This is a genomic window from Paraburkholderia sp. BL6665CI2N2 (genome assembly GCF_004366535.1).
In the GTDB taxonomy this organism is placed as follows: domain Bacteria; phylum Pseudomonadota; class Gammaproteobacteria; order Burkholderiales; family Burkholderiaceae; genus Paraburkholderia.
Map to the genome: position 1 here is coordinate 230,318 of NZ_SORC01000002.1, position 115,343 is coordinate 345,660.

General features: G+C 59.9%; 97 protein-coding genes and 14 pseudogenes (1 of these 111 cut by a window edge). 41 read left to right on the forward strand and 70 right to left on the reverse strand.

Translation table 11 applies throughout. The annotated features are described in order from the left end of the window. Nucleotides 1-383: 383 nt before the first annotated feature. Entirely contained in the window at nucleotides 384-557 is a 174-nt protein-coding gene (locus tag B0G81_RS44005; RefSeq protein WP_166679175.1) for a hypothetical protein, read from the reverse strand. A 476-nt stretch (nucleotides 558-1,033) separates the two neighbouring features. Here B0G81_RS44005 and B0G81_RS38740 point away from each other — a divergent pair, with 476 nt between their 5' ends. From B0G81_RS38740 to B0G81_RS38790, 11 genes are all read left to right on the forward strand, one after another. Continuing rightward, complete coding sequence (locus B0G81_RS38740) at nucleotides 1,034-2,113, forward strand: porin (protein WP_134143452.1); 1,080 nt, start codon at nucleotides 1,034-1,036, stop codon at nucleotides 2,111-2,113. A 200-nt stretch (nucleotides 2,114-2,313) separates the two neighbouring features. Beyond that, nucleotides 2,314-3,432, forward strand: coding sequence for an NADH:flavin oxidoreductase/NADH oxidase (locus B0G81_RS38745; RefSeq protein WP_134143453.1), 1,119 nt, complete (start codon nucleotides 2,314-2,316; stop codon nucleotides 3,430-3,432). A 42-nt stretch (nucleotides 3,433-3,474) separates the two neighbouring features. After that, nucleotides 3,475-5,028: a long-chain-fatty-acid--CoA ligase gene (locus B0G81_RS38750; RefSeq protein WP_134143454.1), complete on the forward strand. Its 1,554-nt coding sequence runs from the start codon at nucleotides 3,475-3,477 to the stop codon at nucleotides 5,026-5,028. Between the two features lie 10 nt (nucleotides 5,029-5,038). Beyond that, nucleotides 5,039-5,830 carry an enoyl-CoA hydratase-related protein gene (locus B0G81_RS38755; RefSeq protein WP_134143455.1) on the forward strand — a complete coding sequence of 264 codons (792 nt, stop codon included), beginning with the start codon at nucleotides 5,039-5,041 and terminating at the stop codon, nucleotides 5,828-5,830. A gap of 36 nt (nucleotides 5,831-5,866) precedes the next feature. After that, entirely contained in the window at nucleotides 5,867-6,895 is a 1,029-nt protein-coding gene (locus B0G81_RS38760; RefSeq protein ID WP_134143456.1) for an extracellular solute-binding protein, read from the forward strand. A 112-nt stretch (nucleotides 6,896-7,007) separates the two neighbouring features. Further along, complete coding sequence (locus B0G81_RS38765) at nucleotides 7,008-8,645, forward strand: iron ABC transporter permease (RefSeq protein WP_166679176.1); 1,638 nt, start codon at nucleotides 7,008-7,010, stop codon at nucleotides 8,643-8,645. Continuing rightward, complete coding sequence (locus B0G81_RS38770) at nucleotides 8,642-9,754, forward strand: ABC transporter ATP-binding protein (RefSeq protein WP_134143458.1); 1,113 nt, start codon at nucleotides 8,642-8,644, stop codon at nucleotides 9,752-9,754. The genes B0G81_RS38765 and B0G81_RS38770 overlap by 4 nt, the downstream gene beginning before the upstream one ends. 85 nt (nucleotides 9,755-9,839) lie before the next feature. Then, nucleotides 9,840-10,691, forward strand: a complete 852-nt coding sequence (locus tag B0G81_RS38775) for an acyl-CoA thioesterase II (protein WP_134143459.1) — start codon at nucleotides 9,840-9,842, stop codon at nucleotides 10,689-10,691. Nucleotides 10,692-10,816: 125 nt separating this feature from the next. Then, nucleotides 10,817-11,611 (forward strand): glucose 1-dehydrogenase, encoded by a 795-nt coding sequence (locus tag B0G81_RS38780; protein WP_134143460.1) that lies wholly within the window; start codon nucleotides 10,817-10,819, stop codon nucleotides 11,609-11,611. A 375-nt stretch (nucleotides 11,612-11,986) separates the two neighbouring features. Beyond that, nucleotides 11,987-13,015, forward strand: a complete 1,029-nt coding sequence (locus tag B0G81_RS38785) for an extracellular solute-binding protein (protein ID WP_166679177.1) — start codon at nucleotides 11,987-11,989, stop codon at nucleotides 13,013-13,015. Between the two features lie 309 nt (nucleotides 13,016-13,324). Further along, nucleotides 13,325-14,056, forward strand: coding sequence for an IS6 family transposase (locus tag B0G81_RS38790; protein WP_134143462.1), 732 nt, complete (start codon nucleotides 13,325-13,327; stop codon nucleotides 14,054-14,056). A gap of 554 nt (nucleotides 14,057-14,610) precedes the next feature. Here the strand turns inward: B0G81_RS38790 and B0G81_RS38795 are convergent. From B0G81_RS38795 to B0G81_RS38810, 4 genes are all read right to left on the reverse strand, one after another. Continuing rightward, the gene (locus B0G81_RS38795) at nucleotides 14,611-16,413 is read right to left on the reverse strand and encodes an ABC transporter ATP-binding protein (protein ID WP_134143463.1); all 1,803 of its coding nucleotides are present in this window, start codon (nucleotides 16,411-16,413) and stop codon (nucleotides 14,611-14,613) included. Nucleotides 16,414-16,482: 69 nt separating this feature from the next. Then, the gene (locus B0G81_RS38800) at nucleotides 16,483-17,907 is read right to left on the reverse strand and encodes an FAD-dependent oxidoreductase (protein ID WP_134143464.1); all 1,425 of its coding nucleotides are present in this window, start codon (nucleotides 17,905-17,907) and stop codon (nucleotides 16,483-16,485) included. 48 nt (nucleotides 17,908-17,955) lie between these two features. Beyond that, nucleotides 17,956-18,300: a RidA family protein gene (locus tag B0G81_RS38805; RefSeq protein WP_134143465.1), complete on the reverse strand. Its 345-nt coding sequence runs from the start codon at nucleotides 18,298-18,300 to the stop codon at nucleotides 17,956-17,958. Between the two features lie 76 nt (nucleotides 18,301-18,376). Beyond that, entirely contained in the window at nucleotides 18,377-18,994 is a 618-nt protein-coding gene (locus B0G81_RS38810; RefSeq protein ID WP_134143466.1) for a cupin domain-containing protein, read from the reverse strand. Nucleotides 18,995-19,250: 256 nt separating this feature from the next. On the opposite strand from B0G81_RS38810, the gene B0G81_RS38815 reads away from it, so the two are divergent. The 5 genes and pseudogenes from B0G81_RS38815 to B0G81_RS38835 all read left to right on the forward strand — a co-directional run bounded on the left by B0G81_RS38815 (nucleotide 19,251) and on the right by B0G81_RS38835 (nucleotide 24,157). Then, the gene (locus B0G81_RS38815; RefSeq protein WP_134143467.1) at nucleotides 19,251-20,954 is read left to right on the forward strand and encodes a peptide ABC transporter substrate-binding protein; all 1,704 of its coding nucleotides are present in this window, start codon (nucleotides 19,251-19,253) and stop codon (nucleotides 20,952-20,954) included. Between the two features lie 26 nt (nucleotides 20,955-20,980). Continuing rightward, nucleotides 20,981-21,937 carry an ABC transporter permease gene (locus B0G81_RS38820; protein WP_134143468.1) on the forward strand — a complete coding sequence of 319 codons (957 nt, stop codon included), beginning with the start codon at nucleotides 20,981-20,983 and terminating at the stop codon, nucleotides 21,935-21,937. After that, nucleotides 21,934-22,830: an ABC transporter permease gene (locus tag B0G81_RS38825; RefSeq protein ID WP_134143469.1), complete on the forward strand. Its 897-nt coding sequence runs from the start codon at nucleotides 21,934-21,936 to the stop codon at nucleotides 22,828-22,830. Before B0G81_RS38820 ends, B0G81_RS38825 begins: the two co-directional genes overlap by 4 nt. Before the next feature lie 286 nt (nucleotides 22,831-23,116). Continuing rightward, nucleotides 23,117-23,782, forward strand: a pseudogene (locus B0G81_RS45045) (hypothetical protein). A 30-nt stretch (nucleotides 23,783-23,812) separates the two neighbouring features. Beyond that, the gene (locus tag B0G81_RS38835; protein WP_134143470.1) at nucleotides 23,813-24,157 is read left to right on the forward strand and encodes a hypothetical protein; all 345 of its coding nucleotides are present in this window, start codon (nucleotides 23,813-23,815) and stop codon (nucleotides 24,155-24,157) included. Between the two features lie 309 nt (nucleotides 24,158-24,466). Here B0G81_RS38835 and B0G81_RS38845 read toward each other — a convergent pair whose 3' ends face one another. From B0G81_RS38845 to B0G81_RS38875, 7 genes are read right to left on the reverse strand one after another with little or no spacing between them, the layout of a single operon-like run. Beyond that, nucleotides 24,467-25,465: an MDR family oxidoreductase gene (locus B0G81_RS38845; RefSeq protein WP_134143471.1), complete on the reverse strand. Its 999-nt coding sequence runs from the start codon at nucleotides 25,463-25,465 to the stop codon at nucleotides 24,467-24,469. 30 nt (nucleotides 25,466-25,495) lie between these two features. Next, a complete protein-coding gene (locus B0G81_RS38850; protein WP_243856839.1) occupies nucleotides 25,496-26,335 on the reverse strand; it encodes an enoyl-CoA hydratase/isomerase family protein in 840 nt (279 codons plus the stop codon). Between the two features lie 29 nt (nucleotides 26,336-26,364). Next, nucleotides 26,365-27,990 carry a class I adenylate-forming enzyme family protein gene (locus tag B0G81_RS38855; protein ID WP_134143472.1) on the reverse strand — a complete coding sequence of 542 codons (1,626 nt, stop codon included), beginning with the start codon at nucleotides 27,988-27,990 and terminating at the stop codon, nucleotides 26,365-26,367. A gap of 24 nt (nucleotides 27,991-28,014) precedes the next feature. Beyond that, nucleotides 28,015-28,821, reverse strand: a complete 807-nt coding sequence (locus B0G81_RS38860) for an ABC transporter permease (protein ID WP_134143473.1) — start codon at nucleotides 28,819-28,821, stop codon at nucleotides 28,015-28,017. After that, nucleotides 28,818-29,717, reverse strand: a complete 900-nt coding sequence (locus B0G81_RS38865) for an ABC transporter permease (RefSeq protein ID WP_166679178.1) — start codon at nucleotides 29,715-29,717, stop codon at nucleotides 28,818-28,820. The genes B0G81_RS38860 and B0G81_RS38865 overlap by 4 nt, the downstream gene beginning before the upstream one ends. Before the next feature lie 17 nt (nucleotides 29,718-29,734). Next, nucleotides 29,735-30,790, reverse strand: coding sequence for an ABC transporter substrate-binding protein (locus B0G81_RS38870; protein WP_134143475.1), 1,056 nt, complete (start codon nucleotides 30,788-30,790; stop codon nucleotides 29,735-29,737). Nucleotides 30,791-30,821: 31 nt separating this feature from the next. Continuing rightward, nucleotides 30,822-31,835: an ABC transporter ATP-binding protein gene (locus B0G81_RS38875; protein WP_208328630.1), complete on the reverse strand. Its 1,014-nt coding sequence runs from the start codon at nucleotides 31,833-31,835 to the stop codon at nucleotides 30,822-30,824. Between the two features lie 239 nt (nucleotides 31,836-32,074). Here B0G81_RS38875 and B0G81_RS38880 point away from each other — a divergent pair, with 239 nt between their 5' ends. Further along, nucleotides 32,075-32,818 carry a TetR/AcrR family transcriptional regulator gene (locus B0G81_RS38880; protein ID WP_134143477.1) on the forward strand — a complete coding sequence of 248 codons (744 nt, stop codon included), beginning with the start codon at nucleotides 32,075-32,077 and terminating at the stop codon, nucleotides 32,816-32,818. 51 nt (nucleotides 32,819-32,869) lie between these two features. Further along, a pseudogene (locus tag B0G81_RS38885) lies at nucleotides 32,870-33,607 on the forward strand (IS6 family transposase). Between the two features lie 123 nt (nucleotides 33,608-33,730). On the opposite strand, the gene B0G81_RS38890 reads toward B0G81_RS38885, so the two are convergent. Both B0G81_RS38890 and B0G81_RS38900 read right to left on the reverse strand, forming a co-directional pair. Beyond that, nucleotides 33,731-34,381: a recombinase family protein gene (locus B0G81_RS38890; protein ID WP_134143478.1), complete on the reverse strand. Its 651-nt coding sequence runs from the start codon at nucleotides 34,379-34,381 to the stop codon at nucleotides 33,731-33,733. Nucleotides 34,382-35,084: 703 nt separating this feature from the next. Next, nucleotides 35,085-35,338 (reverse strand): annotated as a pseudogene (locus B0G81_RS38900) (DDE-type integrase/transposase/recombinase); the annotation flags it as partial. 5 nt (nucleotides 35,339-35,343) lie between these two features. Between B0G81_RS38900 and B0G81_RS38905 the strand changes: the two are divergent. After that, nucleotides 35,344-35,445, forward strand: a pseudogene (locus tag B0G81_RS38905) (IS6 family transposase); the annotation flags it as partial. Between the two features lie 252 nt (nucleotides 35,446-35,697). Here the strand turns inward: B0G81_RS38905 and B0G81_RS38910 are convergent. Continuing rightward, a complete protein-coding gene (locus tag B0G81_RS38910; protein WP_134143479.1) occupies nucleotides 35,698-36,870 on the reverse strand; it encodes a porin in 1,173 nt (390 codons plus the stop codon). Nucleotides 36,871-36,938: 68 nt separating this feature from the next. Next, nucleotides 36,939-38,108 (reverse strand): CaiB/BaiF CoA-transferase family protein, encoded by a 1,170-nt coding sequence (locus tag B0G81_RS38915; RefSeq protein ID WP_134143480.1) that lies wholly within the window; start codon nucleotides 38,106-38,108, stop codon nucleotides 36,939-36,941. Nucleotides 38,109-38,432: 324 nt separating this feature from the next. Here B0G81_RS38915 and B0G81_RS38920 point away from each other — a divergent pair, with 324 nt between their 5' ends. Genes B0G81_RS38920 through B0G81_RS38935 form a run of 4 tightly spaced genes read left to right on the forward strand, consistent with a single transcriptional unit; the run spans nucleotide 38,433 to nucleotide 42,945 of the window. Further along, nucleotides 38,433-40,037, forward strand: a complete 1,605-nt coding sequence (locus B0G81_RS38920; RefSeq protein WP_166679179.1) for a CoA-transferase — start codon at nucleotides 38,433-38,435, stop codon at nucleotides 40,035-40,037. Nucleotides 40,038-40,051: 14 nt separating this feature from the next. Next, the gene (locus tag B0G81_RS38925; RefSeq protein ID WP_134143482.1) at nucleotides 40,052-40,726 is read left to right on the forward strand and encodes a 4-carboxy-4-hydroxy-2-oxoadipate aldolase/oxaloacetate decarboxylase; all 675 of its coding nucleotides are present in this window, start codon (nucleotides 40,052-40,054) and stop codon (nucleotides 40,724-40,726) included. Nucleotides 40,727-40,765: 39 nt separating this feature from the next. Beyond that, complete coding sequence (locus tag B0G81_RS38930) at nucleotides 40,766-41,767, forward strand: glycoside hydrolase family 88 protein (RefSeq protein WP_134143483.1); 1,002 nt, start codon at nucleotides 40,766-40,768, stop codon at nucleotides 41,765-41,767. 26 nt (nucleotides 41,768-41,793) lie between these two features. Further along, nucleotides 41,794-42,945: an acyl-CoA dehydrogenase family protein gene (locus tag B0G81_RS38935; RefSeq protein ID WP_134143484.1), complete on the forward strand. Its 1,152-nt coding sequence runs from the start codon at nucleotides 41,794-41,796 to the stop codon at nucleotides 42,943-42,945. 127 nt (nucleotides 42,946-43,072) lie between these two features. On the opposite strand, the gene B0G81_RS38940 is transcribed toward B0G81_RS38935, so the two are convergent. Further along, nucleotides 43,073-43,987 carry a DeoR/GlpR family DNA-binding transcription regulator gene (locus B0G81_RS38940; protein WP_134143485.1) on the reverse strand — a complete coding sequence of 305 codons (915 nt, stop codon included), beginning with the start codon at nucleotides 43,985-43,987 and terminating at the stop codon, nucleotides 43,073-43,075. A 91-nt stretch (nucleotides 43,988-44,078) separates the two neighbouring features. On the opposite strand from B0G81_RS38940, the gene B0G81_RS38945 reads away from it, so the two are divergent. Then, on the forward strand, nucleotides 44,079-45,620 hold the full coding sequence (locus B0G81_RS38945) for an AMP-binding protein (protein ID WP_134143487.1): 1,542 nt from the start codon (nucleotides 44,079-44,081) through the stop codon (nucleotides 45,618-45,620). 87 nt (nucleotides 45,621-45,707) lie between these two features. Here B0G81_RS38945 and B0G81_RS38950 read toward each other — a convergent pair whose 3' ends face one another. The 5 genes from B0G81_RS38950 to B0G81_RS38970 form a co-directional block, all read right to left on the reverse strand. Then, the gene (locus B0G81_RS38950) at nucleotides 45,708-46,646 is read right to left on the reverse strand and encodes an FAD-binding protein (protein ID WP_134143489.1); all 939 of its coding nucleotides are present in this window, start codon (nucleotides 46,644-46,646) and stop codon (nucleotides 45,708-45,710) included. A gap of 49 nt (nucleotides 46,647-46,695) precedes the next feature. Continuing rightward, complete coding sequence (locus B0G81_RS38955; RefSeq protein WP_134143491.1) at nucleotides 46,696-47,448, reverse strand: electron transfer flavoprotein subunit beta/FixA family protein; 753 nt, start codon at nucleotides 47,446-47,448, stop codon at nucleotides 46,696-46,698. 15 nt (nucleotides 47,449-47,463) lie between these two features. Next, on the reverse strand, nucleotides 47,464-49,296 hold the full coding sequence (locus B0G81_RS38960) for a TRAP transporter large permease subunit (RefSeq protein WP_208328644.1): 1,833 nt from the start codon (nucleotides 49,294-49,296) through the stop codon (nucleotides 47,464-47,466). Between the two features lie 81 nt (nucleotides 49,297-49,377). Next, entirely contained in the window at nucleotides 49,378-50,406 is a 1,029-nt protein-coding gene (locus tag B0G81_RS38965) for a TRAP transporter substrate-binding protein (protein ID WP_134143495.1), read from the reverse strand. Between the two features lie 56 nt (nucleotides 50,407-50,462). Next, nucleotides 50,463-52,064 (reverse strand): GMC family oxidoreductase N-terminal domain-containing protein, encoded by a 1,602-nt coding sequence (locus tag B0G81_RS38970; RefSeq protein WP_134143497.1) that lies wholly within the window; start codon nucleotides 52,062-52,064, stop codon nucleotides 50,463-50,465. Nucleotides 52,065-52,517: 453 nt separating this feature from the next. On the opposite strand from B0G81_RS38970, the gene B0G81_RS38975 reads away from it, so the two are divergent. The 3 genes from B0G81_RS38975 to B0G81_RS38985 all read left to right on the forward strand — a co-directional run bounded on the left by B0G81_RS38975 (nucleotide 52,518) and on the right by B0G81_RS38985 (nucleotide 55,466). Beyond that, nucleotides 52,518-53,945 carry an NAD-dependent succinate-semialdehyde dehydrogenase gene (locus B0G81_RS38975; RefSeq protein WP_134143498.1) on the forward strand — a complete coding sequence of 476 codons (1,428 nt, stop codon included), beginning with the start codon at nucleotides 52,518-52,520 and terminating at the stop codon, nucleotides 53,943-53,945. 15 nt (nucleotides 53,946-53,960) lie between these two features. Beyond that, on the forward strand, nucleotides 53,961-54,917 hold the full coding sequence (locus tag B0G81_RS38980) for a D-2-hydroxyacid dehydrogenase (protein ID WP_134143500.1): 957 nt from the start codon (nucleotides 53,961-53,963) through the stop codon (nucleotides 54,915-54,917). A 96-nt stretch (nucleotides 54,918-55,013) separates the two neighbouring features. Further along, a complete protein-coding gene (locus B0G81_RS38985; RefSeq protein WP_134143501.1) occupies nucleotides 55,014-55,466 on the forward strand; it encodes a MaoC/PaaZ C-terminal domain-containing protein in 453 nt (150 codons plus the stop codon). Between the two features lie 51 nt (nucleotides 55,467-55,517). On the opposite strand, the gene B0G81_RS38990 is transcribed toward B0G81_RS38985, so the two are convergent. The 5 genes from B0G81_RS38990 to B0G81_RS39010 all read right to left on the reverse strand — a co-directional run bounded on the left by B0G81_RS38990 (nucleotide 55,518) and on the right by B0G81_RS39010 (nucleotide 60,278). Beyond that, complete coding sequence (locus tag B0G81_RS38990) at nucleotides 55,518-56,741, reverse strand: ABC transporter substrate-binding protein (RefSeq protein WP_134143503.1); 1,224 nt, start codon at nucleotides 56,739-56,741, stop codon at nucleotides 55,518-55,520. Between the two features lie 94 nt (nucleotides 56,742-56,835). Next, nucleotides 56,836-57,741, reverse strand: a complete 906-nt coding sequence (locus tag B0G81_RS38995) for a branched-chain amino acid ABC transporter permease (RefSeq protein WP_243856898.1) — start codon at nucleotides 57,739-57,741, stop codon at nucleotides 56,836-56,838. 71 nt (nucleotides 57,742-57,812) lie between these two features. Continuing rightward, entirely contained in the window at nucleotides 57,813-58,700 is an 888-nt protein-coding gene (locus tag B0G81_RS39000; protein WP_134143504.1) for a branched-chain amino acid ABC transporter permease, read from the reverse strand. Nucleotides 58,701-58,798: 98 nt separating this feature from the next. Continuing rightward, a complete protein-coding gene (locus tag B0G81_RS39005) occupies nucleotides 58,799-59,491 on the reverse strand; it encodes an ABC transporter ATP-binding protein (protein WP_134143870.1) in 693 nt (230 codons plus the stop codon). A gap of 31 nt (nucleotides 59,492-59,522) precedes the next feature. Beyond that, on the reverse strand, nucleotides 59,523-60,278 hold the full coding sequence (locus B0G81_RS39010; RefSeq protein ID WP_134143506.1) for an ABC transporter ATP-binding protein: 756 nt from the start codon (nucleotides 60,276-60,278) through the stop codon (nucleotides 59,523-59,525). Between the two features lie 436 nt (nucleotides 60,279-60,714). Between B0G81_RS39010 and B0G81_RS39015 the strand changes: the two genes are divergently transcribed. After that, complete coding sequence (locus B0G81_RS39015) at nucleotides 60,715-61,563, forward strand: phytanoyl-CoA dioxygenase family protein (RefSeq protein ID WP_134143508.1); 849 nt, start codon at nucleotides 60,715-60,717, stop codon at nucleotides 61,561-61,563. Nucleotides 61,564-61,679: 116 nt separating this feature from the next. Then, complete coding sequence (locus B0G81_RS39020) at nucleotides 61,680-62,285, forward strand: TetR family transcriptional regulator (protein ID WP_166679180.1); 606 nt, start codon at nucleotides 61,680-61,682, stop codon at nucleotides 62,283-62,285. A 132-nt stretch (nucleotides 62,286-62,417) separates the two neighbouring features. Here B0G81_RS39020 and B0G81_RS39025 read toward each other — a convergent pair whose 3' ends face one another. Genes B0G81_RS39025 through B0G81_RS39035 form a run of 3 tightly spaced genes read right to left on the reverse strand, consistent with a single transcriptional unit; the run spans nucleotide 62,418 to nucleotide 65,068 of the window. Further along, a complete protein-coding gene (locus B0G81_RS39025) occupies nucleotides 62,418-62,801 on the reverse strand; it encodes a RidA family protein (RefSeq protein WP_134143512.1) in 384 nt (127 codons plus the stop codon). A gap of 40 nt (nucleotides 62,802-62,841) precedes the next feature. Beyond that, complete coding sequence (locus B0G81_RS39030) at nucleotides 62,842-63,660, reverse strand: alpha/beta fold hydrolase (RefSeq protein ID WP_134143514.1); 819 nt, start codon at nucleotides 63,658-63,660, stop codon at nucleotides 62,842-62,844. A gap of 1 nt (nucleotide 63,661) precedes the next feature. Further along, a complete protein-coding gene (locus tag B0G81_RS39035; RefSeq protein WP_134143516.1) occupies nucleotides 63,662-65,068 on the reverse strand; it encodes an MFS transporter in 1,407 nt (468 codons plus the stop codon). Between the two features lie 191 nt (nucleotides 65,069-65,259). On the opposite strand from B0G81_RS39035, the gene B0G81_RS39040 reads away from it, so the two are divergent. Further along, complete coding sequence (locus B0G81_RS39040; RefSeq protein ID WP_134143518.1) at nucleotides 65,260-65,937, forward strand: helix-turn-helix transcriptional regulator; 678 nt, start codon at nucleotides 65,260-65,262, stop codon at nucleotides 65,935-65,937. A 298-nt stretch (nucleotides 65,938-66,235) separates the two neighbouring features. On the opposite strand, the pseudogene B0G81_RS39045 reads toward B0G81_RS39040, so the two are convergent. The 23 genes and pseudogenes from B0G81_RS39045 to B0G81_RS39155 form a co-directional block, all read right to left on the reverse strand. Then, nucleotides 66,236-66,525: pseudogene (locus B0G81_RS39045) on the reverse strand (IS3 family transposase); the annotation flags it as partial. A gap of 28 nt (nucleotides 66,526-66,553) precedes the next feature. Continuing rightward, a complete protein-coding gene (locus B0G81_RS39050; protein WP_243856840.1) occupies nucleotides 66,554-67,879 on the reverse strand; it encodes an IS30 family transposase in 1,326 nt (441 codons plus the stop codon). A gap of 117 nt (nucleotides 67,880-67,996) precedes the next feature. After that, nucleotides 67,997-69,088 (reverse strand): IS110 family transposase, encoded by a 1,092-nt coding sequence (locus B0G81_RS39055; protein ID WP_134143443.1) that lies wholly within the window; start codon nucleotides 69,086-69,088, stop codon nucleotides 67,997-67,999. Between the two features lie 210 nt (nucleotides 69,089-69,298). After that, nucleotides 69,299-69,817 (reverse strand): annotated as a pseudogene (locus tag B0G81_RS39060) (DDE-type integrase/transposase/recombinase); the annotation flags it as partial. 107 nt (nucleotides 69,818-69,924) lie between these two features. Beyond that, nucleotides 69,925-70,470: pseudogene (locus tag B0G81_RS39065) on the reverse strand (glutamine--fructose-6-phosphate aminotransferase); the annotation flags it as partial. Between the two features lie 219 nt (nucleotides 70,471-70,689). Continuing rightward, nucleotides 70,690-71,412: a carboxypeptidase regulatory-like domain-containing protein gene (locus B0G81_RS39070; protein ID WP_134143522.1), complete on the reverse strand. Its 723-nt coding sequence runs from the start codon at nucleotides 71,410-71,412 to the stop codon at nucleotides 70,690-70,692. A 19-nt stretch (nucleotides 71,413-71,431) separates the two neighbouring features. Next, nucleotides 71,432-73,822, reverse strand: a complete 2,391-nt coding sequence (locus tag B0G81_RS39075; protein WP_347877480.1) for a YjbH domain-containing protein — start codon at nucleotides 73,820-73,822, stop codon at nucleotides 71,432-71,434. Nucleotides 73,823-74,395: 573 nt separating this feature from the next. Further along, nucleotides 74,396-75,520: a helix-turn-helix domain-containing protein gene (locus B0G81_RS39080; protein WP_134143527.1), complete on the reverse strand. Its 1,125-nt coding sequence runs from the start codon at nucleotides 75,518-75,520 to the stop codon at nucleotides 74,396-74,398. Nucleotides 75,521-76,139: 619 nt separating this feature from the next. Further along, nucleotides 76,140-76,818 (reverse strand): annotated as a pseudogene (locus B0G81_RS39085) (DDE-type integrase/transposase/recombinase). A 226-nt stretch (nucleotides 76,819-77,044) separates the two neighbouring features. Then, nucleotides 77,045-77,473 carry a DapH/DapD/GlmU-related protein gene (locus tag B0G81_RS39090; protein ID WP_134143529.1) on the reverse strand — a complete coding sequence of 143 codons (429 nt, stop codon included), beginning with the start codon at nucleotides 77,471-77,473 and terminating at the stop codon, nucleotides 77,045-77,047. Next, entirely contained in the window at nucleotides 77,470-78,597 is a 1,128-nt protein-coding gene (locus B0G81_RS39095) for a glycosyltransferase family 4 protein (protein WP_134143531.1), read from the reverse strand. Before B0G81_RS39095 ends, B0G81_RS39090 begins: the two co-directional genes overlap by 4 nt. A gap of 24 nt (nucleotides 78,598-78,621) precedes the next feature. Further along, on the reverse strand, nucleotides 78,622-79,425 hold the full coding sequence (locus tag B0G81_RS39100) for a heparin lyase I family protein (protein WP_134143533.1): 804 nt from the start codon (nucleotides 79,423-79,425) through the stop codon (nucleotides 78,622-78,624). Further along, nucleotides 79,410-80,147 carry a WecB/TagA/CpsF family glycosyltransferase gene (locus tag B0G81_RS39105; RefSeq protein WP_243856841.1) on the reverse strand — a complete coding sequence of 246 codons (738 nt, stop codon included), beginning with the start codon at nucleotides 80,145-80,147 and terminating at the stop codon, nucleotides 79,410-79,412. The genes B0G81_RS39100 and B0G81_RS39105 overlap by 16 nt, the downstream gene beginning before the upstream one ends. Before the next feature lie 17 nt (nucleotides 80,148-80,164). Continuing rightward, complete coding sequence (locus B0G81_RS39110; protein ID WP_134143537.1) at nucleotides 80,165-81,379, reverse strand: aspartate-semialdehyde dehydrogenase; 1,215 nt, start codon at nucleotides 81,377-81,379, stop codon at nucleotides 80,165-80,167. Beyond that, complete coding sequence (locus tag B0G81_RS39115; protein ID WP_134143539.1) at nucleotides 81,376-82,566, reverse strand: hypothetical protein; 1,191 nt, start codon at nucleotides 82,564-82,566, stop codon at nucleotides 81,376-81,378. Before B0G81_RS39115 ends, B0G81_RS39110 begins: the two co-directional genes overlap by 4 nt. 110 nt (nucleotides 82,567-82,676) lie before the next feature. After that, nucleotides 82,677-83,789 (reverse strand): hypothetical protein, encoded by a 1,113-nt coding sequence (locus tag B0G81_RS39120; protein WP_134143541.1) that lies wholly within the window; start codon nucleotides 83,787-83,789, stop codon nucleotides 82,677-82,679. A 155-nt stretch (nucleotides 83,790-83,944) separates the two neighbouring features. Then, nucleotides 83,945-85,183 (reverse strand): UDP-N-acetyl-D-mannosamine dehydrogenase, encoded by a 1,239-nt coding sequence (gene wecC / locus B0G81_RS39125; RefSeq protein WP_134143543.1) that lies wholly within the window; start codon nucleotides 85,181-85,183, stop codon nucleotides 83,945-83,947. 29 nt (nucleotides 85,184-85,212) lie between these two features. Then, nucleotides 85,213-86,367, reverse strand: coding sequence for a UDP-N-acetylglucosamine 2-epimerase (non-hydrolyzing) (wecB, locus tag B0G81_RS39130; RefSeq protein ID WP_134143871.1), 1,155 nt, complete (start codon nucleotides 86,365-86,367; stop codon nucleotides 85,213-85,215). Continuing rightward, entirely contained in the window at nucleotides 86,357-88,618 is a 2,262-nt protein-coding gene (locus B0G81_RS39135; RefSeq protein WP_134143545.1) for a polysaccharide biosynthesis tyrosine autokinase, read from the reverse strand. Before B0G81_RS39135 ends, wecB begins: the two co-directional genes overlap by 11 nt. A gap of 78 nt (nucleotides 88,619-88,696) precedes the next feature. Continuing rightward, nucleotides 88,697-89,125 (reverse strand): low molecular weight phosphotyrosine protein phosphatase, encoded by a 429-nt coding sequence (locus B0G81_RS39140; protein ID WP_134143547.1) that lies wholly within the window; start codon nucleotides 89,123-89,125, stop codon nucleotides 88,697-88,699. After that, nucleotides 89,122-90,156 (reverse strand): polysaccharide biosynthesis/export family protein, encoded by a 1,035-nt coding sequence (locus tag B0G81_RS39145; RefSeq protein ID WP_243856842.1) that lies wholly within the window; start codon nucleotides 90,154-90,156, stop codon nucleotides 89,122-89,124. Before B0G81_RS39145 ends, B0G81_RS39140 begins: the two co-directional genes overlap by 4 nt. 189 nt (nucleotides 90,157-90,345) lie before the next feature. Then, on the reverse strand, nucleotides 90,346-91,698 hold the full coding sequence (locus B0G81_RS39150) for an undecaprenyl-phosphate glucose phosphotransferase (RefSeq protein ID WP_243856843.1): 1,353 nt from the start codon (nucleotides 91,696-91,698) through the stop codon (nucleotides 90,346-90,348). A 190-nt stretch (nucleotides 91,699-91,888) separates the two neighbouring features. Continuing rightward, complete coding sequence (locus B0G81_RS39155) at nucleotides 91,889-93,106, reverse strand: EAL domain-containing protein (RefSeq protein WP_134143552.1); 1,218 nt, start codon at nucleotides 93,104-93,106, stop codon at nucleotides 91,889-91,891. 270 nt (nucleotides 93,107-93,376) lie between these two features. On the opposite strand from B0G81_RS39155, the gene B0G81_RS39160 reads away from it, so the two are divergent. From B0G81_RS39160 to B0G81_RS39170, 4 genes and pseudogenes are all read left to right on the forward strand, one after another. Beyond that, nucleotides 93,377-93,937: a recombinase family protein gene (locus B0G81_RS39160; protein WP_134143554.1), complete on the forward strand. Its 561-nt coding sequence runs from the start codon at nucleotides 93,377-93,379 to the stop codon at nucleotides 93,935-93,937. 88 nt (nucleotides 93,938-94,025) lie between these two features. Next, nucleotides 94,026-94,800, forward strand: a pseudogene (locus tag B0G81_RS39165) (IS5 family transposase); the annotation flags it as partial. Beyond that, a pseudogene (locus B0G81_RS44235) lies at nucleotides 94,801-95,073 on the forward strand (IS256 family transposase); the annotation flags it as partial. Nucleotides 95,074-95,118: 45 nt separating this feature from the next. Then, nucleotides 95,119-95,912 (forward strand): annotated as a pseudogene (locus B0G81_RS39170) (IS701 family transposase); the annotation flags it as partial. 71 nt (nucleotides 95,913-95,983) lie between these two features. Here the strand turns inward: B0G81_RS39170 and B0G81_RS39175 are convergent. The 4 genes from B0G81_RS39175 to B0G81_RS39195 form a co-directional block, all read right to left on the reverse strand. Then, nucleotides 95,984-96,574, reverse strand: coding sequence for a recombinase family protein (locus tag B0G81_RS39175; RefSeq protein ID WP_134143555.1), 591 nt, complete (start codon nucleotides 96,572-96,574; stop codon nucleotides 95,984-95,986). 544 nt (nucleotides 96,575-97,118) lie between these two features. Then, a complete protein-coding gene (locus tag B0G81_RS39180) occupies nucleotides 97,119-97,634 on the reverse strand; it encodes a hypothetical protein (protein WP_134143557.1) in 516 nt (171 codons plus the stop codon). Nucleotides 97,635-98,787: 1,153 nt separating this feature from the next. Next, complete coding sequence (locus B0G81_RS39190; RefSeq protein ID WP_090812046.1) at nucleotides 98,788-99,117, reverse strand: type II toxin-antitoxin system RelE/ParE family toxin; 330 nt, start codon at nucleotides 99,115-99,117, stop codon at nucleotides 98,788-98,790. Continuing rightward, complete coding sequence (locus B0G81_RS39195; protein WP_134143561.1) at nucleotides 99,114-99,404, reverse strand: type II toxin-antitoxin system ParD family antitoxin; 291 nt, start codon at nucleotides 99,402-99,404, stop codon at nucleotides 99,114-99,116. The genes B0G81_RS39190 and B0G81_RS39195 overlap by 4 nt, the downstream gene beginning before the upstream one ends. Before the next feature lie 716 nt (nucleotides 99,405-100,120). On the opposite strand from B0G81_RS39195, the gene B0G81_RS39200 reads away from it, so the two are divergent. Further along, on the forward strand, nucleotides 100,121-100,576 hold the full coding sequence (locus B0G81_RS39200; protein ID WP_134143563.1) for a hypothetical protein: 456 nt from the start codon (nucleotides 100,121-100,123) through the stop codon (nucleotides 100,574-100,576). A gap of 168 nt (nucleotides 100,577-100,744) precedes the next feature. Beyond that, the gene (locus B0G81_RS44010) at nucleotides 100,745-100,912 is read left to right on the forward strand and encodes a hypothetical protein (RefSeq protein WP_166679181.1); all 168 of its coding nucleotides are present in this window, start codon (nucleotides 100,745-100,747) and stop codon (nucleotides 100,910-100,912) included. 78 nt (nucleotides 100,913-100,990) lie between these two features. On the opposite strand, the pseudogene B0G81_RS39205 reads toward B0G81_RS44010, so the two are convergent. Then, nucleotides 100,991-101,288 (reverse strand): annotated as a pseudogene (locus B0G81_RS39205) (neutral zinc metallopeptidase); the annotation flags it as partial. Between the two features lie 11 nt (nucleotides 101,289-101,299). Here B0G81_RS39205 and B0G81_RS44015 point away from each other — a divergent pair. Further along, nucleotides 101,300-101,578 carry a hypothetical protein gene (locus B0G81_RS44015; protein ID WP_166679166.1) on the forward strand — a complete coding sequence of 93 codons (279 nt, stop codon included), beginning with the start codon at nucleotides 101,300-101,302 and terminating at the stop codon, nucleotides 101,576-101,578. Nucleotides 101,579-101,685: 107 nt separating this feature from the next. On the opposite strand, the gene B0G81_RS39210 is transcribed toward B0G81_RS44015, so the two are convergent. The 9 genes and pseudogenes from B0G81_RS39210 to B0G81_RS39260 all read right to left on the reverse strand — a co-directional run bounded on the left by B0G81_RS39210 (nucleotide 101,686) and on the right by B0G81_RS39260 (nucleotide 109,711). Next, nucleotides 101,686-102,030 carry a hypothetical protein gene (locus B0G81_RS39210; RefSeq protein ID WP_134143564.1) on the reverse strand — a complete coding sequence of 115 codons (345 nt, stop codon included), beginning with the start codon at nucleotides 102,028-102,030 and terminating at the stop codon, nucleotides 101,686-101,688. Nucleotides 102,031-102,072: 42 nt separating this feature from the next. Next, entirely contained in the window at nucleotides 102,073-102,273 is a 201-nt protein-coding gene (locus tag B0G81_RS39215) for a hypothetical protein (protein ID WP_134143566.1), read from the reverse strand. A gap of 293 nt (nucleotides 102,274-102,566) precedes the next feature. Then, nucleotides 102,567-104,201, reverse strand: coding sequence for an SMC family ATPase (locus B0G81_RS39225; protein ID WP_243856844.1), 1,635 nt, complete (start codon nucleotides 104,199-104,201; stop codon nucleotides 102,567-102,569). A 95-nt stretch (nucleotides 104,202-104,296) separates the two neighbouring features. Further along, nucleotides 104,297-104,560: pseudogene (locus B0G81_RS39230) on the reverse strand (metallophosphatase family protein); the annotation flags it as partial. Between the two features lie 82 nt (nucleotides 104,561-104,642). Continuing rightward, entirely contained in the window at nucleotides 104,643-105,125 is a 483-nt protein-coding gene (locus tag B0G81_RS39235) for an NADAR family protein (RefSeq protein ID WP_134143570.1), read from the reverse strand. Nucleotides 105,126-105,511: 386 nt separating this feature from the next. Beyond that, nucleotides 105,512-106,231: a hypothetical protein gene (locus B0G81_RS39240; protein WP_347877481.1), complete on the reverse strand. Its 720-nt coding sequence runs from the start codon at nucleotides 106,229-106,231 to the stop codon at nucleotides 105,512-105,514. Nucleotides 106,232-106,851: 620 nt separating this feature from the next. Next, a complete protein-coding gene (locus B0G81_RS39250; protein ID WP_134143571.1) occupies nucleotides 106,852-108,111 on the reverse strand; it encodes a TrbI/VirB10 family protein in 1,260 nt (419 codons plus the stop codon). A 2-nt stretch (nucleotides 108,112-108,113) separates the two neighbouring features. After that, nucleotides 108,114-108,995 carry a TrbG/VirB9 family P-type conjugative transfer protein gene (locus B0G81_RS39255; RefSeq protein WP_134143574.1) on the reverse strand — a complete coding sequence of 294 codons (882 nt, stop codon included), beginning with the start codon at nucleotides 108,993-108,995 and terminating at the stop codon, nucleotides 108,114-108,116. A 5-nt stretch (nucleotides 108,996-109,000) separates the two neighbouring features. Further along, nucleotides 109,001-109,711 carry a type IV secretion system protein gene (locus B0G81_RS39260; protein ID WP_134143576.1) on the reverse strand — a complete coding sequence of 237 codons (711 nt, stop codon included), beginning with the start codon at nucleotides 109,709-109,711 and terminating at the stop codon, nucleotides 109,001-109,003. Between the two features lie 516 nt (nucleotides 109,712-110,227). Here B0G81_RS39260 and B0G81_RS39265 point away from each other — a divergent pair. Beyond that, a complete protein-coding gene (locus B0G81_RS39265) occupies nucleotides 110,228-111,064 on the forward strand; it encodes a hypothetical protein (RefSeq protein ID WP_134143577.1) in 837 nt (278 codons plus the stop codon). 31 nt (nucleotides 111,065-111,095) lie between these two features. Here the strand turns inward: B0G81_RS39265 and B0G81_RS45050 are convergent, their stop codons facing one another. Both B0G81_RS45050 and B0G81_RS45055 read right to left on the reverse strand, forming a co-directional pair. Further along, on the reverse strand, nucleotides 111,096-111,251 hold the full coding sequence (locus tag B0G81_RS45050; protein WP_243856845.1) for a hypothetical protein: 156 nt from the start codon (nucleotides 111,249-111,251) through the stop codon (nucleotides 111,096-111,098). A gap of 14 nt (nucleotides 111,252-111,265) precedes the next feature. Beyond that, complete coding sequence (locus tag B0G81_RS45055; protein ID WP_243856846.1) at nucleotides 111,266-111,553, reverse strand: TrbG/VirB9 family P-type conjugative transfer protein; 288 nt, start codon at nucleotides 111,551-111,553, stop codon at nucleotides 111,266-111,268. Here B0G81_RS45055 and B0G81_RS39275 point away from each other — a divergent pair. Beyond that, a pseudogene (locus B0G81_RS39275) lies at nucleotides 111,470-111,649 on the forward strand (FCD domain-containing protein); the annotation flags it as partial. The gene B0G81_RS45055 and the pseudogene B0G81_RS39275 sit on opposite strands and share 84 nt — an antisense overlap. An 81-nt stretch (nucleotides 111,650-111,730) precedes the next feature. Here B0G81_RS39275 and B0G81_RS39280 read toward each other — a convergent pair. After that, nucleotides 111,731-113,131, reverse strand: a complete 1,401-nt coding sequence (locus B0G81_RS39280; RefSeq protein ID WP_134143579.1) for a replication initiation protein — start codon at nucleotides 113,129-113,131, stop codon at nucleotides 111,731-111,733. Nucleotides 113,132-113,808: 677 nt separating this feature from the next. Here B0G81_RS39280 and B0G81_RS39285 point away from each other — a divergent pair. Both B0G81_RS39285 and B0G81_RS39290 read left to right on the forward strand, forming a co-directional pair. Further along, nucleotides 113,809-115,023 (forward strand): ParA family protein, encoded by a 1,215-nt coding sequence (locus B0G81_RS39285; RefSeq protein WP_134143581.1) that lies wholly within the window; start codon nucleotides 113,809-113,811, stop codon nucleotides 115,021-115,023. Further along, nucleotides 115,020-115,343 carry the 5' end (the start) of a ParB/RepB/Spo0J family partition protein gene (locus B0G81_RS39290; protein WP_134143583.1) on the forward strand. The gene runs 645 nt beyond the window's last position, so only the first 324 of its 969 coding nucleotides appear in the window; it begins with the start codon at nucleotides 115,020-115,022; its stop codon lies beyond the right edge, outside the window. Before B0G81_RS39285 ends, B0G81_RS39290 begins: the two co-directional genes overlap by 4 nt.

The following is a 115,343-nucleotide window of genomic DNA, read 5'->3' on the forward strand; positions in this document are numbered from 1 at the left end:
TAATTTTATGGACACCCCGCAGCCTGCTGATTCCAGTATTTTCAAGGCTCCGTGTGATGTCCATTTTTTCTATCTTGCGCGTACTCCCGGTTCCCGTACAAGGAGCGTGCGTGCGTGCCAGGGTCTTCGACCACGCCGAGCCGACGGGGTGCTCGCACTAGCGCACCCCGTCGTATTGCCTTCCGCAGTGTCAACGGCGTCGGCGCTCGGGACAATTAAACTATCGCGGCTCAATGGCTGGCCCGCACGTACCCCTGTCAACGCTTCGCCGCATGTCTCGCGACATACTGCGCATGACTCGGGGACAACGTGGTTTGCTAGACCTTCGTTGTCAGAGACTTCCACTCTTTACTCCTTGCCGGTCTCCCGGCGCACTGACACTTTCATTCTGGCACTTTGATGCCGTCACCGGTGGGAACAGCCATCCGGTGCCCGGCGTGAGCCGTGACATCAACTGCTTGCCGGAAAGGTCGGTAGCGATGGATCCGAATCGCGTCGTCGTCGCCGCGAGAAGCGGTGACCTGAAGCGACGCATCGCGAATGCGTTGCAGATTCATGCGTACCTCGCGGGACTACATCGCCCCGACACCACCCGACGGTCCGTCGCCTTCGTCGCGAAACACAGGCGCCTCCAGCAAGATTCTTAGCGTCTAAACATGGCGACTCACCGCTCTCGGGTGGAGCGACACGTTGCGCTTCGAACACCACGAGCAACGGAACTGACGGGGCGAGATCCGGCGGGAGTTCATTCACAATCTGCATGCATAAGCCGAGGATTATACGTTTGTTAGGCGGAGCGACAGACGCCAGAATGCGCTTCAAGACAGCGACGACTGTCCAAGGAGGTAGCGAGATTTTTACCGATCAGGTGCCCAGGCTGCTCGTCGAACGAAACTGTTTGGGACGCTCTGGGTGGGTAAGAGTCGAATGCGTCGAGGGGATCTAAAAGCGATCCAATTGGACGCAAAAATCGCCGAGGCAAGAGCGCGATGCCGTTCGAGAACTCGGCGCAACAAAAGACAGGAGACAAGACATGCATGAAGTAGCCCGGATACTATGCCGGTACGCGATCGGTTCCACCCTAGCATGCATCGGCATTACTAAAACCGCCACCGCCGCCGACAGTGTGACGCTCTACGGCGTCGTCGACACTTTCCTCACGCACGTTAATGCGGACGGCAAGGGCGCCGCCAATCGGATGGACTCGAGCGGCCTCTATGCTAGTCGTTTCGGCCTTAAAGGGCATGAGGACCTAGGTAGCGGGTACGGGGCGAACTTCGTGCTTGAAAATGGGTTTAATGCGAACGATGGCTCAGCGGCGGACTCCAATCGTTTATTTAACCGGCAAGCATGGGTCGGTGTCGGCGGCCCGTGGGGCGAGTTGCGCTTTGGTCGTCAGAACACACCGCAGTGGGTCATGAACGGAAATTTCGATGCTTTTTCGGCGGCGACTCAGGCATCGGGTTGGAACAATATGTTTAGTCCGCCGCCGCGCGCCGATAACGCGGCCACGTACATCTCGCCGATTGTCGGTGGCTTCAAGGTCCAGGCGATGTACGCACGCGGCGCCACAGGAGGATCGGCGATTGCGGACCAAGTGGCTTCCAACCAGAACATTCATATCGGGGCCGAATACGCCAGCGGTCCACTCTACGTGGGTCTGAACTATGAAGAGGTCCGCAATGCCGCCGCCGGTAACAAGTCGAGACGCACAGCGGGCGCCGTCTCCTACAGTTTCACCGACGCTCTTAAGGCCTATCTGGCGGTAGCGAAGCAGACCGTTTCTGACCATAGCCAGGACAATTACCTTTATTCGACGTCCTTCTTGTACGCCTTCTCTCCCGCAGCTTCACTCGCGCTGGGTTACACGTTCTTTCAGGATCATGCAAGCGGTGCGGGGCATGGCAATGCGTCGGAGGCAGGCATACTCTATCGGTATAGCCTGTCGAAACGTACGGTCCTTTACGGCGCCTACTCGTATCTCAGTCAGCAGGGCAATCAGCATAGTTTCGTGCTAGGTGGTGCGGCGGTCGTCGAACCCAGCGCGCGCATTGCTTCAACGCCTGGCGGAAATATTAACGGGGCGCAGGTTGGCATCGTGCATCTTTTCTGATCCAGGTGTTCGGCCCGTGCGCGGCTATCCGATCGCGGTGCGGGTCAACAACGGCGTCGAGTGCAAATGGCACTACGTTGGCGTCGATACGGCGAGCATCATCGAAGTATGGCTCGTCCAGATCCATGCCTCCTTACACGATGTTCACCGACGATTTTCGATAATTGTACTGACGAAACGCGAACATAGGAGATTGCAATATGAGCTACCTTTTCAGCGAGATCAAGCTCGGCGGCCTCATGCTTCCGAACAGGATCGTCATACCGCCGATGTGCCAATATTCGGCCGGTTCGGACGGCTTGCCGACGCCGTGGCACCACATGCACCTAGGTACCATGGCGATCTCGGGGGCGGGTCTGGTGATCCTCGAAGGAACGGCTGTCGAAGATATTGGTCGTATAAGCCCCAATGACCTCGGACTTTATAACGACGCACAGGAAGAAGCCCTACGGGACCTGGTCGCCCGGATCCGGACCTTTTCATCGACTCCGATCGGCATTCAGATTGCTCACGCGGGCCGTAAAGCGTCAAACACGCCGTTCGACGGGCGCGAACCGGTACCGGTCGGCGCGGGGGGCTGGGTTCCAATCGCGCCCTCTCCAGTGCCGCCAAAAGACATATGGCCCACGCCGACCGAAATGACCGACGCGGATATCGCTCGCGTGGTATCAGCGTTCGCTGCTGCGGCGACGAGGGCGGATCGCGTCGGATTCGATCTGGTAGAAGTACACGCTGCCCACGGTTATCTAATCAGTTCCTTTCTTTCCAGGAGCGCTAACCATCGGACAGACGAATATGGCGGCTCCCTGGAAAACCGGATGCGACTGGGTATTCGGCTTGCCGAAGCCGTCCGAGCCGTCTGGCCGAAGCAAAAGGCTCTAGGCTTCCGCATCAACGGTACAGATTGGACCGAGGCCGGGATCAGTGTCGATGAGGCGACTGCCTTCGCTGCGGCACTCAAGAAGGTCGGCGTTGATTACGTTACAGTTTCTAGCGGCGGCAATTCACGTGATCAGAAGCTTCCAGCAATGGTGCCGGGGTATCAAGCACATCTGGCCGAAGCCGTTCGCAAGGGGGCGGGCATCACAACCATGACAGTTGGAATAATCGTGACGGCCGAACAGGCCGAAGAGACCATTGCTAGTGGCAAGTCAGACTTGGTCGGCGTGGCGCGAGCGTCGCTGGACGATCCACGCTGGGGTCACCATGCCGCCCAATCCTTGGGAAAGGAATCTGTATATCCAAAGCCTTTCTGGCGGGTGGCAGCGAAGTACTGGCCGGGTTACCAGTTCGCGCATCCGCCGGTAAAGCAAACTTGAGAAGCCGACATGCAACATTTGAATATCAGGCGGAGATAGACGATGAAACTGCTTGCTGACATTCACGAGCGCAACGCTTTCCTGGCGTCAAACTCACCTGCTGTCTTTTATGAAGGGCGTACGCAGACATTTGCCGAATACTGGAGCCGGATCAATCGCATCGCGGACGGAATATACATGACAGGTGCCAGACATCAGGACCGCGTGGCTCTGCTGTCAATGAACCGGCTTGAATATATTGAAGTCTATGGAGCCTGCGAACGGGCCGGTTTCATCATGACGACCGTGAACTTTCGGCTGTCCGCCTCAGAGATAGAGTATGTCCTAAGGGATAGCGCGCCGCACACTTTGATCTTCGAGGACCAATATACGGACATTGTCGATAGTCTGCGGCCGGGACTGAACATCCACAACTATGTCTGTCTCGGCAACACTCCCGATTGGGCCCAGCCCTACGAGGCGCTCGCCGACAGCGGGTCCCTTGACGGCCCACCGATCCGCACGCGGGCCGATGATGTCGCTGTCCTTATGTACACGAGTGGTACGACTGGGCGACCAAAGGGCGTCATGCGAACGCAGCGCGGCGAGGCACGTCAGGCAGAGACGATGTCGAACGTCTTTTCGAAGCGTGGAGATTCGCGCCAGCTGATCATGATGCCGCTGTTTCACGTCGGTGCGCGCTGCCTGTACTATTCAACGTTTTGGTTGGCCGGGGCTGTTCATGTCCAGCGCAAGTTTGATCCAAAGCTCGTCCTCGAAACAATTCAGAACTATCGCGTCACGCACCTTCATTTGGTCCCGACGATGGTTGCCGACATTCTGAATGTTCCGGAGATCAATTCCTATGATCTATCGAGTGTCGAGCTTTTGCTCTATGCCGCTGCTCCGATGCCGGTTTCGCTTCTCAAACGCGGAATCGCGACGTTCGGGAATGTGATGGGCAACGGTTACGGGTCAACGGAAAGTAACTTCACGTTTCTGGCACCGCATCAACATCATCCGGATGGAACGCCGGAACAGATCGCGCGGCTTGGATCTGTTGGGCAATCTTTCCCTGATGTCGAGATGCGCATTCTCGACGATGAAGGAACCGACTGCCCGATCGGTACCCCTGGCGAGGTTGTGTGTCGGTCGGACAGCCTGATGGCCGGCTACTGGAACAACGGTCCTGCCACGGTCGAAGCGATGCGCGATGGTTGGTATCACACCGGTGACATGGGGTATTTGGACCATCAGGGATATCTTTTCCTGGTTGATCGCAAGAAAGACATGATCATTACTGGCGGTGAAAATGTTTACTGCCGTGAAGTTGAAACTGCTATCGAGCGGCATCCGGACGTTCACGAAGTTGCGGTGATCGGGGTGCCGGACGAAAAATGGGGTGAAAGCGTCCGCGCCGTCGTCGTATTGCGCCCGGGAGCGAGCTTGACCGAGGCAGAACTTATCGCCTTCAGCCGCCAGCAGATTGCCCACTACAAGGCGCCGAAGAGCGTAATTTTCGTCGATGAACTCCCGCGTGTGCAGACCGGCAAGATCAGCAAGGTGGCTTTGAGAGAGCAGTTTAAGCATCCGGTCGCAGGCCCGAATGCCCATTAAAGGGAACATAATGTACGATGCATACAGCAACTTAAAAGTCACACGCCACGGCCCTCTTCTGAAGATCACCCTCGATAACCCGCCGCACAACGCGATTACGAAAGCGGCCCACCGGGAGCTTGCAGAGATCTTCGTGGATATCAACCGTGATCCGGAAACCAAAGTTGTCATTCTAACCGGGGCGGGAGACCGCATCTTCTGCGCGGGAGGTGAATTCTCGGCAATGCAGGAAAGCATCGACAACCCCGCGGCCGCGGTCGTATCGATGCAGGAAGGCATCAAGCTGATGCATGCCCTGCTGGCACTGGAAAAGCCAATTATTGCGCGCATCAACGGCCATGCTATCGGCTTTGGCGCGACACTCGCACTCTTTTGCGACCTGACCTACGCGGTGGACACGGCCAAGATCGGCGACCCACATGTGCTGGTCGGGTATGCCGCAGGCGACGGGGGCGCCTTGATGTGGCCGCAGCTAATCGGATACGCACGGGCGAGAGAGTTCCTGTTCACCGGCGATTCATTGAACGGGGCCGAAGCGGCCGCAATGGGTCTCATCACCCATGCCGTTAAGGCTGAAGCATTGGATGAAACGGTCAATGGGATTGCAAGGCGGCTCGCGGATGGCGCCACCGTTGCGATCAACGCCACCAAACAAGCGATCAACATGACCTTGCGACGCCAGTTTGACGGGCTGATCGAGGCACACATTGGCCTCGAATTGATGTCGCACTTCTCCGACGACCATGTAGAGGCAGTCGCCGCCATGCTCGAAAAGCGCAGGCCGAAGTTTTCCGGGACGTAATGGCAGACCGACAATAATGGAGGAGGACAACGAACTATGTCTAAATTTGCAGCGTTTAAAAGGACAGTTGCAAGCGCGCTCATGATGCTTGCCGCGGGCGCTCCTGCCTGGGCGAAAGATAGGGTCGTGGTGTACACGGGCATCAATGAAGAGCGGCTCACTAGCGCGATAAAGCAAGAGTTTACTCGCCAGACTGGGATCGATGTCGACATGTTGATCATCCCTGCAAATGGAACTATGGTCGCTAGGGTTGAGACCGAAAAGAATCGGCCTCGAGCAGATGTGATCATGGATACAACTGTTGACTTCATGCAAAAACTGAAGTCGGAGGGATTGATCGAGCCATACAAAGCGAAAGCCGAAACCCTCCAGTTTGTGCAACGCGGCTATGCCGATAACGCCGGCTATATGCATGGTTGGTTTGCTATCGTGCCGACCATATTTTGGAACAAAGAGCAGTTTGCCTCTGATTCATCACTCAAAGGAGTTCAGCCCCCAAGCTCTTGGCAAGGTCTGTTAAACCCAGCTTTTAAGGGCAAAGTGATTGTACCCAACCCTCAGACTACGGCTATGGGAGCCGTGATGTATATCACGCAAATTTTTCGGTTGGGAGAAGCAAATGCATGGGACTACACGCGCAAGCTTAACAATAATATCGCCCAATACACCGCCTCTGCTTCGCTACCGGTAACTTTGGTAGAGCGTGGCGAAGGTACCATCGGTGTCGGTTGGTCTGCCGATGTGCTAGCCGCTACGATAGGCCGTGGTCAGAAGTTAGGCTTTGCGATTCCCCAAGACAATGCGGTTTCCGTCTGGGTTGCCGGTATCGTTAAGGGGGGGCCGAACCCCGATGCTGCGCGCAAATTTATTGATTTTCTGCAGAGCGATTATGTGCAGCAAGCGGCGCCAATGCTTGGATACCGGCTTCCGGTCAGCTCCAGTGTTCCCCCACTCGAAGGGATGCCCTCTCTCTCCTCGATTAAAACGGTGAAATACGATCTCGACTGGGCCGCACAAAATATGGATCGTATTCGCAAACAGTGGGCGAAAGAGACAAACAATTAGGAGTGCACTTCGCGAAATGGTCGTCCCGCGTCGTAAGTTTTCGTTTCAAATGTCACTTACGCCGCTGAGACGACCCCGCTAATATGGGAGTAATCCCGACATGAGGTTTAACATGAGCTTTCCCGTGACCCGCAGAGGTCGACCTGCTGTTGACCCGGCGGTGATGCTTCTTTATTTAGCAACCCTTTGTGCGCTTGCCATTTTTGTCATCTACCCGACGGTCAAGGTGCTGATCACACCGGGTTTCGACCATGTGGTCGAGGTCCTCACGAATTCACGGACGCTACAGGCGGCGCGAAATAGTCTCGTGATTACACTTCTTTCTACAACGACGGCAACGGTTCTCGGCCTTGTATTTGCATTCGCCGCAACCCGCCGGGATATCCCCTTTCGCAACGTGTTTCGCACTGTGGGCATGCTTCCGCTTTTTGCGCCGCCGTTTATGGTTGCATTTGCGTACGTGCTCGTCTTCGGACGGCAGGGATTGATCACTTATCATTTGTTTGGCCTGCACGTCAATATTTTCGGTTGGCACGGTCTTTGGCTGGCTCAGACTATCGGCATGTTTCCACTGTCCACCGCGATTATCCGCGGTGTTCTTGAGGGCATTCATCCCGGACTGGAACAGGCAGCACTCACGCTCGGAGCAAGCGAAACTGCGGCACTACGAACAGTTTTGGTTCCTCTGGCATGGCACGGCATTGTGGGAGCGATGTTGGTCGTCGCCATGACAGTACTTGCGGACTTCGGTAATGCTGTTGTTATCGCCGGGAACTATCCGGTACTGGCGACTGAAGCCTGGATCAAGATGGACGGCTTGGGTGATCTCCAAGGAGCAGCGGTGATCGTATCGATTCTGATGATCCCAGCCGTGGGCCTTTTTCTTGCGAGCCGTGCGCTGCTGGGTAATCGCGTATTCACCACGGTTACCGGCCGAGGCTCTGATGTTGATCAAATCTCAACTCCGATTCTAATTAAATGGATAGTGGTCGCGGTGTGCTCGCTTACATGCGCATTGGTTATAATTTTATATGCTGGAATAATATTGGCCGGCCTGTTTAATCAATGGGGAAGTGACTGGTCCTTGACGCTTCGCCATTGGTTTGGCGTTCTCTCATACCTAGATGAATTCCGCATCACTCTGATAGTCAGTGTTTTGGCTGGTTTAGTAACCGCTATTACTGGGCAGATTATCGCGTTTTTACATACTCGCTCGCTTTGGTTCAGAGGTGCACTTGATTTTCTGGCCGTCCTACCCGGTGCTTTGCCCGGTGTATTTGTTGGCGTTGGATTTTTGGTGGCTTTCAACGGACCTCCAATCGAGCTTGCTGGGACCATCTGGATTATGGTGATCGCACTCGGCTTCTGGCATTTGCCTCAGGCGTATCAAGCGACGAAGGGAGCGCTAGGCCAGATTCACCGAAGCATCGAAGATTCAGCGCGTGATCTAGGCGCCACCGAGTTGCGCCTTATCACGGATGTCTATATTCCGCTTCTTTCACGCAGCCTGGTGGGGTCTTTCGTCCAGTCTTTCATTCGATCAGTATCGAATGTGAGTGTCGTCGTCTTCATGATCGCTCCAGGTCAGGTACTGATCTCGGCTGAAGTACTCCGGATGATTGGTAGTTCGAACTGGAGCGCGGGGGCGGCGCTGACAACGGCGCTGTTGGCCATCACCTTTGTTTGTGTCGGATTAGTCGAAGCCATCACTCGTTGGTTTGGTGCTCCGGCCCGTGGGAGTCAGTTATGAATACATCAACACTTGAAACCACCATACAGTTAATGACTGCAAGCGCATCTAAGCAAACAAGCGCCACGCCGCATGTTCGCTTCATCGAGCTAAGTAAGTCGCTGGGAAACTTGAATGCGGTGGACCGGGTATCGCTTGATATCCCAAGGGGGCAGATTACAACCCTGCTCGGACCCTCCGGCTGCGGCAAGTCCACGACGTTGAGATTGCTGGCCGGTCTGTATCAGCCGAGCTCTGGGGATATCACCCTGGATGGTGAAAGCATCGTTCATTTGCCGCCGAACAAGCGGCGGATGACAATGGTATTCCAAGAGTACGCCTTGTTCCCGCATTTGACCGTCGCCGACAACGTCGGATACGGATTGCGTATGCGTCGCACCCCGGCAAACCAAGCGAAAGCACGCATTGGCGAAATGCTCGAACTCGTCGGGCTTTCTGCCGCAGCTGGTAAGCATCCGCATCAGCTGTCCGGCGGCCAGCAACAGCGAGTAGCGTTAGCCCGCGCACTGGCAGTCGACCCCGAGGTACTGTTGCTCGACGAACCATTGTCGAATCTCGACGCCAAATTGCGTGTCCGGTTACGCGAAGAGATCGTGCGGCTGCAGAAGGTACTCGGTAAAACGATGGTGTTCGTGACCCACGATCAAGAAGAGGCAATGTCAATCTCGCATCAAATCGCGGTAATGGGTAGCGGTCGAATTTCACAAGTTGGAGCACCCGAAGATATCTACGCGCGCCCCGCCTCCCGCTATGTTGCCGAGTTTGTCGGATTAGCGAACTTTCTTGATGCAAAAGTTATTGAGCGGGGTCTCGTCAAAGTCGGTGATGTGTCTATCTCGGTACAGACCGGAGACATCACCGGTAAAGCCACCCTGATGGTTCGACCGGAGGCGATTTCTATTGTTGAGCATACATCGCAGGTCGATGTTCCAATGCTGCGAGGACGCTTGGTAGACCGCACCTTCCTTGGCAGCATGGCCCGATATTCGGTCGAGACATCGCAAGGCCTAGTAATCGTCGATGATCACGCTCTCACCTCACGCGAACTCGTTGGCGAAGTCACGTTAGCCTTAGCGCCAGACAGGCTTCACTTATTGCCAGCGCACTGAGACCGTTTCGCGAACCATCTCAATCAGCCTGCGGCGAATATCCCGCGGGCCGGCATTTGCGAAAAAATCATTGAGGATCCGGACTATGGACGTCTCCGGCTTGATTGAAGTACTGAACTTGGAGCGGACAGGCCCGTGCAAGTTTAAGGGCAAAAGCCTCGACATGGACGCAACTAGGGTCTTCGGTGGACAGGTCGTTGCCCAAGCGATTATTGCCGCTCAACGCTGCGACGAGACTACCCGCCGTATCCATTCTCTCCACGCAAGCTTTCTGCGGCCAGGCAAACCGGCCGCGCCAATCGAGTTCGAAGCTTCAGTTTTAAGCAGTGGTCGAACGTTTTCAACCCGACAGGTCAACGCTCGACAGAACAACCGTCTATTGTTCACCATGAATGCATCGTTTCAAGCGCAGCAACCCGGCCTTGAGCACCAGTCTCGAATGCCTGCGGTCAAACGACCGGCAGAGCTTTTGAGCCGTCAAGATCAACTCGCATCAAATCCTCGAAACCTGCCGCGAAAGGTGGTGGAGTTTTGGAACCGTCCCCACCCCGTCGACGTGCGGCCACTCGGTGTTGACCATTATCTGAACCAAACAGAAAGAGCGCCACAACAAAACATATGGCTCAAAATAGTTGGCAAAGTACCGCAGCGTCCTTTGATTCAATCAGCAGTTCTCGCTTACGTTTCCGATTTGACGCTTTTGGAAGTTACAACACTGCCGCACGGCCGCACGGCCCTTGACGACGAGATTGAGACAGCAAGCCTCGATCATTCCATGTGGTTTCATCGTGACGTCGACGTCTCTCAATGGCTCCTTTGTAGCCAGGATAGCCCTTCTGCCTCCGCCAGCCTAGGCTTGGCGCGTAGCCAAATTTTTATGGAGGATGGCATCCTCGTTGCGTCGACAGCGCAGGAAGGCCTTATCCGATTGATCTGATCTACGGCTATATGAAGCGCAAGTGAACAAAAATTCCAACGGGCATGCTGCCGATTAGGCTGGCCTTACGACTACTGGATCAAGCTCGTCCGATCGGCTGAGCCGGTGAGTTTCGGAGTGTGTATATGAAGCGACTTGATGGCAAAATCACGTTGGTTACCGGTGCGGCAAGCGGTATCGGCGCCGCGACGGTACGGCTCATGGCCCGAGAGGGGGCGAGCGTCGTCATCGCGGACATTCATGACGAGACCGGTGAAGCAATCGCGCAGGAGATACATCTCGATGGCGGCAAAGCTTTCTTCGTTCATCTGGATGTGAGCCGGGAGGACGACTGGACCGCGGCGATCGAGGCGACAGTCGCTCGCTATAGCGGTCTCGACGTGCTCGTCAACAATGCCGGTGTTTATCTCGCCAAAAGCTGCGAGGAAGCAACCTATTCCGACTGGCAGAGGATCTGCTCGGTCAACCTCGCAGGCGTCTTCTTGGGCACTAAGCTTGCGCTTCCTGCCTTGCGGGAAAAAGCAAGGACCAGTTCTCAAGGCAGCGCGATCATTAACATGTCTTCGACCGTCGGCCTCAAGGGGTCATCCGTCGATCCTCTTTATTCCATGACCAAAGGTGGCATCACGACCTTTACCAAGTCCACGGCGATTGAATTTGGTAACAAGGGATACCGCATCCGGGTCAATTCCGTGCATCCCGGTCCAGTGGAAACAGAGATGGCCGCGCAGCATCGCAAGGCCGATCTCAACGATCCGGCAGCACTCGAAGCAGCTCGCCAGGCTATCGCGGCGTCGCTTCCGATTAAGAGGGTTGCGATGCCGGCCGACATTGCCACTGCGGTGGTATTTTTGGCATCGGACGACGCAGGCTTCATGACCGGGTCGAGCTTGGTCATCGACGGCGGTGCGATGGCGTAAAAGGTGTTGCGAGCGGCAAGGTTCGGCCCATACGCGAGACTTAAACACTGATCGGATAATGGCTGCGCGTACAGGCTATTCGGGGCACGCGACGGCCCCTCTTATCATCAGGCTCGATAATCCGCCGCAAATGCGAATAAGAAAGCGGCTACGGAGCTCGCAGAGATTTTCGTGGAGATCAACTGTAATCGGAAAACCAAGGTTGTCACTCCAAATAGGGCATGAGACGGCCTCTTCTGCGCGTAGAGGTGGACTGGAAAGGCGACCTTTTCCGACAGCTAAAGTAGCGTCCTACATCGTCCAATGCAAGGAAAGGCGTTGAACATAGTTGATAGCCCCCGAGCCATCGACAAAAACAGAGGAGGAAAACGAACCATGTGTAAGTTTGCAGTTCTAAAAAGCACGATTGCAGGGATGCTTATGGTGCTTGCCGTCAGCGCACCTGCCTGGGCGAAAGATAAGATCGTGGTGTACACGGGCATCAACGAGGAGCGGTTCACTAGCGCACTAAAGCAAGAATTTACTCGCCAGACCGGGATCGATGTCGACATGTTGGTCATCCCTGCAAATGGAACTATGATCGCCCGGATTGAGACCGAAAAGAATCGGCCTCGAGCAGATGTGATCGTGGATACGACAGTTGACTTCCTTCAAAAACTCAAGTCAGAAGGATTGATTGAGCCATACAAAGCGAAGACCGAAACCCCCCAGTTTGTGCAACGCGGCTATGCCGATAACGACGGCTACATGCACGGCTGGTTTGCTATCGTCCCGACCATATTTTGGAACAAAGAGCAGTTTGCATCTGATTCATCACTCAAAGGAGTTCAGCCCCCAACCTCCTGGCAAGATCTGCTGAACCCGGCGTTCAAGGGCAAAGTAATAGTACCCAACCCTCAGACTACGGCGATGGGAGCCGTAATGTACATCACGCAAATTTTCCGGCTGGGGGAAGCAAACGCATGGGAGTACGCGCGCAAGCTTAACAACAATATCGCGCAATACACAGCATCTGCTTCGCTACCGGTCGCTCTGGTAGAGCGTGGCGAAGGTACGATTGGTGTCGCATGGTCTAACAACGTGCTAGCCGCCACGATGGGCCGTGGCCAGAAGCTAGGCTATGCGATTCCCCAAGACAATGCGGTCTCCGTTTGGGTTGCCGGTATCGTTAAAGGGGGACCTAATCCTGACGCCGCGCGCAGATTTATTGATTTCCTGCAGAGCGATTATGTGCAGCAGGCGGCGCCCAGGCTTGGATATCTGCTTCCGGTCAGTTCCAGTGTCCCTCCACTCGAAGGGATGCCCGCTCTCTCATCTATTAGAACGGTGAAGTACGATCACGACTGGGCGACAAAGAATATGGACCGCGTTTGCAAACAGTGGGCGAAAGAGACAAACAATTAGGAAAGGTCTTATGTGGACGCCTCCCGGATTGCAAACAGTGTTGCGATTTTTGGCTTTCAGGTAAAGGCAGCACGCTTATGTCCGGCCCGTTTTCGCAGGTCAGTATGCTGTATTGAGCTGCTCCCCCTGCGTCACACTAGATGTCGCCTCTGATTTTCTTAATTTGAAGAACTCAGAGGTGCAGGTTGAATGCCAAACAGACGTATTCTGTCGAATTCAGGGAGCAGGCGCTGGCAAAGGTCCTGCAACGAGGCAACCGGTCCGTAGGGCGCTGTCAGGTTGATGGGTAGGCGGCGGTAGAATGAGCCCATGAAAAAAACGAAATCGCTTTATCACGGCCACCGCTTCCCTGCTATCGTGATCAGCTGCGCGGTTCGCTGGTATTTCCGGTTCAGCCTGAGCCTGCGCGACATCGAGGAGTTGCTGCTCGAGCGCGGTGTCGTGGTCACGTACGAAACAATCCGTTGCTGGTGCGACAAGTTCGGCGCTGAATTCGCCCAGTACTCCAAGGCAGTGCGGCGGAAGCCGGGCAGGACCTGGCATCTGGACGAGATGTTCGTGACGCTGCGCGGCGAGCCGTATCTATTGTGGCGTGCGGTCGACGAGCATGGCGCCGAACTCGACGTGCTGGTGCAAAAGCGACGCGACAAGACCGCGGCAAAGCGCTTCTTCCGACGGGTGCTACGTTCAAACCCTGTGCCGCGCAGGATCGTCACCGACCAGCTGCGCAGTTATCCGGCGGCGAAGGCTGAAATTCCGGAGCTCGCCCACGTAAAGCACGTTTCTGTCAAAGCGGCTGCTCGCGTGAACAACCGTGCCGAGAACAGCCACCAGCCGACCCGCAGGCGCGAACGCCAGATGTGCGGCTTTCGGGATGTGGGTCGCACGCAGGCGTTTCTCTCGTGCTTCGGCCCGATCCGGCAGCACTTCGCGTTGTCCAGACATCAGATGAACGCGGCATCTCATCGCGCCATACTCAAAGAGCGCCTTGCCACATGGCATGCCTGGACCGTCTCTTCAGCAGTCGGGAAAGTTATCTGATAAGGATAACTATGTTTGAGCCACTCAGATGGTCTACGGCCTTCAACTTGACAGAGCCGTTACCGCCACTGCCAGCTGCGTGGCTGTGCATTGAGAGATCAAGTCGATATCTGGATGCCCGGTCTCTATTGCCGAACGGCCGCTAGGCGTCTCCGTAAGAATCGAACTGAATGTCCCTTGTTGGCCCGACCGCCGCCTGATGCGAAGCGCATCGGCAACCCGAACGCCGCACGCATGCGATTGGCAGCGGGCAACCCGTTGCCGCCGGTCGCCATGTTGCGACCCGCGAGACGCGTTTCGGACTAGAGTGGCCATCCGCAGGGTGAGTTTGTTCGTGAGTTCACAGCGATCGCCAACATTCGAGCAGCTGCATGCCGGCGCTGCAAGCGCCCGACAGCGCGACGCCGCCCGTTACGGCGGTTTGCCAAATTAGCAGCTATCGGTCGACCCCCATGATAGAACAGCTTGGACGTCTCACGACGGACACGCCGCTGCAGTTCAAGCGCGCCAACCAAGCGTAAGGGGAGACGCTGCGCGCCGGCCTGTGACGGACTTCACAACTCCATCACTATGTGATCTGTCGACACCTTCCGATACCGTCTCACCGCCGGCGAGAAATCGGCGGCACGTACCGGGCTTCTAATTTCGTCGGCCGCCAGTTGGCGTCGTCGGTTGCGCTGCGCTGGATCGGCGACCGGCACCGCGGCGAGCAGACGCTTCGTGTAAGGATGCTGCGGATCGCCGAACACGGCGTCACGCGGCCCGATCTCAACGATCTCGCCGAGATACATCACGGCGACGCGATGACTGATGCGCTCGACGACGGCCATGTCGTGCGAAATGAACAGATACGCGAGGCCGATGCGCGCCTGCAGATCGAGCATCAGATTGACCACCTGCGCTTTCACAGACACGTCCAGCGCCGACACCGCTTCGTCCGCGATTATCAGCTTCGGCTCCAGCGCGAGCACGCGCGCGATGCAGATGCGTTGCCGCTGACCGCCGGAAAACTCGTGCGGATATCGATCGGCCATATCGGGCGACAGTCCGACCTGACGCAGCAGCTGCATGGCGAGCGCGTGCGCGTCCTGCCGGTTCGCGAGTCCGTTCGCCAGCAACGGTTCGGCGATGATCGCGCCGACCGTGGCGCGCGGATTGAGCGACGCGAACGGATCTTGAAAGATCATCTGGATTCCGCGCCGCTTCTCGCGCCGGCGCTCGCCCTTCAGCTTGAGCAGATCGATCCCGTCGAGCTCGACGGAACCTGCGAGCGGCTCGTTCAGGCACATCAGCGAGCGGCCCGTCGTCGATTTGCCGCATCCCGATTCGCCCACCAGCGCGAGCGTCTCACCCGGCTGCACCGCGAACGAAATGTTCTCCACCGCGTGCACGCGTCCCCTGACCTTGCCGAGCAGTCCGGAGCGGATATCGAAGCGCGTCGTCAGCGCGCTCACCTTGAGCACCGGCTGCGTGCCCGCGCGCACCGTATCGGGTGACTCGGCCGGCACGTCCGAGCGGCCGGTCTCGCGATTGACTGCCGGAAAGCGCAGCGGCGCTTTGCGTCCCGCCATCGAGCCGAGCCGCGGCACGGCGGATAGCAGCGCGCGTGTGTACGGCTTGGACGGCTCGCGGAAAATCATCTCGGTCGTGTTCGATTCGACCTCGCGGCCGTCGTACATCACCATCACCCGATCGGCGATCTCCGCAACCACGCCCATGTCGTGCGTGATGAACAGCACCGACATGCCGTCTTCTGCCTGCAGGCTCTTGATCAGATCGAGCACCTGCGCCTGTATCGTCACGTCCAGCGCGGTCGTCGGTTCATCGGCGATCAGCAGTTTCGGCTTGCACGCGAGCGCCAGCGCGATCATCACGCGCTGACGCATGCCGCCCGAGAACGCGTGCGGATAGTCGCGCACGCGCGAGGCGGCGGCCGGAATACGCACCTTGTCGAGCAGACGGACGGACTCGGCGTCTGCTGCGCTTTTCGACAGACCGCGATGCAGCACCAGCGATTCGGCGATCTGGAACCCGACCGGCAGCACCGGATTGAGCGACATCATCGGCTCCTGGAAGATCATGCCGATCTCGTTGCCGCGGATCTCGCGCATCGTTTCGAGCCCGAGCAGCTCGCGTCCGTTGAGCCTGACGCTGCCTTGGATGCGACTGGTCACGCGGCTCGTCAGCTGCATGATCGACAGCGCCGTGACGCTCTTGCCAGAGCCTGATTCGCCGACGATCGCGAGCGTTTCGCCCGGCGCCATGTCGAACGAAATCCCCTCCACGACGGAGCGCCAGACGCCGCCCACTCGAAATGAAGTCGACAGATCCGAGACCGACAATACCGGTGAAGTCATGAGCGTTCGTTCCTGTGCACAGCGATAAGACGCTGATTTCCGTGTTGCATAAAATTCGTCGCTTAAACGTTAGCGCGTGCCGATCCGCAAGCCGAACGTCTTGGGGATCGCCGCGGCGACGCGCGGGAGAAACCCCGCGCTTTTGCCAAACTCCTCGGCCTCCTCACAACCCAGAATGCCCCAGCGAACGAAGCGACCGCCGACATAGCGAAACGGCTCGGGCGGGAGCGACCTCAGCTCGCGCGTGCAGAGCGGCAGGCTGCTCCACTCGTCTTTCGTGCCGAGCACGAGCGACGCGAGACACTGGCCGCCGATGTACGTCGGATTGACGCCGTGTCCCGAATAACCGCAGCCGTAGTGGACCCGCGTACCCGACACCGTGCGGAAGACCGGTAGGCGATCGAACGACACGTCGATGCCGCCGCCCCACACGCGATCGATCGCGACATCGGCGAACGCGGGCAGCAGGCGCCGCAAGCCGCGCTCGGCGCGTCCGGCCGACGCGGCGTCCGTGGTCAGCTGCGGATTCGCCGTGTCGCCGCCGAAGCTGATCGGCCCGGAACCGGAACCCATCAGCACGCGGCCGTCGATCGTCTTGCGGAAGTAATGCACGAACATCCGCAGATCGGCGATGCCTTCGTCGCGGTTCCAGTTCATCGAGGCAAGCTTTTCCGGCGCGGGCTGCGTCATTAGCGCGTACGACGAGAACACCGTCATCAGCGGCGCGATTTCCTTGCGCTTGACCAGCTCGATGTTGGTCGCGAGCACCACTTCCTTTGCGACGATCTCACCGTTTGGACACACGACGCGGTTGGGCGTGCCGGCGTCGATCCGTGTCATCGGCGTCTTCTCGAACACCATCACGCCCGCCGCAATCGCCGCCCGGCGCAGTTCGCGCGCGAGCCGCGCGGGCTGAACGTTCGCGCCTTCGGGAAAGAACAGGCCGCCGCGAAACACCGGCGAGCGGCAATGCTCGGCGACCTGCTCGGGAGTCAGCGGCTGCACGCTTTCCGGCACGCCGAGATGGCGCGCCGTCTCGACATACGTAGTTAGCTTGGCGTCCTGCGCCGCAGCGGCGGACACGCGCACGTTGCCGCTCTCGCGCCACCACACGTCGCGCCCGGGCGCGGTGGCGAACGCTCTGATGCCGTCCTGCGCGCGCGTGCCTGCGCGGGCGACGGCCAGCGCGCCGTCGGGTCCGATGTTGGCGGCCATACCGGCGAGCGACGCCCAGTAGCCGTGAACCTTGCCGCCGTTCTTGCCGCTTGCGCCCGAGCCGCATAGCGACGCCTCGATCAGCGCGACCGATAGATGCGGCGCGCGCTCACGCAACGCGAGCGCGGTCCACAGGCCCGTGAACCCGCCGCCGACGATCGCGACATCGACCGTGAGCGGTCCGGAAAGCGGTGGCGCGTCGGGCTGGCCGCGCTCGTTGCGCAGCGCTTCGTCGAACCACCAGGAAGGATCGTGGGGCTTAGCACTCGATGGATGCATGTTGTCCGCCAAGACACGTTGAGCGAAAGGAACGGAAAGCGACGCAGCTCAGACCACCGCCTGCACCTGGATTTCCACGAGGATCTTGTCGTGGGCGAGCCGCGATTCGACGGTGGCGCGAGCCGGCGGCTGATCGTGATCGACCCAGGCTTCCCACGCCTCGTTCATCTCGGCGAATTGCGCGATGTCTTTCAGCCAGATGTTGGCGACCGCGATGCGCGTCTTGTCGGTGCCGACTTCGCGCAGATACTCGTCGATCTGCGCGAGGATGTCGACGGTCTGCGCCTTCACGTCGCCGTCTCGATTTTTTGCGGTGAGACCCGACAGAAACGCGAAGCCGTTCGCAACCAGTGCCTTGCTGAGACGTCCAGTCACTTCGTGACGCTTGATCATCGGAAAGCCTTTTATGGGTGGGTAAGTCGTGGAGATCCACGGCGAGCGTCGAATGCGTCGAGTCGTGCGCCGCGGGCTAGACGTGTGAATCGCGTATGTTGATGATCCAGAGCACCTTCGCTTCTTCCTGCCACGGATTGCTGATCTGATGCGCGATCGTGCTCTTGAACTGGAAGCTGTCGCCGTCGCGCACTTCGAGCGTTTCGTTGCCGATCGTCAGCCTCACCTTGCCCGACAGCACGTAGCCGCCCTTGTCGCCGGGACCGGTCAGCACGTCGTCGCTTTGCGCGCCGGGCGGCAGCGTCAGGATCATGAATCGCAGCTCGTCGTTGTCGGTCGGCGACAACAGCTCCTTGGTGAACTGATTGGTGCCGGACACGATGCACGGCCGATTCTCGCGCCGGCGAAGGTGCGGCGATTCGCGTGTAGCCGCCACGCCGTCGTCTTCGAGAAACGCCCACAGTGTCACCCCCAGCACCGTGCGCAGCTTCTGCAACGTGTTGATGGACGGATTGGATTGCCCGCGCTCGATCTGGCTGATCCGGCCAGCGGACACGCCGGACCTGCCCGCCAGATCCGTGATCGTGAGACCGCGCACCGACCGCAGATGCTTGAGCCGCCGGCCGATCTCAATCGATTCCGCGCGCTCGTCCTGATCCTCGGTGTCAGACTCGCCGAGTCTTGCTGTTGCCATTTTTGACGCCTGTATTCACTTTATTGAATCCGAAGCCGGACAAAAGCGCCTGCCCGATCTTCGTCACGCATCGTCCGATGACCTAGAAGCCTTTCGCCATGGTAACTCAGCACGGAGAATCACCCATTTAGGGTTTTCGATAGCCCAATCGGTCTTGACATCAATTTTTAATTTATTGAAACTGGTTTTAATCGCCTGAAGCCGACGAGCGCGTCTCCGGGCCGAGCATCGATCGCGGTCAAACCAGAGAGACGTGATGAAAAGAGTGCCGAACACCCCAGCAACGATCAGAACGGATGCCGTCTCGCTCGATCGACGCAAATTTCTCGGGCAAAGCGTAGGCGCGCTGGCCGGGTTGTCCGCGCTCTCGCTGCCAGCGTTCGCCGCCGACGCGAGCGCATCGGCGGCGGCCGCGGGCAAACGCGCGGGCATGGTGGTGGTCGGTATGTCGCAGGAACCGACCGCCTTCAATCCGCTGATGCCGGGCGTCGAATGCGACGAGGTAATCTGGACCAACGTGTTTAGCACGCTCTGGACGGCCGAACCGGACGGCTCCCTGCGCCCCGATCTCGCCGTCGATATTCCGAGCGAAGCCAACGGCGGCATCACCGACGGCGGCAAGACGTGGACCGTCAAGCTGCGCAACGACGTGCTGTGGCACGACGGCACGAAGTTCACCGCCGAGGACGTCAAATATTCGATTGAACTGATCAACGCGCCGGCCTTTCGGTCGCGCGCGCGCATCGGCCACAACCTCGTCAAGGACATCGTCGTCAAAGGACCGAACGAGATCTCGTGGCACATGGAACGCGCCTATTCGCCGTACTTCGCGCTGCTCGCCAACACTCAGATCGTGCCGAAGCATATCCTCGGCAAAGCCTCCGATCCGAACACTGCGCCGTTTAACAACGCGCCGGTCGGCACCGGCCCGTTCAGGTGGGGCACGCGCACGCCCGGCGATAACATCACGCTGGTCGCCAATGAGCGCTATCACGGCAAGGGACCGTTCCTCGAGAAGGTCGTGCTGAAGTACATTCCTGATCTCACCGCGCTCTACACGCAGTTCCGCACCGGCCAGGTGGACTTCGTCCCGGTGCCCGGCATTCCGGCGAACTACTATCAGGAAGCGTCCCACCTGCCGGGACGCAAGATCGCGCTCTCGACCAACGGCAATCTCGAAGTCGTGATGCCGAACCTCGGCAACAAGGCGTTCGCCGACAAGTCCGTGCGTCAGGCGCTGTACACGGCGCTCGACAAGCAGGGTATCATCGACGCGATCTACTACGGCGTCATGAAGCCGACCGAATCGTTCATTCCCATGGAGTCGTGGGCGTATTTTCCGGGTCTACCGAAGCAGAGCAAGAACGCCGCCGCCGCGAACAAAATGCTCGACGCGGCCGGCTGGATGAGGGGCTCGAACGGCATGCGCAGCAAGAACGGCGTGCCACTCCAGTTCGACATGTCGACCACCACTGGCAACGTGTTGCGCGAGCAGTGCCAGCAGCTGATCATGCAGGACTGGCAGGACATCGGCGTGTCGATGAAGATCAGGAACATGCCGGCCGCGATCATTTGGGGAGAGTTCTATTCGCGCTCACAGTTCCAGTCGCTGCTGGTCGGCACATCGTTCCGGACCGGCGCCGATCCCGATCCTGCCAACCGCTTCAGTTCCAGCGCGATCCCGCTCAAGGGCGGCAGCGGCGGCAACTACATGCAATGGTCGAACGCCGCCGCCGACAGGCTGATGGCCGACGGTGAAGCGACCTTCGATCAGGCCAAACGCGAGGACATCTACCGCCAGTTGCAGATCATCGTGCGCGAGGAACTGCCGATCCTGCCGCTCTTCCAATACTCGTTCATCGAGGGCATGAAAGACAATCTGCTCGGCTATCGCCCAAACGTGAACCAGCGTCAGAACTGCTGGAACATGAACGAGTGGTCGTGGAAGATGAAGAGCTAGACATCGACCCATAGAGGACCGCACCCATGCTGCCTTTTCTCGCCCGCCGCGCGATCCACTCCGTGGTGCTGCTTCTGATCGTATCGGTGATAGGCTTCGTAATCCTGCATCTCGCCCCGGGCGGCCCGCTATCGCAGTTCGCGGCCTCCGGCGATATGAGCCAGGCTGATCTGGACCGCCTGTCGGCGCAGCTCGGTCTCGATCGCCCGTTGCCGATCCAGTACGTCGAGTGGCTGTGGCGCATGCTCAAGGGCGACTGGGGCCTGTCCTATCGCGATCAGCACGCGGTCACGTCGATCATTGCCTCGCACATCGGCGCGACGCTCGAACTGATGTTCTGCTCGACCTTGCTCGCGATGTTCATCGGCGCGTGCATCGGCATTCTCGGCGCGGTGCGGCGCTATTCGCTGTTCGATTCGATCGCCACCGTGGGCGCTATGATCGCGTTGTCGATTCCGACGTTCTGGTTCGGGATCGTCGTCATCTACGTGTTCGCCGTGCATCTGAACTGGCTGCCCGCCGGCAACCGGATGACCGAAGGCGACGGCTCATTTTTCGACTACGTGCATCACCTGATCGGACCGTGCGTGGTGCTCGCGCTGGTAACGACCGCAGCGTGGAGCCGCTATATGCGCTCTTCGATGCTCGAAGTGATCAATCAGGATTACATCCGCACCGCGCGCGCCAAGGGCGTGCCCGAATATCAGATCGTCATGCGCCACGCGCTGCGCAACGCGCTCCTGCCGATGATCACCATCACCGGCCTGCACGTGCCGACGCTGCTGTCCGGCGCGCTCGTGACCGAGACGGTGTTCACCTGGCCCGGCATTGGGCGGCTCTTCTTCGATTCCATCAGCTACCGTGACTATCCGACCGTGATGGGCATCCTGATGTTTAGCGCCGTGCTCGTGCTGCTTGGCAACCTGATCGCCGATCTGCTGTATGGTTTCGCGGATCCCCGCATCGCCGGCGACCATCGATGAGCGAGACATCCACCGTGGCCACCGAACCGTCCGTCACAAACCCAAGCAAAGCCGTCGGCATGAGCCCGGCGCTGGGCCGCTTCTGCCGTCACAAACTGGCGATCTTCGGCGCCCTCTGCATCGTGCTAATGGCGCTCGCGTGCGTCGCCGGTCCGTCGCTACTCGCCTATACCGATACCTACATCGACATCCGGCATCGGCTGTTACCGCCGTTCTCGGGCGCGCACATTCTCGGCACCGATCCGCTGGGCCGCGACGTGCTCGCGCGGCTCTTGATGGCCGGCCGCATTTCGCTGTCGATCGGCTTCTTTGCGATGTCGATCAGTATGGTGATCGGCGTATGCGTGGGGCTGATCGCCGGATATTTCGGCGGCTTCGTCGGCACTGCGCTGATGCGTCTGGTCGACGGTGTGCTGTGCTTTCCGTCGATCTTCTTGCTGCTGGCGATCTCCGCGATCATCTCCCCGTCCGTTCCGTCGATCGTCTTTCTCATCGCGATCACGACATGGATGGAAGTCGCACGCGTCGTCGAAGCGCAGATTCGCTCACTGAAAACGCGCGACTTCGCGCTGGCCGCGCTGTCGATGGGCTCGTCGCACTCGCGCATCATGTTCCGCGAGCTGTTGCCGAACGCGGCCGCGCCGATCGTCGTCGCAGCGACGCTGAATGTCGCCTACGCAATCCTCGCGGAAAGCTATATCTCGTTTCTCGGCTTCGGCATCCAGCCGCCCACGCCGAGCTGGGGAAACATGCTGGACAACGCGCAGACGTATCTGACGAGCGCGCCGTGGCTCGCCATCGTTCCCGGCCTGGCGATCACGCTGGCCGTAACGAGCTTCAACTTCGTCGGGGACGGCCTGCGAGATGCGCTTGATCCTCGAAATGAGACGTAGGACCGCCCCGTTTGATCTGTGCGGAGCTGCGAGCCAAGCGCTTGCAACGCTGTAGCATTCGCCACTTCCTCGGCAGACGACAGGTACGTAAGTAAATGTGGCGGCTTCACTCTCCAGCGCTGCTAAAATCGAAGCCTTAACTCACCGCTAAGCTTCATTCGTCTTCATCAACGACGATGATTTCGACGCCCGAAGCAATGCTGATGCGGTGCATCGCAGACATGCTTGTTCGTTGGGAGAGCAACCGAACGACCGTCCGCGAACGCCCCACTTAAGAGACATACGCGTGGGCACGAAGGCAGCGTGGAATGAAAGAGTCGTCGCTCCGAGCTGCGGTTTGATTGCCGCTGCGGATCGCTTTATCCCCAGTACGGACGAACTTGTGGCTGACGTCGAGATCGACGAGGAAGTGCGGCCGGCGTCGGTGAAAGGAGATGGTGCGGTAGCGCTCAAGCTGCTGGTGTCGTGGCGTCCTGACGAGCCAGCTGAGCGTCGTCAAGCGATGGTTGCCGACTTCGTTGCACGGTGCCAAGCCGCCGGTCTGATCAGCATCATCGAACCTGTGTCGAAGAAGGCCCGTGACGTCTGGACCTAGGACACAAATAAAGGAATCGTCGCGGCTGCGCGCGAACTCGGCGCTATGGGTGCCGACCTTTATAAGGCAGAGGTACCGCGCCACGGTAAGGGCGGCGAGCGCATCGTGCGCGACGAGTGCGCCGAGATCACCAAGTTTGTGAAAGGTCCTTGGGTGGTTCTTTCCTCAGGGGTTGCTCCGGACGACTTCCCGGTCGCGGTGGAATGGGCGTGTCGAGAGGGTGCGTCTGGCTTCTTGGCAGGCCGCGCTGTCTGGCGCAACGTAATCGGTACGGCAGACATGCAACGGGAACTGGCGGGCGACGCAACGGACCGTCTGAAGCGCTTGTGCGATGTCGTCGACCGGGTCATCGGATAAGTCCGAAGCGGACCTTCTGCTGAAATTGCCTTGTCCGGTATCGCCATGACCCCTGAAGGTGACCAAATTCCGCTAAGCATCTCCGGAAAACAGGCAGTAGTCCTACTGGTCAAAAGTCAACTGGTCGACCCAAAGCTCAGTCGGTCGCATTCAGAGGCTCGCTTGCTGTTTGATTTTTCTTGCGCGACCGGTCTGTGGGCGAGCAACTTTGTCGGCGCGATGCTTTGCGATTTCCGTGCCGACGATGCGGTGCCCTCTGGCTCACCCGCGTTGACAAACGCCGTGGCACGGCAACAGTACCTTGTCCAGATTCTGGCGGTTTTTCGTCGGTTGCTGCCCTGCTCTATTTTTCCGTTTTCTGAAGCGCCTCGGTGAAGGACAAGCTGCAAGCTGGCGGAAGGCGGAACGGTTCACGGCGCAGGGCATCTGCAGCACGTAACGGCGGACTGCTCCGAGAGTCACGCTTTGCGCTCCAACGCAATGCGTCTCCGGCGCGGACGCCTTGACGTGTTTCGGCAAGGTACGTACCGGAGCCGGACGGTAATCAGCGCCAATTGGGGATTGCCGCGCTGGAAGATAAAATCGTCCAGCGCGCTGTATCGCAGTGTTGAACGCGATATGCGGGGAAACTTTCTCGGATTCTAGTTCGGGTTCCACCGACTTGCCGCCCGCGGGCGGTCAATGTCAGATATTTACCACGACACGGCCGGTGAGTTTCCCAGCGCCAAATCGTCCTGCTGTCTCAATCACGTCATCAAGCTCAATTGTCTTCGTGATCTGCGCCAGCTTTTTTCGGTCCAGTTCCTCGGCCAGTCTGCTCCACGCTTCTGCGCGCCGCTCCATTGGGCACATGACCGAATCGACGCCCACCAGACTGACGCCTCGCAGAATGAACGGAGCCATCGTTGCGGGGAAATCCATCCCCTGGGCCAAACCGCAGGCTGCAACGGAACCACCGTATCGGGTCTGCGCACACGCGTTTGCGAGCGAATGCGACCCGACGCTATCGACGACGCCCGCCCAACGCTCCTTTTGAAGCGGCTTGCCGGAACCTGAAAGCGTCTCGCGCGCGATCAGAGATGACGCACCAAGCGCCCGGAGAAATTCGCCCTCCTCCGGCTTGCCGGTCGAACCAACAACCGTATATCCCCACGAACTCAGCAACGAAATGGCGAACGTGCCTACGCCGCCGGTCGCACCAGTCACCAGAATTTCGCCGTCCTCGGGCCGCACGCCGTTTCTTTGCAGCGCCATGCAGCAGAGCATCGCCGTGTAGCCGGCGGTGCCAATTGACATGCAATCGGCGGTCGACATCGTCGAGGGTACGGATTGCAGCCAACTGCCGGGCAAGCGCGCCTTTTCGGCGAGACAGCCCCAATGCGCTTCGCCCAGCCCCCAACCATTGATGAACGCCAGATCACCTGCTATCCAGCGGGGATCGCTGGATTCGAGCACTTCTCCTGCGCCATCGATCCCCGCCACCATCGGCCATTTACGAACGACTGGGGAAAGGTTGCCGATTGCAAGGCCATCCTTATAGTTGAGCGTCGAATGCATCACGCGGAGGAGCACGTCGCCTTCGGCTAGTGAGTTGCCATCGAGCGCGCTGTCGTCGAGTGTGTCGAGCGCGGCCGAAAAGCTTCCGCTTTCGTCCTTCTGAAGATACACAGCTTTGAATGACATCAATGATTCTCCGTGATTGGCTCAGGCAGTTCAGGCGACGTTGGTGAAGACCGGCTTACGCTTTTCCAAAAACGCCTTCACACCCTCGGCCGCATCCGATTCCTTCTGGAGCATACGCGCCGTCGACCGCTCGAATTGTTCAGCTTGGGCGACGCCCGACGTTTCCGCGAGCAGGACGCCTTGCTTGATAGCGCTGACGACAGCGGGCGCATTGCCGCCGATCGCTTCTGCCAACGTCAACGCGGTCGATAGCGCCCCGCCCACGGGCACCAGACGGCTCACAAAGCCACTCCTGAAGGCGTCTTTTGCAGACAAAGGCGCGCCGGTCAACATCATTTCGAGTGCGGCGGAGCGGCCCATCAGCAATGGCAGCCTTCCGATCTGACCTCCTTCGGGCAGCATGCCCAAGCGTGCGCCGGGCGATCCGAAGGTAGCGTTCTCGCTCGCCACGCGCAAGTCACACGACATCGCCAGCATCAGCGCTGCCGCATAACAGTGCCCGTTGATCGCGGCGATCACGGGCTTCTTCATGCTCATCGGCTTGAGCACAGGACCTTCGTCCATGCCATCGGCATCCGAACTGGCTCCCGTCGATAGATCGTTGAGGTCGTGTCCGCTCGAGAACGCGAGATCGCCTGCACCGGTGACGACGACCGCGCGAATTGCCGGATCCGCGTCGGCGAGTTCAAACTGGGACAAAAGCTCTTGCGACATCAAACCTTCGAACGCGTTGCGCTTACGTTCATTGGATATGGTTACGATGCGGATTGCATTATGCGTCGTCGTGCGAATTTCGGCCATGGCTGCTCCGTTTTCGGTCATGCGGCTGGGGCCGCTATATTCGTCGGTGTGAGTCAGTGTGCTTTGCATTTGTTTGGTTCGGTGTTTTTGCGTGTCGGTCAGCGCCAGCAGCGCTCTTTCAAGTCATATGCGCCAACCCGCAAATCGGCCTTCTCTGTGCGCAATACTTTTTTCTGCACTCGCTGCGAGTCGGTCAGGGGAAGCGATTCGCGATATTCGACATACCGCGGCAACTTGAACGTTGCGAGCAGCGGCTTGCAATAGTCGATAATGCGCTGTGGCGTCACCGTTTCAGCACTCGCGCCCGGCGCCAGCTGAATGTATGCCTTCACCTCTTCTTCGTGATACGGATCAGGCACAGCGATCACCGCCGCGTCCTGAATCTCGGGCATGCTGCGAAGTACGCTTTCCACCTCGCGAGCCGAAATATTTTCGCCATTGCGCCGGACCATGTCCTTCATTCTCCCGATGATGTAGACGTAGCCGTCTTCGTCCTGCCGCGCGATGTCCCCCGTGCGGAACCACTCGCCGCAATAGGCATCCTCGGTGGCTTCCGGTTGCTTGTAATACCCTTTGAACAAGCCGCGTCCGCGCACCATCAACTCTCCAGGGACGCCGGGCGCGACCGCATGCCCGGCTTCGTTGGCAACCTTGAGTTCACGAAAAGGCGCCGCGATCCCGCAACTGCCCGAACCACTCATCCGTTCAAGTGCGTTGGCCGGCACGTAAGCCGCGCCACCGATCTCCGTCATGCCGTAGTATTCCTGGCCGCGCACGTCGAAGCGTTGTTCGAAGTCACGATGATGCGCGGGCGAAAAGGCGAAGATCGTCGCGATCTTCAGCGAATTGCGAGCGTCTACGGGTGATGGCGGTTGCTTGTAGACCATATCGAATAGCGCGCAATAGTCACACTCATAAGCGGCGACATCGCGCATGAAGCGCTTCGCGCCTGATTTGCGCGGCAGGAACGCGCAGCCGCCGCTCACCATCGCGTTCAGAAAAATGCGTTGCCCGACCATGTAGAAGAGACTGGACCCGACATAGAAGCGCGACAGCGGCGTCCCAAAGAACTGTGTTGACGTATGCGCAAGAATCAGCCAGTAATCATGCGTCAGCATGCATGCCTTCGAAAAGCCCGTCGTCCCGGACGTGTACTGCAGATTGATCAGGTTGTCCCGATGGCGGCGCACATTGGGAGCCTGCAACCCCTCGGTGGCATCGAGTAGCGACGCCCATTCGTGCGAGCCTTCCGGGCCTTTTCCGCCCACGACGACGACGTTGCGCCAGTCGACTCGCAGCGCTGGCAGTTCGGCCAGACGCGGCAGAAACTCGGCATCGATCACAAGGAAGGTTGCGTCCGAGGTCTGCAGCACATAATCGATCTCGCGCGCGGTATAGGTCGCATTGACCGGCACGATGACCGCCTGCTGACGTGCAAGCGCGAGCCATGTCAGGGCGAACTCCTCACAGTTCCAGGTCATGACCGCGACGTGCGCACCGGGCACAATGCCAAGTCGGGTGAGCGCCGCGGCGGTGTGATCCACGCCCGCGAGCACTTCGCGCCACGTCCGTTGCTGGGCGCTGTCGATGAAATGCCATGCAGGCTTATCGCCGTGCGCGGCCACCGTCTCCTGCAACTGGTCATAGATCGACTCGGGGAAGACCATCGACTCCACGCGCCGGCGCAGCGACGCGGGATTTTCGGTATCGAAATTGGCAAACATAAGAGCCTTGTGACGATTGAAAAACTAGCTGGTTCGTTCGGAGCGCGCGGGCTTGTGCATCACCCACTCCGAAAAAAGAACACCGGCGACAGTGACGACGATCAGAACCGTCGCGACCGCGGCCACCACGGGCGTGAGGTCGTCACGAACATTCGCCCAGATACGCATCGGCAACGTCTCGTTGCGGCCCATGATAAAGAGTGCGACCACGAGCTCATCGAACGACACAAAGAAGGCGAAGATCGCCGATGTGACGATCGACGCGCGCAGCGAGGGCAACGTGACAAACCAGAACGCCTGCGCCGGGTTTGCACCCATCACCCGCGCGGCGAGCGCCAGCGTCTCGCCGCGCTGACGTAAAGCGCCCGACACGTTGATCACGACGAACGGCAACGCGAGCATGCCGTGCGCCATCACGATACCGATCATCGAACCGTATAAATGAAAGCGGTTGTAGATCAGCATGATGCCAAGCGCGACAATGATCACCGGCACGACCTGCGGGCTCAGAAATGCACCGCCGATCAGGCGATCCCAGCCTGTGGACCGCCGCAACGCAAGCGCCGACAAGGTGCCGAGCACGGTCGCGACCAGCGACGCCCAGAAGCCGATCGCGACGCTGCGCAGCGTCGCCGCGATCCAGCCGGGACTATTCAGGTAGCTCGCGAACCATTTCAGGGTGAAGCCCGTCGGTGGAAACCTGAGGTAGCTCGTCTCGCTGACCGACATGGGAATCACGAGGCACACGGGCAGCACGAGAAAGGCCAGGACCAGTGCTACATAAACAGGCAATAGCCACGCCCGGTACAAGCGTTCGTCGAGCGGAGTCATCGCGATCCTCCTTCGGTTGTGAGCGCGGTAAAGCGTCGCAGCAGGATACTTGCCGCCGCGACCACGATGAGGCCTGCCACGAGCAGCGTCATGCCCAGTGCGGAGCCTAGCCCCCAGTCGAGCGTTTCGCTGATCTGCTGGGCGATCAGGTTGGCGATCATCGAGTCCTTCGGTCCGCCTACCAGCGCCGGAGTGATGAAAAAGCCCAGTGCGAGCACGAAGGTCAGCATGCCCGCCGACACCGCGCCACTTGCGCTCAGCGGCATGAATACCTTGACGAACGCGCGTGCGGGCGTCGCGCCGAGAATGCGCGCGGCACTCAGCAGCGAGCGGTTGATGGTAGACATCGACGAGAACATCGTCAGGATGGCAATGGGCAATAGCACCTGAATCATCGCCGCATACACGGCGCCGCGCGTGTAAAGCAGATGCAAAGGCGTATCGGAAAGGCCGAGTGCCGCGACGAGACTGTTGACGAGCCCTTCCCGCCCCAGCAGCACGATCCAGCTGTAGGTGCGAATCAGAACACTGACCCACAGCGGAATCGTGATGAACAACAGCAGCAGGCGCTGCTGGCGTGGCGATCGAGTGACAAGAAAATAGGCGACCGGATAGCCTAAAATCACACAGGCGATACCGACTGTCATCGACAGGCGCAGCGTACTTAGCAGGATGGTGCGATACGCTCCGTCCGACAAAACCGGCGCGAAGTTCGCCAATGTCCACCCGTCCTCCCCGCGCACGCTCCAGATCGCGACCTCGCCGACAGGCACGACGAAGATAAAGACGAATAGCAGCGCGGCGGGTATCAACGGCCAGTACCGCCATTGCATGGACCGACGAAAAACCGCTTGACGCGCCGCAGGCTCGTCAACCGGCACCGGGGTTGATGTCATGCTCGCCTCTCTCACAGTCATTTAAGCCGCCATGCTTGCCAGCGCGCAAACAGTTCTTTCTGGTGAGCCGCCCAGAAATTCGCGTCGAAGGTGAATTGCAGCGGCGCGTTAACCGACGCGGTCGGCAAGGCCTTCGCTTCATCAGCACTGAGGTACTTGTACATGTCGGCGTTGAAGCCCGAGTACGGCAGGCCACGTGCAATCTGTGCCAGACGCTGCGGATCGTTCCAGCAGAACTTCATGAACTGCATTGCGGCTTTTGGGTTCTGCGCCCCCTTCTGGATCGAGTAATAGCTGACCGTCTGCGAACCACCGTTCCAGACAATTGACACTGGCACATTTTCCCTCTGCAACTGGCTGATACGGCCGTTGAAAGCAGTTACATAATAGGCATCGCCGGTCGCAAGCAGTTGTACTGGCTGCTGCCCGGTAGTCCACCACACGGTAATGGCCGGCTTGATTTTGTCGAGCTTGCGGAACGCCCGGTCGATCCCGCCTGGTGCCTTCAGTGCCTCATAAACCCGGTTTACGGGTACGCCATCGGCGATGAGTGCGAATTCGAGGTTCTCCATCGGCGAGTCACGCAAAGACCTGGGACCCGGGAAATTCTTCGTGTCCCAGAAGTCGTTCCAGCCGTTGAACTTCTTGCCGGGAGGGACCTTATCCGTCCGATAAGCCAGCGCCGTTGTATAGGCAATTGCGCCGATCGCATAGGGCTGCCGGGCGATGGGCGCGAGTTTATTGTCCGGATCGACGATCTTCCAGGCGATAGGAAGCAGCCACTTGTTGTCCTGCGCAACTGGCAGTGAAGCGCCCTCGGTCGGCGAGATGTCCCACAGGACGTTTCCCGTCGTTTGCTGAACGCGTATCTGCGCGAGCGAATCCCCGGTCGATGCCTGTGTGACGTTAATACCGGTTTCCTTCATGAAGGGATCCGTGCAGACTGTTTTCAGCAAAGTGGCCCAAGCACCGCCATAGTTGGCGAGCACGAGCGATTCGGCACGTGCATGCGCGGCCACGAGGGTAAGCGTCACCAGCGCGCCGCGCATCAGCTTTGAACAGAGTGATGTCATCGACAACTCCCAATGTAAGTGAAAGAACGGATCACAGATCCGGTACGAGGGCGGCGTCGCCAGGCGAGAACGCGAGCGAAACGGTGTCACCGCGTTGCAATCGCGGCGCGCTTGCAATGCGCGGTTCACGAAAATGAATGGCAGTCCCGCTGCTGTGCCTGGCGCTGAAGTCGATGACATCACCAAGAAAGATCGCTTCGTCGAGTGTGGCATCGATGCGGACGTCGCCGTCGCGCCCCGGACGCCGCGTGAGATGCTCTGGACGCACGCTGATGAAATAGGGCACCGATCGCGTCGCTGGCCGCGCATCAGTCCATGAGATACCGAGACCTGGAATGGAGATTTGTCCGGCCGATCCCAGGTCCGCCGGAAAGAGATTCGTCTGGCCAATGAACTGCGCCACGAACCGGCTGCGAGGCTGATCGTACATGTCGAGAGGAGTTCCCACTTGAGCAATGTGCCCGTCGCGCAGCACGACGATACGATCGGACATGGCCAGCGCTTCGCGCTGATCGTGCGTGACATAGACGACCGTGCAGCCGAGTTGGTGCTGAATCGATTTGATCTCGAACTGCAACGCCTCGCGCAGCTTAAGATCAAGAGCGCCGAGCGGCTCATCCATCAGCAGCACGGGCGGTTCGAAGACAATCGCCCGCGCAATGGCGACTCGTTGCTGCTGGCCGCCCGACAATTCGCGCGGCATTCTCGCTCTGTAAGCTTCGAGTTGCACGGCATGCAGCGCACGCTTGACCCGGCCATCGATATCCTTGCGCGCGGTACCACGCATCTTAAGTGGAAACGCGACGTTTTCCGCTACGCTCATATGCGGAAACAGCGAGTAGTTCTGGAACACCATACCCAGCTCGCGGCGCTCGGGCGGCAGGTTGGTCACGGAACGGCCGCCGATGCGAATGTCGCCGGAAGATACCGGCATAAAACCCGCAAGTGCATTGAGCGCGGTGGTCTTTCCAGAGCCGCTGCTTCCCAGAATAGTGATGAATTCGCCTGATTCGACAGCCAGCGAGAAATCATGCAGCGCCGTCACCGCGCCGTACTGCTTGCTCACATGACTGAATTCGATGGTAGACCCGCTCTTCATATGTCCTTGCCCCTATAGCGATCGTCGTTGCAAGGCGGGTTCGGCGCCGAGATGGTAGTCGCCAGAACCTGCTCCGTGTAAAATGACGTGAAGTTCATTTTTAGACATAGTGTCATTAATGAACCTTACGTAGAAATTATTTTTGCGTCAAGGGCTGGTTTTCCCTATTCGCATCGAGGACAGTTATGCCGACACAAGAGCTCGCGCTGCAAGCAAACATGTCGCCTCTGGACGACATGGTCATTAAGCAAGGTGAACGGTTCGACGAATTGCTTATGGTCAGGAGCCGCGACCGGACCTCGCCCAAGCGTGAGCGAACGCGCTGCGCGGTGATGGCATGCCTGGCGAAGCAATTACTTGAAGAACCCGGTCGCCGCCCCCTGATTGAGACCATCCTGAACGACACCGGTCTTTCCCGCGGCACTTTCTACAACTATTTCACCGATATCGACGAGGCCGTCGAAGCATTACTCGTGAGTTTTTTTCGCGCGTTATGGCGTCCGCCGACGCCACGCAGCGGCAAAGGACGCGCAGCGAAAAACGAAGATGCGGTCCATGCAGCCAATCTCTGGTACTGCCGAGCATACGAGACGAACGCCGGATTGTTCGCGGCTTTCTCACACGTCTCGGCTTATACGCCTTCTCTGGTGCGAATGCGTGAAGATATGAACGCCGTCTGGGTCGATCGCGTGATAGAAGCGGTCGCGCGCGATCACGGCGTGAAATTCGACGCGTCGGTGCGGCGCGAGTTCAGAGGAGCACTGCGATTGCTGATTTCGATGTCGATGGAATCACTCCGCGAACGGCACGTGCAGCGTGACAAACTCCTTCTATCATCGTTTGGCGACGTAGAGGAATTGGCGACTGGCCTCACGGGAATCTGGAACGATGTGATCAAACGTTTCGTCGCCAAGCAGCAAGCCGATTGACTGAATTGGCGCTGTCACATTGCCGAGGTGCTCACGTAAGATGGCCCGATGATGAAATCGAAATCCCTCTATCACGGTCACCGCTTTCCGGCTGCAGTCATCAGTTGCGCGGTGCGTTGGCATTTCCGCTTTCAACTGAGCCTGCGCGACATTCAGGAGTTGTTGTTCGAACGCGGCGTGGTAGTAAGCCATGAAACCGTGCGACGCTGGTGGCGATAAGTTTGGCGCTCGCTTTGCGCATCGCGTCAAGGCCGCGCGTCGTAAGCCCGGCAGCACCTAGCATCTCGATGAGATGTTCGTGACGCTGCGCGGTGAGCCTCATCTGCTGTGGCGAGCGGTTGACGAGCATGGTGCCGAACTCGACATTCTGTTGCAGAAGCGGGGGGACGAAGCCGCTGCGAAACGCTTTTTCAAGCACGTGCTTCGGTCATGCCCCGCGCCGCGCAAGATCGTCACAGATCAATTACGAAGCTATCCGGCCGCGAAGGCCGAGATCCCCGAGTTGGTCGGCGTCAAACACCTGTTCGTCAAGGCTGCTGCACGGGTGAATAACCGGGCTGAGAATAGTCATCAACCTACCCGTGAACGCGAACGACGCATGCGGGGGTTCCGCAACCCGAAGTGAAGCGAACGCAAGCTTTTCTGTCGAGCTTCGGTCTGATTCGGCAGCACTTTGCTCTCAAACGACATCTGCTGCGCGCCTCTCTTTATCGCAAACAACTCGCCGCCCGATTCGCTGCGTGGCACGCATTCACCGAGCTCAGCCAAATTCCGTCGACCGCTTTCTGAGCAATCTACCTCTTTGGCACTGCGCCGGCTCACCACCGCCAAGTTGACAGCGCCCTTTTGCCTCGTAATATGCCTCGCCCATGAAATGACGAATAGGTCTTCGATTAGCGCAAGCTCGACGCGTTAAACTTGATCGACCTGACTGGCGATCGACTTCAGCAGCAAAAACGGAGTATCCACACATTCTGCGACGGAAGCAGTCAAGGATATTGTCTCCGGCATCAGCTTTGCCCGTTTGATGCTTCTCACGAGCGTGCGCGGATGAATGTGGAAGCGCTCCGCGACGAGCGCGGGCGACTCGCGACGCAGCATCCCCTGTGCTTCGCGGCACTGGTCATCGGTCATCGCGCGCCGACGGCCGACGTGCTTTCCGCGGGCTCTTGCCGCGGCCATGCCAGCTCGCGTGCGTTCCCCGATCAGTCTTCGCTCGAATTCAGCCAGCGCGGCCAGCATATGAAACGTGAACGAGCCTGTGGACGACGTCGTGTCGATTGATTCGCTCAGACATGTGAAGTGCATGCCCTTCTTTCCCAATCGATTCACGAGGTCAACAAGCTTTGACAACGAGCGGCCAAGTCGATCGAGGCGCCAGACGACTAATGTGTCTCCATTCTTCATTGCGCGCAGCGCGCGCTCAAGTCCGGGCCGTTTGAACTCGGCACCGGAGATCCCGTGGTCGGAATAAATCCTGTCACATGCGGCTTTTTCGAGTGCCGCAATCTGCAGGTCGAGGTTCTGGTCATCGGTAGAGACCCGTGCATATCCAATTCTCATTCTTGAGGCCGAGGCGAGGGCTACAACCTTCCTAACGAAGGCAAGATGGTCATTACTTTTGCGACGCAACGACCTTGTCGGGTGCGTGGTCGTTCCAAGGGAGTCGATTGACGGTCGGTCAAATCACCGCGTCAGCCGAGACACTGTTGTGTCGATGTGGCTTCTGACCACATGGATCGGCTATTGGTGAATCGTCGCAAGCTTGCAGACGTGAATGGTTCAGCGGCGAAGTACTGCTTCGCTCGGCGATCCGTCGTCTGGTAGTGCCGTTTGCCTCCTATGGGTGCGGTCGGCGTTGTCTTAAAGGATCTATATGGCCAGGTACGGCAGTGCCCTTCGGATACCTTTCGGCTCGATCTTTCTTTGTCTGACGCAGTTTCGTCAGGGGAAATAGTAACAAGATTCTAAGGGCTTTGGGCAAATAGGTGTCTTAACAAGATTCTTGCAATAGAAACGATACCTAATCAAGAAGACGGGACGGTTCCGGACTACCGGCACAGCGTTATCTGTGAGGCCGAGCTTCGCGAGGTTGAATTGGCCTTTGCGAATACGATGTACCAACTCAATATCTGAGAGAGTGACCGCTGCGTTCCTGAGACGTTTGAAACTGAGCATGACATTCGTCCGGGACCTTGATGTTGCGGTGGGGCTGTGTCGAGATAAGAAAATCGGGATGAGCGAGTTACGATATGAATAGGATTGCTTACGTGCTTAGCGAATTCAACTGCTCGGCTGCGGTTTTGGTGATGCCGTCATCCTGCACCTGCCCTTTGCGGATCATGTGCATCACTTCGATGCCGGTCAGGATGATGCACGCGCAGCGAAAATCCTTGAAGCCCATCATCGGTTTGATGATGCGTTTGATGGCACGATGGTCCTGCTCGATCATGTTGTTCAGATATTGCTCTGCTGGACCTTGATAGGTCTCGGTCTGTCAGCGTTGATCGCCGCGAGCGCCCCAGATTGGCGATCACTCGGGCGTGCACCGCTGGGTGATCAAGCTGGTGCCGTTGTTCGAAAAGGCGTTTCGGCGAAACAAGCGCCCGGTTGGCAAGAGTTGGAGGACGTCGCGCGCGATGTCTTCCTCGTCTGACCCATCTCGTTCCGAATTCTTGATCGAGCGCGAATTTTAGCTCAGCACCTTAGCGCGACAAAACCAGCGCTGGCGCCCGCGATCAAAACGTCCCCGGATATAACAGCTTTGCATTTGAACAAGCAGTGGCTAAAGCTCTTTTGAACCATGTCCAAAGCAAGCTGTTTGGGCCGTTATAGATAGGCGCTCATGACGAATGGCGCCCCCACGTCACTGCTCGCGTCTAGAATTTGTGGCGGATACCGGCGGTAACGAGTGTTTGCGCATTCGAACTCGACGGCGACGCGCCACTGATCGCGGCGACCGCCTGATTCCCGGTCGAATCCGTTCCAAAAGCGTTCTGATGCACCGCAATCGCGTACAGATCCGTGCGCTTCGACAGGAAGTAGTCCGCACCCACGTTGATCTGCTGGTAATGCGCACCGCTTTGCGCGCCGACGCCACTGCCCTTCGTATAGGAGTATGCAGCCGCCAGCAGAAGCGTGGGCGTCACCTGAAACTTCAGGTTCAACTCCCCGCTGTTAAACGTCGCGGTGCCGCGGTACGCCGCCTGAGCCGCGGCAAGACCCGCCACGGTAGTGGACCCGAGGTCCTTGAACTTCGTGTTGCTATACACCGCGCCGATAATGACCGCACCGAGCGCATAGGATCCGCCTGCTGCGATAACCTGCTGCGACGCAGCCGTTGCATAGCCGCTGATCACAGGACTGGCCATGTTGGGGCCAGTCCCGCTGTCGTTTGCCTTGTTGCCCCATAGCGAAAAATTCGGAGACTTCGCCTGCAAATAGCCGACGCCGAAATTGAAAGGACCATTCGCATAACCTGCCCCGAGCGACCAGATCTGATTTTGCGTAAAGCCCCCGGCTTTCCCGCCCAGGCTGTACAACCCGCCGAACGAAAAGCCCGCGTATTTGAAGCTCTGGAACTTGATGGCGTTATTGATCCGGTTACTGTTGTCGAGGTTATCGAGGTCTGCCGGATGTGCGCCATACGTGGCGCCCGACGCGGCCCAATCGTTACCCGATTCGAATGGGCCGACGAAGTTGGTCGAGCTCGCGTATTGACGGCCCAGCGTCAGAGTGCCGTATCCACCGCTCATGCCGACGAACGCCTGCCTGCCGAACTCGGTGCCGTTCTGCCCGATGGTTCCGTTGGCGATGTTGTAGCCGGCTTCCAACGTGAAGACCGTCTTCAGGCCGCCTCCGAGATCCTCGACACCCGAGAGTCCCCATCGTCCAGCGCCTTCGTTGCCGCTCGTCAGCGCATATTGGTGCGCACCCTTGGCGTTCGTGCTGTAGGTGAGGCCAGCATCGGCGATACCGTACAACGTCACACCCGACTGCGCGCACGCAGAACTGGCGACGACGAACGCGCCTAAGCCAATCAATCTTTTCACTTCTTGTCTCCTCTGTTTGTTGGAATAACGACTGGTGTTGACCTGCTTTTTCTGATGTAGCGGGTAGTTCAGCGCGCGGCCGAAGTACCCCCGGCGAATCCGGGACCGAATACGCCGTCAGCGCCCAGGCGGGCGATCTCCGATTCGTCGAAGCCCCATTGCGCAAGCGCTGCCGCTGTGCTGGCGCCGGGAGTTTCCGGCGCGGTGGGCCGTGCTGTCGGCGTGCCGCTGAACCGCGGCGCGGGCGCCGGCTGCACGATGCCGTCCACTTCGATGAACGTGCCGCGCGCGCGGTTGTGCGGATGCAGCGGGGCTTCGCCGAGCGACAGCACCGGCGCAAAGCAGGCGTCGGCGCCGGCCATTTGTGCGCACCACTCGTCGCGTGTTTTTGTCCGGAAGACGGCGCGCAGGTAGTCGCGCGCCTCGTCGTCGGTCATCTCATCCAGCGGCGGATCGAGGTCGGCGAGGCCGAGCTTCTCGATCAGCACGGCGCGGAATTTAGGTTCGATCGGCGCAATCGACACGTGGCGGTCGTCCGCGCATTGATAGACGTCCCAGTAGTACGCGCCGCCGTCGGTTACGTTGGTGCCGCGTTCGTCGTGATGCAGCCCGCACGCGTACTGACCGTAGTAGCTCGTCATCAGCGATGCGCTGCCGTCGACCATCGCGGCGTCGACCACCTGCCCCTTGCCGGATTCACGCGCCGCTATGACACCGCTCAGTACGCCGAGCGCGAGGTAAAGCGCGCCGCCGCCGTAATCGCCCGTCAACACGAGCGGCGGCGTGGGCGCTTCACCCTTGCGTCCGATGGAATGCAGCACGCCCGACAGCGAGATGTAATTGATGTCATGACCGGCAACCATCGCAAGCGGGCCGTCCTGCCCCCAGCCGGTCATGCGGCCATAGACGAGCCGGGCATTGCGCTCCAGACACGCCTGCGACCCCATGCCCAGGCGTTCCATCGTGCCCGGACGAAAGCCTTCGATCAGCGCGTCGGCGCGGTCGACCAGACGCAATGCCGCGTCGATGCCTTCCGGGCGTTTCAGATCGAGGATCACGGAACGCCGGCTTCGGTTGAGCAGGTTATATCGGTCGGGCCGCGGCGTACCGAGTCCGCTTGGCACCGGCCTGTCGATCCTGATGATGTCGGCCCCGAGGTCGGCGAGCAGCATCGCGCACATCGGTCCCGGCCCGATGCCCCCAAATTCGACGATTCGAACACCTTCTAATGGACCCACGCTGCCTCCTTTGCCTAATGGGAAAGAGCGTTCGTTAAGTAACGACGCTCACTTTTGCGATAATTTGGCGCTAACGTACCATTATCACTCACCACTGACAACCGGACTGGCCGCAATTTGAGCGATATCGATCGTTTTTCACAGCGAAAGCGCTCCAGACGCAGCTCTCGGTTCCTGTAAATCAGCTATGAAACGCGGACTGCGTGAGCAATGCGCGCTTTCTTGCTAACGCGGCGGCATAATGACGTTTTGTGGAATAAATTGACACGACCTACCAAATCGTGTCACAGTCTTTCCGGCGACAGACCGACAAGGGGAGACACTGTGAGACCGGGCAAGCAGATCAACGCCGCAGAGGCGGTGCAATTCGTCCAATCCGGCGCAACCGTCGCGCTCGCCGGCCTGATTTCTCTGGCAGTTCCCGAGGCCGTGCTGGCGGCACTCGGAGAGCGCTTTCGCACGACCGGTGCACCGAGTGGCCTGACGCTGCTGGCGCCGAATCGCCCTGGTTGGAAAGCCGAGCCGGCAACCGGGCTCGAGCATTTCGCGCAGCCGGGCATGATCAAACGCGTGATCACGTCAACCTTCAGCAAACGGGACTCTCCCCGCTTCGTCGAGATGGCGGTTAATGGCGGATTCGAGGCTTATTCGTATCCGATGGGCTGCCTCTACCGGATGATTCGCGAAACCGCGGCCGGCTCGCCGGGCTTTCTCACCCAGGTCGGTTTGAACACCTATGTGGACCCCGCCGCCCGCAGAGCCGGCACGACACGGGTGAACGATGCGACACCGGAAGCGGATTTCGTCAGCCGCATCGAAGTTGGCGGCGAGCCGTATCTGTTCTATCGCTCGATGCCGGTCGACGTGGCGATCATCCGCGGCACCGTCGCGGATCCGGACGGCAACATCAGCATGGCGGGCGAACCGGTCAGCGTCGGAATGAAATATCTGGCCATGGCTGCGCGCAACTCGGGCGGCAAGGTCATCGCCCAGGTGAAATACCTCACGGAGCGCGGTGCGCTGCATCCGCGCATGGTCGAAGTGCCGGGCATCCTGGTGGACGCGGTGGTGGTCGAACCGGGCAGCATCCAATCGCAGCTCGGTGAATACGACCCGGCGCTCTCAGGCGAATTTCGCAATCCGCATCTGCCGCTGCCGCCGCTCCCGTTCGATATCCGCAAGGTGATCACGCGCCGCGCGTTGCAGGAAATCCGGCCGGGCGACGTGGTCAACCTGGGCGTGGGCATCGGCACCGGCATTCCGTCCGTGGCGCGCGAAGAAGGCGTAGCCGGACGCATGACATTCAGCCTCGAGCATGGCGCGATCGGCGGCGTGCCCGCGATGGGAACACCCGCGAATAGCGGCGCATTCGGCGCGCACTACAACCCCGACGCGATCGTCGACTCCACCGAAATCTTCGACTTCTATCACGGCGGCGGGCTCGACGTCACCGTACTCGGATTCGCCGAAATCGATTGCCACGGCAACGTGAACGTGGGCTGGTTCGGCGGCAACCTGCGCGGACCGGGGGGCTTTCTCGACATCGCGCATCGCACCCGCACCGTGTTGTTCTGCGGGACGCTGACCGCCGGCGGCCTCGACGTCGCCATTGAGGCTCACAACGACGTGCGCGTGTCGATTGCCCGCGAGGGCCGCAACCGCAAGTTCGTCGACCATGTCGAGCAAGTGAATTTCCACGGCCCGAGCGCTGTGACAAAGGGTCAGCGCGTGCTGATCGTCACCGAGCGGGCGGTGTTCAAAGTGGGGGCGGCCGGCCTGGAACTCATCGAGATCGCTCCCGGACTCGACGCCGCACGCGACATCCGCCCTGCGGTGAGCTTCGACTTCGCGGTCAGCCCTGCATTGCGTGACATGGATCACCGCCTCTTCCGCGAGTCGCCGATTGGCCTCGCCGCATTACCCAATTAGACAAGGAGACCTGAATGCCCCACGTGACCCGAACCATCACCCGGCCCTCGCCCTCGCTGATCGAGGCCTTGTCGGCGTTGCCGCCCGCCACGCTGCATGAGGCGCAGGGCCGGCGCTACGCGCTCGACTGGCGCATCAAGCCGATCTATCCGGGCATGCGCTTTTGCGGCCCGGCGCTCACGGCGCGCTGCACACCCGGCGACAACCTGATGCTGCAAGTCGCCATCTCGCTCGCGGAACCGGGCGACGTGCTCGTGATCGACACCGGCGGCAATCCCGAGCAAGGGCCGTTCGGCGAAGTGCTGGCCACCGCGTGTGTAGCGCGCGGCATTGCCGGCCTCGTGATCAATTCCGGCGTGCGCGACGCGGCGGCGATCCAAAAGCTCGCGTTTCCGGTGTTCTCGACCGGACTCTCGGTCAAGGGGACCGTGAAGGAAACGCTCGGTGACGTCAACTTGCCGGTCGTAGTTGGCGGTGTGAGCATTGCGCCTGGCGACGTGATCGCGGGCGATGACGACGGCGCGGTGGTCGTACCCGCCGCCGACGCCGCACGGATCGCGACGCTTTCGCGCGAACGCGAAGACAAGGAAGCGGCCTTCATGGCGCGCCTGCGCAGCGGCGAAAACGTCTTGCAGGTACTCGGCATGGACCGGGTCCTGAAAGCAAAAGGCTGCACCTGGGAATCCTGAACGTCCCCACAGCTATTTATTTATTTGAGGAGAAGAAAAGTGGGTAGCACCCTTGTCAAACGTATCCTTGAGCGCGGCTGGGACCGTGTCGACACCGGCGGCAAACATTCCGGCCTGCTCAACGCGATGTACACCGCCGGCTTGACCGCGTGGTTCCACGAGAAGATCGGCGAAGTGCTCGCTAGTCCTGTCATTACGCATCCGAACATCGCCGACAGTTCGTCGCGTATCCGTCCGCTGATTCTCGCGGGCAAGGTGGCTGAGGCGAAACACGCGAACGAAATCTTCCACCGTGAGCGCGTCGCGGCCGGTGGCGTCACCCAGCACACGACGGCCAAAAGCACGCACGGCTGGGTGTTCGCCGACACCGCCTACATGGTCGCGCCGTCACAAGCGATCATCGGCAATCACGACTTTGCGATCGGCGAACTGAAGGGCTTTCATACGATGCTCGCGCAGGAAGATGGCCTGCTGCGTCACGTGTTCAACGCGTCGGTGCCGGTCGAGGAGACCTATATCGGCATCGACCTGTGGATCGACGGCACCGCGTGGGGACGCGCGAGCGGCTGGTGGCTCGCCGGCGTGGTGGATAGTCTGGAGGCGATTCCGGAGGCGGAATGGGACCGCGAGCTGGTCGCCATGTACGAGAAAACCGTGGCGCGCGCGACCGAATGCCAGGATGGCGGGCTGTGGCACGCGACCATCGACGACCCCTATTCGCTGATCGACACCAGCGCGACCGTGATGATCGCGTATGCGCTGAACAAGGGTTATCAGCTCGGACTCGGCGGCGAAGCGGCGGAACGCGCCAGCTTCACCGCACTCGAAGCAGTGCTGTGTCAGCATTTCGATTGGCGCACGTCGATTCTGCGCCACCAGCAGTTCGGTCCGATGGTCGTCAACATTCCGAGCCCGAATCCGCGTTACCTGGACGCGGGCAACGCCTACGGCCAGGGCTTTCTCGCCGCTCTGTTCGCCCTTGCGTCCGACGGCGTGCGCGTGCGCGACCTCGGAGCCCGCTCGTTGCAGCGCGTCGGCTGAAAACCAACGGACATCATAAGAGAGACATGACGATGGACTTTTCGATCACCGACGATCAGGTCGCGATTCTCGACACGACAAAGCGCTTCGCGACCCAGCGGATTCGCCCGAAGGTACGCGAATACGATCGTGACGAGCGCTTCCCGCTCGACCTGTATGCGGAAATGGCAAGCCTCGGCCTGACCGGCGGCGTGATTCCCGAGGAATACGGTGGCGCCGGCATGGACCACCAGACGTATGCGCTCGTCATCATGCAGCTCGCCGAAGTCTGCCAGGCAATGGCCGGCGCCGCGAGCTGGGCGAGCGGCGTGGGGGGCGTCAGCGTGCTGCGCTTCGGCACCGAGGAACAGAAGCAGAAGTATCTGGTGCCGCTGGCGCGCGGCGAAGGACCCGTCGCCTTCGCCCTCACCGAAACACATACCGGTTCGGACGTGGCGTCGATGCGCACGCGCGCCGTGCGTGACGGCGACCACTACGTCCTGAACGGCAACAAGGTATGGATCTCGATGATCGGCTCGTGCCGCTGGATCCTGACCTTCGCGACGCTCGATCCGGCCCTCGGGCGCAAAGGCATCACCGCCTTTCTGCTCGAACCCGACTGGCCCGGCATCGAGCGCAACATGTTCAAGAACAAGGTTGGTTTCCGGCCGATGGAAACCGGCGAGCTCGTGTTGCAGGACGTACGCGTGCCCGTCGCGAATCGTCTCGGCGCCGAAGGCGAAGGCTTCCGCATCGCGATGTCTTCGGTGGAGAACGGCCGGCTCGGCGTCGCCGCGCGCGCGGTCGGCATGATCAAGGCCTGCCTTGACATGTCGATCGACTACGCACAGACCCGCACGACCTTCGGCGAACCGCTAGGACGCCGTCAGCTCGTCCAGTCCAAGATCACCGACATGAAGGTGGCGTACGAAACCGCCCGGCTGCTGGTCATGCAAACGGCGTACAAGAAGGATCAGGGCGATCGCGCGCGGCTGGATGCGTCGATGGCGAAGATGTACGCAAGCGACGCGCTGATGCGTGTCGCGGAAGACGCGATGCAGATCCACGGCGCTTATGGCTGTTCCGACGAGTACGAAATCGGCCGGTACTGGCGCGACGCGAAATTCATGCAGACGATCGAAGGCGCCAACGAAATACACCGCACATTGATCGCCGAATATCTGCTCGGCTATCGGTGAGATCGAGCGGCACGGACGCAAAGAAAAAACGGCTTGCCCGCGCAAGCCGTTTGTTTGTCCCCGGTGCATGGGGACCTGCGCGGCGCGCAGACCGCCGCAATTGGGCGAATCTCTGCGCGTAACCGCGCTACATCTGAGCGCCCGTACCGGTCGCCGCAGCGGCGGCCGCGGCGGATCCGTGGGCGCCCCCCCGCTCCTCGCGGCTCGACTGCGGGGCTGTCGCGCCCCTGGTATCGGCTATCTGCACGAAGATGCCGCGCCGTTCGAGGTCGCGTCGCTCCTCTTCGGCGAGGCCCGAGTCGGTGATCACCTCTTCGAATTCGGTAAGCGGAGCCACTTCGCAGAAACCCGGGCCACCGAACTTCCACGAGTCGATCAGCAGAATTCGCGTGCGCACCGCACCCATCAGCAAGCGCTTCGCGCTCGCGCTCTCGATGCGGCTGTCGGTCAGCACGCCACTGCTGGCGCTTTGCGCACCGATCAGCGCGACGTCCGCGTGCAGACGGCTCAGAAAGCTGTCGCCGGGTTCACCGCTCAATACATACGTGCCGGAGCGGCGCGTACCACCGGGCACGATCAGGCGCACGCCTTCCGACTGCGAAAGCAGATCCGCGATCTTGAGGTTGTTGGTGACCGCCGTGATGCGCAGCTTCGTCGCGACAATGACGCGCGCCGCTTCGAGCACCGTGGTGCTGCTGTCGAAAATCACGCTGTCGCCTTCCCGGATACGCGCCGCCGCCATCCTGCCGATCGCTTCCTTCACCGCACGCATTTCGCCGGTGGGCGACGGCGGACCGTCCTCCTCGATCGGTCCGAGCGGACGAGCCCGCAGCATGGCGCCGCCGTGCGTGCGCGATACGAGGCCGTTGCGCACCAGTTCGTCGAGATCGCGCCGCACTGTCGAGAACGACGCACCAAGGCGCTCGGCCAGTTGATGAAGCGCTGCTACGCCCTGCTCGGCAAGCACGTCGAGAATGAACGATTGGCGCTGTTCTGGCAGCAGCTTTTCGCTCCGCGTTTTAGGGGGAGTTGCCAGTGACATGTCCTCTCCAGATTGAGAATTTAATAGCGATTGGTCGCAATATCATTCAAAATGTACCATGATGTCTCACCCATGTCTCTAGGCCGATGCCGTGAATCCCCAATCTTTCTCCGACGATCCCGCCACGCGCGGCCTCTACGTAACATTTAAGGCCGGCTGGAACCCCCTTGCGACGTTTCTCGCCACGCCGGAGGGGCAGCACTGGACCTACACGGACCTTGACCAGATCACGGCAGTCTGCGGCCGGCGTCTCGCTGCGCTCGGAATTGGGCACGGCGCGCGCGTCGTGGCGCTGCTCGAACGCTCGCCGTGGAACCTGTTTCTGTATCTCAGCTGTCTGCGCGCCGGTATCGTCTTCGTGCCGCTCAGCCCCCAACTGACGCCCGCGGAAATGGCGCCCGTGCTGGCCGATGTGGAGCCGGCGCTGGTCGTGTGCAGTCCGGCACTGCTGGCTCGCGTCCGTGAGCCGGCCGAAGCAGCGGGCACACCGGTGTTGACGCTCGATGCCGATGGTAGCGGCGGTCTCTGCGCCGGCGCGCAAGCCGACACGCAGCCCGACGCCGACGTCAAAGCGGACGATATCGCCGCGATCATGTTCACGTCCGGCACGACTGGCCGTCCGAAAGGCGCGGTGATGCCGCACGGCCACCTCGCGATGAAAGCCCGATCGCTTGTCGAAGGTCTCGGGTGGCGCAGCGGCGACACGCTGCTGCACGCGATGCCGCTGCACCATGCGCACGGCCTGTTCATGACCACGCACTGCGTGCTGACAGTAGGCGCATCGATTCTCCTCGCGCCGCGTTTCGATGCCGCCGAGACAGTCGCGTTGTTGCCGTCCGCCACGGTCTTTTCCGGGGTGCCGACGATGTATAGCCGCATGGCGTCGGTAGCTGGCTTGCGCCAGCGCAGCCGCAACATCCGCGTATTCGTGTGCGCGTCCGCGCCGCTGCCGCCCGAGGTATTCCAACGCTTCGAACAAGCCTCCGGGCATCAGCTGCTGGAATGCTGGGGCATGTCCGAAACGATGACCAACACCGCCAACCCGCTCGATGGTCCGCGGCGGCCCGGTTCGGCGGGCAAGTTGTTGCCGGCCGTCGAGATCCGCGTTACGGACGCTGACGGCCGCGGCTTGCCGCCAGGCCACGCCGGCTTGCTGGAAATCCGCAGCGCGACGCGCTTTGGCGGCTATTGGCGTCGCTCCGAGTCCGAGCAGCCGCGCTTTCGCGATGGTTTTTTCGTCACGGGAGACATCGGCAGCTTCGATGCGGACGGCTATCTGACCATCGTCGGGCGCACCAGCGACGTGATCATTAGCGGCGGCAACAACGTCTATCCGCGCGAAGTGGAACTCGCGCTGGAACAGTTGGCAGGCGTTTCGAAGGCGGCTGTCTTCGGCTTGCCGCATCCGGACTTCGGCGAAGCGGTCGCGGCGGCGATAGAACCGGCGGCAAGCACGGAACTCGACCAGTCAGCCCTGGATGTCATGCTGCTCGCGCTGCGAGAACGGCTTTCGGGCTACAAGGTGCCGAAAGCGCTGTTCGTGGTGGACGGCCTGCCGCTAACCGCGCTCGGCAAGATCCAGCGAAGCGTATTGAAGACCCGTTTCGCCGATCATTTCAGCCTGGCAGACTGAGCAGCCAGGAAGCGCAGGGGCCATACCGCGGCAACGGCACAGCCCCTTGCCGACACGCGCGAGCGACGCACGCTCGCGCCTGCCGACTCAACCCAGCGCGGCAGTCAGCTGCGGCACGATCTCAAACAGATCGCCAACGATCCCGAAATCGGCCACGCCGAAAATCGGCGCCTCGGCGTCCTTGTTGATCGCCACGATGACCTTCGAATCCTTCATCCCGGCCAGGTGCTGGATCGCACCCGAAATGCCGACAGCGACATAGAGTTGCGGCGCGACGATCTTTCCCGTCTGGCCCACCTGCCAGTCGTTCGGTGCGAAGCCGGCGTCCACTGCGGCACGGGAGGCACCCATTGCTGCGCCAAGCCGGTCGGCAAGCGGTTCGAGAATCGCAAAATTGTCGGCGGAGCCCAGCCCGCGCCCGCCCGACACGATCGCGCTTGCGGCCGTCAGTTCCGGGCGTGCCGACTTCACCAACTGCCGCGACACGACCTTCGCGCGCGCATGCGCGGCAACCGGTTCGACCCGTTCTATCGTCGCCTCGCCGCTCGTCACGCCCGCGGCCTCGAAAGCCGTGGTCCGCACCGTGAGCACCTTGACCGCATCGGTCGAGCGCACGGTGGCGATCACATTGCCGGCGTACATCGGCCGTTCGAATGTGTCGGGCGCAATCACCTTGATGATGTCCGAGACCTGCGCGACGTCGAGTCGCGCCGCCACCCGCGGCAAAATGTTTTTCCCGTACGCGGTGGCCGGCGCGAGGACGTGGCTATGCCCGACAGCCGCCGCGAGCGCCAGCGCCTGAGCGGCGACGTTTTCGGCGAGGCCGTCGGCAAACTGCGGTGCATCGGCCACCCTGACGCGGGCCACGCCGACGATTCGCGCCGCCGCGCGCGCTACCGCATCGCACTGATGTCCGGCGACCAGCACTTCCACTTCGCCGCCGCACTGCAAGGCAGCGGTGACGGCGTGGAGGGTGGCCGGTTTCAACGCCGCGTTGTCGTGTTCCGCAATGACTAAAACCGTCACGTTCTGATTCCTGATCGAAAAGGGATAAATAGCGAGTGCACGAGCGCTTTTACTGAATGGCCTTCGCTTCGTCACGCAACTTGCGGACCAGCGTGGCCACGTCGGGAACGACGATGCCGGGCGCTCGCCGCGGCGGCTCGGAGACCTTCAGGGTCTGCACGCGCGGGGCCAGGTCGAGCCCCAGGGTCTGCGCATCCATCACCTCGAGCGGCTTTTTCTTCGCCTTCATGATGTTCGGCAGCGTGATGTAACGCGGCTCGTTCAGACGCAGGTCGCTCGTCACGATCGCCGGCAATTCGAGTTCGATTGTTTCGAGACCGCCGTCCACTTCGCGCGTCACCTGCATGCAGACGCCGTCGACGCTCATGTTCGACGCGAAGGTCGCTTGCGGCCAGTCGAGCAATGCCGCGAGCATTTGTCCGGTCTGGTTGCAGTCGTCGTCGATCGCCTGCTTGCCCAGAATCACCAGTTGCGGGGCTTCATGCCGCACCAGCGCGCCGAGAATCTTCGCCACCGCCAGCGGTTGCAGATGCGCGTCAGACTCGACCAGCACCGCACGGTCAGCGCCGATCGCCAGCGCGCTGCGCAGTGTCTCCTGGCATGCCTTCGGCCCGCACGACACCGCGATCACTTCATCAGCCTGACCGGACTCCTTCAGACGCACCGCGGCCTCGACGGCGATCTCGTCGAATGGGTTCATCGCCATCTTGATGTTGGCGACGTCCACGTCCGAACCGTCGGTCTTAACGCGTACCTTGATGTTGTGATCGACCACGCGCTTGACGGCCACCAGTATCTTCATTTGTCTGCATCCTGTTCAAGTGAGAAATCCCGTTGAAATCCATGGCACGGCGGCGATCACGATCAGCGCCGCCAGCAATGCGCCCAAATACGGCCAGATGCGCCGCAACGCGAGCCCCGGATTGACCTTGCCGATCGCGCACGCGGCGTAGAAGCCGACGCCGAACGGCGGCGAGAACAGGCCGAGCCCCATCGCGAAGATCACGACCATCGCGTAGTGCACTTCGTTGATGCCGACGATGCGGGCAATCGGAAACAGCAGCGGGCCGAATAGCACGATCGCCGGAATACCTTCCAGAAAACTGCCGAGCACGATGAACGCGATCACCGACACCGCCATGAAGCCCACACTGCCGCCGGGCAGCGTCGTCATCAGATGCGCTAGCTGGTGCGAAAAGCCGGATTGCGTCAGAGCCCAGGCCATCGCCGTCGCGCTGCCGATGATGATCAGGATCGCGCCCGACAGCGACGCGGTCTCGACGAGGATCGGATAAAAGCGTTTCCAGTCGAAACGGCGATAGATCAGCAGACCGACGATGAACGTATAGGCCACGCCGATCGTGGAGACCTCCGTCGCGGTCGCGGCGCCCTCCACTACCGCGGCGCGGATCACGAACGGCAACGCGAGCGCCGGCACGGCGCAAACGAACGCCTTGGCGATCTCGGCCTTCGACGCCCTGACGACGTTGGCCAGATTTTCGCGCCGGCTCTTGAACGCGACGACCACCGCCATTGCAATGGCGCCCACCATCGCCGGCATGAAGCCGCCGGTAAAGAGCGACGCAATGGACACGCCGGTCACCGACCCGATCGCGATCAGCACGAGGCTCGGCGGAATCGTCTCCGACATCGCCGCGGATGCGCTCAGCATCGCGACCAGGTCGCCTTCGTCGGCGCCGCGCTTTTTCATTTCGGGGAAAAGCGCCGGCGCGACCGCCGCCATGTCGGCGACTTTCGAACCGGAAATGCCCGACACGAGATAGATTGCGCCAAGCAGCACATACGAGAGGCCGCCGCGCAGGTGGCCGACCAGCGTCGCGAGAAACCGGATCATCGCGGCCGACATGCCCATTGCCTCGATCAGCGCGCCCAGCAGGACGAACAGCGGCACCGCGAGCAACATCAGATTAGACATTCCTTCGTCCATCCGGCTGATCACGATGACCAGGGGGGCCGCCGTCATGCTGACGAGGTAGCTGACGGTGGAGACGCCGAACGCCGTCATGATCGGTACACCGATGGCGACGAGCGCGGCCACCCCAACGACGAAGAACAGCACCAGGCTGAGGTTGCCGAGTTGCATCAAGACCGGCTTGCCGACATGCAACAGCACGGCGGCAACGCCCACGATCGCGACCGACATCAGGATGTCCTTCAGGCGGCCCGTCTCGAGCAGCCGCGACACCACCAGCGCCAGCATCAGGATCGTCGCGACCAGAACCGCTGCAAGCCGGAACGAGGTGGGGATGTTGAGCGCGGGATTGATGACGATCCATTGCTCCTGCACGTATTCCCATGCGGGCGCGATCAGCGACACGAGAAAGGCCGCCACCACCACATTGCCGAACGTCTCGAGGAAACGGCGCACTCCGGGCGGCATCGCGTGCAACAGTGTCGTCAGCCTCATGTGCTCGCCGCGGCGCAGGGCGATCACGGCTCCGAACATCGCGAGCCACAGGAACAACAGCGAAGCGAGTTCGTCACCCCAGATCAGCGAGTCGTCCAGCACATAGCGAAAGAAGACGTTGGCCAGCAGCAGAAAGACCTCGATCACCACCAGCGCCGCCGCCGGAAGCTCCGTGATCCACTTGATACAGGTTTCCAGGCGCCGGCCGATCTTGGTCGCCATGCGCGGCGTCGGCCCTGGATCGAGCGCGTCGCCGCGCGTGGAATGCAGCAGGGAGTTCATCGCGATTCCTCTTGTCGGTACTCAGGCCAGCTTGCCGGTGTATTTTTCAAGCACGGCCCACGCTTCGTCTCCAAATCGCTTGTGCCAGTCGGCGTAGAAGCCCGACTTCTGCGCCACTGCGCGGAAAGGTTCGCGATCCGGCCGGTTGAACTTGAGGCCTTCGGTTGTTAGCTGTTTTTGAAGTTCCACGTTCAGCCTGGCGAGGTCGGCGCGCTGTGCCACTCCTGCCGCGTTGAGGTGGCGCGACACGATCGCCTGCACGTCCTTGGGTAGCCGCGCCCACATCTGCGCGTTGCCGATGAACCAGTAGCCGTCCCACATGTGCGCGGTCAGCGAACAGAACTTCTGCACTTCGTACATGCGCAGGTTCTGGATCAACGACAGCGGATTCTCGTGACCGTCGACCACCCGCGTTTGCAGCGCCGAATACGCTTCGCTCAGGTTGATGCTGGTCGGCGATGCGCCCAGACTCTTGAATAGCGTGACGTACATCGGGCTTACCGGCACGCGGATTTTGAAACCCTTCAGATCGGCGGGCGTCACGATCGGCTTGGTCGACGACGTGATATGCCGGAAGCCGTTATCCCAGCACGTGTCCATCACTACGAGCCCGGCTTTGGAAATTGCTGCGCGGATCATCTGGCCGAGATCGCCGTCGAGCGCCGACCACAGTTGATCGTAGTCCTTGAACGCGAACCCGAGGCCGCTGATGCCGGCCAGCGGCACGAGCGGCGACAGCAGGCCGCCGCCTTGCGACGTGAAGTCCAGTGCGCCGGCCCGCACCTGCGAGATCATGTCGGAATCACTGCCCATCTGCGAATTCGGGAAGATCTGCAAATCGACGCGGCCGTTGGTGTCGCTGCGAATCGCGTCTGCCGCCTGCTTCGCGCGAATATTCGTCGGATGCGAATCCGTCATGTTGTTGCCGTACTTCAGCGTGAATTCCGCCGGCTGCGCGTTCGCGACGCGCGGCAACAAGGTTGTGGTCGCGGCTGTCGCCGACAGCGCTCCGACCGTCTGCATGAATCTGCGGCGTGAAACCTTCTGCATGTCTCCTCCTTGAATTTTTGAATGCGGCTGTCCGTCGCCGCGCCGACGACGAGCTTTTACCGCCCAGCGAGGATCATCGCGGCGGCTTTCTCCGCGATCATCAATACGGTTGCGTTGGTGTTCGTCGACGTGACGTTCGGCATGATCGACGCGTCGACCACGCGCAAGCGATCGATGCCTCGCACGCGCAATTGCGCATCGACCACCGCGGCGTCGCCTGCGCCCATCGCGCAGGTGCCGGCCGGGTGGAACACCGTCGAGCCGTTGCTCCTCGCATAGCGGATCAGTGCTTCGTCGTCCGCGTATCTGGAGCCCGGGATCGATTCGGTGACGACGTAGCGGGCGAGCGGTTCGTGCGAGAACAACTCGCGGCCGAATTTCAGACCTTCGGCAATCACGGCGGCATCGAACGGATCAGCCAGATAAGCCGGGTCGATTTCCGGCGCGACGGCAATGTCCGCGCTGCGGATACGCACATGACCGCGGCTCTTCGGACGCATTTGCCAGCAGCCGATCGTCACGCCCGGCGTCTCTTCCAGTTCGCCGATGCGCCCGTGCTTGAAGCTGCCGCCGGCCATCACGTACTGCACGTCGGTGCGCTGCGAATACTTGCTGCGATAAAACGCGCCGACTGACGACGCGCTATAGGTCAACAAGCCTTTGCCGCGCAGCAGGTAATTCATCACTTCGCCGGCGAGCCGCAAGCCGCGGCCGCGCTGGTTGGCGGTTACGGTGTCCTTGACGGCGTAACCGAGGCGGACAATATAGTGGTCCTGCAAGTTGTTGCCGACCCCTTTCAGCAGGTGCGCCGGCCTGATGCCGTGCTCTTCCAGCACCTCGGCCGGACCCACTCCCGAAACCTGGAGGATCTGCGGCGAACCGATCGCACCGGCCGACAGGATGACTTCGCGCCGCGCATAGCACTCCTCGATCGCGCCGTTGTCACGCCGCACCGCGACGCCCTGGCAGACCTTGTCGGTAATCAACAGGCGGCTCACCTGCGCGCGCGTCAGCACCGTGAGGTTGGTTCGACCGCGGGCCGGCCGCAGGTAGCCGCGCGCCGCGCTCGAACGCCGCCGGCCATCGCGGGTTTGCTGGTAGTACCAGATCGACGCGTGCGTGTGCGACTCGTTTGGATCCTCCCTATATTCCAGGCCGGCTATCTGCCCCGCCTTCACCGCCGCGTCGCAGATCGGCGGAGGCTCGGGGGTCCGCGTTACCCGCACCGGACCCTCGGTGCCACGCAACGGCGACGGCTTGCCCGTCCAGGTTTCGGACTTCCGGTAATACGGCAGCACCTGGTCGTAGCGCCACGAGTCATCGCTTCGCGCCGCCCATTCGTCGAGGTCTTCCCTGAACGGGCGCACGTAGAGGAGCCCATTGATCGAGCTCGACCCGCCCAATACCCGGCCGCGCGGAAACATGATCTCGCGCGACCCGGTATGCGGGCTGCCCGCGGTGCGGTAACGCCAAGTGATGTCTTTATGGTCCATCAGGCGGATGAAGCCGGCCGGCACGTGAATCATTGGATGCGAATCCTGGCCACCCGCTTCGATCAGCAATACCGAAACAGCGGAGTCAGCCGACAGGCGGTTTGCCAGCACGCAGCCTGCCGTGCCCGCGCCGATCACGATGTAGTCGAAGGTTTGCGGGCTCATCGCGCCGCCTTGCTGTAGGTGGGTGCGCAAACGGTGGAGCGGAAGATTGCGCACTGGCGAAGGGGCAGGATTCGCGAAGCGAATGGTCGGCGAATCGTGCCATCAACGGCGTGCAGCCGTGCGCCGGGGACTTGCATTGGCGGTCTCCTATATGTGACCCGGGTGATACCGGTTATGGTAGATTATGACTCATATCGATCAATCTATCACCAGTTTCGCTCATAAACAATAAAAACATTCCACGATTTTCCGCGCTTTCATGTTGCCGGATCGCCCCTTCAGCCATCACCGCGACAGAGAAAGGCAATAGGCAGTGAGACAACCCCGGATACACAAGGCATTTCCCGCCTGTCGCTCCTCGATGGAAGTTTATGGAATATGTTGACAATTATGTTGATGCGATGTCACATTTTGTCGTGATGAACCCTTTTGTTTCCTTACCGGAGGACGTACGTGTATCCGAACCTAGCCTTGTTTCTCGACGGCGAATGGGTGAGCGGCGGTGGCCGTGACACCCAGCCGGTGATCAATCCGGCCAACGGCGAGAGCCTTGGCGAGTTGCCGCATGCAAGCGACGCCGACCTCGAGCGCGCGCTCGAAGCCGTCGCCCGCACCGCGAACGCGTGGCGCAACGTGTCGGCGTACGAGCGCGCCAGGATCCTGCGCCGCGCGGCCGGCCTGATACGCGAGCGGCGTGACGCGATTGCCTTCGCGGTGACGCTCGAAGAGGGCAAGACGCTCGGCGAATCGCGTGCGGAAGTGGATGCGGCCGCCGATATCGTCGAGTGGTCCGCGGAGGAAGCGCGCCGCACTTATGGCCGCGTGATCCCCGGCCGCGTGCCCGAAGTCCGGCAACTGGTCATTCAGGAACCGGTCGGCCCCGTCGCCGCGTTCAGCCCGTGGAACTTTCCGGTGACGACGCCGAGCCGCAAGATCAGTAGCGCGCTCGCTGCTGGTTGTCCGGTGATCTTCAAAGCCGCGGAGGAGACTCCGGGCTCCGCCGTGGAACTGGTGCGTGCCTTTCACGATGCCGGCGTCCCCGCAGGCACGCTGAATCTGGTCTTCGGCGTGCCGAGCCATATCTCCGAACGAATCATCGGCAGTCCGATTATTCGCAAGATCTCGTTTACCGGTTCCGTTGCGGTCGGCAAGCTGCTGACCCGTCTTGCCGCCGACGACATGAAGCGCGTGACCATGGAACTCGGCGGCCACTCGCCCGTGCTCGTTTTCGCCGACGCCGACCCGGTTCACGCCGCGCGCACGCTGGCCGTCGGCAAGTACCGCAACGCCGGGCAGGTGTGCATTGCGCCGACCCGCTTCTATGTGCACGAGAGTATCGAAAAGCCATTCACCGACGCCTTTGTGCAGGCCACGCGCGAGCTGCGTATCGGCAATGGTCTGGACCCGGAGACCACGATGGGCCCGGTCGCGAATTCGCGCCGCGTGGCCGCGATGGAGCGCTTTGTCAGTGACGCGCGCGAGCGCGGCGCGCAGATCCTCACAGGCGGCCGGCGCGACGGCGGAGCGGGCTGCTTTTTCCCGCCCACCGTGCTGCGGTCGACGCCCGATGACAGCATGGTGATGACTCAGGAGCCGTTTGGACCGCTTGCGCCGATCACGCCGTTCAGCGACTTCGACGACGTGATCCGACGCGCCAATTCGCTGCCGTTCGGGTTGGCCTCGTACGTCTTCACGCGCTCGACGGAGACTGCGCTCGCGGCATCGGCCGCGCTGCGCTGTGGGATGGTGGCGCTCAACAGCCTCGCGCTGGGTCTCACCGAAACGCCGTTTGGTGGCGTCAGGGACAGCGGTTACGGCCAGGAAGGCGGCACCGAAGGCCTCGAAGCCTATACGACGAAAAAATTTGTCAGCCTGATGTGAACGATAAGGATAGCGATGTCAGTAAAACACAAGGTGGTCTTTCTCGATCGTGCGAGCGTGGACGCGCAGGTCCGGCGGCCGGCGTTCGCTCATGACTGGACCGAGCATGCGCGCACCGATTCCGCCGAAGTCGTCACCCGCCTGCGCGGTGCGACCATTGCAATCACCAACAAAGTGCCGCTGCGGGCAGCGACCCTCGAACAGTTGCCCGACCTGAAGATGCTCGCCGTGGCCGCAACCGGCACCGACATCCTCGACCTCGATGCCTGCCGCGCACGCGGAATCACCGTCTCGAACATCCGCAACTACGCGGTCGCCACGCTGCCCGAGCATACGTTCGCGATGCTGCTCGCGCTGCGCCGCAATCTCTTCGCCTATCGCGACGACGTGGCCGCGGGTCGCTGGCAGGCGTCCGGCACTTTCTGCCTGCTCGATCATCCGATTCGCGACCTCGCGGGCAGCCGGCTCGGTATCGTCGGCTTCGGCGCGCTGGGCAAGGCGGTCGCGCGGCTCGGCCGCGCGTTCGGCATGGAAGTGTGCGCGTTCGATCCGCTGCCGTTCGAAAGCGACGGCGTGCAATCCCTATCGCTCGACCACCTGCTTGCGAACGCCGACGTGATCTCGCTGCACTTGCCGCTCACGAGCCACACCCGTCATCTGATCGGTGCGCCCGAGCTGGCGCGGATGAAGCCGACCGCACTGCTGCTGAACACGGCGCGCGGCGGCCTCGTCGATGAACACGCGCTCGCCGCCGCGTTGACACGCGGACAGATCGGCGGCGCGGGCTTCGACGTGCTGTCCGGCGAACCGCCTGCGGCGGACAACCCGCTGCTGCAACTGCGCTTGCCCAACTTCATCCTCACGCCGCATATTGCGTGGGCCAGTCAACAAGCCATGCAAACCCTCTCCGATCAACTGATCGACAACGTCGAGGCTTTCGTTCGCGGAATGCCGAACAACGTGGTCGTGTAGCGCGTCCCTCGGCTGGCGCCGTTGCAAACCGCAGCTCATCGAACGGAAGCGGCGCTCGTTCGACGGCGCCCCGATTCAAATTGAACAAGGAAATCCATGGCAGCGGCATCGCGCTATTTCGAAGAACTGGTCGAGGGAGAAGACTTTCGCTCGCCTACCCGCACCATCGCCGAATGCGATCTGTACACCTTTGCCGGCCTCACCGGCGATCTCACCGATTTCCACATCAGCACCGAGGCCGCGAAGGCGTCGGTGTTCGGCCAACGTCCCGCGCACGGCATGTTGCTCGTGAGCCTCGCCAATGGCCTTTACAACCGCATCGGCGTCACCGACGAAACCGGCATGGCGCTCGCCGGCATCGAGTGGCGTTTTCTGAGCCCGGGCTTCATCGGCGATACCGTGCATCTGATCGTTTCTGTCGAGAAGAAACGCGAGCGCGACACGCCCGATCGCGGGTTGGTGTTCTGGAATGCGCGCCTATGCAATCAACGTGGCGAGACAGTGTGCTCGGGCCGCATGATCCGAATGGTCCGTCGGCGGCCCTCGTAGACATCGCAAACCGGCGGCGGCAGTCGTCGTTGAGACGTCGCCGCGCAAGCCTCACGTTTTCCTGATCAGCGGACAGGCGCTCTCCGACAAAGGCCGGGCGGCGTCCGCGGCGGATATCACGCTCAACTGCCGGTAGTAATCCCACGGCCCCTTCGATTCACCCGGCTTCTTGACTTCGAAAAGGTACATGTCGCGCAGTACGCGACCGTCGTCCCGGATGCGCCCGTTGCGAGTCATGAAGTCGTTGATCGGTGTGGCTTTCATCATTTTGATGACATTCGGCGCATCCGCATTGCCGGCGTTTTTCACGGCGCTCAGATAGTGCATGACCGCGCCGTGGTTGCCGGCATGGACCATGGTCGGCATCCGGTTCATGCGCTGGTAAAACCGCTTCGAAAACGCGCGCGTGCCATCGTTCTGATCCCAATAGAACGCCGAGGTCAACAGCAGCCCCTGGGTGGTAGCGAGTCCCAGGCTGTGGATATCGGTAATGAAAATCAGCAGCCCCGCCAGCTTCTGCTTGCCGCCCTGAGTAATGCCGAACTCGCTCGCCTGCTTGAGCGTGGTGATCAGATCCGCGCCCGAGTTGGCGAGACCGATGATCTGCGCGTTGCTGGACTGCGCCTGCAGCAGGAACGCCGACATATCGGACGTGTTCAGCGGATGCCGCGCTTCGCCCAGCACCTTGCCGCCGGCCGCTTTGACTACGTTCGCCGTGTCGCGTTCGAGCGATTTACCGAATGCGTAGTCGGAGGTCAGGAAGTACCACGTGTCGCCACCTCGCTTAACGACGGCGCGGCCGGTTCCCGCCGCGAGCGAATAGGTGTCGTAAATCCAATGCACGCCGTTCGGCGAACAGTTCTTGCCGGTGAAGTCCGACGAAGCGCCGGCGGTCGCGATCACCACCTTGTTCTTGCGCCTGGCGATTTCCTGTACGGCGAGCAGCACCGAAGAATTCGGCAAATCGATGATGAGTTCGACGCCCTTATTGTCGTACCAGTCGTTGGCAATCTGCGCGCCGATCTCGGCCTTGTTCTGATGGTCGGCCGACAACACCTCCACCGGCCGCCCGAGCACCGAGCCCCCGAAATCGGCAACGGCCATCTTGACCGCTTCGACGCTGCCGCGGCCACTCAGGTCCGACAGCGGTCCCGAGAGATCGGTCAGCACGCCGAGACGCAGCGGCTTGCCTGTCTGCGCGAATGCCTTGCCTGCGCCCAGCATGGCGACCGTAGCCGATGCCGCTATCGTCATAAACTCGCGACGCTTCGTCATGATTGTCTCCTCATTGATTCTTCGGTTCTTCGGGTCTGTTCATATCCGGCGGCGGCCATACGTGCGCCGCTCCCTCAGCCGCAGCCGCCTGTCATCACCTGCGACGTGGCAGGCGCGCCAGCAGTTCTCCGACGATGCCGCGCCGGAACATCAATACGCACACGACAAAAAACGCACCGATCACCACCGTCACCGGGAAATCGGTCCCGGCAAGCTGTGTCTCGAGCGTCACGACCAACGCCGCGCCAACAACCGGGCCCAGCAACGTGCCCATGCCGCCGAGCAAGGTCATCAGGATCACGTCGCCCGACATGTTCCACGTCACGTCCGACAGCGACGCAAGCTGGAACACCAGCGCTTCGGCGCTTCCCGCCAGTCCCGCGAGCAGCGCCGACAACACGAAGGCCAGCAATTTGTAGCGTTCCGTGCGATAGCCGAGCGACACGGCGCGCGCCTCGTTTTCACGAATCGCCGTCAATACCTGCCCGAACGGCGAATGCACGATGCGCCAGATCAGCGCAAATCCGCACACGAAAATCGCCAGCACGAAAAAGTACATATTCAGTTGCTGGCTCAGATCAATGAAACCGAATAAATAGCCGCGCGGCACCGCCTGAATCCCGTCTTCGCCGCCGGTGAACTTCATCTGCGATGCGAGGAAATAGATCATTTGCGCGAACGCCAGGGTGATCATGGCGAAATAGATCCCTTGGCGGCGAATCGCAAGCCAGCCAAACAGCAGCCCAAGCGTGGCCGCGAAAGCGGTACCGGCGAGGATCGCCAGTTCCGGGGGCCAGCCCCACACTTTCGCCACGTGCGCTGTGATATAAGCCGCACCGCCGAAAAATGCCGAGTGCCCGAAGCTGAGCAGCCCCGTAAAGCCGATCAGCAAATTGAACGCGCAGGCGAACAGCGCGAAGCACAACACCTTCATCAGAAACATCGGATAGACGACGAACGGCGCGGCGCAGCCGAGCGCGACGGCAAGAATAACGAACAGCCACGCCCGAGCGGCCGCAGGCGCGGAAACATGCGTGTGCACCAGGTTTGCATCAAGGTCGACAGCCACGATTAAGCCTCCCTTCCGAAAAGACCCGCGGGCTTGACCAGCAGGACGAGCGCCATGATGACGAAGACGACGATGTTTGACGCTTCCGGGTAGAACACCTTAGTCATGCCTTCTAGCAACCCGAGTGCGATCCCGGTGGCGATAGCGCCGAGAATCGACCCCATCCCGCCGATTACGACCACGGCGAACACCACCACAATCAGATTGGCGCCCATCGTCGGGCTCACCTGGTAGATCGGCGCCGCAAGGACTCCCGCGAGGCCGGCGAGTGCGACGCCCGCACCATAGGTCAGCGTGACGATCACCGGCACGTTGATGCCGAACGCCTTGACCAGCACCGGGTTCTCGGTCGACGCGCGCAGATACATGCCCAGCCGGGTCCGTTCGATCGCAAACCAGGTGCCGAAGCAGATCGTCAACGAACCGAGCACGACCCAGCAGCGGTACCTGGGCAGATAGACAGAACCGATCCGGGTGCCGCCTTGCAGCAGGTCGGGAATCGGATAGGACATGCCGGACACGCCGAACCGATAGCGAAAGCCGCCCTCGATGATTAACACGAGACCGAACGTGAGCAGCAGTCCGTACAAATGGTCTTCCTTATAGAGGCGCCGCATCATCGTGCACTCGAGCACGACGCCGATCAGCGCAACCACCGCCGGCGCGATCAGCAACGCCCACCAGTAGCCGATGCCCAGCTGGTTCAGCAGCGCCCAGGCAACAAACGCGCCGACCATGTACAGCGCACCGTGCGTCATGTTGATGACGTTCAGGAGACCGAATATCACTGCGAGTCCGAGACTCAGCATGGCGTAGAACGAACCGTTGATCAGCCCCAGCAGGAGCTGTCCGAGGAATGCCTGCAAGGGCACTCCGAATAGTGTCGACATGATGCGCTGTCTCCTTCATGTTCCGTAGCGGCGGCCGATCAGGTCGCCGCCGTGCCGATGATTTTCGTTGCGTTGGTATCGCGCGCGCGTCCCGCCGGCTATACGCCGAGCCACGCGTGCAGCCGCTCGGTATTCGCTTCGAGCTGATCGCTGGAAATCGTATCGACAACCTTGCCGTGATCCATCACATAGTGGCGATCCGCAATCGTCGCGGCGAAACGGAAGTTCTGCTCCACCAGCACGATAGTGAAACCGCGCTGTTTCAGCGCGCGCACTGCCACACCGATCTGCTCGATGATCGCCGGAGCGAGACCTTCTGTCGGCTCGTCCAGAAGGATGAGCTTTGCGCCGGTGCGCAGAATCCGCGCGATCGCGAGCATTTGCTGTTCGCCGCCGGACAGTCGCGTGCCTTGCGTCGAGCCACGGCCACGCAGATTGGGAAACAGCTCGTAGATCTGCGCGATGGACATGCCGCCGTCATTCAGTACGGGCGGCAGCAGCAGATTCTCATCGACGCTCAGCGAAGCGAAAATGCCGCGCTCTTCGGGCACGTAACCGATGCCGAGTCGTGGCACGCGGTGCGCCGGCATGGTGATCAGTTCACGGCCTTCGAAACGGATCGAACCCTTGCGTTTGCCGACGATGCCCATGATCGCGCGCAACGTGGTGGTTTTGCCCGCGCCGTTGCGGCCGAGCAGGGTCACAACTTCGCCACGCCTCACTTCCAGCGACGCCGCGTGCAACACGTGACTGTCACCGTAGAACGCATGCAGCCCGTCGATTTCGAGCATGACCGCGCCGGGCGCGGGGCGTTGCTGGATGTCATGCATGAGCGGCTCCCAGATAAGCCTCGATGACCCGCGGATCGCGCGACACGGTGTCGTAGGAACCTTCGATCAGTATCTCGCCTTGCCGAAGCACTGTAATGGTGTCCGACAGATTCGCAACCACCGAAAGGTTGTGCTCGACCATCAGTACGGTGCGGTCGCGAGCAATCCGTTCGATCAGCGCCGCGGTACGTTCGATGTCCTCATGGCCCATGCCTGCCATCGGCTCGTCGAGCAGCATCACTTCAGGAGAGGTCGCGAGCGTGGTGGCAATTTCCAGCGCGCGTTTGCGTCCGTACGATAGTTCGCCTGCCGATCGATTCGCGTATTCGATGAGGTTGACCGCATGCAGCAATTCGAACGCACGCTCGCTCAGCCGGAGCAGCGAAGCTTCGCTGCGCCAAAAATGAAAAGTGGTACCCAGGGGCCTCTGCAACGCCACGCGAACGTTCTCGAATACGGTGAGGCGAGGAAACACCGCCGATATCTGGAACGAACGCGCAAGGCCTAGTCGTGCGACGTCGGCGGGATGCGTCCGTGTAATCTCGCGGCCGCAGTAGTGAATGCTGCCCGCGCTCGGCGTGAGACAACGCGTCAGCAGATTGAACACCGTGCTTTTGCCCGCACCGTTCGGCCCGATCAACGCATGGATCGTCCCGCGCCGGATCCGCAGATCGATGTTTTTCACTGCGACGAAGCCCTTGAATTCTTTGGTCAAGCCACGGGCTTCGAGAACGACGTCCTCTTGCATGTGATTCCTCCGACCGGTGCCACAACGCGTTACGGGAGATCGACACGGCGACGGGGCGAGTCGCCCTCGCCTGTCATGCCTGCCGAACCTAGACATGAAGCATGTTGAACGAAAATGTCAACCTATCATCGATGTTTGGCGACAAACAACCTTTAATCTTCCAACTTGCACCATGCGTCCCGCCTGCCATGGTGCGAATACGCCTGAGCGAGCCCCCACATAGCCGCATCCTTCGGGACTCCCACACACCACCCCATTTGATCGAATTTGGTCGATTCAGATGAGTTTGGTGGATTTCGCTGGTTAACCCTGTTGACATGACTGCATCGTATGCCTAAATTTACTTACATGTAAGTCAGGGAATCACCTGAGAACGCTCCTGACCGCATGCGAACGGCACAACCCCAAGCCGGCTTTTTCCAACAGGAGGAATGCAATGCTTAGCGAAGAGGTAAAGACCAGCGCGCTCTCACAAGAGCAGGTGGAACAGTTTCGGCAGGACGGCTATATCGTTCCCGACTACGGGCTTCCTCCGGAGAAGGTAGAAAAATTGCAGAAAATGATGCAACAGATCGTGCGCGACAACCCAACGCTGCTAAACCAGCCGATCATTTGCCCTAACGTTCGCAATAGCGGTGTTCAAGGTCTGAAGGTCGACGACCCTGACGGATGGATGGATGTCGCGACCGATCCGCAGATTCTCGACATCATGGAGGCTTTGATCGGCCCGGATCTGATCCTGTGGGGCTCAGCGCTTTTCTACAAGGCTCCGCATAAGGGGCTGCCCACGCCGTGGCATCGCGACGGACGTTTTTTCCCGATCAGACCGCTGGAAACCACCAGCGTATGGATCGCGATTTACGACAGCGTGATCGAGAACGGCTGTCTGCGGGTCATCCCAGGCTCGCACCTCGCGCGCGATCTCGGTGTGCACGTCACGACGCCGACCACTGCGGCGATCCTCCAGGAAGTATTGTCGGAGACGGAATACGACGAAAGCCAGGCTGTTGACATCGAACTGAAAGCAGGCCAGATGGTGATCTTCGACGTCTACACGACCCACGGAGCAAACGGCAACAGCGGCACGCTGCAACGCGGCGGCTTTTCGCTGCGTTTCATGCCGTCAACGAGCCACTACGATCATGCCGCCGCCGAACGGACCGACCAGCCGGGCGGGTCATGGGAAACCCGGCCGCTGTTTTTGTTGCGTGGAGTCGACCGCTGCGGCAAGAACGACTTTATCCGTGGGCATCCGCAACCCTTAGCGGCCACCGAGCCGTCATAAGGTCGAACCGTCGTAGAATAATGACGAGCAGGCGCGCAGTGCATGGAACGCGCTGCGCGAGAAAACAGTCTGTCATCTTCATTGGCTGCAGGAACGATACGCGAGGAAACCGAGTTTTGCGTGACAACATCAAGGAAGTGGCCACCCAACTTCTAATACAGAACGGCTACCAGGGATTCCGGTTTCGCGACATCGCCGCCCAGTTGAATGTGACTCGCGCGAACGTTCATTACCATTTCGGCAATAAGCAGCAACTCGCTGAAGAAGTGATCGTCGAGTACGTGGCTGGCGCGCTGAATGCCTATCAGGCCATCTGGCTCGACCCAGATTCGACGCTGGACGAAAAGATCAACCGGCTGAAGGACGAAACCAAGAAACGCTACCTCAAATACAATCCGACTGGACGCACCGGCGCACCGTGGAGCCTGCTGGCGCGCATGCGGTTCGAGCGCGATCTGTTGAGCGACAAGGCACGCGAAGCAGTCGAAATGTACGGTGAGCGCCTTGAAAGCGTGATTTTCGAAGGCATGGCAATGGCCGTGCAGAAAAAGGAACTGAGTCCGGATACGCCTATCAAGGACATATCGTTTCAGCTGGTGACCGTAACTAATAGCGCGGGGCCCATTACGCAAGACAGCGGTTCGTTCGACCGACTGGAAGAACTTTACTGCGCGTTGGCGCGCATCATTCGGCATGCATTTGGGAATGCGCCAACTGTATGAGCGACTGAAACCGGTCTAGATTAGCGCGCCGCCGCCCCACCCGACCCGGCTGCACGAAGACGCGCAGCGGGGGTACAGGCTCCGGTGCTCGACGCTCTTGCCGTACGCTCAATCTGGCCACGGTACGGCGAATCAGTCAGCAGGCAACACCGCTGTTACCTGGACTTCCACCAGCGCGCCGTAATGCAACTGCGGCGACACCGCGACGGTCCGCGCGGGACGGTGTTCTTTGAGCGCCTGGACGTACACGCGATTGACCTCCGGCCAGTGGGCCATGTCGGTGACGAAGACCGTCGCGTTGACAATGTGCTGCATCGATGCGCCAGCCGCTTCGAGCACATGGCGCACGTTTTCGAGAGCCTGCATTGCCTGCGCGCCGACGTCGTCGGCGAGATGGCCGGGCCGCGCCGCATCGAACGGCAATTGGCCGGCAACAAAAATGAATCCGCCCGACACCACCGCCTGACTGTAGTGGCCGCCCGGCAGCGGTGCTTTATCCGTCTGTCTGAATTTCATTGATGCTTCTGTATCTGAGGAGTCTCGAACAACCGGTGGGTCATGCGTCCCGGCATTCGCCGAGCGCCCCGAGCAGGAGTCGGTTAAACGCGTCGGCGCTGTCAAGCGAAGAGAGATGGGCGGCCTCGGCAATCAACTCGAAGCGCGCATCCGGTATCGCGTCGCTGATCGCGCGCACCGCCGCAGGTGCGAACAGCTTGTCTTCGCCGCCCGCGATTACGAGCGTCGGTTGAGCGATCTGCCCGAGTCGGTCGCGCACGTCGAAACTGCGCATTCCCCGCACGACCTGGCTCAGGGACGTGCCGCTCGTGCGCTGCGCGAGGCGGCACCAACTGTTGTAAGCGGCGCGTCCGGCGGCGCTATCGTGGAACGGAGCGTTGAGCATCGCCGGCCACGTCGCCTGAAAGCGCTTTAACGGTCCGTCAGGCTGCGCGAACAGACCGAGCCAGCCGTCGACGATCGGCCCGAGTTCGGGCATAGCGAAGCTCGCCTGCGAATTCGCGACAATTAGCCGGTCTACTCGCTGCGGATGGTCGAGGGCCAGTTGGAGTGCCACCATCCCGCCAAGCGAGAGGCCGCAGACCGTCGCACGTTCGATTCCGAGGTGATCGAGCAGCGCGATCAGATCGCCTGCGAGTTCATCGACCGTCGTGACGGCAGTCGCCGCGTCCGACAGGCCGTGACCGTAAAGATCCGGCACGATCGCGCGATAGCCGGCGAAGGTAAGCGCCGCAATCTGCTGCATCCATGCCATCCCCGCATTGGTGAAGCCGTGGATCAGCAGGACCGGATGGCCCGCGCCACTTTCGGTGTAATGGAGTGCGCGTGGTTTGTCAGTGGTGCGAGTGAAAAATGGCATGTCACCTCCGCTTGCCGCACAATGCGGCGGTAATTTCTTCGAGCGATTTGCCGCGCGTTTCGAACCCGAGCAGGTAGCCGCCAATCGCGCCAGTCAGCAGTACCGCGCCCATCACGATAAAGAAAACATAACCCGGTGTGCCGGCGGTGAGCAGCGCGCCCAGCGCAGGAGCTGCGACGATGCCGCCAATGCGCTTCCACGACGCTGCCCAGCCGGTACCCGCCGCGCGAAAGCGGGTTGGATAGATCTCGCTGGTGTACGCGAAAAGCGGGCCACCGGCGCCGCCGGAAGAAAACAGCGCGGTCAACGCGCCGAGCGCAAGGATGGCCGCCGGGCTCGTCGCCCTTCCCCATGCAAGCATCAATAGCCCACCAATGCCCAGCAGAAGCGAGACCGTCGTGCGCCGCCCGATACGGTCGAGCAACGCGCCACCGACAAGGTTGCCGAGTGCGCCCGCACCGGTGATCACGCCAGTGAATACAAAGCTCTTCACCAGAGGGAAGCCCATGCGCGCGAAGATCGACGGCAGCCAGATTGCGAGCCCGAAGAACACTGCCCCGCCAGTGAACTGCATCAACCAGATACCGAGAGTGGGGCGAAGATAAGCACCACTCACAATCTCGCCGACGCGTGCAGGTTGTACTACCGGAAGTCGCGACGAAGGCGGTAGCGTTGCAGGATCGACCGTACTCAGACGGGTGACGATCGCGTTGGCCTCCCGCAACCGACCGAGCCCGACGAGAAAGCGCACCGACTCGGGCAAGCCGACCCACAGCAGCAGCAGCAGGACCGCCGGCACCGCGCCGACGACGAACATGCCCCGCCACGTATAGGCGGGCACGACCCAGATTGCGACCAAGGCCGCGAAGAAACTCGACGCTTGCCAGAAAAACACGCTCGACGCGAGGAGCAGCCCGCGCCGGCGCGCCGGCATGAATTCGGACAGATAGGTGAAGACGAGCGGCACCTCAGCGCCGAGACCGACGCCCTGCAGGATCCGCAATGTGACGAGCGACGTCTGGTTCGAGGCCGCCGCAGTCGCCAGACTCAGCACGCAATACATCAGGATCGATCCGATCATCGCGCGACGTCGGCCATAGCGGTCGGCGATCAAGCCGATCAGCGTCGAACCGACGAACATGCCGAGAAATACGCTCGACGCGAGAAAGCCGGCCTGCCCGCGGGTCAGTCCGAAAGTCGCTACGATTCCCGGTAAGACCAGCCCCATCATATTGATGTCGAAGCCATCGAAAAAATGGCCGAGCGCGACGGCCAGATACATGCGCACGTGCGTGGGCGTAAATGCCGACCGGTCGAGACTATCGAGCAATCGATCAGCTTCGCCGGTCAAGCCCGGCGGTGCGCCCGCGGTCTGCGGACCGGAGCATGTAACTTCAGAACTGGCCACGTCGATCTCCCCTTTCCGCTATCGAATCCGTCGAAGCATTTCAACGTTTACTTTACTCATTGTCAAGACACAAGACAAAATGTCTTATTCGTGGGTGTGGCTTGCAGCCCTATAATCGAGCGCCGCCGTCTGCGGGCCGCCTCAGCAAGAGGGACCGCGGCCGCATCAACACAGCCTGGAGTCAGCGAACAATGAGCAATCAGACCAAACCGCGGCACGCGCCGTCGAAAGTGGTCGCGTCGAGCGACGCGGACCTCCGCCTGGGGACGCTCGCGGCCGTACTGGCACCGATGGCGCAGGCGATCGGCGAGCACTGCGAAATCGTATTGCACGACTATCGTCGCCCCGAGCATTCGGTCGTCGCGGTAGCGGGCAATGTCACGCATCGCAAGGTGGGCAGCGCGATGTCCGAAATCGGCCTTTCCGTGATGGCTGAAGGCGACCGAGCGACGAATCGACTCAACTATCTTGCGGCGACGCCATCGGGGCGCATCGTCAAATCGTCGACGATCGTCTTGCGCGACTCGGGCGGAAAGATGTTCGGCGCGCTCTGCATCAACATGGACATCACCGAACTGCGTCAGGCGGCCAATGTACTCGCCGGCATGCTCGGCGGCCCTCTGGCGACGCCGGCGCCGACCACGTTTGTCGACGACATCCGCATCGTCATCGACACCGTTCTTGCCGAGCAATTGGGCGGCCGCGCGGCCGGATCCTTGACTCGGGACGACCGGATCGGCATCTTCCGCGCGCTCGATGAGCGCGGCGTGTTCGGCATCAAGCGTGGGTTGTCCGAAGTGGCCGAGCGCTTAGGCATCTCGCGCGCCACTGGCTATACCTATTTGCAGCAGATCCGCAGCGCGCGCTGACGCGTATCGCCGCGGTAGCAATGGAACGCGGACGCGCCACATACCGGCGCATAGGTTCTCAGTCATGCGGTCTTAGAACGACCGCCTCCGGATAGCAGACTTAACCGCTGAAACTCCGCAGTAATATCCCGGACGAGATTTTCCAGGCACATAGATGCTCGGGAGCACGCATTGCGGGCCGGCACTGCCGATCGCCGATGTCGGTAGGTTCTGCTCTCCGAAGCTTCGGATGCCAGATCAAATATCGAGCCGGTCAGGGTATGTATGAGGTCGGTCGTCAATAGTGGAGAGCAATGGGTTAAGCTGCGAGTTGCGTTTTATAGAATCGTTGGGTGAAGGCAGCAGGAGACAGATAGCCTAGACGGGCCTGCTTACGCTGCCGGTTGTAAAAGATCTCGATATATTCGGTGATGGCTCGTCGGGCGTCAGCGCGTGTCGTGAACCGGTGGTGGTGCACGAGTTCGTTTTTGAGCGAGCCCCAGAAGCTTTCCATTGGCGCATTGTCGTAGCAATCGCCTTTGCGGCTCATGGACATCGTCATGCCGAACTGCTTTGCGGATCCCCATAATCGTGGGAACAGTATTGGGCGGATTCAACCGGTCGTCGCAACACTAGATTATTGACCAGATTTTAGGTATTCGTCCAAAGCCTCCGCAGGCGTCTTCCAGCCGAGTGTTTTCCGGGGCCTGGTATTCAATGTGTTAGCAACGGCCTGGATCTCGCGAGCACTCCACCGGGACAGGTCTGTGCCCTTTGGAAAGTATTGTCGTAGAAGGCCATTGGTGTTTTCGTTCGTACCACGCTGCCATGGGCTGTGCGGGTCAGCGAAGAACACCTTCACGCCGGACTCGATCGTGAAGCGGGCGTGATCGGACAGCTCCTTGCCACGATCCCAGGTCAATGATCGCCACAACTGAGCAGGCAAGTCCGCCACGGTCTTCTTGAGTGCGTTGGCCATCGTGACAGCTCCATAGCCGGCCAGCGCAGGCCCGTTTTTCGTGCGTGGAATTAGCCCATAGCCTTTCTCGCGAGGTAAGTGCACGAGCATCGTAAAGCGGCTTGATCTTTCCACCAACGTCCCGATGGCTGATCGGTTTAAGCCGATAATCAGGTCACCCTCCCAATGGCCTGGCACAGCACGATCTTGCACCTCGGCAGGCCGGCTGGAAATCATCACCTCCTCGCTGACGTGCGCCCACGCCCTGGCACGCGCTCTCGCTCGGGGAACGCGCAACGCGCGCCCGGTGCGAAGGCAACCCACCAGCTCGCGCTTGAGCGCACCGCGCCCTTGAATATAGAGTGCTTGATAAATGGCTTCATGAGAGATGCGCATAGATTCATCATCCGGGAAATCAGCCTGCAATCGATTGGCAATCTGTTCAGCTGACCAGCCGTTGACCCACTTCCGGTCACCGCGATGTGGTTTATTGCGCCCCTTGAACGGTGCCTGCCTGGGCCCCGCAATTTGACGACCATCAGCGTCATGTACCTTGCCCTCCAGGCGCTCCTGTACGTATTGGCGCAGCGGTGCGTTCGTCGCCAGCTTCGCTGGCTTTGGTCGTTTGGCGAACCGTTCCGCCTTCCACTGCGCGACCGAAGCACGATACTCGAGGCACCCACCACGGGTTGCCGCATTGCGTGTGAGTTCCCGCGAAACGGTAGACGGACTGCGTCCAAGACGCCGGGCAATCTCGCGTACCCCAAGACCTTGTACCGAGAGCAACGCTAGCTCTTCCCGCTCAGCGAACGACAAGTATCGACCAGCGATAGGTTTCGACATGAATAGTGGCATGCCGCCACGATAGCGGAACCAGCGCGAGCCTACCGCTTGAGATACGCCTACCGCCTCCGCTGCTTTCTCGCTTGTAATGCCCGTTGCGATCTGCTGCCAGAACCGACGCTCCATCACATGTCCAAGTGATGGAGCACCCGGCGAGTACATCGCTTCTCGCCCTGTCAACCGATACACCTGCTTTGCACTTCGTCCTATGCAACACCTCCTCGATCAAAGGTGTTGCGACGACCGGTTGAATCCGCCTTGACAGCCTTGGACGCCCTTCTAAAGGTCAAGGGGTAATTTGAGTTTTGTGATCTGGCGGTTGCGTTGCTGGATTACGTAGTAGACCTCCCGCGCGATATAGCGCTTGAGGCAGCGGATCGCTTCAAGTTTCGAATGCCCCTCGCTGACGCGTTTGGCGACGTAGGCCTTTGTGCGAGCGTCGGTTCTCAAGCGACCGATGGCAATGATGTGCAAGGCGCTGTTGGCTGCGCGATCTCCACCTCGATTCAGGCGATGTCGCGTCACCTTACCGGAAGACGCCGGCACGGGGCTCACGCCACAAAGGGCGGCGAAGCTGGCCTCCGACTTAAGCCGGTCGCTGTTATCGCCAGCGGTCAGTAACAGTTGCGAAGCCGACTCGTAACCAATCGAATTTCGCGAGACAAGATCGGGGGCAAGTTCGTCCACGAGCCTCGCGATCATGACGTCGAGGTCGGCAATCTCGTCGTGCAACTCCAGATACCGACGTCCCAGTGACTTCAGTGCAATTCGGCAGGCAGAGGTCAGGTTCCGATAGTCCGACAGATCCGGACGCCACGCAGCCAATGTTCGGATGAGCTGCATTCGTGTCATCGCGCGTAGTGATTCACGTAATTCATCGGGCGCGCTGATGATGGTACTGTGGATCAGCTGTAAAGCGACGCGACGCGCCGAAATGGCCGTCTTCCGGCAGACTTTCAGAACGCGTAGCGATTCAATCATGCCATCGCGCGTCTTGGGCGTGACCGTACGCACGCCGGCGAAGGCAGCATGAGCAGCGTTGTAGGAGTCCAGCGTATCGTCCTTGCCACGTTTGCGCCGGTCGCTCTTATCCGGCGCGGTTACCTCCAGCACCGTTACATGGGCCTGCTGCAGGTAGCGCAGTAAGCCCGCGCCATAGCTCCCGGTGCACTCGACGCCGACCCGGACGAGCTCACCGAACGAGCACATCCAAAGCAACATCTGCTTGTAGCCGTGCCGCGTGGTTGGGAAGCATTCGCTGCCCAGAGGACGATCATGTTCGTCAACGACAGCCGCGAAATGCAGATCTTTATGCGTATCAACGCCGCCGACGATGCTGCGACGGCCAGCAGTAGCCTGTTCTTCTTTCATACAGTCTCGCTCCGGTTGCCGATGGGATATGGGCGATCTCACCGGCATCGAATACCTGGACAAGACAGTAAAGTGACAGGGCGTCGGGCCCTTCTTGAGTCACACGTATCGACGAGGTGAAACCTCGCCGTTCGGCAGTTCCAGAGGACCGACGGGTCCAGGGAAAGACATTGAGTCGATCGGAGTGTGGGTCAGGTCGCCCGGAACGCTCTACGGCACCAGACCTCGCCCGGAAGCCCCCTCTTTCGAAACGGTGACTGCCCGGAAACATCTGGTACCCGTATTCTTACTATCGGAATGAAGAGTCAAACCCGCCGGGGGGCGCTTGAGCGCTACCGCGCCAAATAGTGCCTGCATCACCAGGTTGCGAGTCATCCGATCTCTCATGGCATAGCCGACCAACTCGCCGTTGAACAGATCCTTGATGCCGGCAAGATACAACGAGCCCTCGTCCGTCCACACGTACGTGATATCACTTACCCAGGCTTGGTTCGGCGCGCTCATGTCAAAATTGCGTTCCAGCAAATTCGGTGCGACTGGCAAATCGTGCTTTGAATCCGTCGTATTTCTGAACTTCCGCTTCTGCTTGCAACGAAGTCCGAGTTTGGAGCGAATGCGCCTGATGCGGTGAAGACAGACGCGTACGCCGTGATCGCGCAGATCGGCCTGCAACCGCTCGCGCCCATACGTCTGCCGGGTTCGTTCGTGAGCCGCGGCAATTTGGACTTCCCTCGGGGAATTCCTTCGTGTAGCTGCCATTCGGTACTCGATTCATCTGATCTCCGTTTTCGCTCATTCTATGAAACATTGATCTCCACTTTTTTCAGCCTACCTCAGTTCTCGCCCTGGCCGAGTCCGACCACCAGCGGCGAACCCTGGCGCGCGCCGACCACCGTATGCGGCTGATCCTTGTGCAACACCGCGATTGCGTACGCGCCCTGAAATTGCGCGATGGCTTCACGCACCGCGGCGAACAGATCGCCGCGATATACGCTGTGAATCAGGTGCGCAATAACCTTTGTGTCGGTTTGCGAGACAAAGGTGTAACCCTTGCCCCGCAGCAATTCGTAATTCTCGATGATGCAGTTGTGCACCAACGCAAGCGCATCTTGCGAGAAGATAGGGTGCGCGTTGTCCGTCACCGGCGCGCCGTGCGTCGCCCAGCGCGTATGCGCGATACCCGTGATGCCTTCGAGATGGCACTCGTGCACCCGACCTTCGAGATCGGCCACGCGTGCCACGCTGCGCGCACGGCGCGGACCGTCGTCGCCGAGTACGGCCACGCCGCACGAATCGTAGCCGCGATACTCGAGGCGACGCAGTCCTTCGATCAGGACGGGAACGATATTACGTTGCGCTACCGCGCCGACTATGCCACACATAGACTATCAACTCCTTACGATCCAGTTCCCCGAAATTCACTACTGTGCGCACAAAAAAACGCCGACTCACTGAGTCGGCGTAAAGGGTTCGGCGTTTCCAAGGACGTTGCCAAAACCCGAGAGAAAATCGCTACCGCCTTAAGACCGTCGAGATTTCTGTCGGTCATTTAGAATCGTTCCTTGCATTCGAAATGCATGCATACCCCAGGACGGCGTAGATCACGTGGCGCCGCTGCCACCCGTGCCGCCCGTCGGCGACTTTCCACCGCCTCCAGAAATGGGCGCCTTAGCGCCCGCAGCCAACGCAGCGCTCGCCAGCGCAGGCACTGGCGAGCCCGTCGTCGCCGAAACCGCACCTGCGTTCTGCAGCGCGTCCAGATCCGCGTCGGGACCGGGTTGTCCGGGTACGAACGGAGTCGTCAGAAACGCCGACGTCGACAGCGTCACCCCGTAATCAGCCTTCACCAGTTTCGCGACCGCGGTCTCAGCATTCGCGATCACCGCGCTATTCGAAAGCGCGCCCTGAAACGACGGGTTGTTCTGGATTCCCGTCAGCAGTCCATTGAGCGTCGTCCCCAGTTGCCCGGCGATATAGCTCAGCAGCAGATCAGTCAACGAAGTCAGGTTGTACGTGCCAGCACCCGACGCTAGCGAGTGAATCACGATCGTGCCGCCAGACGCCGTCAGCACGCACGGAGCGTCGAACGCGAACGTTGCGCTGAATGCACCGTTGCCATCCGTCGTGGCGTTCGTGGAGCCGTTCTTGCAAACCATCTGTATCGTTGCGTTCGCCAGCGGCGAGCCGACAGCGGCGGTGCCTTTGATGGTGGCAGTCGGCGACGATCCGCCGCCACCGCCACCGCACGCCACCAGCGCACTCGTCGCAATGGCAATCGATCCTAGGCGCAGTCCCCGCACCACGGTAATGCCCGGAAGCTTCATCGGTCTCTCCAGAAGGAAGTCACTTACAAGCGGCAGACGCCTGTGCCTGTCCGTCGCCTACCGCTCGAAAAAAGTTCGCGCACACGGAACGCGGGCTTGTCACGCTCGCCGGCGAACCGGAAGTTTGCGGGTGCAATGCCGGATTCGCCGTGCCACTATCGGGAGGCGCATAGCGCTCGTACGCGTCGCGCATCCGGTTAAGCTGCGTCGCGAAGTAGCCCGCGCTGAAGCGGCCCTGGTTCAGCAACACCTGTTGCGTACTGTAGGGGAAGCTCAGGTTTTCCACGGCGCCGCTAGCGAGGTAATTGGTCGCTCCCACCCGCGTGCGGAAATCGAGCGAGAACTGGTCCGCGCCATCCACCTGCGTGATGCCTGGCCTCATGCCCCGGCGCGGTGTCAACGGGAAGCTGATCGTGGCGCCGACAAAACTACCCTGCCCGCTATACTCGCCGTGCACGCTGAACGAGACGTCGTCGAACCAGCGTGTGAAGGTGATCTCCGGACCCTTGTCACCGCCGACAAACCTCGCGACGCCCGCCTCAACCCACAGCTTCCAGGCGGGCTGCACCCAGCGATACGTGATTTCTGCATTCTTTTCGCCCGGCAGGCCGTCGTGGCCCGGCTCCTGATGCAGATACGCAAGTCGCAGTCGCACGAGGTCCGGACGACCCGGCACGAACACCGTCGTCTCGTTCTCGACGCCTACATAATCGAAATCGAATTTGCCGACCGCCGCGACGTTGAAAACCTGCGGCGCGACCCAGAAACTCTGCGCAAGCGCAACCGACGACAACCCGTTGCGCAGCCTGTACTGGCTATACACACGTCCGTCGTCCATGTTCTTCGTGTTGTAGAACGGCGCGATATAGCTTCCGACCAACTCCGCGCCCTTCCACAACGGCACATATGCAGCCACATTGACGCCGAGCGACACGTCGAACCGACCGTATTCCGTGCCGTACAGATAACGCGTCACCGGCAGGATCTGGACGCGCGTGAGGCCGTGCTTCTTCTCGTCGCCATGCCATGCGATCGAACCGGCGTCATAAGTGGGCCGCGTGCGCAGCGTCAGCGTTGCGGCCGCCTTGCCGGGCACGCCGTTCGCCACGAACTGCGCGTACGCATCACGATCGACGGAGATCTCGCCAATTGCCTCGTTGGCCTTCTTGATCACCGCGTGAATCCGCTCTATGCCATGCAGCGCATTCACGCTTGCGACGCCAAGCACTATGCCGAGCGCGTCGGCTTCATTCTGGTTATAGCGGTGGTTTTCGTATTCGACGATCAGGTCACGTCCGCTGATGCCGACCCGCACGCGCTCGAGACCGCTCGCGAATAGTCGCGCGGCAATCGCATCAAGCGCCGATGGATCGTACACATTGGATGCTTCGGGCGCTGCTGCAGCGGCAATCTTTTGCATGAGGGGCGAAGCATCCTCGACGCCCGCCGATGCATACATGTTCAACGGCGGCCCATACGCGGTCGGCACACCGACGAGGCCATTTGCATCGCGCGGCAGCGGTTGCAGCGCATCGGGCTGTCGCAGCGCGCCCGAGACAATTTTTGCGCCCGCAACGTTGCTCGTGCGGTTGTGCATTCTGTTATCCGAACTGACCACCGCAGCCGGCACAACCGCATTCGATGCATCACGCGTAACCGGCTCGGCATCAAAGCGCTTGCCGAGCGGAATCTGCAGGCCGATCGCAAACGACGTGCGCGGCGCCACGCCATTCGTCGAACGCACGGCCCGCATCAATGTGCCTGTTACGCTCGCTTCGGCAAGCCAGCTAATCCGCGGCGACTGGTAGCGCATCCCTACGTACGGCGTCTTCGAATCGTCTTCGGCCAGTAGCGACAGTCCCGTATTCCACAGTGACAGTTGCGCGCCGCCGAACAAGCCGGCGAGGCGTTCGTCCTGACCATAGCCGATCGTCAGCGCCGCAGGCCCGAAGCTCTGCGAGACAACGCCGTACTTCGAGCGAAAATAATGCGTCCGTCCGCCGATATCGGTCATGCCAAATGCGATAGCAGGCTGGTAGCGAAGGAACTGCGGGACCTGCACCTTGATATCAGCCATGAGGTGACGAACGCTCGCGTGGCCCGGGTAATTAGCCATCCCTCCCGATACTTCCACATATGGCACTAATCCGAGCGCCCCCCAATAGATCTGCGAGTCGGTGGCTTTCGCCCCGTAGCGCGGATCGATAAAGTTGTTGTACTGCACCTCCGCCCCCCCTTCTGGCAATACAAATGCATAGGGGATGACTGCGCCGCCAGACTGTCCAAGCGAGGACAAGGTCGGGCTAACCGCCTGCGCCGAAATGGAAGACCCCAAGGCCGCAGCGAGCGCCATAGCTTTCTGGATAAGATAGGATCGTTGTGCGTTTAATTTTCTTGGCATCTGCTTCATGATGAGCACGTCAACAAGGGCTGCGGCAAGCCGGTCCGTGCTTCCTGAGTACGAGTTACGCGAGATCAATTCAGCCCGGATGTTCAAAGAAAAGATCTGCTGCAGCTAGTAGTCAAAGTTGTCTCGGGACCGCCGACGTGCAAATCCTTCTGCAATGCATTGGATGCATCGGGATGACCGACGATAGCATCGGCAACCCTAATCTGGATGTCGATGCGGGAAAAGGGAAAGGTTTTGTTACGGTTGTCAGGAATGCGTAGATATCGGGACTCATTCCGATGTGACCACGCAACCGCCGCTGTAGTGCCTGGGTGAACACTGGGGCGTTTGCTCGTCAGGCGACCGGACGCTGATCATTGACGCGACTGATCAACTTCTCTGGCACTTCCGATGTTGTCGCGAGAAAACGCGCTCACGCCGGACCAGCTCCGATTTGCAGCCGCCAGCTTTAATATATGGCACACCGTCCGGCCAACCTTACCGAACTGAGGGCGCTGGAAACCCTTGATCGCGTTGAAACGGAGATGCAGCGATTGAGGCTTGATCAAGTCGGCGCTTGTAGGATTACGCCCGTCATTGCGCGAAAGATTTCGCCGTGCTTTTGCCACCGCCGTCGCTTGTTTCAGAGATCATTTGCTCACAGTTCAGCGAGCGACGATAAGCGCCGGGGGACAATGCGAGACGCCTCTGGAAAAGCTTGGCCAGTGCCATTCCTCCGCTCAGTCCGCTGCGACGCGCGACTTTGTCAATCGGCAAGTGAGTCTCGGCAAGGAGCCGGCAAGCCCGCTCAAACCGCGCTTTCTGTAGATAACCTGCTGGCGACATACCGGTGGTCGCCCGAAAGTGTCGAGCGAGTGTCCACGCTGTCATCGACGCATAGGCGCACACGTCGTCGACTGAAATTGGGCGCTCGCAATTTTCGTCGATCCATCGGGCCGCCTGCAGCACCTTTGCCCTGCTGCTGTCATCGGGCTCGCCCAATAGCGACGCCAGCCAGCGGTCAGCGCCCGGCAAAACACGCTGACCAATCTTCCGTGCAGTCGCATGGCCCATGTCATGTCGGACGATCAGAAGAGCCGCCCCCACGCCAGCCTTGCGGTCGCCCATATATTCTGCTCTACGCATTGGCTCCGGCTCCCCCCGGAAACTTTCAATGCGGCTGTCCCGACGAACAGGCAATCGGCGCCTGCCAGACTCAGCGTCCATTGCGGCCGCAATCTGCCATCCGGATACTACTTCTGCAACGGTGCAATAGACGTTCGCACCACGCAGCCAGGTAGGCGACGCTTCGGCGTGCGCCACCGGACTCGCAGCGTTACCTCCCAGAACAATAACAAGATCGTCCGCCCCTATACCCGACGCTGGTTCGCTAAACACCGAGATACCTGAGGAGCTGCTTACAATTCCGCCATTCGCGGAAAGCGGAGACAGCGCGTATCTCGCTCCCAGTTTCACACCTGCGATATACGCCTCGTTCGCGTACTGGATCACCTGTGCTATGAAGGCAAGGTCAAGGCTTGAGAACCCAGGAAACACCAGCGCGCCTATTTTTCGCGGAGGAAACACACCATGGCTGGCGTCTTGGCTCGACGGTTCATCCAACCGACTGCCGTCATCGCGCCGACACAAAGGCTCTCCCACGCCAATGATCTCCCGTCTACACACGACGGACCTACGTTTTATTTGTTTCGTCGCCATCTTTCATGATCTCGTCGAATTCGTTCCAATACCAGACATTGCTGCATCGCGCTGTAGCCATTTCACTCGACGCATTAGCGCACCCGTCGATAAACGCACTGCGCGCAACCTCGTGCCTTAGTTAACCACGCTGTCGATTTCAACCCTCTTTTTGTGAGGAAAACGCGGACTCCGTCAACCCTTCGAGAAAGCGTGCAAAATCTGATTCCGTTTCAGCATGCCGCACTGCGTATTCCACCGTGGCAGTAAGATAGCGAACTTGCCGCCGTAATCGGTGCGCGTTCCCGCGTATCGGTACGTCAGAACCTGCTCCTCCATAACCAACCCTTGCAACTCGTCCGTTAGCTGCAATTCACCGCCGGTACCTGGCTGCAGCCTGCTGCAGATGATCGAAATTAGTACCCCGCAGAACATGGCGCCCGAACACACCAAACCCGGACGGTGCTTCATGCGGCGACGGTTTTTCCACGATCGCCCGGAGCTGGATTACACCGTCCTCCAATCCCGCCCGTGTACGACACCATACGATCCGCCGTTTTTTGGCCTGATAGGTTCGAGACGGTTTGTCAACTTGACGGGCATGGTTACGAGTCGTCTTTGATACAATATGCAACCCTTCTTAAATCCCACTGGATTTCGACCCTGCCCGGTCCCGCCAGACGAGAAAACGCGCAGTCAGCGCCGCGCGATGACAGGTTGCGTTCATCCGGTGCCGTGAAAAACAAAGTGCTGCCGGATTGGACCGAATCTGCAAAGGAAAGCCTGTGTACGGTTCGGAACGCGAAAGCCACGCATCTGGCGCTCGCGTGCGCGCGTAGGCTGATGACTGTTCTCCGCCAGGTTGTTGACCCGGGCGGCAGCTTTCACGAACACGTGCTTTACCCCGGCGAGTTCAGGGATTTCCGCCTTCGCCGTCGGAAAACTGCGAAACTGTTCAATAACGATCCTGCACGGCACGGGTGCCGAACTAAGCACCGGTTTGAAGAAGTGTTTTGCCGCCGCCTTGTCACGGCGCGCCAAAGCACATAGGGCTCGCCACGCAGATTCACGAGGAGTTCGTCGGGGTACCACGTCGAACCCGGTTTGTCACGCGCAGCCTTCGCGCGACGGGCAAGCTGCGCGCCAAACCGGTCACACCACTGGCGGATCGTCTCGTAGGTCACGGCGACACCGCGCTCCAGCAGAAACTCCTTGATGTCGCGCAGACTCAGACTGAAACGGTGGTACCAGCGCACCGCATTGCTGATGACCGCTGCCGGAAACCGGAAGCCGTAATAAGGCGATTTACTCTTCTTCATGGCGCGAATTCAGCCGGCTACGGCCGCAAGTTCACACAACCCCCCGCCGCTATTCCCGCGGGGACGGTCGACACCGCGCTTTCGAATCCCGATCTTTTGTGGATCGATCTGATATTCGTTCATCAACGTCAGGATGTTCACGATCACCTTGACCTTCTCTTAGGCCATATGAGCTTCGATCTGCTCGGCAATTGATGCCAGCTGCGTCTGCCTTTTGGTGCCCTTTTTATCCGTGAGATGGCCGGTGCGTATCGGGAACGATGCGCGCCGGATTGCCTATCGCGGAAGCAAATCCCGGTACATCCTCGAGCACAACCGAATTCGCGCCGACCTTCGCGCCCTTACCGACCGTCACCGCTCCGAGAATGCAGGCACCCGCGCCAACGAAGACGTCGTCCTCGATAACCGGAACCCCATCGCCTCCTCGACCGCCAATGACAACATTCGGCGATATGCGCACGTTGTTTCCGATCACCGCGCGCTTGTGAACGACGATGCCGAGTCCTTGATAGCCGAAGGTCACGTTGCGGCCAACGCTTACAGATGGCGGAAGCGACACCGAAAATGCAACGCGGTTGAAGGCCTTCAGCAGCCACGGCAGCAACGGCACCCGACACCGGAACAGAAGTCGTGAAAGCCGAAAGATGTAGATCATCGATGCCCCTTCCATGGATCGGTCGGGCGCGAGACGTCAGCACGTCGAGGGGTAGGGTCTGCGACGCCTTCATAGATGGCAGCAAGCCGGGCTGCGACAGAGCCCGCGTTAAACCTGCGCTTCGCATACTCTGCGTTTCGCGCACTCATCGCCATGCGCGTTGACGGATCGACAATCAGCTTTTCGAGCAAGTCCGCAAGCAGTGCCGGCTCAGTGTTGCGGGCAACTAAGCCCATCTTGCCATCTTCGAAAAAGTCGCGAATGCCACCTACCGAAGTCGTAACGACAGGCAACCCGTAGGTCATGGCCTCCAGCACGCATGTAGGAAGTCCCTCGGCGTAGCTGGAAGGAAAGATGAAAACGGAAGAACCCTCCAGCAACGTACTCTTTTCTTCACCGACGACGAAACCAGTGAATACGACACCAGGGATGTTCTCTGCAGCCACCATCTCCTGCGCCAGTTTCAGGTACGGCCCGTCTCCGGCAACCACGAGTTGCACATCGTGTCCGCGCTCGATCAAATGTTTATGAGCCTGGACGGCCGGTAGAACGCCTTTCTTTTCTTCAAGACGAGACAGGAATAGAACCCGGACCGAGCCGTCGTCCATTCGCTTATTGCCAGCCCTCGTTCCCGCTGCATCAGGAACAGCAACCGTCTCCACGTAGATTGGAGCGTCGACACCCATACCGATGAGCGCGTCGCGATACGCTGTGCACAGAACCACGATGGCGTCAGCCGGCCGCATCGCCCATCGGATGAAACCCCTCAGCAACGGCCGGGACAAACGCTCCGCAAGGGCATCGTTCCATCCGTGAAAAAAGACCACCGTCCGTGCGTCACTCCGGCGGCAGAGTCGAAGCAACAACGCATCCCTAACCATGGAATTGAAGTTAAGAGACGGATTCAGTTGAATGATGTCGGGCTTGCTCTCACGCAGAAGCGCTCCAAAGGACCAGAAGTCCAGCACCATCCGGCGCACCGTGGACCAGCGCCCGCTTTCCTCAAGGCGCCGTCCGATGGTGTGATACAGGGTGGTGATCCGAAACGACTCAACCATCAATTTGCAGTAGTTCGCCACGCCACCTGGCTTATCCAAAGACGGACCTACGAACAAGACTTTCATATACGATATCCACCGGTTGGGGAGTCAGGACTGTTCCATCAGCGAATCGGTTGTGGCCGGGCGCGTCAGCAACTGCAGGTTTCCGTAGTACATCCTGCGTTCGTCAACCTCCGACGGCCTTGTCTTCCACCACCACTTGTAAATTCCAAGCTTCAGATACGCGTGCTTATCCCCCGGATACGCATTCGGCACGGCGCCTGCGTGCATAACGAGAACACCGTCCTTGTACAGGTCGGTCACTGACGTTTTCCCTGTGTCGTCAGGACGATATCGAAGCAGCCATGAAACGACGCGCCCTTCATCCGAAAGCGGGGACCCAAAGAGGAACGAATGGGCGGGTTGCAGGCTGACATCTCCTCGCACATCGACCTGATATTGATTCCCCGTGAGCATCAAGGCGACCGGTGGAGAGCCGATGTCGGAATCGCTTTGGTGAATCTGAGTGATGATCTCCGATTGACGATGATCAAGCGGATAGCCTGGAGGAATCATGGTGCTCCAGCGCATCTCGTATTCGTTCCCCGGTGAGAAACTGAAAAGCCGTGTAAATGACATTTCGACCCGCGGCGCGGCATTCGCGATGTGGCTAAAGTCGTCGCTTCGACGCATGCTCGTTCTGAGCGCAACACCTCCGAACTCGGGAACCGGCACCGTCACGATCGCATCGCTACTGGGCTCCTGAAGCTGGATCCGCGGGTCGATTCCGGTTCGCCAAGAGTTTTGGTAGAGCACCGCATACCCCTTACCGACGGCCTGTGTCTCAGCGCGCGAGGCTGATGTCACGGCGAGCGCGAGAAGTGCTGCAAGTACGATCAGTCTGGTCGGCATGGCTTTCTCCCGGTCGATGTGAGAGACGCAAAACGCGCCCTTAAAAGCATCAGTGCAAAAGCGTTGTTCGTGATGAAGTAGCGCTTCCACATACGGCGTGGTTCCTGCAGCACCCGATAGAACCACTCGAAGCCTGAGCGCTGCATCCAGCGTGGTGCCCTGGATACTTTTCCCGCGACGACATCAAAGCTCCCACCAACACCCATCACAAAGTCCACTCCCAGGCGGTCCTTCCAGCGGTCAATGAAGTTTTCCTTCTTCGGGGACGTGATCGCGACAAAGAGAATCCGCGCTCCGGACGCCTCGACCGCATCGACGACCGACGCTTCGTCGTTCCAGAAGAATCCATGGTGATATCCGGCGATTCGCAGGTCCGGGTAGCGGGCCGCCAGCTTCGCGCAAGTCGTCTCGACAACGCCGGGGGCCGCCCCTAGCATGAAGACCGGATAGCCCCGTTCAGCCGCCATTCCCACCAGCCGCTCGAACAGGTCGATTCCCGCGACCCGCTCACGAACCGGCAACCCCATCAGGCGAGCGCCCCATACGACACCCATGCCGTCGATATTGACGATGTCGCACGCGCGAACCGATGCGGCCAGCTGCGTATCGCTTTGCATGTGCACAAGCTTCGCCACGTTGACGACAACGTGCTGCGTGAACTGCCTGCGCTCGATCCGGTCGGCAATGACGTTCACCGTTTCCGGCATCGATGCGATATCCATCGGGCACCCGAAAAACTCTATTCTCTCCACGAGGTCGCCTTCATGTGTGTGGACTCGATTTCGCCTGTAGCGCGGCTCGCGTACAGTGCTAGCGAGTAGAACGCCCATGCCTGCGTCCATCTCAGGTAGTTGATACGGTTGGTTGTGAAACGGTTACGCTGATAGACAAACCGCGTTTTCGCGGGGAGGTAGAGCGTCTCTATTGCGCGATTCAAAACAGCGCCCGCAAGCCTTAAGTCGTCTGCGGTTTCCCCGACCGTCAGCAGCGTGATCAACGCTTGCGAGACTGAATGCGTGTCCAGTGGCCAGACTTTTGCGTCGTAATATTTGACCGTGCCGTCTTTGAGGAAGAATGATCGACGGTAAAAGGACAGACCATGTTCGACCACGGCGGCGAACTCATCGGTCTTGTGGGCCATCCCAATCAGACGCAATGCCTCGAGGTTGTATCCGGTATGGAAACCATCGACGAATGCATGGTGTGAACGGGTTCCGTATAACCAGGCACCGTCGGGCCGCTGCATCGAAGCCGACTGCCGTGCGACTCGCAACGAGCGCCGCTGCAACCCGTAGTCGCCGGTACGGCTCGCCGTTTCCGAAACCAGCGCGGCCGCCCACAGGCTCGCGTTGTGCACGAACGCGTCTTCGCCCGGTATATAACCATAGTAGGCCTTGGCGCCGCGCTCTTTGTAGAGGTCGTCGAGGAAGTAACCTGCATCGACGGCTGCTTCGGTAAAGCGTCGCTCTCCGGTTGCACTGCCGAGTGCATACAGCGCTCTCGCCACATAGCACGTCGTAATTGCGTTTGGCGTGCCCGTGGGCACGAAGAACGCGCGGGCCGCCCAATCGAAGTGATAGCCCCACGCGCTATGCTTCCATCGCGTTCGGTCACACCGTTCGCTCAATAGCCAGTCACCTAGCGCGACCGCCTCCGCTAGGCGATCTGTGCAAGGTTGATTCTTTTCGCGCTCCATCATGCCAAGTAGGATCAAAGCGATCCCCTTCGGGTTTCTCTTTTGCGGCACGCCGACGACGCGCCGGAAGTTGATCGGGCTGCGTTTATGGAACTGCAACCAGGCGACTCTCGCAAAGGGAAATGTGTGGAGCCGCAATGTCCGGAATAGCGCGCTGTTTAGACCATCAAACGGGTCGTCTCCGGCATAGCCGTTTCCTCTGCATCCAGCGAGGACTGCATCCGCGATGATTGCCGCGTCGAATCGGGTCTGGCTCATGATGCGTGCCTGGACGATTGCGCCGTCGGTCCTGCGAGCGAGACGCGGGATCTTGCGCGCGCGATAGCAGCGCCGGAATTGGGCGTCGCTGTTGCGGCCTTCGGCTGGGAGAATAGATACATTGTGAGCACCGCGGAGAAGATGTAAGAGGCGGACAAAAACGACATCGAAAAGACGTTGTCGAATGCGATGGCAGCGGCCATGAATCGCCACATCGTGGCGCGCCGGTCGTGCTGCCCATAAAGCAGAACGAACGCAAGCCATACCAGCGCCCCGCATATGCCAAGCTCGACGAAAAGGTGCGGATAGAATGTGTCAGTAGTCTTCAGGACGCCCTGCATGCCGTACCACTTGAAGTTGTACGTGCTATAGAGCGGCGAGTTGTACTTGACGGAAGCGGGCCCGCCGAAGGACCCAAGCCCCTCGCCTAAAAAATTTCCCTTCAGCAGCGAATCGCCCATCACGCGATACGACTCGGCCCGCGCCGAGTTTCCCGCGATCAGGTACAGCGACATTTTCGTGGCGGCAACACCGAACAACTTGTCCAGCAACCCGGAAATGGCGACCGCGGTCGCGGCGATCGCCGTGATCGCGGCCACCGCGTATGCACGAAGGCTGTTCTTGTGAGCCACAAGGAAATACGCGACGAGGACGGGAGACAGCTTGAACGACAAACCAAGAACCGCGAACACCAGGAACAGCCATCCGGCCCGTCTCGCCTGACGCGTGCGCCAGTAATGGCGGCACAATACGAAGGCGCAGAAATTCATAAAGCTGAATTCGGAGAAGAACCCGATCCACCCTTGCGCGCGGAGGTAAAGCCCGGAATCGATTCGCTCGGTGATGAAAGCCGGAAGGCCCGCGATATGGACCGCGTATGCGTAGCATTGGAAAAGATCGTTGCTGACAACGACGGTGACAAAAGCAATCACCACCGGCCGCAGCGAGGTGCGGTAGGCGTATAGGGCCATCGTGATCACGACTGGAAACACGAAACGCGCCATCTCCTCGGCCGCCGCACTGCCGTCGAAAGAACGCGTCGCCGCTAGCAGCATCGATACCGCTAGCGGAAGCAGCAGTACCGCTAGCCGGTGAAATCGCGGACGATAGAGCAGCGCAAAAGCGAGCATCCCGAACGCCACCATCTTTACAATCGGCGAATGGTCTTCATCGATCTGAAGCATCATGTCGCTAATGCAAAATGTAATGTACGCGAGCGCAAGAACCCACGATCCGATTGAGCCGGTTTGCGTCCGACCCGACGAACACGAGTGGGCACGCTCAATTGCAAGAGTGTTCATTGGACCACCTCGGCCCCGCCGTGCAGACTGGATCTATAGTCCGTGCATGCCGCCTTTGCGCCAGCCCGTATCAGTTCATTGCGTAACGCGGTGACCGCGATGGCCGATATCAGGACGAGAAAGAATCCGTGTGTGCCGCCCAGATGTGCGCATGCGGCGAACAGAAGTACAAAGAGCGAAGTGGTCGCAACATTGATGGACGCGGCGGAAGCGGCCTTTTCGAATACAGCCAGCGCATTGCTGTTGACCAGCCCCATGATTCCGACCGCGCAAAGGACCGTGAGAAGCATGCCCGCAATGACGGCCGCCCAACGCATCGACGGATCAGGTGTTTTTTGCAACGCGACGACAAAGACCGCGGCTGCATTGATCAATGACACGAGACCGTTCGAGCGCGCGATGCTGACCCGCATCGCGTGCAGCGTGCCGTCGAGCGCGAGGCCCGATGATCGGCGGGCCGCGAGTTCCGGCAGCTTCGTCACCGAAATTGCTCGCGGCAGCAGCATGCCGACCGACGACAGCGAGGCGAGCAGCGAAAGCATGCCGGCGAATTTCGCTCCGCACATGACGGTGGCGGTCGGCACAAAGACGAGCGGAATGCCGCCCGAGAGAAAATTCGTCAGACCGAACTGAATGCCTTTGGCATCGATCCCGAGCCTTATCGACTTGAGCGACGGAGCGCCCACCGCCGCGAACATCGGCAACGACACCAGCAACGAGGCGATAGCCAGCGCATGCGATGACGAGATTCCAACCTTCCTGCAGATCACGAGGGCGGCCGCGGATACCAGCACGAGTCCGCCATCGAAAAAGATCGCGGTGCGGTATCGCTTGTACGCGATGAAGTAGTGGCGTGCGATCTGGTATGCGGTCCAGCCCCACAGCAAAGACAGGAACGACCAAAAATCGAAATGGACGAATCTCGCCAGACCCACCCCAACGAGAGCCGCTCCAAGGGTGCAAACGAGCGTTGTCAAAGCGCCTTGAAAAGCGAGCGCATAAAAGGAATCGATGCCGGCGCGCGGATTTTGGGCCGCGGGCAATCTCACCAGGATCAAGGTGGCCCACCCGATCGCCGTGAAAAAGCCGACCATTTGTGCAATCGCCATGCTCGACGCCGTTCGACCGAGGTCCGCAAGCGAATACACATGTTGCACGCAGAGAAACGCCAGAACCCGATAGAGCCCCGGAGATCCCGTGCTAACAAGCGCTTCGAGGCGCCCTATCAGTCGACGGCGTTCGGCGCCGATCATCCTAAACCTTTTCACGCCAGTAACCCGCGCGTATCGATGACCACCTTCGATTGAAGGCGCACGGTGTCGAGACGCTTGAAGGGCACATGGTCAACCAGTACGATGACTATGTCCGCGATGCCAAGTGCGTCAAGCAGATCGCATAGCTCGACCTTGCCGTCCAGTGCGGCGGGCAAGGAGTCGATATTCGGCTCGACAGCAAGCACCCGACCCAACCGCATGTCGGCCAGCGTTCGTGTGATCTCTAGCGCGGGGCTTTCGCGGAGGTCGTCGATATTTGCCTTGAACGCCAGGCCCAGGCAAGCAATGACCGGTTCCTTAAAGCGGTCAGCAGCCTTTTTCACGCGGTCGATCACGTGCCGCGGTTTGTCGTCGTTGACCAGCCGCGCGGTTCGGATCAGCCGCGACTGTTCAGGGGCCGAATCGACGATGAACCACGGATCGACTGCGATGCAGTGGCCCCCTACTCCGGGACCGGGTTGCAAAATGCTGACGCGCGGGTGCCGGTTAGCGAGCCGGATAAGTTCCCATACGTTGATATCCAGTTCGTCCGCGATGATCGAAAGCTCGTTTGCGAACGCAATGTTGACATCGCGGAACGAGTTCTCCGTGAGTTTGCACATTTCGGCCGTGCGCGCGTCGGTCAGAATGCAATCGCCTTGCACGAAGGTTTGGTACAGCTCGCGCGCCAGTTCACCGCACTTGCGTGTCATGCCGCCGATCACCCTGTCGTTTTCGACCAGCTCGCGAATGACGTGCCCGGGAAGCACGCGCTCTGGGCAGTGCGCGACTCGAATATCGGAACTCTCGCCAGCGTGTTGCGGGAAAGTCAGATCAGGCCGTAGATCGGCCATCCATTGCGCCATTTTTTCTGTTGCCCCGACCGGTGATGTCGACTCGAGCACGACCAGATCGCCCTTCTTCAGCACCGGCGCGATCGAACGACTGGCCGCTTCGATGTAGCTCAGGTCCGGCTTGTTGCCCTCCATGAATGGCGTAGGAACCGCGATCAGGAACGCGTCGGCAGCTTCAGGGACGGTCGTCGCACGAAGATAGCCTTCGGAAACGGCCGCATGCACGAGCATGTCCAGCTCCGGCTCAACAATATGGATTTCGCCGCGATTGATGGTGTCGACCGCGTGTTGCGAGACATCGACACCGACAACTTTCTTTCGACGTGCGGCAAACGCGGCCGCAGTGGGCAAGCCGATATACCCAAGGCCGACGACGGAAACAACGTTAAACGACATGATGCCGATCTCCAGATAATGGTGGTCACCTACGCGGTCTCGCGGCGCTCTTCAAAAAGCGCCACACGCAGCACTGCGACGATTCGCGCGCAGGCCTGGCCGTCGCCATAGGGGTTGTGTGCTCGGCTCATGGCCTCGTATTCCGTGTCACTTGTGAGAAGCCGCTCGACGGCGTGGACGATCCGCTCAGGATCGGTTCCGACGAGGCGAACGGTTCCGGCCTCGACGGCTTCGGGACGCTCTGTGGTGTCGCGCATGACGAGCACCGGTTTGCCGAGCGATGGTGCCTCTTCCTGTACGCCACCGGAGTCGGTCAGCACGAGGTACGCACGCTTCATCAGATAGACGAATTCCAGATATTCAAGCGGCTCGTCGAGCACGATGTTCTGAATGTCTCCGAGCACACGCTTGACCGGATCGCGCACATTCGGGTTGAGGTGCATCGGATAGACGATCTGCACGTCCGGATGGGCAAGCGCGATCTGCTTCAATGCCAGGCAAATTCCATCAAAGCCGGCACCGAAGTTTTCCCGGCGATGGCCGGTGACGAGAATCAACCTTCTCAAAGGATCGAGGTATGCGAAGCGCTTTTTGAGCGCAGCGGCCCGATCCGACCCATCGGCTAGCCGACGCTGTGCAACGAAGAGTGCGTCGATCACCGTGTTGCCGGTGACGTGCACGCTTGCCTCGCTTACTCCTTCTCTTAGCAGATTCGAGCGCGAGGTCGCCGTCGGCGCGAAGTGCCAGGCCGCCAGTGCGCCGGTCAACTTCCGGTTCGCTTCCTCTGGCCATGGCGAGTAGAGGTTGCCGGTCCTCAAGCCGGCTTCGACGTGGCCGACAGGAATGCGGGCGAAATAGGCGGCCAGCGTGGCCGCGAATGTGGTCGCCGTGTCGCCGTGCACGAGCAGCACGTCGGGGCGGAAAACATCGAAGACGCTCGGCAGGTGGGTAAGGATCGTTCCTGTCAATTGCCCAAGCGTCTGTCCCGGCTGCATGAGATCGAGATCGAATTCGGGAACGATATCGAAGAAGTCGAGCACCTGATCGAGCATCGAGCGATGCTGGCCGGTGACGCATACCCGGCACTCGAGATCCGCCACCGCCCGAACCGCGTGAATGAGCGGCGCCAGTTTGATGGCTTCCGGTCGCGTACCGAATACGAAGAGAATTTTTTTAGTTTCCATCTGCACCCCGTGCCGCTCTGCGGCGTTGCGTATGGACCGGCATATCGTCAGTCTGGTAGTACCGGCCATAGCCATACTGTTGAGACCGCAGCCCGACCTTGAAACTGTTGAACACGATGTTTCGCACCGACGCACCGCCGCGCTGCAGGCGTTTGACGGTCTCCAGAATTTCTCCACGCGTCGAAACGCCAGACTTGGTCACGAGCAGAACCAGATCGGCAACCGACGCCAGGATCGTCGTGTCGGTCACGCGCAATACCGGTGGCGAGTCGATCAGCACGACGTCGTATTGAGCAGCGATCCGCTGGAAAATGTCGGCGACGTGAGACTTCTCGAGCAGTTCATCCGGCTGGCCGACCAGCGAGCCTGCTCCGAGCAGGTCGACATTGGTCGCGACACTGGGCGCTGTCGCCGCCTCGATCGAAGATGTCCCCCGCAGGACATCGGAAAGGCCGACACGGTTGCCGAACAGTCCAAACTCGGCATGCAGGTGGCCGCGGCGCAAGTCGGCGTCGATCAGCAACACACGCTTGTCCGCCAGTCCGAGCAGCACCGCCAGATTCGCCGAGGTGAACGATTTTCCAACCCCTTCCGTCGGGCCCGTCACCAGAACTAGGCGCGCTCCGGTTTTTTCCGCGAGTGCGAACTGCACGGCAACGCGAAGACTTCTGAGCGCCTCCACCGACGGATCGCGCGGTATTCGGATCGCGAGCACTGCCGGTCCCGCGACGCCGCGTGCGGCTATCCGCGACATCTGGCGCTGCGCGTCGCTAAACGGAATCGCCGCCATTACATCGAGCAAGGTCCGCCGTTCGATATCCGCCGGATCCGTGATGCGGCCCGCGAGCACCACGCGGGAGATCGAAAAGACGATGCCGACGAACAACCCGATCACAAACGACAGCGGCAGAACGATTATCGCTTTAGGACGCACCGGCTCCTCTGCGACCACAGCACGATCGATGATCCTCACGTTGCCCACGCCACCTGCGCGGGCCAGATCCAGTTGCTGGATGCTGTTCAAGAGGCCGACGTAAATCTCCGTCTGCACGCGCGCATCGCGTGTCAGGCGAACAAACCCCTGTTGATCGTTCGGGACCTTCTTCAATTGCGATTCGTAATCGGCAAGCGACGCGTGCGCCGCTGCAATTTGTCGGTCCAGCGCAATCACACTCGGGTGTCGTGGCGACAGTGTCGCCAGCAACTCGGTGCGCTTTCGGTTCAAATCGAAGAGCGCCGCCTGCGTCTGGACCGATTGATCGAGCACCGCCTTCGTCTGTTCGCTCAAGTCGACGATCTTCTGGCGGTTCTGGTAGGCGGTCAGTCTGTCTTCCGCCAGTTCCAGATTGCGACGGACATCGGGAAGCTGATCTTTTAGAAATTGCAACGATTGGTCGACGGTCTCGATCTTCCGCTGCTGATTCTGACGAACGTAGCTTCCGGCAATTTCATTAAGGACCGCGCTAGCCAGTTCCGGATTAGGGTCATCATAGGTAACGCCTAGTACGCCCGACTGGTCCTTGCCCTTTTCAGCGATGTTCAAGCTCTTGCGAAGGTCTTCGAGAACTTTCTGCCGAGAATGTCGGCGCAGGCGAAATTCGGTGCCCAAAGGCGCCGCGATGCCACTGATAAGAAGCTTCACTACGCCGTCGTCGGTATTCACCGTCAACAGCTCTCCGATGCGGCCATCGACGTCCCTCTCGAGATCGCCACCCGAGAGCCGGTATTGCCGCAGCCCCGTAAACCGCACCGTGAATTTGTCGCCTTCGTAACCTGTAGGGACATCGAACTGGGTGACGTCGATTTTCTCGCGCCCCCACGCGTAACCGCCGAAGCCAAACAGGCCCGGAGTCGGCGCGCCGTTTGTATGCCGTGCGATCCAGCTGCCGATGAACGGAAAGCGCTTTGGCCTCGCATCGATGTAAAGCTTAAGATGATCGACAGCGCTATCGGTGACCAACCGCGAATGCAAGATCTCCATCTCGCCGTCGTCGGTGGACTTGATATTGAAAAGGCTCGACAGGCCGCCCACGACATTGTTGATGGCATCGGAGGCGAGATCTGTGCTGTCTTCTACTTGCACCGTGATGTCAGCGCGATAGACCGGCGTGGCGACGATCATCCATAGCGCGCCAAGCAGCAGGAAGCAACCTGCAACGGCTCCTATCATTCGCCAACTCTTGAGCAACAGATCGAGCATAGCCATGAGGTCGATATCTTCGTCCACCTGGCTGGGGTCCTTTTCCGTCATTTCGTAATCTTTGTAGTTTCAGCACACCGTCCCGGGTTTTCGGGTTCGGCGTTCATCGTTAGTCGGTAGAAGGTGGCGCTATAGCAGCGAAATGCGGCGCGCCCATTCAGTGGTATGGCGCGCGATGCGCGCAGCCGTCTGCTCGTAGATGGCCCATGGCCTTCCATACGGATCGGATACGTCCTCGTCGGGGTCCAGACAAAACACCTTCCCCCGCCCTTGCGGAAACTTCCTTTCGATAGCTCGCTTGTGTGCAGACTCCATAACGAGGATCAGATCGGCCTTCTCGAACATCTTTTGATTTGCACGACGCGACCGATGGTCATTGCTGTCGACGCCGTGGCCCTCCAGCAGCGTGGCAATGGTGGGATCGATCGGATTTCCGTCGACCGCGTAGAGACCCGCCGATACGACCGTGGAACCGGGCAGCAACAGTTGCAAAAGCCCCCCTGCCATCGGACTGCGGCAGATGTTCGCGGCACATATCGTCAGAATCTGGTCCATCATTTCGTTGCAATCGCTGCGGTCAAGCCGGCATCGATCGCCGGCAACAGGAGATTGAGTACGCGGTTCACGCGTACGAGATCCGTCGCGTCTACGTACACGATGTCATCCGGTTGAAGATGGAAGCGGCTGGCGATGACCATCGACACAGGCGAACGCGCGTTCAGATGGAATACTTCCGGGTGGTGTCCTTGCGCGCCACGAACCACATAAAGCTGCTGTGGATTCGAGGTGGAAGGGTTAAAGCTTCCCGCCTGCGAAAGTGCATCCGCCAGCGAGAGAGTGCCGTCCTGTTTCGGTATCGCGGTTATGGGCCTGGCAACCTCACCCATGACGAAGATGCCGCTTTGGTCGCGCGACGTCACGCGCAATACATCGCCTCGCCGAAGCATGATGTTCGACGGGCTTTTGCCACGCTGGACCATGTCCGGGATATTCAGAACATAGGAACGTCCGTCACGGACCAGCAGAATCCGCCCCTGGTCCGCAGCCGGCGTAAAGCCGCCGGCGCGGCCGATTGCTTCGGTAAGGGTCATGGGAACGTCGTTGACCTGTTGCGCACCGGGAGCGTGAACTTCGCCGTCGATGAGAACCTGCTTTGACCGATAGGACGCTACCCGCACGGTAACCTGCGGATCCTGAAAGTATTCGCGCAGTTTCGTGGTCAGGCGCAGTTGAATCGCCGCGGTATCCAGCCCGGCGACTCTTACCCGGCCGACGTACGGAAACTGCATGTCGCCGTTTTGATCGACGACGAACCCCTGTGGCGCATCGGCGGGACGCGGAGACGTGGTTTCCAACTGCCCTTGCGCAGCGGCGAGCTCGGGATGGTCCCAGACGGTGACTTGCAGAACGTCGGCGGGTCCGACGGTATAGGTCGAAGGCGTCCCCGACAGCTCGTCGACGATGTGAAGGCTGCGGTCCGCATCGCTTTGCGCCTGGGACGCCACTGCGCGTGCATCGATCTCGATCACCCGCACGGATGTGGCTTCATGCCGGTCCGCATCGGACTGCGCAGTCGTCTCACTCCTCATCGATCGAGACAATTCCATTCCCGGCGTGATTGAACATGCTCCTAACGTAGCGCTCACCGCACACGCAATGAACGACAGCCGGACAGCTTTCGATCTCACGCTGCTGCAATGCGGACTTTTCTTAAAGTGCAATACCATCAAGTTCTCTTCGTCAGATTGGCCGTGGCCAGACGGTCCCAATGAAAATCATCAATACGCTTGCGCGCCGGCAAAACCTTTCCAGATCGTCGATGCGACGATGCGCATATCGAGTGAAAACGACCAATGGCGCAGGTAATAAAGGTCATGCTCGACGCGGGCGGCCATCTTTTCCAGACGATCGGTCTCGCCACGATGACCGTTGACTTGCGCCCACCCGGTAATCCCGGGCTTGATGCGATATCGGTCCATGTATCCCATGATCAGCGAGCGATAGAGCTCGTCGTGTTCAAGCGCATGAGGGCGCGGTCCGACGACCGACATGTCGCCTAAAAGTACATTCAAGAACTGGGGGAGTTCGTCAAGACTGGTCCGCCGCAGGAAGCGTCCAACGCGCGTCACTCGTGCGTCGTGCCGAGTTGCCTGGTGAACAATCCCCTTCTCGGATTGGTGAGCACGCATCGACCGGAATTTGTAGATTGTGAAGGCGCGACCATTCAAACCTTTACGCGTCTGTTTGAAGAACACGGGTCCCGGTGATGACAATTTGACCGCGATGGCGATAGCACACAGCACCGGAAGCAGTGCGACCAACGCGCATGCCGCGAAAAGCCGGTCGAAGGCCTCTTTGCCGTCAATCGCGTCACGCGAGAGCGACGACGGCGACAATGTGATCGCTGGCCGTCCCATGAGATCGAGCACACCACCCAGCGAGCCAATTCCAAGTGAAGTCACATCCGGAAGGAAGCGGAGGTCCACCACAGTTCCACGCAAGGTATCAATGCAACGCTGAAGCGCTTCGTCTGCGGTAAGCGGCAATGCAAGCCAGACCTCCCGCACCTCTCCCGATTCGGCGATAGCATGGAGGCGTTCCAGCTCTCGCGAGTCACGTCGAACCAGTCGCTCGGGGGCGTTCCGATCAGTGGCGCGCAATTCGATGACCGAAAGGATCTTGAAACCGAGTGCGCTTTGATGGGCAACGTCACGAACAACTTCGTCGCGGTACGGGCTGCATCCGACGACCACGACGGGCCGCAGATCGCCACCCGCGCTACGAATTCGTGCGAGGACAATGTAGGCAGCGGCGCGAGTGATCAGAAGGCCGAATCCCGCAAAGCACGTCCAGGACGAGAGCCATTGCAGCGAGAGCGAATGGATGCCCCGAAGGTCAATGACCAATGCGGCCCCCATCACTTGCACTGTCAGCCATGCCAGGCACACCCGGAGAAACAGGATGGCAAGTGTTCGGCCACGCCATGAACGATAAACCCCGAACATGGGAAAGACGACGACCGCGATAGCGGTGATCAGCGCACTGAAGACGGCGTGGAGTAGCGGTTCAGGAACGGATTGACCGAACCACAGCCGCCCAGAGACGAACGCCCCGAGCACAATCATTGCCATGTCTGAGAGGCGTGCACAAACGACCTTCACTTGATTTCCCTTGAGCCGAATCCGCCGACCGTTGCGCACGGGGCAAAGCGGGACCATTGGCCGCGTATTCGCGGTTGTCGATTTCAATTGCTTACTGGAGGCCCTGCGTGTCTTTACGCCAGTCCTAGCTAGCCAGTCTCATTGCCTTCTGAACTCACCATCAGCCCCTGAAGAGAAACCCCTGGAGGAAAGTCGCCCCGCAGCCCCGTGCCACGCAAGCGTCTACTTCGGTCTCAACGCCTTCAACGACTACAGAGGGAGCGCACGTCTTGGCAAACTCGACGAGATGTCGAAGGCGCGCACGGGCGGTCTCCTCGCCAAATGCGTCGCGGACGAACGTGCGGTCAATCTTTGCTATATCCACACCAAGACAGAGGAGGTTCTTGACACTGCTGTAGCCATTACCGACGTCGTCAAGGGCGACACGGCAGCCCAATGACCGGAGAACGCGAACGAACTCGCGCGCTTCTTCAAACTCCGTCAACGGCGCCGTTTCTGTGATTTCCACAATAAGCCGGCGTGCAATGTCGGGTTCCTCACTCAATGTGTTCAGGATGGCCGCCCACCACGCGTCGAGCCTGGCGCTGTGGGCAGAGATATTGCAACCGAGCCGCGCGTCGGGATCGGCGCGTAGCGCCTTAATGATTGAGTTCACAACCCAGCGGTCGAGGCGACGCACAAGGCCAAGTCGTTCGAGGGCTGGCACGAGACTGCCGAGGCGAACACGGGTGGTCGCACCGGCGATCCTCTCGCATAGGAGCGCCTCACAATAGTCGACTGTCTCCGCACCGGTTGCATGACATATCGTCTCGAATGCGAACTGAAGTCTGCCCTCGTCCATTGCACAGAAGATGCTTGCGGCTACCTCAGTGTCTTCAATGAATTGCTGTCGCCAAATGTCCCCTGGCTGCCCGTATAGCATCCGCGTAGATCCGCTGGCAACGATGTTGAATGGCTCATCGCTGAATTGGACGATCTTCGCGCAAAGCGTAGGAAAGGCGCTCCTCGATCCTGCTTCAATACCGTGATCCCCAAGAGCAGTCAGCACCCGATCAAGCAGGATAGCCGTGTTCGGCGCGTGAAATGGGCCGACACCACATGGAGTCGTTGCGATGTTGAATACAAAAAGGATGTGTTCGCCGCTCGTCGTTGCCGTGCCGATGCAATTTCCGCAAAGCGCTCGCGCACGTTCGCCCACGATATGAAGAACCGCTGTTGCGAACGTTGTACCGTGAGCTTGCTCGATCTGAGGCAGGTTCGTGATCGACGCAACGATGCAGAGTGACGTAGCCCGCTCCGTATTGGCCGATGCGGCGACACCAAGCCGCTTCAGTAGCGACGTCAGCGCCGGGGACGAAGGAAAGGGATGAATGCTCATGCTACCACCGCTGTGCCGCGATGGACGAGCGAGAAGCGGTGGCCCGGTACGAAAGGGTTCGCTTCTGTCAGCATGCAGCCTACTAGCAGAATCGCTTGGAAACTATAGGTAAATCATGAGTCTCGTGCGGTGCCGAACACAAAAAGTCGAGCCGACAAAAGGGAACCGTTTCGTCAAATTTCACTTGATTATTCGTGGGCTCGGAACCACATTCCGACGATTCCCGATGTATGGGGGCGCACGATACCCTAGCCGAGTAAGGGTGACACCATGAAGAAAATTGGATATGCACGCGTCTCGACCGAAGACCAACATCTTGATCTGCAAATTTCGGCTTTAAAGGCGGCCGAATGCGGGATTCTCTTTGAGGATCACGGTGTTTCCGGGGCAAGTTTTTCGCGACCTGGCCTGGAGAAGGCGCTATCGCGTCTGAAGGCAGGAGACACGCTTGTGGTGTGGCGACTGGATCGGCTGGGCCGTTCAATAAGCCATCTGGTGAACCTCATCAACCGTTTGAGCAAGCGCCGGATCCACTTCAAGTCGCTTACGGAAAGCATCGATACATCGACGTCCGGTGGCAGGCTGGTGTTCCATCTGATGGCCTCACTCGCTGAGTTCGAACGCTCCCTGATCAGCGAACGCACGAAGGCGGGCATGGACGCTGCCCGCGTGCGCGGTTCGCGCATCGGTCGCAAGCCTTCCTTGACTGCGGCCGAATGCGCGCACGCACTCGCCCTTTTGGAATGTGAGTCTATCGACGCTGTAGCCGCGAGATTCAAGGTTCATCCCCGCACGCTTTATCGACTACGTGCCAAGCAGCTCAATTGCTAAGAGACCGTTTCAAAAAGACCCCGAGGGGGCTGTTAACCTTATCGGCAAGCTGTTAACCTTGGTCGTCTGAACAACGGGAACCAAGGGGATGGGCGCACCGATCATTGATGACGAACTGTGGGCATTGATAGAGCCTTTGCTGCCACCGCCAAAGCCACGCCGCAAGAAATACCCAGGACGGCTCCCGGTTTCCAACCGGGCTGCACTGAACGGCATCTTGTTCGTATTCAAGACCGGGATACGCTGGTGCGACCTCTCGACCAAGCTGGGATTCGGCTCCGGGCCGACCTGCTGGAGGCGCTTGCGCGACTGGCAAAGGGCCGGCGTGTGGAGCGCGTTGCACGAACTGCTGCTCGCGAAGTTACGCGAAGCCGGCGAACTCGATTTCTCACGGGCAGCGGTCGATTCATCCTCGGTGCGAGCCGTTGGGGCGGGCGAAAAACTGCCCGAACCCCACCGATCGCTCGCGACCAGGTTCGAAGCATCACATCCTCGTCGACGCCAATGGCGTCCCCATCAGTGCCATCCTGACTGGCGCGAATCGCAACGACGTTACCCAGTTGCTGCCGCTCATCGACGCGATCCCGCCAATTCGCGGCGTACGCGGCCGACCGCTTCGCAAGCCCAAAGTCATCTACGCAGATCGTGGCTATGACTCCGAGCCGCATCGTCAGCGGCTTCGTGCGCGCGGTATCGAACCGGTGATCGCCAGGCGCCGTACGGAACACGGCAGCGGAGTCGGCAAATTCCGCTGGGTAGTCGAGCGTACGCACGCATGGCTGCACAATTTTCGTCGTCTTCGCATTCGCTTTGAACGTCGAGCCGACATTCACGAGGCATTCCTTAAACTTGGTTGCGCGCTCGACTTTCCGGCTGAGCACTGGCAGCACCTGCGCACGACCAACGCCATCGAGTCGACGTTCGCGACCGTGCGCCACCGGACGACGCGTACGCGCAACTGTGTGTCGCGACCGACCTTCCTCGGTCTGGCATTCAAGCTGATCGAGGAAGCCGAGAAAACCTGGCGCCGCATCAACGGCCCTGAACAAATCACGCTGTTACTTGAAGGCATTGCCTTCAAGGACGGCGAACCGGTGCAAGATGATCGACCGGGTCAGCAGAAACTCGCCGCTTGATGTCGCCGCCCATCAAAACTGCCCATACACCACTCTTGACCTTATCTCGTGGACGAGACCGGCTTCCTCAAGAAGGGACAGCACTCGGCCGGTGTTCAACGCCAGTACAGTGGCACGGCAGGCCGTATCGAGAACAGCCAGATCGGCGTGTTCCTCTGCTATGCCGGTCGTGGCGGCAGTGCGTTCATCGACCGCGAACTGTATGTACCCAAGGGGTGGACCGATGACCGGGTGCGCTGCGAGGCAGCGGGCATTCCCGAGTCGGTGGAGTTCGCAACGAAGCCACAGCTTGCGCGTCGTATGCTTGAGCGGGCGCTGGACGCAGGGGTGCCGTGCGGCTGGGTCACGGGGGATGAAGTCTACGGCGGTGACCGTCACCTGCGGCTGTGGCTCGAGTCGCGCGGCCAGTCTTTCGTGCTGGCCGTTGCGAAGAACGAACCCCTATGGTGGAAAGGTCCAGAGTACGTACGGGCAGACCGGATCGCCGAGGCCCTGCCGGCAAGGGCATGGCGCTGACTCCGCTGTGGCGCTTGCAGATCACCGAAGAGGAGCGCCGCTTCGGGCATTACCTGCTGGTGCGACGCAGCCTGGACGAGGAACGCGAACATGCGTATTACGTCGTATACGCGCCGCGCAGCAAGGCCACACGGCAAACCCTGGTGAACGTCGCGGGCCGCAGGTGGGAAATCGAGACCGGCTTCGAGGCGACCAAAGGCGAATGCGGACTCGATCAGTATGAGGTGCGCCGATGGCAGGGCTGGTATCGCCACATCACGCTGGCTCTGCTGGCCCATGCGGTACTCGTCACCCTGCGGGTGCACGGCAAAAAAAACACCTGAAGGTTTGGTGCCGCTCAGCGTGCAGGAGATCCGCCGGCTGCTCTGTCGCATCCTGTGGCGCGGCGCCCACTCTATCGCGTACGTGTTGTCCTGGTCGGCATGGCGGCGCCGACACCAGTACCGCGCCCAGCAGTGCCACTACCGAAGACGAGGATGTGTGCCTCCAGTTTACCCAGATCTACGGCTGTAGTACTAAGCGCATTCCCCTTCGGCTCGCTGTATTGCGTCAACTGTGCTCGTTGGATGCTTCTAAGCAGCGTGCGCGGATGGATGTGGAAGCGCTCGGCGACGAGCGCGGGCGACTCGCAACGTAGCAGCCGCTGTGCTTCGCGACACTGATCATCGGTCATCGCGTGCCGACGGCCGACGTGTTTTCCGCGGGCTCTTGCCGCGTCCATGCCTGCGCGTGTACGCTCCCCGATCAGCCTACGCTCGAATTCAGCCAGCGCGGCAAGCATATGAAACGTGAACGATCCTGTAGACGACGTCGAGTCGATTGATTCGCTCAGACATGCGAAGTGCATGCCCTTCTTTCCCAATCGATCCAAGAGTTCAATAAGCTTTGACAAGGAGCGGCCGAGTCGATCGAGGCGCCAGACTACCAATGTGTCGCCCAGACCTCCGTCGTCAAGGACGCGTAGCGTTTTCTGCTGCTCTCCCATGTCGAGTGCTCCGGCTTACCCGCCGCTCCTCTCCGTTTGGGCCTTCAGGCGTCACACCGCCCTACTATGCCCGCTGCTGACTCCTGCACGGCGATCAACCGTCCTTGCGAGCCGTTCAGTCCTGATTCCAGGACGCCGCACAGGCCTCCCAAGGTAAGCTCAACCGCCTTCACCACACACCTGCCAGATCTACCACCCGCGCCTTGATGGTTATGGACTTCGCGATCATTGGCTCGCTCGTCCGCCCAGGTAGGCCTCATATCTGGTTTCTGTTCGTCAGGTCGTGGCTTTGCTACACGCTTCCTTCAGACCCCGCCTCACGACGACGCCCTTGCGTTTCGTTAGTCCTTCACCACCATCAGGTTGGACAGCGGACTTCCACCAAGCTGTTGTGCATGCTCGGCGCACCAAAAAAAAGCCCATCCGGATGGACGGGCCGAGGCGTCCGGACTTTGAATCGAGGTCGCGCAGCCATACGTCCATTGCATGGAAAGCCTTCCGCAACCCTTCCGACCCGGCTTCTTCCCATCGCGGTGTGCGTCGATTACTTCGAGTTTCCTTCGGTTGGCTTCAGATTTTTTGCTGCCGCGAGTGTGGGGCCTGCTGTCGGACTTGCTGCTGGCGTTGCCGGTTGCGTGCCGTCGGTCTTCTTTGCTGGTTCGATAGTTGTCGTCAGCCCCATGCTAACCGTAATCAGCGCCGGATAATCGTATGCAGCACCGGTGCTCATGTCGACGCCGGCTCCGATCAGCCCGCCGAAGAGGATGTTGCCGAAGGCCATGCCTTTCGCACTCGATTTAATCGTCGCAATACCGGGATCGATACCGTCTTTCTCACATCTGATCGTGAGGTCGCTGTATGCGCGATGGACGGTCACGGTGCCGGGCGATTTAACGAACCACGCGCCTTTGTTATTCTCTAGTTTGCATGCGGGTCCGGCCAGTTCCTCTGCGCCCTTTACTGTGTGCACCGACACCACTTGGTTCGTGCCGCTGACGATCGAAGCGCAGCCCGACAGCGCCACGAGGCATGCGACAGAACTCAAACTTGCTTTTTTCATCGGTGTACCCCTAGAGCAGATTCGTTTTGTGACGCGTTGTAACAATTCGAAATCGTGCGGAGGGTGAAAGAGAGCTTAGCAAGCAGGGCTGCTTAATCTCTCGCGGTATCGGTTTTCGCCAAGTCGTAAAAAAAAGCCTGCCATAAGAGCATTGGCAGGCCAAAAAAATCGAGGGACGAATAGATTCCGAGAAAGACCGCCCCTCGAAGACCGAGGCGGAGTGTAGTCGGCCGAAAGAAGATGCGGTCGCAAGCTGTCGATCGAGGCAAGCTTTTGTCCAAACAGGACAAGAAAAAAAAGCCCATCCGGAATGGCGGAACTGCGCAGCCGTTTTTATGCCGAATGTACCCAGCTCGTGAGTGAATACGATCCTCATCCACCGTTCAATTCCGGTTCAATGAAGACAGCTCCCGCAAAAGTGAGAGCCGACATGATTCAGCTGCTTGCCGGATTTACGAAGAAGGCACAGGAACTGGCAACTCGGGGCATCGAATGCCGACGCCTGGATAGGCGGAGCGTGCGACTTTTGCGCTGATGATAGCGTCCGAACAAGCCGGGGGACGGAACGAACCCGGCAGACATTTACCGCAGCCGCTTGCCAGGAGATTGTCGCTGCGGCACGACCACGAGAAACACCATACGCGCGGAGTGTTCGCGGCGACGTGTCCGCGAAGAACCGGGAAGATTCAGACGACTCGAACTCGGCGCCTGCGCTAGTCCACGACCAATGGCTAGTGCGCTTGCGTGGTCAAGCGGGGACGGGTGAAAGTCGGAACCACCAGTCTGTGAATGACCGCCGTGCTTTGTGACCTGAGCTGTTCGCCGTCGCCGGAAGCGGCCGTTCGCCATCTCGGACAACCAGCGTCGCCGTTGATGACGGTCGCAGGAGGTGACCATTAAGATAAGTTTTCTTCCATTAATAGCGAGGTTGACATAAATAAAATCGCCAACGTCTTGTATGCAGGATTCCGAACGAATCCTATCGAGGTGAGACAAATACCCTGGGGCTGCGTTGCGACTCAACATTGCAGGCGAGAGTCACGACCTATCTGAATAGTTTTCTTAAGATTTTTGAAATCACGCAGTATGGGTTGCCGACAAGCGAATTGCATCATGCGTGACTACTCAATCCGTCCGCGAATGTGGAGTACTTCTAGTGGTTCGAACTCCGATCGCTGAATGCCGACTGCCAATCCTGGCCACCGTAAAAGACGCCAAGAAACCACACCGCTTCTGCATCTTCCTCAACGACAAAGGCGAGAATCGTATCCCCCTTGTAGTGAGTAGTCTTGAGACCCGGCATCACATCGTCCTGGGGAGTTCCACGATTCGGGTAAGTCGCGAATGCTTCGCACGCGTCGTACACCTCCGTGATATATCGTGCAATTGAAGCCTCAGAGCGCCCGTGGAACTCCATGTAGTCCGCGATGATTTCCAGCCGTTCGTCGAACTCTTCCGCATAATTTACAACGTACTGAATCACGCGGCAGGTTCCTTTCTCTTTGCCCTGCGTTGGCTGCGCCGTTCGGCTAACCTGGCTTCGGATTGCTCACGGGTTAGAGCGTTTCCGGGATTGGCTTTCAGTTTCTCGTACGCCGGCACAACCTGTTCTTTCAGCCAGTTCTTGACGAGCTGATCGCGCTCCTTAAGCAGCCTGAGACCGTCCCTGACTACCTCACTGTCGCTGTTGTAGTCGCCGCCTGCGCTTCGGGAGCGCACGAACTCGTACAGCTCGGGTGTCAGAGTAATCGTTAGCGGTTTGCTTGCCATGATCTAGCCCCTGTTTTCATGAACATATGAGAGTATCATACACCTGATTAACGGCTCCGCAGGTAGGCGGACGCAGCGCGACGGGTGCCGTCAGCTTCATCAACGCTCACGCAAGAAAGTGCATTCTCCACGACCTTGGTCCTGCGCAAATGACGTTGATCAGCGCCCCAATGGACATCGGCCACCGGGGAAATTTAGCCGGCACGTCTGCGCATCGGGTGTCCACAGGTGGCACCGACCTATTGCGAGCTGGCGGACGCACCGGAGCGACGGGGTGAGCCGAGCCGAGGGCTGGGGATGGCAAGTGTTCATAGCGTTTGCGAAAAGGCCCGTGTGGACATGCAGCGCGGGGAAGCCGCTGAGCTGCAAGCGGACACTGCCCTCACACAGTGGGAGTTAGATGGAACATGAAAACACGCGGCCCGTGCGACCCTGCTAGGCGGGAGCGGGGCGAAGCCAGGCAGGCGACGGCGGATGCCTGACCGTTAGTTGCGTAATAAACGCTGGCTCTTTGAATAGCTGGGCTCTTTGAATACTTTCGACCGCAGCGCTATGCCTGGCGTCTCGGGGGAAACGAAAAAGACCGTCGGACGGCGGACGTAGGCGCGCCGCATCAGATGCCTACAGATTCGTCAGCGTTCCTTGATTTCCGTTATTTATGCGTAACCTGGTGTGTGCGCCGAACATAGGGTACGGCGACACACTGAGGCTGAGCTATGGTCTACAAAAGTCGTTTCAAAAACATCGTCTATCCGGCATGGCGCCGCGCGTCGCGCGTCGCGCGCTACCGGATCGTGCTAGCGAAAAATCGGAAGCTCGTCCGGACGGTCGTGTATCCCCTTGGTGGCGAGCCATCGCAACCGCACCATGCTGACATTGCCATTGCGCTGGCCGTCGTGCTGAACAGGGTCATCGACGGCGAGTTGACTGGTGTGTGCCACGTGTGCATGCGGCCCGTGGTGCAGACGGGTGTGCGGCTGACCGACTATCCAGTCCGGGTCGACGCTTCTAGAGTGTGGTGCCACGGGCGTGCTGCTAACCGGTCAGTTGGCAATACCGCTCAGCCGCTTCACATCCACTCGCTCGATGTCGTCGGTGGCGCCGTCGCCTTCCATGTCGGCCACGACAAAGACAAGCCGGCAAGCGCCTGCGTTGCGAGGCTGCTTCCATGAACCCAGCACCACATCGTTATGCCGTTGGGCGCTGGGAATCCTTGTGGGCGAGTGAGCCATATATGTCGCACCGGTTCGTAATCGATCTGCCGACCCGCAAAGTGATCGCAGGACAAAACCGCATTCGAAAGCAGTGGCATCCCATGATGCATTCGACACGTCGACTACATGCAGCAAATACTGGAAGAGACGTTTTCCGACATCTTCGAAGATCCGCATGAGTACGGATTCGAGACAGTTGATGATCCGCCGTCCTGGGCAGTGCAAGCGTGGCCGTGGCCGCGTATCAACGAAGACGACGCGAGTAATGGAGGGGACGAGGAAAGCACACTGTGAGCGCGAGTCGCGCTGTGGATGGCGGACACGACGCGGACGCCCCGGATTTCTTCACGTCCGGTCTGCGAAACACCTGGCTTACAAGGACTGCGCCGGGATCGTATCGCATTGGCGGATATCGCCCGTCGCCATGCCGCGCCGCAGCCACCGCTGCCGCTGCTCACTCGTGCCGTGCGTGAATGCTTCGGGCACGACGCGTCCCTGCGATTGCCGCTGCAACCGGTCGTCGCTGATCGCGCCTGCTGCGTTCAGGCCCTGCTCGAAGTTGCCCGGCTCCATCAGCTTCGCGTCCAACCGCTGCGCGACCGCCGCTCACACGCTCCGCCTGCAATTCGAGGCGCTTGAACAACGCATTGCCCCGCGCCTGCGACATGCGCAAATACGCGCATGCGCGGTTTCGGCAAGGAGGCTGATTCACCACCCGGGAAAAAACGGACGATGACATGGTTATGGCTGGAGATTGTCTTTCTCGAGGGCGAGGCAAATCCTGATCCTTGTTCTTCGATGGTTGCCGAATGCGGAAGTGGCGTTGTATGGGTCAACGAGCATCGCCAGCTTGGGGTTTGCGGTACAAACACCAAAAGCAGGACAACGCACTTCCTGACGACCGACGAACGGCTTGGCGATGCCTCGGCAACTCCGAGCTACACGAACTTGGCCACATGATCGCTGACTTTCCCGACAACCGAAATGCGGGGAACAAGCCTGCGCCCAACCCTGTTTCTCGCCCGTCGCGTAAGCGGAAAGCCAGCTCGGCTCGGTGAGCGCGGTACTCATCGCGCAGACTCCCGGTCACGGGTCGGTCTGCCACCGATGATCAGAAACTCACCTTCGCCGGCCGTCCGGTTGACCTTGCGAACCCACGGTCGCACCTCATTCGGACACGTCGGCTGCCCATCGATGTACTTGATCGCGTCGGCTTCGGAGTCGAATCGCTCCGGGTAAAATCCAGGAATTGCAGCTTCAAACATAGATACTCCACAGGCAAATGCGGAGCAGCCCCAGACGGGCTGCATGCCCGCACAGGGTGTTGAAAAAAAGTCGCCGCCTGATGACGTCAGGCTTGCCAGCCAGTGCTCCAGCAGGTGCCGCTTAAACGGGAATGCCCCGGCTTCCATAAGAGGAAGCCGGGGCATTTCAACGCATGAACACTCAGCGAATCAGGAACACGACTTCGGTTGACTGATCGGATAGACAAGCACCCGACCGTCCGGGCAGATCGTGAAATCGCCCCGTTCACCTCTCGGGTTCTGGACAACAATCACCGGCCGCAGATTGGTCACATGCGCCTGTGGTTGGGCCGTACATGCGCATAGCGACGAACTACCTGCCGCGAGCAGCAGCATCAGAAGGTTTTGCATCTGGATATCTCGAATAAAGGATGTGCGCCGCCTAAGCGGTACGTGAATTAGCGGGATCGCTCGCGTGGACAGTCACCCACTTGCCGTTAATCAGGACGTCACGCATGAGCGTGCCGTTCAGGACATAGGAGCGAGTGGTACCCGAGCGCGGGGAACAGGGACGAACTGACAGCGTTACCGCTTCAGTGCGTTTCTGAAGATTTCGAAAAGCGAACATCGGCGTTCCTCGTTGGAAAAAAGCGAGGAAACGCCCTGTGGGGGCGTTCCCCACAGGGTTAAAAAGAAATGACACGTCACGCGGCCAGCGCCTGAACGTCGATCACGGCATCGGCCTCACTCACCAGATCAGGCGATTGCGAGATGAAAAACTCCCGCTCATACCCGCCCTGTTTCAGCACCTCCCGTTTCATCCGCATGAACTGCAGCTTGCGCTGCGGATCGAGCGGACCATCGGACTCGTCACTAAAAAGCGTCTGGTAAGGCTGCCCCGTGTTCTGCGCCTGATACAGCGCAATTCCACGCGTCAGACACTCGTTGATCCAGACCTTCTGACCGCCCGACATCACCGACACCGACTTCGTACTGTCGGCCTCGGCGTCGTGCACAAGGATCTCGAAACCTTCGCGCAGTTCGCCATTTGCAAGCGCGCGCTGCGTGCGGATTTCGACCGTGAAGCGCGTGCCGTAACAGGCAAGCAGCAGCCTGTTGACGGTGTCGGCCAGTGCGGGACCCGCGTCGTCGATCGTCAACGCAATAACGCCGTCGTTGCCGAGTCCTTTCTCGAGCAGCTTCCACTGCGCAATTTCATCGGAGAGCCGGTCGGCGCGCCGTTGCGTAGCAGAAAACCCGCTCAGGTCCGCCGCTAGTCCGTTGGCTTCGGCCTGTAGCACTGTCTGGGCACGGATCGCACCTTCAATCCGGCCCTCAAGTTCTGCGACAGACTCGCGATTGGTGGCCAGCTTCCGGTCAGTCTCCGCAATCGCGGCCGTCACATCGACGGCTGCAAGCTGCTTCGATTCCGCATGGATTCTGGTCATCTCAGCCGTCATACGTGCCTTTTCAGACTCGTATCGGGTTGAGCGCGCAGCGACTTCGTCCGCGACCTGCCTTAATTCCGCGTTAGCGGTCTCAAGGCCCGCTGCTGCAGCATCGAGAAGCGGCTTGCTGGCTGCAAGCTCAGTCGCCGCCTGCAGGTTGCGCCGCGCTTCGGTCAGAATCGCGGTGAGCGCATCACGCTCACTGCGCTTCGCAGCAAGTTCTGCAACGACTGGAGCAAGCGCATCGGCCTGTGCTTTCTTCTCGCGATACTGCGCGCGAAGTTCGGCGACCGACACCCGTTGCTCCTCTGCCTGCGACTTCGCCTGCAACGCCTGACTGAGCAGCGGACACGTGGCATGCATCGCATGCCCCACACACGGCACCTGGTCGACTACCGCAGCCTGCTTCGTCAATGTCTCGAAGTGGGCGGCTTTAGTCTGACCCTGCGTCATGAGACCCGAAAGTGAGCTCTGAAGGGTGGCATGACTGACCTGCTTCGCCTCAAGCTCCGCGATAACCCGTTGCAGAGGCTCCAGCTTTACCTCCTCACGAGCAATCAGTAGGTGGGCTTCGTCACGCCTGGCTGCCGCACCCAGAATCGCTTCCTTGCGGGCGAGCGTCGTCTGGTGACTGGTCACGGTCTGCTTCAGCGCATTCACACGCTGCTGGCTCCGAACGGATGCCGCCCGCTCGTCACCATCCAGCGCCTGTACGCCCTTCACCAGTTCGCCAGCGCGCACCGACAGTTCACGAAGCCTCGCTTCAGCCGTTGACGATTCGCCTGCCTTTGCCGCCAGCGTTGCGCGCTCCTGAGTCAGCTTTGCGGCTTCCTCAAGCTTCAGATCGCGTTGCGCCCGGGTCTCACGCAGGACATCGCCCTGCGCCAGCATCGATCGCTCAACCTCCGCTTTCCTTTGCCGTTTGCCTACAAGCGCTGTCAGGTCCGACTGGATCGTCTCGCGCGCCGGCGTCGGAACAAGCAACGCTCTCGCGTTCCCGGTGGCTCATGTGAAAAGGTGCCTTGAAGCATCAACACCGGCATCGACAGACTCAGGTGATTGATGTTCCACGCCAGCCGGTTCAGCGACGGCGCATGCGCATCAAGCCGATGATCGGTCGAGTCGCCGGAAATAACAGCGACGTCCATACAGCGATTCATCGCGTCTTGGACTGCGAAAGAAAAGCACCGGTCCGCCTCATCGAGGTTTTCTGGCGAGTAATGCAGGTCAGACATGTGAGCGATTTTCACGTCGCCTCCTGAAAAAGAAAAAAGGCCGCCCAGGGGCAGCCTCAAATGGATCGCGCGCCAGGCGGCGCAGTCGGAAAAACAGTCAGCGAGACAGGGTGTCGCGCACCTTCATCAGCGTGACGCCAAGCAGGTTCGTGCCACGCCAGTTCGCCTTGTCAAGAATCAGCGGGTCCCGCTCACCTAGCCCTACGCCCCAGATGCGGTCGTAAGGACTGGCTTCGACAAGCTCGGTCGGCTCAGTCGCCAGAAGCAGCGAGCGCAATCCCGGGTTCTGGGCAAACTTCTCCCGACACCCGACATAGACAATCGCCTCGCGCTTGCCTTCCCACGTTGCAAGGTCGAAACCTTTCACGCCACGCCCGATCGCCTTCTGATCTTTCGGATGACGCGCCGCGAAAATCGCTGCGGACGCTTGCTCGTCGCCAAACAGCTTCGCTTTCGAAAACATCATGAACTGCTCGACCGAGGTAAAGTCCACGCCGTGATAGCAGAAGCGGCACGGATGCCAGTTACTCAGCGCGTCCTGCTCACCAAAAAACAGCGTGAAGTTTGCGATCTTGCGCATGGTGGAACTCCTAGAAGACTGTGATGCAGCCGTCGCCTTCTCCCCAACTGATCTGCAGCTTCGCAGGTTGCGGTTCGATAAACGAGGTGCCCATGCACTGCTGACATTGGACAACGGTCCGCTGCGTTCGATCCGGTGAAGACCTTGAACAGGTCACCACCACAACCACTGCAACGCATCTGCTGCAGACCCGTGAGGGCGCCCAGATCGTTCGACATAAAGTTGATACTCCATCAAGACAGGGAAATGATCCGCCGTCATGGCGGAAGAATTCGATGCACAGGGATGCGCGGTCGAAAACGCTTTAGCAAGTGCCGCTTGCTGAAGGGTTCTCGGTACGCGAAGAAGAAAGAAGAACGACCAGCCCCGAAGGGGCCGGTCTGAGGTCAGACGTAGGTCACTGCCTGCATGATCTCGTCGTCAAACGCCGCGCGATCATCGAGCGCCGCCGTGAGGCGTTCGTTCATCTGATCGACGTCTGCCGGCCTTTCCGCCCAGCCGCGCCCGAATCGGACGTGCGCGAACTTGCGAAAATCCTGCTGACGATCCGGCTGGCTGAGTCCCAACCGGTTAAGCAGATCAGACATGCGGTGACGCTTGTCCGCAAGCGTCTCACCCTCTTCGCGCTCGCCGCCGTCGGCACCTGAACCGCTCGCGCCGACAGTTTCGCTATGCATCTGCCCAACGGGCTCAGAGGCTGCATCTGTCATTGCCTGCGACAGGACCTCGACATTGCCACCGGCTTCGATCAAAGCCACTGCCCGGCTCGCCGCTTCCAGCGCTGGCTGCGGCTCATCGCCTGCGTCCAGCAACGCCCCAAGATCGATATCCGCATCGAGCACCGTCAGCATCTGCTTCTGACGCACCGCCTGCCCGTTGTCGTCAATCCGCGTGATGTCGAACTCCTTCTTCGACAGCCAGAAGCGCGTGCCGGTCAGCCGACCTCGCGCGAGCGAGACGGTCTGCATGGCGGAATACGCTTTCTGCAGGACGTAAATCGAATTCGTCGGAAGTTCGATCAGGCCAAGGCCTTTCACGTCGGGAATCGCAAACACGAAGTTCGCGCTCAGGTTGCACTTGCGTTCCTGATACTGTGGATAGTGCATCCCACGGCGACGCGAAGCGCTGCCGGTGATAGCACCAGTTCACCTGCATCAGGCCAACATCGAAATCACAACGGCCATCGGAGATAAGAAAGCGGATCGCCTTGTAGGCGTCATCGCGCGTGCGAAAGAAAAAGCCGCGTCCTGCGACGTTGAGCGTCCACGGCCATGCACGGCCCTTATAGGCCGACTCATTCAGCGCGACGCCAGCGAGGATCTTTGCGTCGACGCTCGTATGCATGACGTCGAATGGCGCCTGCGCCGAGGCACAAGCCCAGCCGCCCCGGCGCTCGGTCATCGCGGCCTGCGCGTCGTCGTCAAGCACTGCCGGTTGCAGCCAGCCATTCTTCACGAGCATCGTTTGAAGGCTCTCAGGCGCGCCATCAACGAGCACCGATGCGAAGCCGCGCGACCCCGGGTTGATGCTCTGCCCTTTCAGGGGTTGCGCCCACGTAAGAAAGCGCTGCAGGCCGCAGGCATACACGGGCGTACCGGGGAGCTCGAGGACCGTGCGCTCGCCGCTTTCCTCAACGACGAAGCGGGTCGGACTGATCACGGTTTCGATCACTGCGGCGCCCGCCGACGAGTACGCGACCGTTAGCAACAGAGCTGCAACGACGTGCCTAGTCATGGTACGGCTCCATGACGATGTCTTGCGTCACCTGGACGAGGAACTGCTGCCCGGCCGGCACTGTGATCGTCGGGGGAATGTTCTGGTTACGTTGAAGCACGGCCTGCGCAGTCGTCGCGGCAACCTGCCCTGCTGTGCTCCCCGTGGTCGTGATTCCGATCGGGCTTGCCGTCGTCGAGGTACTTGAGCCATTGTCAAAGCTCTTCAGCAGGACTGCGGTAATGAAGCCTGCGCCAAAGATCGCCAGGAAGTGGTTGTTGACATCGCCCGAAAAGCCGGCGGCGCCATTCTGGTCCGCACCCTGCATGCCGTTCATCGGCACGCTCTTGCCGTTGGGCAGCCGCAGACTGGTCGACGCGACAAGCAGGCGCTCCTGTCCGACCTTGACGTCCGCGCTATACGCGCCGTTGATGAACGAACCCTTCGGTATCATCAGGCAGTCGCCATGCAGGCTGTCATAGATGTCCTGATCGACCATCAGCGCAACGCGGCCGGGCTTGTCCGAGTTCAGACCTTCGACGGTCTTCACGTGGATGTTGTGCGGAGGTGTGAGCGTGCAGCCGCGGGCTTGTCCGTTGAAGGTCGTCCGCTCGATCCCGCCTTGCCCCGCTGCATCCTTGAGGAAAGCGCGATCGCGGTCTTCGGGCGCCTGTTCCTGTTTGCCCAGCGCGAGCGCCATTGCGTCCGCAGTGTTCGGGACGCCCGATGTCGCCGCGGCTCGAGCCGCGCGAAAATCGTCCAGCGACGGTACGCCCGCCGGCACGGCCGACGCCTGCTGGGCGGCATTTCGGGAGGCGCCAGACTGCTTGAATACCGACGACGTATAGATCGCATCGAGCTTGTTGCTCGCAGCAAGCGCACGAGTGTCGGCATCGTCCGCTCCCACCTCGCGCTGGAAGTCATTGCCCGTCAGCATGGGTTTGACGCCCGGACGTTGCGCAGCGGATGCATCCGACGCGGCGCGCGCTGCCGCTTCAGCCGCCGCAGCCTCCTGCTGCTGCCTGATCATCTTGTCGATGTCGGAGTTGCTCGCTCCGGGGGCCTCTGTGCTGCTCTTCAGAGCCGACGCCTTCTTCAGGCGGGCCTCTTCCTGCGCCTGGTTGCTTGCCTTCAGCTCGTAGTAAAAGCCGAGCACACCGATCACGACGGCGGCCAGCAGGCCAATGCTCATGATCGCATTGCGGGGCGTCTTGCCTTTGACGAGTGCAGCCTGTTCTGCATTAGGCGTGGCCTGTTCGGTTTTCTTCGCCACGGTCAGAACACTCCGAAGATGCGCCGGCGACCGCGCGTCACCGTTACCTCGTCCTTGCCCGACACAAGAACAATCTCGTCGGCCAGACGCTGGAACAGGAGGAAGTCGCCGCGGCGGATGAAGTTGCCGACGACACGATCGCCGTGATCCTTGTACATGGGCACCGGCCATGTCTGCGCTTTGGCGGGCATGCGCATCCAGATCGAGCGGCCGTCGTCGAATACGACCTCCGGCTTGAATTCCGCGTTACCGTCCACCGAGTAGTCCCAGTTGAGCTTGTCCGGCGACACGCCGATCGAGCCTGAGTCGCCGCCGCGTTCTCCGGCGGACGCGCCCGGGCCTGTCCCACCGGCTTCGTCTCGCACGTTCACTCGTGCCATCGGCGCGCGCGGATACTGGAAGCGCACGGTCTGGTAGAAAAAGCCACCGGCCGGCGACGCGATTAGCGTGAAGTCGTATTCGCGGCGGTTCGTCGTCAGGTGCAGCGTGTTCACCAGGTCTGCCTTGTGCGGCTTGATGAAGACATGGTTCATCTTGTCGTCGTCAATCTCCCACTGGACACTGTCGCCCATGGCGGGGTCGGCAATCAGCTTCTCGCCGGGTTCCAGCTCGATGGTCGTCAGTTTCAGCGGTGCAGTGAGCACGCGAAAGATCTGGTCGCGGCTGTACGGAAACACGCCGATCCTTGCGTCACCAGGCATCGTTAGCGGGTCCGCGCCACCATTGAACGGATTGACGGGACTCATCGGGTCTCCCGCAATCATCGCTGCGTTGAACGAGTTAGTGTCAGCAGGTTTTTTGGCATTCGCCGCCGTCATTTGCAATGCCGTCGCCGCAAGCAGAACGAGAACGCCGAGCGTCGGACGGTGATATCGGGAGGTCATCCTGGTCAAGCTCCACCGGTCCGCTCAAGGCGGAAGAACGGAATGTAAATGCCGAAAGGATTTGCGGTGAGTGCCGCGTCGGCGGTTGGCGCCACGATCTGGTAGCGAAGCGTCAGCGCATAGGACTTCACGTCGGGCTTGCCGGTCGCGCCCGCCTGCGAGGTCGTCGTTGTGAACTCAACCAGAACTGTCTGATCTTCAAGCAGTGCGATGTTGCGCACGTTCACTTCGCGGATCAGCTTGGGATTGGCGGTGATCTGCTGGAAAGGGACGTCGTCGCGCATCCAGCTCTTGAACTGGTCGGTTGCAGCACCGATCATCTGGGCCTTTACCGAATTGATGTTCGACGACATGCGCGACGTCTGCAGGCTGTCGGTCAGCACTGGCTCGATCGTGAACCAACGCACCGCCATGTCGCGCATGCTCGTGCGCAGCGCCTGGGAGTCCGGCTTGTAGGCGACGAGTTCCGTCACGACCGGGTGACCGCTCACGTCGGCCGAGACACCCACCACGCGCGTGACCGACGGCGGCGGCTGCCGTGTCCAGACGGCACCGGCTGCGACCGCAGCACAGGCGAAGGCGATGAGCATCCAGCGGTTGCTCTCAACCTTGAGCCGCGTGCTCGTCTCGAAAATGACTGTCGATGGATCTTCCTCGGCGTACATGCCGGGGGCCGTGGATAGCGCGGCCTGCCGCTTGTTCCTGAAAATGCGCATGGCAACCCTTGATGAATGGCTACCATTGAAACAATTTCTAACAAGGCTTTTGGGGGAAAAGGCACAGAGATTTGAGCGCCTTTGTGGTCACGAGAGTTCACTGTAAGCCGTGCTGGCCTTCGAAAACTTTAACCATGGTTATGAACCTCCGCCGGAAAGAGAATCGAAATCGGCACCCTTTCGGCGTTTCGTTGAGCGTGCTGCGGTGTATCGTTTCGGTCTGTTCCGAATTTTTTTACAGATTTACATTCCTGGAACAGGATAGCTGCTTTTTTCTTGTTTAAAAACAGTCAGTTGCGCGGGCGACGCGAGCAAAAAATTAACCATGGTTAAAAAGCTCGTGAGGTGCGACGGATAACGCGCGGTGCAACGGCGCAGTAGCAGTTGCAGACGCGGAAACGATTGGCCGGGTTCTAAAGCAACCGTACGGTGCACCTTTCGGTTTCTAGGTGGAAACGTTCAACGGTGGGTTGCTGAATGTGCTTTTCTTCCAAGCGATTTTATTGAGAAGTTTCAATGACGGAAAAAGTCGTCGACGATGCATTGAGGCTAGCAGCGATTTATAAGGCCGGCGTGGGAACGCAATGGAACACATATCGTCAGGCAGCAGCCAAGCTGTCCAGATTGTTCGAGACAAACCTGGCGCCACCGAGGATTGGCGAGGCTCTGGCCGTCTCGCGTTTGCCCAGGGTGCTTAGAGGACTGTTCGACAAAGCCGGCTTGAGCAGTGGTCACGCGCGCGCGCTCCTAAGACTGGCAAGTCAGCGTGGAGAAAGCGTGCTCGCCGCAAGCGCCGCAGAGATTGACACAACTGGAATGGACGCAAGGGATATTTTGCGTGCCTTGCGATCGGGCGGCGAAGTAAGCTCACGAGCGGCTCCTCCGGGATTGAACGCGCCGCTCCCCATTGCAGCGTATTACCTGAGAGGCAAGTTCCCTAGCAAAGGCGTCGCGGCGGCACATATGGGCATACCGCAATCCCGGCTTAGCGAGGCGATCACCATTGAGAAGGCGTTGCCAGCTGAGGTGAAAATGCTTTTCCCGGGTGACAATCTGACTTTCGCGGCCGGCAAGGAAATAGTGAGGCTGATAGCGCTGCGGGGGGCGAATAATATTCGCGCGCTCGCAGCCGAGGCGGGCCGCTCGCCGCGTAGGCCGTCACCCCAACTGATGCTGAACCGCCTTGCGGGCATCGATATCCCCGGCGTCGACGTGAGGATTAGGAAAGCGCCAGGAAAGAATGCAAAGCGCCGCCTGATCGTTGAATTGCACCTTCAAGAGTCGGACGCTAACAGCGTAGCGGCGCTGAAGTTCATGATTGAAATGCTGAAGACCAGGTTTGGCATTGAGTGAAGGCCAACGGTTAGGTTCTTTTTGGCCAGGGTCAGAACACTCCGAACATGCGCCGGCGTCCACGCACCACCGTCACTTCATCCTTTCCCGAGACGAGAACAATCTTGTCGGCCAGCCGCCGGCAAATAACGAAATAAGCTCTGCGAATGAAATGGCCGACGACGCGATCGCCGTGGTCCTCGTACATCGGCAGCGGCCACGTTACGTTTGCGCTTTCGCGGGCATGCGCATCCAGATCGAGTGACCGTCGTAAAACATGACCTCGGGCTTGAATTCGGCGCTGCCGTCGACCGAGTAGTCCCAGTTGAGCTTGTCGGGCGCACCCGGGCCATCGGCGCGCGCGGATGCTGAAACCGTACTGTCTGATAGAAGAGCACACTCAGTCGACGGGATCAGCGTGAAGTTGCTGCCGTTGAAGAGCATGAAAGCGTCCTGCATGCACTGCAGGCAGGCGACCCGCTTGCCGCACAGGCGGCGATGCGATCGCACCTGAAGTCTTCTGAAGAGCGTTGGGTGGGAAGCGACATGAAGAAGATCGCAACGAGCGATGCGGACGGCAAGGTTACTCGCGCACGACTGGGTTGAGCTTAAGCGCACGTGACAGCGGCAAGTTGCAAAACGACGGGGAAATAAGAGTCGGCCTAGTCGGTCCACGGGCACGCCGCGTTACTGGGCAACGCGCATCTTCTTTTGCTTGGCGAAGACGTGAGTGCAGAACGAGTCTGCGATCACCTTGTCTTTGACGAGGATATTTTGCGGGCTCAGTTCTTCGCGCTTAAGGCCCTGCTTTTCGATCAGACGCTGTGGCATCAGGCCTCTGATGTAGGACTGGAACAGATCGCGCTGAACGGAGGCGTCGGCCGCTTCAAAGAACTCCCTGCCGGTCTTCACTTCGACAGCGATCTTCGCTTTTGCGACCTCGTTCTGAGCTTCCAGGCTGGCGTGAAGCTTTGCTTCGGCCGTGCTGCGGGAATTTGCTTCTCTCTTACCTGTTTCTCGCAGATTCGCCCGGACGGACACCATCTTCCTGTCAGCGTCGCCGATACGATAGTTTCCAATGAGCGCCTTCCACAGGTACCCCTTCGGGCTCGAAGTGATCTTGCCTTCGTTCAGGCGGTGCCGCGTGTATTCGACAGCCTGCATGAGCCGTGCGTCGGTCCATTCGCTCCGGTTGTGAGCAATGCGCTCGAAATCTTCACTGGCGAAGGCGAATTCGTCATGGAGGACGAGGTACATCGAATCGTCGATGCCCGCACGTGCAGCGTCCACGCCCTGCTTCTTCGTGAAGCGGAAGCGCATTCTCAGCTTCTCCGGGGGAAGCCGGTCGCCGTTCGCTTCCCAACTGACCTCGAAATCGGAAACCTCATTGAGTTGGGTAATTGCCGGCTCTAGGAAGCGCTTTTTAAACTCTTTGACTTCTCTTCTGGACTCACCTACTTTGCCGGGCCACTCCAAGATCTCTTCGTAAGCGAACCATTCGGTAACCCCGTGACCTTCGCACGGAATCAGGCGGTCGTAAATTGCTCTTGAAAGCGAGAGCGAAAAAGCCGTCGACGCGCGCAAACTGAGCCAATGAGCTTTGTAAGGGCTAATCAGGTACTTGATCACTCGCCCCGACAGTAAAACGCAGACAAGGCCCCGATCAATGTAGCAATCGCCCAGCAGACTGATCGTGCCCCACGCGTCTTTGTCGGTCAGTTCCTCGATTGACGGTGCGGTCATGATTTCGACGCGCGCCTTCGCTGCGGCCCTCATCTGCGCGACCAGATGGCTATGGTTCCGACTGTCGTAACGCATCAACCACTTGAAGTAATTTATCTCTGCGGTGAAGGTGTAAACCTTGTCGTCGATCAGTTCGTCCGGCGCCTTGGCTGCGACGAGAAAGTAGGCCGCGTCCAGGACTCGACGTGCGGCGATACCAAGACCACCTACTCTCGTGAAGATGTTGTTACGCAGAAAACCGATGTCTCGCGATGCTTCACTTATGGACGTGCCTTGACCGGACATGTCTTCATAGATGTCCAGAGCTAGCTGATGCGGCGTGACGGGAAGGTTGTCGTTTTCCATTTAACTCAGTTCCATGCCGGGCACTCTAGCAGGGACGCAAATGGTGTCAACACAAAAACCGCCCCGGTCAGGGTGCGGAAATCGGACTGTGTCGACTGCCCTAAAACCCGCTCAGCACAAAAACCACCTTTCCGTCGCCCAATTTCCGCCCCTCCCCTCACAAATTCCGCCGGCAGGCCCCCAACTTCCGGCCGTGACAGCACAAAAAGCGTCCCAATGAGCACAAAAACCGTCCCTATCCACAGGCGACGCTGTTGATTTGAAACGGTTTTTCAACACCTGTCTGTTTGTCTGCGGGTTTATCTTTTAAAAAATACAAGCTGACTTGCCGCCCCAGCTTGCGAACTGCGGGTGCTGTCCGCCTCGGAGTAAGGCGTAACTGATTGATTTAAAAGACGATTTTTCGCAGCTCTGTTTCCGCACAAAAACCGCGCGAAAGGTGGTTTTTGTGCGCAGCGTCTGCCGAGCACCTCTACATCTCGCGTCAATGGTTTCATAAGACATTTTTTACGCGTACTCGAGCTGTTCCGCGTCGAGTTCCCAGTGGCAAAAGCGTAGAAATATCAAAAGTTTAGGGTAGCTTGTTAAAAAAACTTGTCGAATCTAGCGGATAGCAGGATTGTTTACGCACTTTCGTGTATTCTGCGGTTCAACGTCAAAACACGGAGAAGCGCAGAATGGCCCACGTAGGCACCTTACCGATGGAGGACCGAAAGGTCACCTTGCGCGAAGTCGCAGATTTCGCGGACAACCTTGCACCGTTCTCCGACAATCTCCGAGAGCAGATTCTGGCACCGCGCCCACGCAAGGAAGCGCCTATCTACACCATTAGTGAGCTTGCGGAAATGTGCAACCTCACGCGGCAGCAAGTTCAATATCTTGCAACGAAGGCCGACTCGGGGCTTCCGGTAGGCAGCTTGAACGGTACTGGCCGCAGTCGTACCTTCACCCTTGCTGAAGCCCGGATATGGATCAAGCTGGCGTCCGATATCTACCAGACTCGACTTGAAGAACCCGATGGCAATTTTAGGGGCAAAGTGCTGACTACCGCTCAGTTGAAGGGCGGCTCAGCTAAAACCACGACGACAGTCTGTCTGGCCCAGGCGTTGACCCTCTTTGGTCGAAAAGTGCTGCTGATCGACCTGGATCCGCAAGCATCAGCGTCCGAGCTCTGCGGCTTATACGCGGAAAAGGAAATTACCGGCGAGGATACGGTCCTCCCTTATATCTACGACCAGAACGTGGAAGGCGGCCTCACCGCTCAGGTTCAGTCGACCTACTGGAACGGGCTGGACATCATCCCTGGGCACACTTTCCTTTATGGCGCTGAGTTCCTCTTGCCCGCGCGGCAGAAAACGATGCAAGGGTACAGGTTCTGGTCAGTCTTGCGGGAAGGCCTCGAACCGCTGCGGTCGCAATATGACTACATTCTGATTGATACGTCGCCGTCGCTTTCCTATATGAACCTGAATGCGCTGCTCGCTGCGGACGCGTTGGTCATGCCTATGATTCCAGAGAATCTTGACTTTATTAGTTCGCTGGCTTTCTGGCGCCTCTTCTCGGATGTGGCGGAGGATTTTCTACCGTACGAGGGAGACAAGGTCTATGACTTCATTTCGGTGCTGCTTTCAAAGGTCGACTACGGCAAGACATCGTCCGCACCCGTCGTCCGGCAGTGGGCGCAGAGCGCGTACGGCCGCTGGCTGGACCCGTTCGAGATTCCGGCGAGCTCCGTGATGAGCGGCGGCGCTCTGTCTTTCTCGACCGCATTGGACGTCGTCAGCACACATTCCAGCGCGAAGTCTTTGCAACGAGTGAAGCAGCCGATGATGCAGTATGCCAAGTGGCTCGACGATATGTTTGTTAAGAATTGGAAGGAGTCAGCAGCATGACCAATATCCGCGAACAACTGCTGGCAAAAACCGCGAACTTGGCAACGCCTGCCGACTTTAAAGGCGAAGTCAAAAAGGCTTCACGTGGGCCGCAAACAATGCCTGGGATTACAAGTGCATTGGCGGTCGCCCAGTTACGCATCGAGGAGCTTGAAAGGCAAGGGACTGCGACAGAGATCGCCGTAGACGATCTCTCGCCCAATCCGTGGCAGCCGCGGCGCCAATTCAATGAAGCGAAGCTTGCCGAGTTGGCCAGATCAATTGGCGAAGTTGGGCTGTTGCAGGCGATCACAGTCCGGCGCGTTGGAGATACATACCAG

Excerpts from the sequence above, each read along its gene's own strand:
- B0G81_RS38810 (WP_134143466.1), bottom strand. The coding sequence starts at position 18,994 with ATGGCAACAGCAAGACTCGGCGAGTCTGACACCGAGGATCAGGACGAG.
- B0G81_RS39280 (WP_134143579.1), bottom strand. The coding sequence starts at position 113,131 with ATGGAAAACGACAACCTTCCCGTCACGCCGCATCAGCTAGCTCTGGAC.
- B0G81_RS38750 (WP_134143454.1), top strand. The coding sequence starts at position 3,475 with ATGAAACTGCTTGCTGACATTCACGAGCGCAACGCTTTCCTGGCGTCA.
- B0G81_RS39175 (WP_134143555.1), bottom strand. The coding sequence starts at position 96,574 with ATGGGAGAGCAGCAGAAAACGCTACGCGTCCTTGACGACGGAGGTCTG.
- B0G81_RS38935 (WP_134143484.1), top strand. The coding sequence starts at position 41,794 with ATGACGATGGACTTTTCGATCACCGACGATCAGGTCGCGATTCTCGAC.
- B0G81_RS45050 (WP_243856845.1), bottom strand. The coding sequence starts at position 111,251 with ATGTACGAGGACCACGGCGATCGCGTCGTCGGCCATTTCATTCGCAGA.
- B0G81_RS39225 (WP_243856844.1), bottom strand. The coding sequence starts at position 104,201 with ATGCTGGCGCAGGGCGATGTCCTGCGTGAGACCCGGGCGCAACGCGAT.
- B0G81_RS44005 (WP_166679175.1), bottom strand. The coding sequence starts at position 557 with ATGAATCTGCAACGCATTCGCGATGCGTCGCTTCAGGTCACCGCTTCT.
- B0G81_RS39015 (WP_134143508.1), top strand. The coding sequence starts at position 60,715 with ATGCTTAGCGAAGAGGTAAAGACCAGCGCGCTCTCACAAGAGCAGGTG.
- B0G81_RS38940 (WP_134143485.1), bottom strand. The coding sequence starts at position 43,987 with ATGTCACTGGCAACTCCCCCTAAAACGCGGAGCGAAAAGCTGCTGCCA.
- B0G81_RS38880 (WP_134143477.1), top strand. The coding sequence starts at position 32,075 with ATGCCGACACAAGAGCTCGCGCTGCAAGCAAACATGTCGCCTCTGGAC.
- B0G81_RS38890 (WP_134143478.1), bottom strand. The coding sequence starts at position 34,381 with ATGAGAATTGGATATGCACGGGTCTCTACCGATGACCAGAACCTCGAC.
- B0G81_RS38845 (WP_134143471.1), bottom strand. The coding sequence starts at position 25,465 with ATGTCATTCAAAGCTGTGTATCTTCAGAAGGACGAAAGCGGAAGCTTT.
- B0G81_RS39075 (WP_347877480.1), bottom strand. The coding sequence starts at position 73,822 with ATGAAGCAGATGCCAAGAAAATTAAACGCACAACGATCCTATCTTATC.
- B0G81_RS38855 (WP_134143472.1), bottom strand. The coding sequence starts at position 27,990 with ATGTTTGCCAATTTCGATACCGAAAATCCCGCGTCGCTGCGCCGGCGC.
- B0G81_RS38860 (WP_134143473.1), bottom strand. The coding sequence starts at position 28,821 with ATGACTCCGCTCGACGAACGCTTGTACCGGGCGTGGCTATTGCCTGTT.
- B0G81_RS39055 (WP_134143443.1), bottom strand. The coding sequence starts at position 69,088 with ATGAAAGAAGAACAGGCTACTGCTGGCCGTCGCAGCATCGTCGGCGGC.
- B0G81_RS38970 (WP_134143497.1), bottom strand. The coding sequence starts at position 52,064 with ATGAGCCCGCAAACCTTCGACTACATCGTGATCGGCGCGGGCACGGCA.
- B0G81_RS38980 (WP_134143500.1), top strand. The coding sequence starts at position 53,961 with ATGTCAGTAAAACACAAGGTGGTCTTTCTCGATCGTGCGAGCGTGGAC.
- B0G81_RS39135 (WP_134143545.1), bottom strand. The coding sequence starts at position 88,618 with ATGACGGAAAAGGACCCCAGCCAGGTGGACGAAGATATCGACCTCATG.
- B0G81_RS39115 (WP_134143539.1), bottom strand. The coding sequence starts at position 82,566 with ATGATGCTTCAGATCGATGAAGACCATTCGCCGATTGTAAAGATGGTG.
- B0G81_RS38740 (WP_134143452.1), top strand. The coding sequence starts at position 1,034 with ATGCATGAAGTAGCCCGGATACTATGCCGGTACGCGATCGGTTCCACC.
- B0G81_RS38775 (WP_134143459.1), top strand. The coding sequence starts at position 9,840 with ATGGACGTCTCCGGCTTGATTGAAGTACTGAACTTGGAGCGGACAGGC.
- B0G81_RS39195 (WP_134143561.1), bottom strand. The coding sequence starts at position 99,404 with ATGGCAAGCAAACCGCTAACGATTACTCTGACACCCGAGCTGTACGAG.
- B0G81_RS39240 (WP_347877481.1), bottom strand. The coding sequence starts at position 106,231 with ATGCACTATCCACAGTATCAGGAACGCAAGTGCAACCTGAGCGCGAAC.
- B0G81_RS39080 (WP_134143527.1), bottom strand. The coding sequence starts at position 75,520 with ATGGCGACGAAACAAATAAAACGTAGGTCCGTCGTGTGTAGACGGGAG.
- B0G81_RS38965 (WP_134143495.1), bottom strand. The coding sequence starts at position 50,406 with ATGCAGAAGGTTTCACGCCGCAGATTCATGCAGACGGTCGGAGCGCTG.
- B0G81_RS39200 (WP_134143563.1), top strand. The coding sequence starts at position 100,121 with ATGGTCTACAAAAGTCGTTTCAAAAACATCGTCTATCCGGCATGGCGC.
- B0G81_RS39120 (WP_134143541.1), bottom strand. The coding sequence starts at position 83,789 with ATGGCGATTGCACAAATGGTCGGCTTTTTCACGGCGATCGGGTGGGCC.
- B0G81_RS39095 (WP_134143531.1), bottom strand. The coding sequence starts at position 78,597 with ATGAAAGTCTTGTTCGTAGGTCCGTCTTTGGATAAGCCAGGTGGCGTG.
- B0G81_RS38770 (WP_134143458.1), top strand. The coding sequence starts at position 8,642 with ATGAATACATCAACACTTGAAACCACCATACAGTTAATGACTGCAAGC.
- B0G81_RS39050 (WP_243856840.1), bottom strand. The coding sequence starts at position 67,879 with ATGTACTCGCCGGGTGCTCCATCACTTGGACATGTGATGGAGCGTCGG.
- B0G81_RS39155 (WP_134143552.1), bottom strand. The coding sequence starts at position 93,106 with ATGAGCATTCATCCCTTTCCTTCGTCCCCGGCGCTGACGTCGCTACTG.
- B0G81_RS39100 (WP_134143533.1), bottom strand. The coding sequence starts at position 79,425 with ATGCCGACCAGACTGATCGTACTTGCAGCACTTCTCGCGCTCGCCGTG.
- B0G81_RS38865 (WP_166679178.1), bottom strand. The coding sequence starts at position 29,717 with ATGACATCAACCCCGGTGCCGGTTGACGAGCCTGCGGCGCGTCAAGCG.
- B0G81_RS38785 (WP_166679177.1), top strand. The coding sequence starts at position 11,987 with ATGTGTAAGTTTGCAGTTCTAAAAAGCACGATTGCAGGGATGCTTATG.
- B0G81_RS39110 (WP_134143537.1), bottom strand. The coding sequence starts at position 81,379 with ATGAGCCAGACCCGATTCGACGCGGCAATCATCGCGGATGCAGTCCTC.
- B0G81_RS38990 (WP_134143503.1), bottom strand. The coding sequence starts at position 56,741 with ATGACGAAGCGTCGCGAGTTTATGACGATAGCGGCATCGGCTACGGTC.
- B0G81_RS39145 (WP_243856842.1), bottom strand. The coding sequence starts at position 90,156 with ATGAGGAGTGAGACGACTGCGCAGTCCGATGCGGACCGGCATGAAGCC.
- B0G81_RS38765 (WP_166679176.1), top strand. The coding sequence starts at position 7,008 with ATGAGCTTTCCCGTGACCCGCAGAGGTCGACCTGCTGTTGACCCGGCG.
- B0G81_RS38850 (WP_243856839.1), bottom strand. The coding sequence starts at position 26,335 with ATGCAAAGCACACTGACTCACACCGACGAATATAGCGGCCCCAGCCGC.
- B0G81_RS39005 (WP_134143870.1), bottom strand. The coding sequence starts at position 59,491 with ATGCTCGAAATCGACGGGCTGCATGCGTTCTACGGTGACAGTCACGTG.
- B0G81_RS38985 (WP_134143501.1), top strand. The coding sequence starts at position 55,014 with ATGGCAGCGGCATCGCGCTATTTCGAAGAACTGGTCGAGGGAGAAGAC.
- B0G81_RS39040 (WP_134143518.1), top strand. The coding sequence starts at position 65,260 with ATGAGCAATCAGACCAAACCGCGGCACGCGCCGTCGAAAGTGGTCGCG.
- B0G81_RS38805 (WP_134143465.1), bottom strand. The coding sequence starts at position 18,300 with ATGATCAAGCGTCACGAAGTGACTGGACGTCTCAGCAAGGCACTGGTT.
- B0G81_RS39210 (WP_134143564.1), bottom strand. The coding sequence starts at position 102,030 with ATGGAAGCCGGGGCATTCCCGTTTAAGCGGCACCTGCTGGAGCACTGG.
- B0G81_RS39105 (WP_243856841.1), bottom strand. The coding sequence starts at position 80,147 with ATGGATATCGCATCGATGCCGGAAACGGTGAACGTCATTGCCGACCGG.
- B0G81_RS38825 (WP_134143469.1), top strand. The coding sequence starts at position 21,934 with ATGAGCGAGACATCCACCGTGGCCACCGAACCGTCCGTCACAAACCCA.
- B0G81_RS38745 (WP_134143453.1), top strand. The coding sequence starts at position 2,314 with ATGAGCTACCTTTTCAGCGAGATCAAGCTCGGCGGCCTCATGCTTCCG.
- B0G81_RS39150 (WP_243856843.1), bottom strand. The coding sequence starts at position 91,698 with ATGGCAATGATTGTGCTCGGGGCGTTCGTCTCTGGGCGGCTGTGGTTC.
- B0G81_RS39160 (WP_134143554.1), top strand. The coding sequence starts at position 93,377 with ATGAAGAAAATTGGATATGCACGCGTCTCGACCGAAGACCAACATCTT.
- B0G81_RS38795 (WP_134143463.1), bottom strand. The coding sequence starts at position 16,413 with ATGACTTCACCGGTATTGTCGGTCTCGGATCTGTCGACTTCATTTCGA.
- B0G81_RS39180 (WP_134143557.1), bottom strand. The coding sequence starts at position 97,634 with ATGAAAAAAGCAAGTTTGAGTTCTGTCGCATGCCTCGTGGCGCTGTCG.
- B0G81_RS39255 (WP_134143574.1), bottom strand. The coding sequence starts at position 108,995 with ATGACCTCCCGATATCACCGTCCGACGCTCGGCGTTCTCGTTCTGCTT.
- B0G81_RS39025 (WP_134143512.1), bottom strand. The coding sequence starts at position 62,801 with ATGAAATTCAGACAGACGGATAAAGCACCGCTGCCGGGCGGCCACTAC.
- B0G81_RS39090 (WP_134143529.1), bottom strand. The coding sequence starts at position 77,473 with ATGATCTACATCTTTCGGCTTTCACGACTTCTGTTCCGGTGTCGGGTG.
- B0G81_RS38790 (WP_134143462.1), top strand. The coding sequence starts at position 13,325 with ATGAAAAAAACGAAATCGCTTTATCACGGCCACCGCTTCCCTGCTATC.
- B0G81_RS38760 (WP_134143456.1), top strand. The coding sequence starts at position 5,867 with ATGTCTAAATTTGCAGCGTTTAAAAGGACAGTTGCAAGCGCGCTCATG.
- B0G81_RS39215 (WP_134143566.1), bottom strand. The coding sequence starts at position 102,273 with ATGCAAAACCTTCTGATGCTGCTGCTCGCGGCAGGTAGTTCGTCGCTA.
- B0G81_RS39000 (WP_134143504.1), bottom strand. The coding sequence starts at position 58,700 with ATGTCGACACTATTCGGAGTGCCCTTGCAGGCATTCCTCGGACAGCTC.
- B0G81_RS38955 (WP_134143491.1), bottom strand. The coding sequence starts at position 47,448 with ATGAAGATACTGGTGGCCGTCAAGCGCGTGGTCGATCACAACATCAAG.
- B0G81_RS39285 (WP_134143581.1), top strand. The coding sequence starts at position 113,809 with ATGGCCCACGTAGGCACCTTACCGATGGAGGACCGAAAGGTCACCTTG.
- B0G81_RS39260 (WP_134143576.1), bottom strand. The coding sequence starts at position 109,711 with ATGCGCATTTTCAGGAACAAGCGGCAGGCCGCGCTATCCACGGCCCCC.
- B0G81_RS38925 (WP_134143482.1), top strand. The coding sequence starts at position 40,052 with ATGCCCCACGTGACCCGAACCATCACCCGGCCCTCGCCCTCGCTGATC.
- wecB (WP_134143871.1), bottom strand. The coding sequence starts at position 86,367 with ATGGAAACTAAAAAAATTCTCTTCGTATTCGGTACGCGACCGGAAGCC.
- B0G81_RS44010 (WP_166679181.1), top strand. The coding sequence starts at position 100,745 with ATGCAGCAAATACTGGAAGAGACGTTTTCCGACATCTTCGAAGATCCG.
- B0G81_RS39070 (WP_134143522.1), bottom strand. The coding sequence starts at position 71,412 with ATGAAGCTTCCGGGCATTACCGTGGTGCGGGGACTGCGCCTAGGATCG.
- B0G81_RS38820 (WP_134143468.1), top strand. The coding sequence starts at position 20,981 with ATGCTGCCTTTTCTCGCCCGCCGCGCGATCCACTCCGTGGTGCTGCTT.
- B0G81_RS39030 (WP_134143514.1), bottom strand. The coding sequence starts at position 63,660 with ATGCCATTTTTCACTCGCACCACTGACAAACCACGCGCACTCCATTAC.
- B0G81_RS38780 (WP_134143460.1), top strand. The coding sequence starts at position 10,817 with ATGAAGCGACTTGATGGCAAAATCACGTTGGTTACCGGTGCGGCAAGC.
- B0G81_RS44015 (WP_166679166.1), top strand. The coding sequence starts at position 101,300 with ATGCGCGGTTTCGGCAAGGAGGCTGATTCACCACCCGGGAAAAAACGG.
- B0G81_RS39235 (WP_134143570.1), bottom strand. The coding sequence starts at position 105,125 with ATGCGCAAGATCGCAAACTTCACGCTGTTTTTTGGTGAGCAGGACGCG.
- wecC (WP_134143543.1), bottom strand. The coding sequence starts at position 85,183 with ATGTCGTTTAACGTTGTTTCCGTCGTCGGCCTTGGGTATATCGGCTTG.
- B0G81_RS38870 (WP_134143475.1), bottom strand. The coding sequence starts at position 30,790 with ATGACATCACTCTGTTCAAAGCTGATGCGCGGCGCGCTGGTGACGCTT.
- B0G81_RS38960 (WP_208328644.1), bottom strand. The coding sequence starts at position 49,296 with ATGGCGACCAAGATCGGCCGGCGCCTGGAAACCTGTATCAAGTGGATC.
- B0G81_RS38755 (WP_134143455.1), top strand. The coding sequence starts at position 5,039 with ATGTACGATGCATACAGCAACTTAAAAGTCACACGCCACGGCCCTCTT.
- B0G81_RS39140 (WP_134143547.1), bottom strand. The coding sequence starts at position 89,125 with ATGATGGACCAGATTCTGACGATATGTGCCGCGAACATCTGCCGCAGT.
- B0G81_RS39010 (WP_134143506.1), bottom strand. The coding sequence starts at position 60,278 with ATGCAAGAGGACGTCGTTCTCGAAGCCCGTGGCTTGACCAAAGAATTC.
- B0G81_RS39265 (WP_134143577.1), top strand. The coding sequence starts at position 110,228 with ATGACGGAAAAAGTCGTCGACGATGCATTGAGGCTAGCAGCGATTTAT.
- B0G81_RS38815 (WP_134143467.1), top strand. The coding sequence starts at position 19,251 with ATGAAAAGAGTGCCGAACACCCCAGCAACGATCAGAACGGATGCCGTC.
- B0G81_RS38800 (WP_134143464.1), bottom strand. The coding sequence starts at position 17,907 with ATGCATCCATCGAGTGCTAAGCCCCACGATCCTTCCTGGTGGTTCGAC.